This window comes from Streptomyces sp. bgisy100 (assembly GCF_057709105.1).
In genome coordinates, this window is sequence record NZ_JBYITE010000005.1 from 1 (window position 1) to 114359 (window position 114359).

A 114359-nucleotide genomic window follows, 5' to 3' on the forward strand; every position below is an offset into this window, starting at 1 on the left:
GGCGGCGGCGCACGAGGCCGGGCCGTCGTCGACCGTGGCGGTGGCCCGCCGGGTGCGCGCGATCGTGGTCGTCAGAGGCCACCGCCGGGTCGTCCGGTCGGCGACCAGCGATATCAGGCGGCGGGGGCTTTGGCGTGCAGTTCTGTATCCAGTTGCTCGAACAGCTCGTGGCCAGAGGCGGTGAACTTGCTGATGCCCTCGTCCTCCAGCACACGGACCACATCGTCGTAGGACACTCCGACAGCCTCCAGGTCATCCAGTAGCTGCCGCGATGCCGCATAGGTGCCGTGGACGGTGTCGCCTCGGATGCGGCCGTGGTCGGCGACCGCGCGCAAGGTCTGCTCCGGCATGGTGTTGACCACCCTGGGCGCCACCAGTTCGTCGACGTAGCGGGTGTCGGCGTAGGAGGGGTCCTTCACCCCGGTGGAGGCCCACAGCGGGCGCTGGGGGCGCATCCCGGCCGCGGCCAGTGCCTGCCACTCCTTGGATGCGGCAGCCAGCTCGAAGTGACGGTAGGCCAGGCGTGCGTTGGCGATCGCGGCCCGCCCGCGCAGCGTCAGCGCCTCCGTCGTGCCGATCCTGTCCAGTCGGCTGTCGATCTCGGCGTCCACCCGGCTGACGAAGAAGGAGGCCACCGAGGCGATGGACGTCAGGTCACGCCCCGCCGCGCCCGCTCGGGTCATGCCGTCAAGGAAGGCCTGGAGCACCTGGTCGTAGCGATGGAGGGAGAAGATCAGGGTCACGTTGATGCTGATGCCCTCCGCGAGTGCGGTGCTGACCGCCTCCAGGCCGGGCCGGGTGGCGGGAATCTTCACGAACAGGTTCGGCCGGTCCACCAACCACCACAGGGCCCGCGCCTCGGCGATCGTCGCTGCCGTATCGTGGGCGACCCGCGGGTCCACCTCGAGCGAGACCCGTCCGTCCACACCGTCGCCGGCCTCGTACACGGGACGCAGGACGTCGCAGGCCCAGCGCACGTCGAACGCGGTCAGCATCCTGGCGGCTTCCTCGACCCGCAGACCGCGCCGGGCCAGATCATCCACCTGTTCCTGGTACCAGGATCCCGAGCGGATCGCCTTGGCGAAGATCGTCGGGTTGCTGGTGATGCCCACTACTCGCTGTTCACGCAGCAAGTCGGCCAGTTCGCCACTGGAGAGCCGCTCCCGGCTCAGATCGTCGAGCCAGACCGATACGCCTTCGGCGGCCAGCCGGTCCAGGTTCTCGCTCATGATCTTCTCCCTTGCGTCCTTTCGGGGGAGGCCGCCTACGGGTCGCCCGGATCCTCCGCGGCCCGGGCGCGGGCCTCCTGCACCTTCGCCCTGGTGGCCATGCCGGCACTGCCGCCTGCCGCGCGCAGTTCCACACAGCACCGTCCCGGGTGGGGGGCAAGGACCGCGTCGATCCCACCGGCCTGCAAGCCGGTGAGGAAGCCGTCGAGGAAGGCGTGGTTGATCCCGCACACCAGCTCCGGCGATCGGGTGGCCAGCGGGCGGAAGGGACAGTTCAGTAGCCGCAGTTCGGTCGAGGCCTGCCGGTCGGGTTCGAAGCCGTGCTTCTCGAGCACGGACTCGGAAAGAGTCAGAGACCGCTCGGGCCCCAGACGGCCCGGACGGCCGCTGGTGCGGGTTGCGGCTCCGAGTTCCTCGCCCCGGTGGCGGGCCGTCCGCAGCGCGGCCGACTGCGCGTTTTCACTTTGCTGCTGGTCGAGGACCGCGTCCATGAGGATCTCGGCGATGACGTCCGGGCGGCGCTCGGGGATGCTGACGCGGATGTCGGTGTCCGCCGGCTCGTAGAGCTTGGGCTTGCGGCCGACCCTGGGGGTGCCGTCCGGGTTGTCGTAGCGGGAGGTCAGTAGGCCGGCCGCGACGAGCTTGTCCATGTGGAAGGCGGCCAGTTTGGCCGAGATCCCGGAATCGCCTGCAGCCTCCTCCCGGGTCACGGGCCGGTGGGCTCGCCGTGTGAAGGCATACAGCCTGCGGCGCACCTCATCCGTGAGCACCGAGACCGCTTCCACGCCCGAAACGGTGGGGGCCTGCGGTGAAGCCGGGGCCGAGTCAGAGGTCATACCTCCACAATAACTCCAGTCTGCGTATCCGTAACTGATCAGCTTCGTATCTTTTCGCTGGCTGGTTGACCGGCCTGGGTAATAAGGGAAGTGTCGATTAGTGAAACTCTGTGGAGAGGGAGAGGGCCATGTCATGACCGGCGCCGCCCTTGCCGGCCCGTACGGGCACCCGTTCCATCCGATACCGGCGGCGTCCGCCGCCCCGTGCGTGTCCCACGACGCGGAGGGGGTGGATCCGCACGCCGCTGAACTCGCTGCGGGGCAGTTCCTTCGGGCCCGGGGCGTCGACACCGAGTCCGAAGGCCTGCGCGGTACTCCCGGCCGCATGGCCCGCGCCTGTGCGGACAGTTCCGACAGGCGCGTCGGAACTGCAGGGACAGGGTGTCGTCGACGAACTCGGTCCGGCCCCGCCCTCGCCGCCGCCCCGCCTCCGAGGTGTTGCTACTTCTCGGGGCGTAGCCGGTCCAGCGTTCCGGTGACGAGCGGGTGACGGGGGTCGACGGCGCCGACGATGCGGCGGCCGATCGTGGTCAGCTGGCGGACCTGCGCCTTGGTGAGTGCGTCGAAGACACAGTTGCGCACGGCCTCCACGTGTCCGGGGGCGGTGGCGACCACTTTGTCGAAACCGTCGTCGGTGAGGGTGGCCACGGTGTATCGGCCGTCGGCGGGGTCGGGGTTACGGCGTACCCAGCCGCGCTTCTCCAGCCGCCCGACGACCTGGGACAGCCGTGGAAGAGAACCCTCCACGAACGCGGCGAGCTCGCTCATCCGCAGGGTGCGCTCGGGGACCATGGAAAGCCCGGCCATCACCTGGTACTCGAAGTGACTCAGGCCCGCGTCGCGCTGTAGCTGCGTGTCCAGTGCCGCCGGGAGCCGCATCAGCATGCTGCTGAGCGCAATCCATGCCTGATCTTCCTCGTTGTCCAGCCAGCGGGGTTCCTGCGGGGTCTCCATGCTCGCGATTATAGCTTCACGCGTGAAGTGATCAACTTGATGGGTGACTTGCGTCTTGAAGTGAATGAGCTCTAGCCTTCACTTAATGAATTAAGTCATTGAAAGGTGTCGATCATGACCGACGTCGTAGCGAGGCGCAGATGGTCGCCGTGAATCCGGTGCTGCTCGCGCTCGCGGCTGTCGTGGCGTGGGGCCGGTTCGGCCCGTACGCCCTCCAGTGATCCATGGACGATCTCGTTCCACGCATACGTGCAGGTCACGCAGAACACCCCCAGGACCGTCGTCCTGGAGCGCGAGGCCGAGGTTTCGCCTCGCGCCCAGTCCACCTCAACCGAGCCCGGCAGTTGGGCCCCGGCTGCGGATGGCCCGGCAGAGCGTCCTGCTGCCCTGGACGGCCACCCGCCGTGCGGCCGCCTCTGCCCTGCGACCCCATGCCTTCGGCTACGCAGCCGCCTCTGTGCACGTGACACCCGCCGCCCCCCAGACTCCAGCCGCCACGCCCGCCCGACCGCGACACCGCCCAGTAAGGACCGACACCATGACCCCGCATGCCGACCTGCCGACGATGCAGGAGACGACGTACGACATCGGCGGAAAGAAGATCTTCGCCGCGGAGGCGGGCGACGGCCCGGCCGTGCTGCTGCTGCACGGCGGCGGCCCCGGCGCCTCCGGTGTATCCAACTACACCCGCAACATTGCCGAGCTGGCCAAGGAGTACCGGGTCATCGTGCCCGACCTGCCCGGCTACGGACGCAGCACCAAGGGCGTCGACGGCAGCGACCCCTTCGGCCACCTCGCCGACGGCATCCGCGGCCTGATGGACGCACTCGGCCTGGACAAAGCCCATCTGGTCGGCAACTCCTACGGTGGCGCCTGTGCCCTGCGGCTGGCCCTGGACACCCCTGAGCGGGTCGACCGCATGGTGCTGATGGGCCCCGGCGGGGTCGGCAACACCCGCGCCCTGCCCACTCCCGGACTCAACAACCTGCTGGGCTACTACACCGGCGACGGACCCTCGCGGCTGAAGCTGGAGACGTTCATCCGCAACTACCTCGTCTTCAACGCCGCCGAGGTCCCGGAAGCCGCCATCGAGGAGCGCTACCAGGCCAGCATCGACCCCGAGGTGATCGCCTCTCCGCCGCTGCAACGCCCCGCCGGGCTGCGCACCTTGTGGAAGATGGACTTCACCCGCGACCCGCGCCTGAACCGGCTGCCCGTGCCCACCCTCGTCCTGTGGGGTGCGGAGGACAAGGTCAACCGGCCGTCCGGCGGCCGGATGCTGGCCGACCGCATGCCCAACTGCGACCTGTACCTCGTCGCCAACACCGGGCACTGGGTGCAGTTCGAGCGCACCGACCTGTTCAACCGTCTGTGCGCCGACTTCCTGGCCGGCCGCCGATGACCACACATGACGCCCCGTCCGTCTTCGGTGCCGTCCACCTCGGATACATCGTCATCGAGACCAACCGCTTCGCCGACTGGCGCCGCTTCGGCACCGACGCCATCGGCATGCACCACGACGCTCTCTCCCGCAACCTGATGCGCTTCCGCCTCGACGACCAGGAATGCCGCTTCCTCATCCGGCGCGGCCCCGCCGAGGACGTCGTCGCCACCGGCTGGTACATCGACGACCACGCCACCTTCGAACGCATCGAGGCCCGCATCCGTGCCCACGGCGTTCCCCTCGCCGTCGGCACCGACGAGGACGCCGCCCTGCGCGGCGTCGAGCGCCTGCTGCGTTTCCCCGGTCCCAAGGGCATCACACAGGAGATCTGCACCACCCCGGCGAAGTCGGCCGAGCCCCTGCGCACGCTCGCCTCAGGCTTCGTCACCGGCGAGGGCGGCATGGGCCACATCGCGCTGACCTCCACCAAGCCGGCGCAGATCCGGGGTTACTTCAACACCGTCTTCGATGCCCGCCTGACCGACTACATCGACGAGACCATCAGCGGCGTCAAACTCAGGATTCGCTTCCTGCGCGTCAACGAACGCCACCACTCCATCGCGGTCGCCGCCACCCGCGGCGGCCTGTCGATCGACCCGATCCGCACCCGCGTGCAGCACCTCAACATCCAGGCCGCCACCCTCGACGACGTGGCCCAGAGCTACCAGCGCGTGCACGAACTGGGCTTCGACATGGCCCTGTCCGTCGGCCGGCACACCAACGACAAGGAACTCTCCTACTACGCCCGTACCCCATCAGGCTTCGAGTGGGAGGTCGGCTGGAACCCCGTCGTCGTCGACGAGAGCACCTGGGAGCCCACCACTCACCAGGGCATCAGCATCTGGGGCCACCTCCCGGTCGGCCAGACCATCATCGAAAAGCTCGCCCAGTTCCGGGCCGGGGCCCGCTCCCTGGCTCGTCCGGAGAGCACGGTTCCGTCGCTGAGCGGCGCAGGCATTCCCGACGACTGACACCGTTCTCAGACACCCGAGCGCAACGCACGTGACAGCCCCAACGCGGCGGTCCGTACGGCCGGAGCGAGCTGGGCGGGCCGGAAGCGGCTGCGGGGCACGGCGACCGACAGCGCAGCCACCGCCACCGCCCCGTCGAAGACGGGCGCCGCGATGCAACTGACGCCCAGGGCGGCCTCATCCTCCTCGTAGGCCAGGCCCGCGACCTGAGCCTGCTCGATGGCGGTGCGCAGCCGCTCCGGATCGGTGACCGAGTGCGGCGTGAGGCTGGGGAGGGGGGCGTCCAGCACCTCCTCCGCCAGCTCCGCGCCGGAGAAGGCCAACAGCGCCTTGCCCACACCGGTACAGGTCAGGGGAAGCCGGCCGCCGATCCGGGAGGGCAGCCGCAGGGCGTCATGACCGTGGATGCGCTCCACGTAGACCACCTCGTGGCCTTCGCGCACCCCCAGATGGACGGTCTCGTGCGTGGCCTCGAACAGGTCCTGCAGAAAGGGCAGGGCCGCCTCGCGCAGATCATGCCGGCGCGGCACGAGCGAGCCGAGTTCGAAGAGCTTGCCGCCGAGCCGGTAGCTCTCCGCATCGCGTTCGAGCAGACCGAGCCGGACCAGTTCGCCACACAGCCGGAACGTCGTGGTCTTGGTCAAGCCTGCACGTTCAGAGAGTTCCGTGAGACGGAACGATCCGCCAGTCGGGCGGAAGCAGTCCAAGACTGCCACTGCCTTATCCAGCATGTTTCCCTGTGCGTTGTTCCGTGTCATGGAACATATTTTGCCGTTGCTCACGATGCGCGTCTATACCTGGCATGCGTCACAGCGTCGGCCGGCCCACCCGTACCGAGCCCTTCGCCGGCTCCGCTCTCTTCCGGAGGTAACCCGCATGCACATCCCGCCGCCCCTTCCCACTGCTCCTGACAGGGGCGAAGCATGAACGTCCACGAGCCCGCAGGTCCGGTGGCCGAGGTGGCGGCCGTCCTGGACGAAGCCGCCCGCGCCGGCACCCCGTGCCCCCCGGTGCGTCATCTGCTGCCCGAGGCGGACATCGAGGCCGCCTACGCGGTGCAGCGCCTGAACGTCGAGCGCGGCATCGCCGCCGGCCGGCGCCCGGCAGGCCGGAAGATCGGCCTGACCTCACCCGCCGTGCAACGCCAGCTCGGCGTCGACCAGCCCGACTTCGGCGCCCTGTTCGCCGACATGGCGGTGCCCGAGGGGCAGCCGATCGCCCCCGGCCGGCTGGTGCAGCCGAAGATCGAGGCGGAGGTCGCCCTGGTGCTCGGCGCGGACCTGCCGCACCGGGACCCGACCGTCGCCGACCTGCTGCGTGCCACGGCGTTCGCCCTGCCCGCGCTGGAGATCGTCGACAGCCGCATCGCCGACTGGGACATCGGCATCGTCGACACGGTCGCCGACAACGCCTCCTGCGGCCTGTTCGTCCTCGGCGGCACCCCCGTACCGCTGGACCGGGTCGACCTGCGCGACGTACGGATGACCCTGACCAGGAACGGCGAGACCGTCTCACGGGGCACCGGCGCCGACTGCCTGGGCAGCCCGCTCACCGCCGCCCTCTGGCTCGCCTCCACACTCGCCGGCCTGGGTGAGCCGCTGCGGGCCGGCGACATCGTCCTGACCGGCGCGCTCGGCCCGATGGCCGTCGCCGCCGAAGGCGACGCGTTCACCGCCCACATCGAAGGACTCGGCACGGTCAGCACCGCGTTCGCCGCCACCACCACGGAAGGAACCGGAGCATGACCACCAAGGTCGCCGTCATCGGCTCGGGCAACATCGGCACCGACCTCATGATCAAAACTCTGCGGCTCTCCGACTCTCTGGAGATCGCCGCCATGGCCGGCATCGACCCCGGCTCCGACGGCCTGGCCCGCGCCCGACGGCTGAAGGTCGCGACCACTCACCAGGGCGTGGACGGCCTGGTCGAGCTGGACGAGTTCGCGGACGTGTCCCTCGTCTTCGACGCCACCTCCGCCGGCGCGCACCATCGCCACGACGAGGTCCTGCGCACGCTGGGCCGCACGGTCGTCGACCTCACCCCCGCCGCGCTCGGCCCGTACGTGGTCCCGCCGGTCAACGGCGACGCCCATCTGAACGCGCCCAACGTCAACATGGTCACCTGCGGCGGGCAGGCCACCATCCCCGTCGTGGCCGCCGTCGCCGCCGTGACCCCGGTCCACTACGCGGAGATCGTCGCCTCCCTCTCCTCCCGCTCGGCGGGCCCCGGCACGCGGGCCAACATCGACGAATTCGTCGAGACCACCTCGTCGGCCCTGGAGCAGGTCGGCGGCGCGGCCCGCGGCAAGGCCATCATGGTCGTCAACTCCGCCGAACCGCCGCTCATCATGCGGGACACCGTGCACTGCGTCGTCGGTGACTGCGACGACGCCGCCGTGACCGCATCCGTGGAGGAGATGGTCGCGCGCGTCCAGACGTACGTACCCGGCTATCGGCTCAAGCAGAAGGTGCAGTTCGAACGCGTCGCCACCGACAGCCCACTGCGCTCCCTCATCCCGGCCGACTCCCGGTCCGGCCGGGCCGCCAAGGTGTCGGTGTTCCTCGAAGTGGAGGGCGCCGCCCACTACCTGCCCGCCTACGCCGGCAACCTCGACATCATGACCTCGGCCGCCCTGCGCACCGCCGAGCGCATGGCCGCCCATCGCACCACGAAGGTGGTTTCCCCATGACCGCGCCCCGGCCGAACACCCTGTACGTGCAGGACGTGACCCTCAGGGACGGTATGCACGCCGTCCGCCACCGCTACACCGTCGACCAGGCCCGCACCATCGCCGCCGCACTCGACGCCGCCGGAGTCGCCGCGATCGAGATCGCCCACGGCGACGGCCTGTCCGGCTCCAGCATCACCTACGGCGTCGGCGCCCACACGGACTGGGAGTGGATCGAGGCCGTCTGCGACGCCGTGACCCACGCGGTGCCCACCACCCTGCTCCTGCCCGGCATCGGCACCGTGCACGACCTGCGCCGAGCACACGCCCTCGGCATACGCTCGGTGCGCGTCGCCACCCACTGCACCGAGGCCGACATCTCCGCCCAGCACATCGCCGCCGCCCGCGACCTGGGCATGGACGTGTCCGGCTTCCTGATGATGTCGCACATGGCCGAACCCGCCGAACTGGCCCGGCAGGCCAGGCTGATGGAGTCCTACGGCGCGAACTGCGTCTACGTCACCGACTCGGGCGGCCACCTCACCATGGACGGCGTACGCGACCGCGTCCGCGCCTACCGCGACGTCCTCGACCCGTCCACCGAACTGGGAATCCACGCCCACCACAACCTCGGGCTGGGCGTGGCCAACTCGGTCGTCGCCGTCGAGAACGGCGTCACCCGCGTCGACGCCTCCCTCGCCGGCCAGGGAGCCGGAGCGGGCAACTGCCCCCTGGAGGCGTTCGTCGCGGTCGCCGAACTGACGGGCTGGGAGCACGGCTGCGACCTGTTCCCCCTGATGGACGCCGCCGACGATGTCGTACGCCCCCTCCAGGACCGCGAGGTGCGGGTGGACCGCGAGACCCTCACCCTCGGCTACGCGGGCGTGTACTCCAGCTTCCTGCGCCATGCCGAGACGGCCGCCCACCGCTACGGCGTCGACGCCCGCGCGATCCTCATCGAGGTCGGCCGCCGCGGGCTGGTCGGAGGTCAGGAAGACATGATCACCGACATCGCCCTCGACCTCGCCGCAGTGGGCACCATCGCCTGATCCGGAAGAACCGCACAGGGCCAGTCGAAGCCGAGGCTGAAGGCAGACCCCGGTGTCACCCGCCACGAGCCGGCGTCGAGCTGACCGCCTGCACGGAAACCCGCCGACCAGCTCCCGAGTGCCGTTCCACGCCGACCAGTAGCCCGCGGCCGCCGACTCCGCGGGGCAGGCCCGACCCTTGCGCATCGCGTAGGCGGCGGCGCGCTGCCCGCGTGGTGGTCTGTGGGGGAGTGACAGTTGGTCGTCGTGGGTCAGCCGCGGTAGCTCTCGTGGCGGGCGAAGTCGGGTATCTCGACGGCTTCGAAGGCTTCGGTGCAGCGCAGGGGGCGGACGGTGTCGACGTTCCACACGTAGAACGGCAGCCGGGTGCGCGGGCTGGCGTGGCGGACCTGGTCGGGGCCGTGGTTCATACCGGCCGGTGTGACGCTCGCCAGCCCCGCCGGCGGACCGGCCTGGCCGCCGTCGCCGGTGCCGAGGAAGACGAACAGCTCGTCGTAGTCGACATTGCGATGGGCCGGCTGCGCCATGTCCGCGTCGTCCGCGGTCTGGGTGGGCCGGGGTGCCATGGTGACGAACCAGTTCTGCCCGGCCTGGAAGGTGGCGTGTGCCACCGGCGGCATTTCGAGGCGTTCGCAGGCGAGCGGTCGGAGGTCCGCTAGGCGCAGCCGGAAGGGGGCCAGGGTGCCGGTCCAGCCTTCCACGTCGGCGGGGTCGAAGGCGTAGAAGATCGACGACAGTTCGCCCGCGCGCTGGACGAGCACCTCCCACTCGCCGGCCGGGTTCTGCGCGGAGGGGACGGTGATGCCGGCGTCGAGCCTGGGGACGTCGAGGACGCCGCGGTCGAAGGGCAGGAAGTGCCCCAGCAGCCCCCGCTCGGGGAGCGTGATCGGCTCCCGTGTCTCCACCACGTAGGTGATGTGCCGCTCGGCCTCGGGGGCGATCCGGTAGTTGGTGCCCTTGGGGATCACCAGGTACTCCAGCGGCCCGTACGCGAGGGTGCCGTAGTCGGTGACGAGGGCGCCACTGCCCGACTGGACCAGCAACAGGGTGTCGCCGTCGGTGTTGCGGAAGTAGTAAGGCATCGGCGCCGAGCGCTTCGACACCGAGACCGTGATGTCCTCGTTGAACATCAGCGGCGTCGGCAGGGCGCGCTCGTCGTGCTCATCGGCGGCGGGAACGTCGGTGAGCCGGATGCCCCGTGGCCGGATCGGGCCCTCCACCCGCAGCCAGTCCGTGGTCGGGTGGGCGTGGTAGAGCTGAGAGACGTCCCCCTCGAACCCCTGACGGCCGTGGTGCTCCTCGAAGGTGCCCTGAGGCACCTGGGCATGGGCCTGGTGGGAGATCCGGCCCTGAACGTGCTTCGCGAACATACAGCGACTTCTCCTTGGGCGCCGGCACACGCCAAGCGCCCCATCGGGTGGGTGAGTGAGAGGTAAGCGTGGCGTGGGGGTCGGGCCGGCAAGAGACCCCGGCCTGCCACACCCGTGCCAGGCACGGCGGCGACGCAGCCCCGACCGCCCACCGCACCTCGCGGGGCCGGCAGGTATGCGCGGCCACTGGCTCGCCACGTCACAGCCTTTGATGCGGCGATCAAACGCTGGACGACTCCTTTGGTTTGCGCCCCTCTGGCGCCTTTCACTCCACGAGTGAACAACCACAGCGTGCCGCCGGTCCAACACCGATCATCGGACACGTGACAGCATCAGACTGTTACGGTGGGGATTTGTGGACCTCGACCTGCGCCAGGTGCGCTATGCCGTCACCCTGGCAGACGAACTCCACTTCGGCCGGGCCGCGGACCGGCTCACCATCGCCCAGCAGACCCTCTCCGCCCAGATCAGAACCCTGGAGAAGCGACTCGGCGTCCCGCTGTTCACCCGCGACCGCCGCCACGTCGCCCTCACCCCCGCCGGCGAGACCTTCGCCGAACGCGGCCGACGCCTCCTCGCCGACGCCGAACGTCTGGTCAACGAGATCACCCACACCTGCACACCCCTGCGCATCGACGTCGTCGCCGAGGGCCTTCCCTCCACGCTCCTCGTCCACCACCTGCGCACCCAGGCCCCCGACCTGCCGTTCGAGGTGCTCCAGAGTCACGGCATGGCCGCAGCACTGCCCCGCCTCCTCACCCGCGACCTCGACGTCGCCCTCGGCCGCCCCTTCGGCCTCGGCCGCCCCCTCGGAGCCGCCCTCGCCACCATGCCCGTGGGCCTGGACCCCATCGGCGTCATCATCCCCGCCGACCACCCCCTCGCCGACCGGGACGAGGTCCCCCTCGCCGCCCTCGCCGATCACCCGCTCCTGATCCACTCGGCGGACGAGTCCGCCGAGTGGCACGACTGGGTCGGCCAAGCCGTCGCCGCCTTCGGCCTGAAGGTGGCGACACACGTACGCGGTCACGGCCGCACCTCCGCTCTGGCCGCCGTCCAAGCCCTCCGCCACCCGGCCTTCGGCCGCACCTCCGCGCACCTCCCCGACGGCCTCACCGCCCGGCCTCTCACCGACCCCCTCCCGCTCTACCCCTGGCACGCCGTCTGGAACACCACCACGGCACACCGCGCCCTCAACCGCGCCCTGGAACTCATCCACGCCTACGCCCGGACCCACCACTGGCACCGCCCCCCGAGCGCCGACTGGTGGCTCCCGAAGCCCGATCGCGACACACTGCGGACCACGAACTGATCCACACCCTTCCGTCCGACCACGCGTATTCCCCTCCCGCCGGTCGGCCGGCGCAGTGCCAACGGTGGGGGGCGCTTGTTAAGCGTCCACAAGCGTACGAGGCTGGGTGACCGAAGGAGCTCCGGCGGCGCCGGCGAGCCAGCGTGTGGTTACTGCGTGGTGCGCAGGGAGGAGCAGCGGCAGCCGGTGGACAGACGCCTTTGGCGGTGCAGCGCCGGGTGGTGTTTGCTCTTCCATCGCCGAGGAGTGCCCCGACTTGCCGGTGGCGCTCCTCGGCGAGGGGTCCTTCGCTCGCCCAGCCCATCGCGACCGATCACCGGACACCCGAGTGTCCCAAGCCGCCGATGCCGAGTACGTGCCTGCGAGTGGGCCAAGAACGCGGCCAGATCGACGGGCTGGTCACCGGCACATGATGCGGGGAATCTGTCCCGGTCGAGGAACAGGAAGCAGTCCGTGGGAGGCAGGACCGGCGGTACGGGACCGTCGGTCGGAAAGCCTCCGATGAGGGTGTTGGCCGACTCTCCCCGGCACGGGTGTGGCACCTGGGTGAGTGATCCTGCTGTGGTCGGTTCGGAGACCGGAGTTGTCCATGTCCCGGACACCGCCTGCTCCGCAGTTGTTCATGACCGATGGCACAACTCCGTTCCCGGACCCCTGGTCTAACCCGTTGACCACAAGCACCACGGGCACTGACATCCCGAAGGGGCACTTCCGCATGCGCACCTACAGCACCATCGCTGCTACCGCCGCCCTTGCCCTCGCGCTCGGCGCAACCGCCCTCGCGCCGGCCGCCCAGGCAGCCCCGGTGGCCGCGGCCACGGTCGTCCACGAGGACGGCGAGCTCTGGTACAAGGCCGCCGTCGGCCAGCAGAACACGCTGACGGTCGACGAAGAGATCGAGCACCGCGGTGAGTTCGAGTCGTACTACGTCCTCACCTTCCGCGACCGGTACGACATGGCCATCGACGCGAGTGCGGCGGGCTCGGACGAGTGCACGTACCCCACGCAGGGCGACCGCACCGTCGTGCGCTGCGCGGTCGAGATTCCGCAGAACTCGGATGACTCGGACAGCTACGACATCGACCTCGGCGACAAGGACGACACCGCGACGCTCGAGCAGGACAGCGACGCATGGGCCAGGGTCCACGGCGGCAAGGGCAGCGACGTGCTCAAGGGGTCCGTGTCCGCCATGCTCCACGGCGACGACGGCGACGACCGCCTCGACGGTGGCGGTGGTCCGTTCGGCTTCGGCTCCTTCGGCGGCCCGGGGAACGACACCCTCACCCACTGCGGGCAGGACTGCTCCGGCGGAACCGGGAACGACTCTCTGACCGGTACCGGCGAGGAGAACAGTCTGCACGGTGACGACGGCAACGATGTTCTGCACGGAGGCGGCGGCGCCGACGTCCTGTACGGCGGCAAGGGCAACGACAAGCTGTACGGCGAGGCGGGTAACGACACACTGTGGGGCAACAGCGGTGACGACGTCCTGTGGGGCGGCCCGGGCACCGACAAGCTCTCCGGCGGCCCCGGCCGCAACGAACTGCACCAGGACTGAGCTGGCTTCCCGGTCCTGAGGCTTGTGGGAGCCGCTCGCCGCTGGCAGCGGGCTTTCGTCACAGGCCGGGCCCGGGCCCCGGCCTGCTGGGAGGGGCTGTTCCGCCCAGACGGCCTTCCCCTGGGGGTATGGCGGGTCCCCCGGAGACTGGCGAGCTGGGCGACCAGGAGCAACCAACGGACCCCGGATTCCGATGAATTGGCTCACCCCAAGAACTCGGTGGTCCGGTGCGGCAACCGAATCCCGCGATGCGACCGCCGTACCGGATCAGATGTCGAGGTCGAGGTCGGTGACCGGGGGCAGCTGTCCGCGGAAGGTCTGACGGCAGCCTCGGGCCGGACACACCAGTGGCCGCACACATGACTCACATCCGCCGAGAGATGGAGCACCGGGTGAGTTCGAGTCGTACGACGCCTCACCTTCCGCGATCGGTACGACATGGCCATCGACGCGAGTGCGGCGAGCTCGGACAAGTGCACGTACCCCACGCTGGGCGACCGCACCGTCGTACGCCGCGCGGTCCAGATGAGGTCCTCCGCTGCACAGACGGACCGCGACTCAGTCAACAGAGAGTCGACGTTCGGTCAGTCGGCGAGGTGGATGACCTCAAGACCGGGACGGGATGAGCCTGCGCATCAAGGCAGAGCCACGGAACCGGATATCCGAGCCCTGGACTCCTGGCGCAGCCATGCCGGCATGCCGTTAGGCTCGGTGGAGTCCTCCAGCAGTAGCTGGGCCGCCGAAACACGATCGGGAACATACCGTGGCAACAGCCTTCGCCAGCTTCGCTCTCTTCGCCTTACTGGTGACGATGGTGCCCGGACCGGACACCTTGTTGGTGCTGCGCAATTGTGTGCGTGGTGGTCGGCTGCCAGGCGTGGCCACCGCATTCGGTGCTGCGGCCGGCTCTCTCGCCTGGGCGGTTGCGGCGGCGGTCGGACTGGCGGCGGCTCTGCAGCGCTGGGATTCCGCATTCGCCGTTGTCCGGCTCGTGGGCGCGGCCTACCTGGTATTCCTCGGAGCGCAGGCCTTGTGGGCTCATCGCCGCGGCACCGCGGCGGCAGAAGCCGCGGAGGCCCCGTCGATGACCCCCGCTCCGACTGTGTTCCTCGGCTTCCGGCAGGGGCTTCTCAGCTGCCTGCTCAACCCCAAGGTCGGCATCTTCTTCGTCGCCGTGGCTCCGCAGTTCCTTCCGGACAGCCACTCGGCGCTTTCCATGACGCTTGTCTTCGGAGTCATCGACGCGGTAATTGCAGCGGGGTGGCTGATCCTGGTTGCGGTCTTTGCCGCGCGCCTGCTGACCTGGCTGCGCCGCCCCCGTGTGAACACCGCGCTGGAGAGGACTACCGGCGGCATCCTGGTCGCCCTGGGCATCGTGACGGCTGCGGAGACAGCCTAGGAATTCCGCGCCCTGCCGTCAGCTCTCCAGGGCGCGGTCCCGCTCGACTGGAACCTCGCCCATGGCAACGTCTGGGCGCACGGAGCCGAGAACTTCGGCGATCGTGGTTCCGATCTCCTTCGCATGGACAGCGTCTTCGCCGGGACAGCCGAGGACCACGAGCAGTGCTTCCTTGTCGTCCACGGTCAGTTGACGATCCGCGGAATCGCAGTCCCGGCGTCCGAGCCAGGCAAAGAGCTCCAGTTCATCATCGGATGCCTGGCTGCCGTACACCAGATCACCCGGTGGGACCGGGCGGGAACGTGTGGCGAATGCCGGCGTGATGCGCTCACCACCGGCGGCGCGAGTCACGACGAGACTGCGGTGTCCATCCACCGGCAGCCACCGATGGAGGCCGATACCGCCACCATGCCGCAACGTCGCGACGCTCACCGCATCCACGACGGCGCCGTGGGATTTCCAGCCGCGGGTACGCAACACGTCGCGCAGCCGCTCACCTGCCGGTATCACCCCGGGGTGGCCAAGACGCGTCAGAAGCTCGCGGTAGCCGTCGGGAATGGCGTTCCCCGCGTCGAAGAGGGCGTCCACCTGTTCAGCGCTCAACCCGTCCGTGCCCAGGAGGGGGCGGGTCGAACTGAGCCGCCAGGCGCGGGGGTGGTGCAACCCGAGGGCATGGGCTTCCGGGGTGACGCGTAGGTGCATGACAGCTCCAGACGGCAGGTGGTGGCCTCGGTGGTAGTGGCCTCGGTAATTCTCTGCCAGGCGGGCAAGAGGAAAGCCCCCTCTGTGACCATTGCCCGGAATGTTCAGCCGACCGATTCGGTCACTGCGCATCACGAGGTGTGAGCGCTCGGCGATGGCAGTCCGGTGTGTGCACACCATGGCTCACGAGCAACCCGAGCAACCGAACTGGGGGAGTACACCGTGCTCGTGCACCACACTGGACGGAAACAGACTGCGGAGATCGAGGAGCCGCAGGTTCTGTCAGTGATCAGCGACTGGATCAACAGCGACAACTTCTCCTGCCTTGCTGCCAAAGCGGCTGTCCGCCGGGGACTCCTGACCCACTCGGCGGTCGGGCGGCTCGGTTCCGCCGACGCAACCGGCCGACTGCATCGACATCTTGAAAAGTTCGTCACGGAAGCTCTGAGTTCCAGCGAGAACTTCGCGACCTTCGTGGCCGTGTTCGACGAAGCTCCGGAAACTTCTGAGGAGGATTTCGAGAACGCTCTGTGGCAACAGCTCCAGTCCCTCCACGAGCACGACAGTGAACGGTACACGTGGGCAGCCGGGGCCGCGCAGGATCCGGATTCCGCAAGGTTCGCGTTCAGTGTGGCCGGACATCCCTTCTTCGTCGTCGGCCTGCATGCAGGTGCCTCCCGGGTAACCCGCCGGTTCCCCCGCCCGGCAATCGCCTTCAACTCGCATCACCAGTTCGAACGCTTAAAGGAGAGCGGCGTGTACGCGGGGCTGCAGCGCCGCATCCGCGAACGGGAAATACGTCTCCAAGGCTCCATCAATCCCAACCTGCGAGAGTACGGGGACACCTCCGAGGCGCCGCAGTACTCGGGGCGGCATGCGGAAGACGGATGGGCATGCCCCTTTCGCCCCAAGGTGCTTCAGCACTGAGAACCACTGCACGGTGCGGCCGCGGAGATTCCGGGTGCCGAAGCCGTGCTTGCGATATCGGGTGGCAGGTCCTCAGTGAACAACTGAGCTGTGCCACTGGGGTTGTGATGGGCCGGTCTCGCGAGCCACCGCGCGGGGCCGGTCCCGCTTCTCTTCCTCAGGGCGACCGTGGGGCTCTCCCTCCCGCAGTAGATAGCCCGCCTGCACCCGGTTGCGCGCGCCGACTCTCATCATGATCTCGGTGATGTGCCGCTGACAGGTGCGCACGGATACCCCCATGCGACGGGCGATCGCCTTGTCGTCCTCACCCGCGATCAGCATGCGGACGATGTCTTCCTTGACAGCCTCCGAAGCCGCGATCGCCTCCCGGCGCCCCACGGATAAGGGAAATGGCCGCCCCTGAACCCACATACGCTCGAAGCATTTGATCAGGAAGGCGACCACACTGGGGTCCCGCACCAGAACTGCCCCCCGTGAATCGTCGTGGAGTTCGATCAGGGCGGTCTCGCGATCGATGACGATGAGCCTGGAGAACGTGTCGCCGAGCGTGCGCACCTGCGCACCCCGAGCGGTGACGTGCTCCACGAGCGCGAGCGTGCTGCTGCTGAACTGCGCCGTGTGCTGGCAGAGCGCCCGTACCGTGACGCCGCGGGCGAGAACCGCCTCCATGCGCCCTCCCGCCCCACCCATTGCCTCTGTCGGCCGCGTACCGCCGGGGAGTGCTGTGAGTACCTCCCGCGTGGCTCCGGCCGAAAACTCCTCAAGCCGGGCACGCACATCCGCGATGTTGATGATGACCTCGACGCCTTCTCGGCGCAGACGGTGCACCACACCGGACCGGTATGTATCCAGCAGTCCCGAGAACTCTCCGCGGAGCCTGTCCATCGCCTGCTGCGTTTCCATCACATACCTCAACGCGGGTCCCACGAGTTGAAGTTCGGCGCTGTCCGGAGCGACTGCCACATGGGTTCCAGGAGAGCCCTCCTGCTCCCGCAGCAGCCCCAGAGTGAGCAGAACCTGGACCGCGCCCGAGATCTGCTCGGGTTCCGCTTGCACGTACGCCGGAAGGTCCTCCTCCCGGATGCATACATGACTTACAGCATGCTCATAGATGCGCCGCTCGAGGTCGCCCAGTGCCGCGACCGACGCCAACTCCGTTATGTCCACCGGCGCCGCCCCAAGTTGCCGATCGATCACGTACAAAGACGTGTGTGCTCATGTGCAAGACGTGATCAAGGGTATGAGGAATGCACTCGCGCTCAGTTATGGACCTGTCACATTCAGCCATGCGTTCGCTATGCCGGGGTGCGGCGCGCTCAGCGCACCGACGTGCCGCGCGCGGACCGCGGAGCGGATCTCCAGCCCTCGGGAAGGGCGGGATTCCCATGGCATCGCTGAGCCGTACGCGATGCGGATCCCCGTCGGCGCGCGAACTGATCACCGCCCTGTCGTGCCGGCGCGGCAGTCGGAGGCGTGACGAGGGCCGGAGGTGCCGGGGCGGCGGAAGGGGTTACCGAACGGCTGGAAATGATCATCCAGCCGGCATCTGCCCGGCAGGTGCGTCGCAGTCGAGGCCGACGAATCGGGAAGGAGCGGTTCAGGGGTCCTCGGACAGGGTGCGGACTCCTGCGACACGCAGACTCCGTCCACGGGCTCGCCCGGCCGTCCGACACCTCACCGCCACGCCGCGGCACGCGTGAGCGGACTGGTGCACGGCCACAACCTCCGGTGCCACAAGAGGTAAAGGGGCGGCGGCACGGTGGACGCATGATCCGCTGACCGGGTGAAGGGGCGGCCGGCCAGGGGTATCCGGCCGTTGGCGGCCGAGAGCCCGGTGAGCGGCCGAGAGCCCGGTGAGACGTGTGCCTTGCTGCTACTGAGTGGTCGGCTGACCAAAGGATCAGTAGACGTTGTGGACGTACGGTTCGTCCGCGGCGAGCGGACCGGCCGCCGCGAGGAGTTGGGGCACCCTCACGCGTGCCGTCGCATCCGGCGGAGCACGGGATGGTCCGGATCGTCGTTGCCGACCACGATCGTGGCGTGTGCCGCGGGGGCGACCTCGGTCAGATAGCGTCGGCAGGCGGCGTGGTAGCGGGTGTCGAAGGCGTGCTCGGCCTGGTCCAGGCCGCCGAACAGGCCCACGTCGCGGTGGGTTCCGCGTCGGCGGGCCACAGGGAAGCTGGTATCGGTGAACACCACCTCGTCCCACAGGTGGGCCAATTCGGGGCGTTGCAGGAAACTGCCGTCCACGACCAGTACCGCGTCGGCCGCGGCGGTGACCAGGGGCTCGTCGGCCGGCCGGTCGGCGGCCAGGTCGATGATGCGGCGCCGGTAGCGGCGGTCGCCACCCGGCCCGAGCGGAACAAGGACCGTCCGGGCGAAGCTGGGGAAGTCGTAGGCGTCCTGGTAGTAGCCGAGCGCGGAGTCGCGGCCCTGCCGGTGCCGATGGGCGCGCGGGTGGTGGAAGCCGTCCATGGACAGGTGGATCGCCGGGCGGCCACGCCGGCTGACCGCGGCGGCAAGGGCGCGGGCGAGTGTGGTCTTTCCGGCGCCGGTGATGCCGTCCACCGCGACCCGCAGTGGATGCCCTGGGTGCCGGGCGGTGAGATGGTCGGCGATACGCCCGATCACTCGGTCCCGGGTGGGCGCTGCGAAATCACCGGGCCCTGCGGATCGAGGCGCATCCGGGCCGGGCTCACGGGGCGTTGTCGTGTCGGTGTCCACTGATGTTGTCCTTCCAGGCGGTCCGGTCGGAGCGGGACACCCACCCGTCTTGGTCTGCCCGCGGCCAGGGTGTCGGTGAGGATGCCGAGTTCCTTCACGAACCAAGTGAGTTCCGAAAAGGAACGTACTATGGGGTCATGAGAATGCACAACGCCGACGAGTCCTGCGGTATCGCCCAGGCGGCCCTGATCGTGGGGGACTGGTGGAACGTCCTGGTGCTGCGGGAAATCGCCCGTGGCCACGTACGCTTCGACGCTCTCGCCGCCGAACTGGGCCTGTCCCGCAAGGTCCTCACCGAACGGCTCGGACGCCTCGTCGTGAGCGGCGTGCTGCACCGCAGTCCCTACCAGCGTCGGCCGGCGCGCTATGAGTACCTGCTCACGGAGGCGGGCGTCGGCCTGCTCCCGCTGCTGGTGGCCATGCAGGACTGGGGCGATCGCTGGATGCTGGGGGACGGGAGTGCCACCGCCACCGCGGCGGACGATGGTGCGGAGCATGCCCGGATGCACTCGCTGGCCGGCACCACGCTGCCCGTCGAGCTGGAACTGCCCGGCAGTGACGGGATCCCGCGTGACGCCGTCGCCCGGGACGCCGCCGCCACCGTGCTCTTCACCTACCCCGCCACCGGAATCCAGTGGGAGGAGCCGCTTCTCGCCGCAGCCGGCTGCACCCTGGAGAACCGGCTGTTCCGCGACTTCTGGCCCGCGTTCCGTGAGGCGGGCGCCGCCGTCCACGGCGTCAGCACCCAACTGCCCCACGAGCAGGCGGCGTTCGCCCGAGCCGAGTCGGTGCCGTACCCCCTCCTGTCGGACACCCACCTGCGCCTTGCCGCTGCCCTGCGACTCCCCACCTTCCGCGGCGCCGGCCAGGTGCGACTCAAGCGCAGCGTCCTCGTCCTTGATCGACAGCGGACCGTACGGCATGTGCTCTTCCCCGTCGGCGACATCCCTCACGCGGTGGAACGGGCCCTGCGGCTCGCGACGGCACTCGCCGCCGGCCACAGCTGAGCGCTGCGGGGTGCTGCGCAAAGACCGGCAGTCGCGGCCACCGGCTGGTGGAGAGCCCGTCGAACACCCACGTGCGCTGCTCGCCGCTGGAGGTGGCGCCGAAGACGCGCAGATTCCATCGCTCGGGGCGGAAGTGGGGGGCCGGGCCCCAGTGCGAGACGGGCCGGCGGAGGTCGCATGTGTGAGGATGAGATTTGGGACATCGGTGAACAGAGGGGGAATACATGGCATCGGAGCGCCCTGGACCGGAGGAGGACCAGCGGGTCGCCGGCCTGATAGCGGCACAGGAGAAGGCGATCGCCCTCTTCGACGAGGTGGAGGCTCGCGGGCTGGTGACACCCGGCGTCGGGGAGCGCGAGGTGAGCGACCGTATCCGGGACCTCGCCAACGAGATGTTCGGCACCACCAAGCACTGACACAAGCGGATCGTCCGTTCGGGCCCCAACACCCTCCTGCCGTACCGGGAGAACCCGCCGGACCGGGTCATCGGCGAGGACGACGTGGCCTTCGCCGACTTCGGCCCGATCTTCGAGGAGTACGAGGCGGACTTCGGCCGCACCTACGTTCTCGGGGACGATCCGCACAAGCACCGTCTGCTGCTGGATCTGCCGCGGATCTTCGACGAGGGACGAGCGGCCTTCGCCGCCGACCCCGCCATGACCGGCCGCCGGCTGTACGCCGAAGTGGAACGCCTCGCGCAGAAGGCCGGTTGGGAGATCGGCATCTGGCATACGGGTCACCTCGTCGGAGAGTTCCCTCACGAGGTGAACGACGGAGCCAAGGCGGAGTCCTACATCACGCCGGAGAACGACAGCCCGCTGCGGCGGACGGACCGGGCCGGTCGGACCTGCCACTGGATCCTGGAACTCCACTTCGTCGACCGCGCCCGTGGCTTCGGCGGCTTCTACGAGCAGCTCCTCGACCTCGCCTGAGGCAGCCGGCCGAGCACGCGCACGTTGCGGCCATGACGGCGCCTCCGGCGGGTCGTACCGCCGACGGAGGTGAGGCGCCCTCACGGTGGCGGCCGACGGGTCCTTTCAGAGTGCCGGCTTCTTCCGGGCGAGGGTCATGCGCGGCCCCGCGGCGGTTCCGCCAGGCGTCCCAGCAGTCCTGCGACCAGGGAGGCCTGGGCGGGCACCGTGTCGGGGTAGATGAACTCGCCCCGGGCGTGGGCGTTGTCGCCGACTGCGCCCATGCCGCACAGCACGGGCAGGCCGAGGGCGGCGACGAAGTTGGCGTCGCTGGCGCCGCCGACGGCGGCGTCGGGCACGTCGCCGCGGCCCTGCTCGCGGGTGACCTCGCGGGCGAGGGAGAGAAGGCGGGCGGAGGAGGCGGTCAGGGTCATCGGCGGCCGGTTCCAGGCGTGGTCGATCTCGATGCGGACGCGGCGGTCGCTGACCCTGATGGCATCCAGCGCCTCGTCGACCCGAAGCCGCTCGGCCTCGCTGCTGACGCGGATGTCGATACTGGCGGTGGCCTGCCCGGCGACGACGTTGGTGCCGGAGCCGCCCTTGATGAGCCCGGTGTTGATCGTGGTGCCCTTGCCGGGCGCGGCGGCGGCCGCGGCGGCGACCACGAACTCGGACAGCGCGGTGATCGCGCTCGCCCCGTCCTGAGGTGCGAGCCCGGCGTGTGCCTCGACGCCGGTGGCCGTCACCCGGAAGATCCCACAGCCCTTGCGGGCGGTCTTGACCGCACCGTGGGCGGTCGGCTCCATCACCAGCGTCGCGTCGGCCTTCTGCGCGACCTCCTCGATCACCGGCCGCGAGGACAGCGAGCCGATCTCCTCGTCGCCGTTGAAGAGAAAGGTGACGGTGGGTACCGGTACTCCGCTCGCTCTGGCCAGCTTCAGGGCCCAGATGCCTTGGACCAGGCCGGTCTTCATGTCGAAGATGCCCGGTCCGCTGAGCTTCTCCCGGCCGTCGTCGGACCCCTCCGGCTGCTCCCATCCGGCGAGGGTGCCGGTCGGCCATACGGTGTCGTAGTGGCCGACCAACGCGACGTGCCCGGCGCCGGTGCCGGTGTAGGTCAGAGTGAGGGTGTCGCCGCACTCGCCGCCGGGGTGGCGCTGTGCGTGGTCGGGTCGGCCGAGTCGGTGGACGGCGAGCGCGTGCAGGAGGTCCAGGCCCGCCGCGAGGCCGGGCAGGTCGTAGCTGCTGGTCTCGTGGCGGACGAGAGTCAGGATGTCGGTGACGATGTCCGGCGAGACGTCCTGGGCGCGGGTGGTGAGGGCGGCAGCGGGAAGTGCGGTCATGGTCTGCTTTCTCGTACGGGGCCGGGGGGTGTTCCGCAGAGGTGGGGTCAGCTGACACCGAAGGGGATGCCCAGCAGGTACCAGACCACGAAGAACGCGATCCAGACGACCCAGACGACGGCGGCGATCGGGATCGTGAGGGAGGCCAGAGTGCCGATCCCGGCGGACTTGCGGTATTGCTGGATGAATCCCAGTGCCATCACGAAGTACGGGCTCATCGGGGTGACGCAGTTGGTGACGGAGTCGGCGACGCGGTAGACGGCTTGGGTGGTCTCGGCCTCGATGCCGATGAGCATCAGCATGGGCACGAGCACCGGGGCGGCCAGCGCCCACAGCGCGGAGCCGCTGGTGATGACGAGGTTCATGAACGTGATCAGCACAGCGAGGGCGACCAGCACGATCCAGCCGTGCAAGTGCAGGTCACGCAGCGCCTCCGCGCCCTTGACGGCGAGGATGTTGCCGATGTTCGTCCACTTGAAGTAGGCGAGGAACTGGGAGATCGCGAAGAACAGGACGAGGATCGGCGCCATCGACCGGGTGCCGTCGGCCATCGCGGCGACGATGTCGCGGGCGGCGCGGAAGGCGCCGGTCATCCGCCCGTAGACGGTGCCGAGCACGGCGAAGAACACACCCAGGACGAGCGCCATCCCGCCGACCAGCGGGGAGTCGACGATGCCGCCGTCCTCGCCGCGCAGTGGTGAGGACGGGGGAACCATGGCCACCACCAGGAACGCTATGAGGCCGAGGGCGACCAGCCCGGTCGTGCGCAGCGCGCGGCGCTGCTGCCCGGTGACCTCGATCGACTCCAGTTCTTCGGCGTCCGGGGCGGCGACCGGCTCGTCGGGCTCCAGGTCCCGGCGGCGGGCGAGGACCTTGTCGACGACGAGGGTGATCACCAGGGCCACCAGGACCGACGAGCCGAGCCCGAAGAAGTAGTTGGCCAGCGGGGTGACGACGTAGTCCGCGTCGATGGTGTGGGCGGCGGCGGTGGAGATCGAGGACAGCAGTACGTCGGTGGTGGTGAGCGACGGGGAGGCGTCGTAGCCGGCGGAGACCGATACGTAGGCGACGATGCAGCCGAGCACCGGACTGCGGCCCGCCGCACGGAAGATCAGTGCGCCGAGCGGCATGAGGGTGACGTACGCGGCGTCGCCGGCGACATGGCTGACCATGGCCGTCATCGACAGGGCGAAGGTGAGGTACTTGCCCGGCACCCGCGCGACCATGCGGCGCAGCAGGGTGGAGAACAGTCCGCTCCTCTCCGCGACGGCGATGCCGAACATCACGGTGAGGATGGTGGCCAGCGGCGGGAAGGCCGCGAAGTTGCCGACCGCTCCCTCGACGGCCATGGTGAGGCCGTCCTTGCTGAGCAGGTTCTGCACCTTGATGATCTCGTGCGTACCGGGGTGCACGGCGCTGACGCCGGCCGCCGCCAGTACGGCGCTGAGGACGGCGACGACCCCGGCGAGGATCCAGAACAGCCAGAAGGGGTCGGGGAGTTTGTTGCCTATCTTCTCGATCGCCGCGAAGCTCCGGAACGCGGCGCGCAGGATTCTCGACTGTGGCTCGTTGGCCTGAGGCTGAGCGGAGGTGGCACTCATCGGGACCTCTTCGTGCAGTGAGGGATGTTCCTGCGAACAGTGGCATCCAAGTGAGAGATTCTCTAGCCTTTGGATGTAACAGTAGGATTAACCGGCAGTTTAAAGTGGTGGACCATGACCCGCCCTCTCCTCGACGAGCTCGACCGGCGCCTCATCGGCGCGCTGCACGTGGCACCCCGGGCCGCCTGGGACGACATCGGCGGGATCCTGGCCGCCGACGCCAGCACGCTCAAGCGCCGTTACGACCGGCTGCACCAGGCCCGGATGGTCCGTGCGATCGGGCATGCCTACTGGGGCATGCACTCCACGGCGATGCCGGTCCACGTTTTCCTGGACATCACCGGCGAAACCCCGCTCACCGTCCTCCACCGGCTCAGCGGTCTGCCCCACCTCCAGCTCCTGGCGCAGATCTCCGGCGACGACCCCCTCTACGCCGTCATCCACGCCCCGTCCGAGGCCGCCACCAGCGAGGCGATCGACCGGCTGTACTCCGTCCCCGGCGTGCGCCGCGTCAACGCACTGCCGGCCCTCAGTACCCTGCGCCGGGGTATGACGTGGGACCCCCGGTTCCTCACCGACGCCGAACGCGCCGACCTGCTGGAGCTCACCGGCGCCCGCCGGGAGGGCACCGCCACCGCGACACCCCCCGCCAAGCCGCTCACCGAGGCCGAACGCGCCGTCGTCGCCCAGCTGATGCGGGACAGCCGCGCATCCGCCGCGAGTATCGCCCGAGCGTCCGGCCTGGCCACCTCCACCGCGCACCGCGTCGTCCGCCGGGTCCTCGACGAGGGATGGGTCAGACCGCGCCTGGAGATGGTGTCGGAATGGCTCGGCTTCCAGACCCCCTTCCTGCTCCGCCTGCGCGTGGCACCGGGCGGAACGCCCGACGTCATGCGCCGCATCGACCGGCTCCCCCAGACTCGGCTCGCCGCCCACGTCGCCAGCGACATGTCCGTCCTCGTCATGGGCCTGGTCACCGACCGCGCCGCCCTGGCGCTCTTCATCGACCACGAGCTGGCCGAGATCCCCGGCATCCTCGCCGTCAGCGTCGACATCATGCTCGCCGAACCGCGCCGCTACTGGCTGGACCGGGATCTGACCTCCGGCCTCGGCGCATTCCATGCGCCGACGCTGCTCTGAGATGTCGTTTCAGTCGGTGAGCCGGCGGCAGCCGATGAGGGTCGCGGCCGCGACGGCGAAGGCAAGGACGTACCCGGCCTTGCGCTCGTAGCGGCGGTGCAGGCGCAGACACCCGGCCGGCCAGGACACCGTCCTCTCGACAACCCGGCGATGGCGTCCCGGCCGGGCGGCCACGTCAGGCCCGCCTCCGGGGCGGGACCTCCGAGGGGCCCCGGTGCTCGCGGACCCCGGTGCGGCTCCGCGAGCCGCCTCACCGCTGCCGGGCGCATGTCTCACGGGTGCAGCCCGCTCCGGCGCCGAGTGCTCGGCCGGCGGCCCCTGCGGGCGGGGTCGCTCAGGCCGGCCGGGCGAGTGACGCGGCGACCAGCTGCGGCCAGATCGCGGTGGCGAAGCGTTCCGGCGTCCCGGGGCAGCCGCGGTGGAGCCAGTCCGCGATGGCGCCGAGAAGCGCCCCGGAGACGAAGGCGGCTGCGGAGTCCTCCGTACCGCCTTCGGGGTCGGTGAGCCGGGCGGAAAGTCTCGGCCGGATGGATTCCGTCATGCGCCGCAGGAGGTGGTTGATCACCCGGGCACTGCCATCGGCACCGAGAAGAGCCTCATAGAGCGCGCGATGTTCGGCGACATGGGCGAACACCACCGTGAGGGAGGGGGACGCGCCCTCCTCCGGGGAATCCCCGGTCACCGGGAGCGCCGAGGTGGCGGAGAGCAGCTGGTCGAACATCTCCGTGCATGCCGAGGCGGCCAGGTCATGCACGTCGGTGTAGTGCTCGTAGAAAGTCGAGCGGTGCACGTCAGCGCGGCCGGTCACGTCGGAGACCGAGATCTGGCCGAGGTCGCGGTCACCGATCAATTCCAGCAGTGCGCCCTCCATCGCGGTACGGGAGCGGCGGGAGCGGCGGTCACCTTGCTGAACGGGCACGGCGTCATTGTAGGGTCGCCTACACCTGTGGGATAACCGACGGGTGTCGGATACGTGCGAGACTTCGCCGGACCGGCATCTCCGACGGTTCACGAAACCCGGCCCGAAGCCCCGCACGCCCCGGACCCCCGGCAGTTCTGCCGGCCATCGAGAAGGTGGAAGACATGAGCCAGTCGGTAGTCGTCGTCATCGGTGTCGGCGGGATGGGAGAGTCCATCGCCCGTCGTCTGGGCTCCGGAGCTCGGCTCCTGATCGCGGACTTCAACGCCGAGGCCCTGGAGGCTGTCCGTACGCAGCTGGAAAAGGACGGGTACGCCGTAACGGCCGCCCCGGTCGACGTCTCGTCCCGGGAATCCGTCTGCGCCCTGGCGCGCCGGGCCGCCGGCCTCGGTCCGGTGCGGACCGTGGTCCACACGGCCGGGCTCTCGCCCGCGCAAGCGTCCGTCGCCGCCATACTCGCCGTCGACCTGTTGGGAGTGGCACTCGTGCTGGAGGAATTCGGCCAGGTCGTCGCCCCAGGCGGTTCCGGCGTGGTCATCGCCAGCATGGCCGGCCACCGGAACTCCGGGCTGTCCGGCGAAGAAGCCGCGCAACTGGCCACGGCACCGGCCGACGAACTGCTCTCCCTCCCGGTCGCGGCCGAGGAACGATTCTCCGACCCAGGGGCGGCCTACACCTTCTCCAAGGCAGCCAACCTGTTGCGCGTGAGGGCCGCGAGCTCCACCTGGGGCGCACGGAACGCACGGATCAACTCCGTGAGCCCCGGAGCGATCGCCACCCCCATGGGACAGGCGGAACTCGCCGGCGAACACGGGGACACGATGCGAAGGATGATTGCCGCCTCCAACGCCAAGCGAGCCGGAACAGCAGCCGACATCACCGACGCCGTCGCCTTCCTCGTCGGCCCGTCGGCAAGCTTCATCTCCGGCACCGATCTGCTCGTGGACGGCGGCGTCACGGCGCTGGCCGCCGGCTGACGTCACTGGCCCGGCTGATGCCCCTCACCGGCGTCTGCGAAGGTGAGGCCCCCAGGGCCCGGCCGGTCGGCCGACAGCTGGGACCTGTCCGGCCGCACATGTGATCGGGCAGATCTGCTCGTCGCTTCCGGCATGAGGCGGGAACGCAGTGATCTTTCAGACGCGGAGCGGGAGCGGCTGCGGCCGAGCGCGGCGACTGTTCCTCACTGCTTGCGGGTGAACCGCGAAGCCACGCCCCCGTACCGACCGAAACCGGACGAGCGCGCCCGCTACTGTCAGCTCTCGTGCCCTTGAGTTGTGCGTTTGTGAACCTCAAGCCCGGCGTCGGAAAGACGACGAGCGCCGTGTGGCTGGCCCACGCGCTTCATGAGGCGGGACTGTCGCCGCTGCTGGTCGACGGTGACCCGGCCTCTTCCGCCCTGCGCTGGAGCGAGCTGGCCGGTGGCTTCCCGTTTCCGGTGATCGCCCTGCCGGTGGGCGACGTCCACCGGCGCGTGAACGACTTCCTCGGCAACCGGCAGGCCGTCGTGCTCGATGCGCCCCAGCTGGAGGACCATCCCCGCATTACCCGCAGCATCATGAGGTACGCCGACGAGTGGATCGTGCCCGTGACCCCCGCCCCCATCGAACTGGACCGGATGGCACCCATCCGCGGCGAGATGGCGGACGTGCAGTCCTTGCGTGCCGAACCGGCCCGCACGGCGGTCCTGCTCAATCGCACCAACCGGCCGGACGCCACGCGCACCGGGCCCGATGCCGACGCACGTGAGGTACTCACCGAGCAGGGTTTCGCGGTGCTGGACACCCAGATCGCGCGGCTCGACCTGTACGCCCAGTCGTTCGGGAACCCGGTCCGGGCCAAGGGGTCGGCGTACATGGACTTCGCGGAGGAACTGATCAAGCGTCAGGATGAGGTATGAGCCAGCGCAAGGAAAGCTACCGAGCGGCATTGCAGCGCGGACAGGACGTTGCCGCACCCCGGTCCACCAAAGTCGCCGCGCTCCAGAGCAGATACCTCCGGGTGACGGTCGAGTTGGATCCCGACCTGCCAGGCCATCTGGTGCGATGGGCGGCATGGCCGGTCTCCTCGGTAGTGGTCGCGGGCACGACCGTCCTGCGTACCCTGGTCGACACCGTCGGCAGGGTGTCCCGACCCGGCGGCTAGGCTGCTTTGACGACCGGGCCGGAGCGGGCTGAGGCCGGCCACCGCCTCGCCCGCGCCGCGGGCATCGAATCCCCCCGGGGACGAGCACGGCTGTCTCCGGGGCGCCGGCCAGGCCCAGCCTCTTTCTGCAGCCTGGCCCCGGCCGGGGTTCCTGTCTCCGCCACGGATCCTGGCCCCGACAGGGTTCCTGGCTCCGCCACGAACCCTGTCGAACGGACCTGTTCGGTGGTCCGCTACAGGCGCGGGGCGCGCGCCTCGATCCGGTGGTCGAAGGCGGCACCGCCGACGCCGACCGTGGTCACTCCGCCGTCGACGGTGAGGACGGCCCCGTTGACGTAGGACGCGGCGGGCGACAGCAGCCAGTCGATCGCCTCGGCGACCTCCTGCGGATCGCCCGGCCGCCTGGCGGGAGTCAGCCGGTTCGCCTCCTCGTATGCCGCCTCGGCACCGCCCGCCAGCCCCGCCTCCGCCGCGAACCGCGCCATCCGCTGGTCGGCCATCTCCGTACGCACCCAGCCCGGGCACACCGCGTTGGCCCGCAGCCCCTGCGGCCCGTAGTCGACGGCGAGGGAGCTGCAGAGGTGGAGCAGACCCGCCTTGGACGTCGCATAGGCGGCGTTGCCGACGCTGTTGCGGAGCGCGGCGACCGAGGCGACCGCGACCACCGCGCCGCGGGCAGCAAGCAGATGCGGTAGCGCGGCACGCAGCAGCAGGAACGGGCCGGTGAGGTTGGTCCGCATCACCTCTTCCCAGTCCTCGACCGCGGTGTCGCCGACCGCGCCGCCCCGCCCGATTCCGGCGTTGAGCACCACACCGTCGAGTCTTCCGTAGGCCGTCACCGTCGCCTCGACGAGCTCGCGCACGGCCTCGGGGTCGGCGGCGTCGGCAGAGTGGGCCAGCGCTCCGGTCTCCTCGGCCACCCGGCGCAGTGGCTCGGGCCGTCGCCCGGAGATCACGACCTGGTGCCCGGCTGTGCGCAGCAGCCGGGCGGTGGCGGCCCCGATCCCCGTCCCTCCGCCCGTCACCAGGACAACACGCTGTTCCGACATGCTCGTTCGCCTCCGAAGGTGGTCAACTTCCGGTACCCCGCACCGCGAGCATATGGAAGCGTCGGCACTGCCGGGCCGACCGGGCACAGCCACCGCCGGCGGACGGCTGTGGCCGGCTCCTTCCGGGCCCGACCTACGGAGGCGCCGGTGCGCAGCTACCGTGCCGGCTCCTGCTGGACCGCCCAGGTGGCGATCTGCGTACGACAGGTGAAGTGCAGCTTGGCGAGAACGCGCCAGACGTGCCCCTCGACCGTCCGCGGGGACAGCACCAGCTCGGCGGCGATCTGCTTGTCGCTGAGCCCCTCCGCGAGCAGAGCGACCACCTCACGTTCCCTGCGGGTCAAGGCGGCGAGCGCGGGGGCATCGCCCGGCTCGCTTGCGGACGGCGGCTCACCGCGTTCCATCCCACAGGCAACCGCCCGCTCAACGCTGAGCCCCCTGCCCTCCTCGACCACTGCCGCGTAGCGCTCGTCACCGAGAGCGCGCCGCAGGATCTCCTCGCACTCGGCGTGGTGGCGCAGCAGACGCCCGGCCCCCGGCACTGCGGTGCCCAGCAGATGCCAGGCGTTCTGGGCCGCGCCGAACAGTCTGGCGGCCTGTTCATGGCGTCCGACCGTCGCCTCGGCCCAGGCCAGTACTTCCAGGCACTGGGCGACGGCAAAGATGTGGTGAGTCGGCTGCTCGATGCGCAGCCCCTCCCGCAGCAGGGCGATCGTGCCGTCGGCGTCGCCGGACAGCCATCGGTGGAGTGCCAGGGCCCACAGCGCGAACGGGCGGGACCAGCGCGCGTCATGGGCGTCGCAGAGGGCCAGACACTCCTCACCCAGCGCCGAGGTGCGGGGATCCCCGGACAGACAGCAGGAAAGGGCCAGCAGGAACAGATCGGTCCACTCCGCATTGCGGTCGCCGCACGCACGGTGATGGTCGAGCGCCAGCTCCAGATGCTCGATGGCCTGGAGGTAGTCGTCCTCGAAGAGCGCCACCAGGCCGGCGAACTGCACGGACTGGGCCATGGCGTCGGGATCGCCCAACTCCGCTGCCAGGGCCTGGCATTCGGCCAGCCGGCTCCGCCCGAAGGCGGTCTCGCCGCGCAGGCAGGCCATCCAGCCGTCCACCCACAGGGCCTTCGCCCGGGCAGGCGTGGGACCCGACCGTGCCAGCGCCCGTCCCAGCCAGTGACGCTGCTCCTCCAGGCCGCCGACGCCGAGGCGATGCCGCCACAAGGAGGCGATCAGTTGGAGCCCGGTCTCCTCCTCCCCCGGCGTGCTCAGACAGAACTCCAGCGCGGTACGGATGTTCGCCTCCTCCCGGCGCAGCCGGGCGAACCACTCGGTCTGGCGGGGACTGAGCCATTCGGCTTCCGCGCGGGCGGCCAACTGCTGGTAGTGATCACGCAGACGGCGCCGAACCGGCTCCTCGGCACCGTGATCGCGCAGGTGGGCACGGCCGTACTCACGGATCGTGTCCAGCATGCGGTAGCGCGGGCCGTCCCGGTGCTCCTCGTGGGTCAGCACCGACTTGTCCACCAGCCCGGCGAGCTGGTCGAGGGTGCCTCTGGGGTCGCACTCCGGCCCCGAGCAGACCGCCTGGGCGGCTTCCAGGTCGAAGGTGCCCTGGAAGACCGACAGAGACATCCAGGCGCGCTGTTCGGGGGGTGTGCACAGGTTGAAGCTCCAGTCGATCGCGCCGCGCAGGGTCTGCCGGCGGGGCGGAGCGGCGCGGCTGCCCCGGGTCAGCAGGCCGAACCGGTCGTCGAGGCGTTCCAGGATCGCTTCGGGCGACAGGAACCGGAGCCACACCGCGGCCAGTTCGATGGCCAGGGGGATACCGTCCAGCCGGTGGCAGATCCCGGCGACCGCCTCGCAGTTCTCCTCACGGAGTGTGAACCCGGGCAGCACCGCCGAGGCCCGGTCCACGAACAGCCGCACCGCCTCATGGCCGGCCAGGGCGTGCAGTCGCGGCGGAGACGTGGGGTCCGGAACGGGCAGCGGCGCCACGGACAACAGCTGCTCACCGTCCACACCCAGCGCCTGCCGGCTCGTGGCCAGCACCCGCAGGCCGGGCGACGCCGCCAGCAACGAGCGTGTCAGCGCCGCGCAGGAATCGAGCAGATGCTCGCAGTTGTCCAGCACCAGCAGGAGCTGCTTGTCCGCGAGCTGTTCCGTCAGCACCGGGACCGGCGGGCGGACGGAATCGTGATCAATCCTCAGCGCGGTCAGGACCGTCTGTGCCAGCAGGGCTCCTTCTTTCAGCGGAGCCAGGTCCACCAGCCACACGCCGTCGGGGAAGGTCCGGCCCACGTCGGAAGCGCTCCGAAGGGCCAGGCGCGTCTTACCGAGACCGCCGGTACCCGTCAGCGTCAGCAGTCTGGCTCCGGTGAGCAGTCGCCGCACCTCGCGCACTTCGCTCCGGCGTCCGACGAAGCTCGTCAGCTCCGCTGGAAGGTTGCCCTCCCACACACCCGAACGCGCCATGCTTCAAGCCCTTTGCTCTGGGGGGAGAGGTCACCGCCGGCGGTGACCTCTTCCCCCAGGTCTCGCGGTGCCATCGGCCCCGCCGGATGTCCGCCGGATGGTGCGGCGGAAGCCAACCGCGGAGAACGAAGGAAACCGTGCACGCTCATTACTCATTTACGCATTCGCACGACTCACGGGCCGCCCGAGTCGGCCAGGACAGAATGCCGCCGGTCGAGGAATTTGGCAAGATGTCCGGCTGCCGCGCCTGCCCGTCGCATGGGCGTTGCTCTCCGTACGCCATGCCGTTGGCGGCGGTCCATTCCCCGACCCGAGAGCTCACCCGCGAATGCACCCCGAACCGGCGCGACACTTGAACTTCGAACCACATGCCTCCTGCCGAGGTAGCGGAAAGCGCGACATCGTCCGCTCGGTCAGCGGACGATGTCGCGTCACCATTGGACCGGGTGTCTCCAGGTGCGGAGCGGATCGGTGGGGCCGGATATCCGCGTACAGGGGAGGGGGCAAGCGGATCGGGGGCGGCTACACCATGGGATACGGTCCGAGCGTGAATTCTGGATCTCCAGGGAGTGCCTGGCTCAGGAGAACACCAGGCGGACGACCATGGGGATCACCTGACCGACAATCGTGCCCACCGAATCGGTCGTGATGCGCTCAGGATTGACACCGGTACAGCCGGTCTGGCCGTCCTTCATCTTCGAAGAGGCCTGGTTGCTGCTGTTCGGATCAAAGTTCGAACCTGAGAAGCACGTCGTCCCCGTCAGGTTGTACGACCCGTCGATGTGATCGCCTCCGAAGGCCCAGTTGGCCGTCAGCTGGTCGTTGGCGCTGCCCGCGTAGGCGCCGCTGTCTCCGTCCCAGAACGCGTAATTGCCCAGGTACCAACCGGTGTACCTGCGCAGTTCAACATTCCCGTAGATCTTCCCTGCCGGGAGGGTTTCGGTCCGGCACTGACCGGCAGGAAAGGATTCGATGACTCTGCGACCGGTGGTCTCGGTCGCACTGTTGGGGTCCGACTGGACGCTATATACGATGACCGCCCTGGCTGCGAAACCTCCTTGGTTGCAGATAGAGATCTTGTTCTCCCCCAGACTGATCGCAGTCTGCCTGCTCAGCTTCAGGTCCAATGGGGTGTCGGCGACGTCCTGGAAGTTGTCCACCGAGTCGCTGTCGCAGTCGGTGACCGCAAGTGAAAGTTTGCTCATGCACTTGTTGTCGCCGACGTGGCGGAGATACCTCCCATCGCCATCCCGGTTGGGCTGCATGTTCCAGCGAGTTCCACTGTCACAGGATGAGTCGGTGGTGTTACCGCTGGAATCCACGCCGAGGCATTGGCCCTCCTTCTCCAGGCGGAAGATCCCGCTGTCACCGTCCGGGACTGCGGTGTAGCTACCGGTCGCTCTCGGAAGGCGGATGGTCGTGTTGTCCTCGGCGTGAGCGCTTGTTGCGGGCGAAAGCACCAGGAGTCCGGTGGCCCCCAGGGAAGCCAGCAGGCTGGTGGCAGTGCGCAGCCCTGCTTTTTGCTGCAGTAGGCGAATGGTCACGCTTCTCGCTCCTTCTTGGCAGCGCCGCTCGCGGCAAGAGATACTCAGCGCCGTTTCTTCTGCGGCATTGCGCGATGCGACCGACTCCGGAACCTGTTCGGTCGGTGCGGTCGATGACGTGGCCGAGTCTCCGCCTGACCATCGGCACCCGGTAGCGTAGAACTACGCGGTTCGGGATCATCGCGGGTTCCGCGGGGGCGGGGTGGACGGCGACACCGTCCGCGACGTGACCGCCCGGCTCCGCCACGACGGGTCAGTCAGAGGTCGTGAGCCGGTCCACCGCCGTCGGCGGGAGACGGCCGGGATGCCGGCTGCCGTCAGGCTTCCCCGTCGTGGCCCTGGGGGTCGTCTCCGGAGGCGTCCTCCCGGAGGCGCTCGGAGAGCCAGGTGTGAATGGCGAGGGCGGTCGTGCGCGAATGGTCCTCCAGAACGGTGAAGTGGTCGCCGGGCACGGTGATCTCGGAGTGCGGCAGGCTCCATGGATCGGCTGCCTCGATGCCGGGCAGACGGTCTCCGGCCCGGACGAAGAGGGTGGGGGCCCTCAGGGCGGTCGGCTTCCAGCCGGCGTGGAGCTCCAGGTAGCCGGCCATCGCGGTGAGCCGGTCGGTCTCGGCCGAAGCGAACTGTGCGGAGTTCTCCAGCATGCCTGCGGTCATCGCCGAGAGCGCGGGCCCGTCGCCACCGCGGCCGCCGGGGCCGTTTTCCCCGGCGGGATAGGTGTCGATCAGGACGACGGCGGACGGAGTCGGGCCCGTGCCCTCGAGCTCCTCGGCGACCGCGTGTGCCACCCATCCGCCGGCCGAGCGCCCCAGCAGGACGAACGGCTCGTCTCCCGCACACGCGCGTACCGCGGCGGCCTGTGCCGCCACGAAGGCGTCCAGTGTGGCGGGCAGCAGTTCCCGCGGGAGGAAGCCCGGGTTCGGCAGGACCGAAACCGGACGCCGGTCCTGGAGGGCCGGCCCGAAACGGGCGTACTCGTGCGGCCCCGACAGTGCGCTGAGGGCGGGGAAACAGATCAGGCGGGTCCCGGAGCCCCCTGTCGCCAGGGTGACGGCCGAGGGTGGTGAACCGAGGGCCGAGACGTCCTCGAACACCTCACGCAGACGTGCTGCGATCGTCAGGAGGGCCATCCCGTCCCACGCCCTGCCGCGGGCGCACGCCGTACGGAAGAGCGCGGACAAGGAGTCGGCGTCCGTGCCCTCCGGGGCCGAAGTGCTGTCGGGTGCACCGTCCTGCCGACGGGGAGCGGCCGACGGGCCGGGTGATGCAGGCGCGTCCTGGGACCAGAGTTCCTCCAGGTGGGCAGCGACCCCGCGCGCCGTCGGGTAGTCGAACAGGAGCGTGGCCGGCAGGGCGAGTCCCGTCAGCGCTGCGAGCCGGTTGCGCAATTCGACCGCGGCCAGTGAGTCGAGGCCCAGCTCGGCCAGCGCGCGGTCCGGTTCGACCGCTGAATCGCCTGAACCATGGCCGAGTGCCAGGGCGGCTTCCGCCCGGACCTGCGAGAGGAGCAGAGCACCGCGTTCGCTCGCGGGCGTGGCGGCCAGCCGCCGACGCAGCGAGTCCTCGCCGTCGGTGAGGGGTCCGGTGAGCGATGCGGAGGCCCTCCGTACGGGCCCTCGGCACGGTACCCGTGAGAGCGGCGCCCCGGGGTCCCGGGACGCCCCGGCTGCCGCCGGGTCGAGACGAGCGGCCACCAGGACTGCGTCCCGTCCTTCGACGGCGGCGTCGAAGAGCGAAAGGCCCTCCTCGGTCCGCAGCGGGAGGAAGCCGGAACGGGCCATCCGGCGCAAGTCCGCGCCCCGGAGCCCGGCGGTCATCCCGCCGTTCTGCTGCCACGGCCCCCAGGCGAGAGAGGTGCCGGGCAGCCCGAGCGCCCTGCGGTGCGTTGCCAGCGCGTCCAGGAACGCGTTCGCCGCCGCGTAGTTGCCCTGGCCGCCGGAGCCGAACACCCCGGCCACCGACGAGAACAGGGCGAACACGGCCAGGTCGCTGCTCTTCGTCAACTCGTGCAGGGCGAGGCCCGCGTCCACCTTCGGTCGCAGTACGCGGTCCAGCCGCTCCTGGGTGAGTGACGGGAGCACACCGTCGTCCAGGACCCCCGCGGTGTGCACCACGCCGGTCAGCGGGTGTGCCTCCGGCACGCTCGCGAGCACCGCGGCGAGCGCCGTGCGGTCGGCGACGTCGCAGGCCGCCACCGTGACCTCCGCGCCCAGTTCGGTGACCTCCGCGCCCAGTTCGGTGAGTTCCGCGCGCAGTTCGGCGGCACCGGGCGCGTCGGCTCCGCGCCGTCCCACGAGCAGCAGGTGACGTATCCCGTGCTCGACCACGAGGTGACGGGCGAACGTCATGCCCAAGGAGCCGGAGCCACCCGTGACCAGCACGGTGCCGTCCGGGTTCAGCCGGCGCGGTGCTTCATCGGCCGTTGCCGATTCCGTGGCCGCTGCCGCCGGGGATGCGCGGACGAGTCTCGGTACGTACGAGACACCGTGACGTACGGCCGTCTGCGGCTCGGAGCTCGTCAGGGCCCGTGCCAGGGCCTCTGCGGACGCGGGATGGTCGTCGATGTCGATCAGTGAGAAGCGGCCCGGGTTCTCGGTCTGCGCCGAGCGGAGCAGCCCCCACACCGGTGCCTGGACGAGCGCGGCATCGGCGGTGCCGTTGCTTCCGTCCGGTTCGGCTCCGGTGGTGACGGCGCCCGAGGTGAGGACGACGAGACGGGAGTCGGCCGGCCGTTCCTCGGCGAGCCAGCCCTGGACGAGCCGCAGCGCCCAGCCGGCCGCACGGTGTGCGGCCGAGGCGCGGTCCGGTCCGTCCATCCCGGTGAGCGGAGGGCAGGCGATCACGACGGCCGGTGCGTCGGCTGCCGCCGAGGCCGGATCCGGGTGGACCATCGGCCGGATGCCCGACCGCCCGAGTGTGTCGCTCAGTTGTGGGCCCGGCTCGCCGAGGAGCCCGCACCCGGGCGGCTCCGTCGGCATCGGGGCGGAGCAGCCCGGCAGAGGTGTCCACTCCAGGCGGAACAGACTGTCACGGGGCGTGCGTACGCCGCTCAACTGCTCGGGGGAGAGCGGCCGCAGGGCGAGCGAGCGCACCGTGGCCACGAGGGCTCCGGTCCCGTCGGTCAGCTCCAGCCGGGCGGTGTGCCCCGCCGTGTTCCCCGCCGTGTTCCCCTCCGCCCGGGACACCCGCACCCGCAGGGTGCGGGCGCCCGACCGGTACAGCCGCACCCCGCTCCAGGCGAACGGGAGCGACAACACCGCCCCGGCTCCACTGACGCCCTCGCCCTCCGGGACGACCTGATTCAGTGTCAGCGTGTGCAGCGCCGCGTCCAGCAGCGCCGGATGCACAGTGAACAGGTGGGCGTTGACGCCCTCACCCTCCGGGAGTTCGACCTCCGGGAGTTCGACCTCGGCGAGCAGGTCGTCGCCCAGGCGCCAGGCGGCCCGCAGGCCCTGGAAGGCCGGTCCGTAACGGAGCCCGCCGTGCGCAAGTGCCTCATAGAGGCCGGTACCCGTCTCGGTGCCGAGCGGCAGCGGTACGGCGCCCGCCGGAGGCCATGGGGACGGCGCGTCCGCGGAAGTCCGTGGTTCCGGAAGGTCGAAGTCCGCAGGGGTCAGGCTTCCGGAGGCGTGTCGGGTCCACGGGCGGTCGTCGTATCCGGGAGCGTGCGTCCGTGCGTGGAAGACCACCGCCCGGCGCCCGTCCGCGTCCGCTCGCGCCACCTTCACCTGGAGCTCGACCGTCTCCTCGAGGGGCAGCACCAGCGGTGCCGTCAGCGTCAGTTCCTCCAGTACACCCGCACCCACCCGGTCTCCGGCGTGGATCGCCATGTCGACGAAGGCCGTCGCCGGCAGGAGCACCGTGTCCAGCACCGCGTGGTCGGCGAGCCAGGGCTGGTCACGCAGGGACAGCCGGCCGCTCAGCAGCAGGCCGTCGTCGTCCGCCGTCGACGTCACCGCTCGCAGGAACGGGTGGGTCGCGGTGCCGGGCTCTGCCGCGGATCCCGCCGAGTCGGCCTCCAGCCAGTACCGCTCACGCTGGAACGCGTAGGTGGGCAGCGCCGTGTGCCGTGCGCCGCGCCCGGCGAAGACCGCGTGCCAGTCCACGTCCACACCGCGGGCGTGGAGTGCGGCCACCGCGGCGAGCAGCGCCCCGGCCTCCGGCCGTGGGCCGCGCAGCGTCGGGACGACCAGAGGCGCCGGGCCGTCCGTACCGCAACCGGACGTCGCTGTCGCCGCCGTGTCCGCCGTGGTCGTCATGTCCGCCGTGGCCGTTGGACCGCGGCCGGAGAGGCAGTCGCGTGCCAGGCCCGCGAGCACACTGTCCGGGCCGATCTCCACGAAGTGCGTGGCCCCCTGCTCCGACAGGTACCGCACCGTGTCGGCGAATCGGACCGGTCGGCGTACATGGTCCACCCAGTGCCGGGGCGAGCGGATCTCCTCGGTGGTCGCGGGCCGGTCCGCCACCGCGGTGACGAGGGGAAGCCGCGGTGGGGAGTAGCTGATCCCCCGCGCGACCTGCGCGAAGGCGTCGAGCATGGGTTCCATGTGCGCCGAGTGGAAGGCGTGGCTCACCCGGAGACGGGTGGTCGCGCGCCCCTGTTCGCGCCAGTGCGCCATGGCCTCCAGCACTGCGGATGCGTCCCCGGAGACGACCACGGAGCGGCCGTTCACGGCTGCGATGTCCACCCCGCGCGCACCGTCCGCTCCGCCTGCCAGGTACGCGGTGATCTCGCTCTCGTCGGCCTGTACCGAGGCCATCGCCCCACCGGTGGGCAGCGCGTCCATCAGACGGCCCCGTGCCGCGACCAAGGTGCAGGCGTCCGCGAGGGACAGCACCCCGGCGACGTGCGCCGCCGCCAGTTCGCCGACCGAGTGCCCTGCCACCAGGCCGGGGCGTACGCCCCAGGACTCCAGCAGCCGGAACAGGGAGACCTCCAGGGCGAAGAGTGCCGGCTGTGCGAAGCGCGTCGTGTGCAGGAGCCCGCCCGCTCGCGAGCCCCCGGCACCCTCGGTGCTCCCCGTGCCGCCCCCGGCACCCTCGGTGCTCCCCGTGCCGCCTTCGGCAGCGTCGGCGCTCCCCGTGCCGCCTTCCGCAGCGTCGGTGATCCCGGTGGTCTCGGCGTTCTCCGCGGCGAACACCACGTCCCGGAGCGGCTCCGGCAGAAGCGGGTCGATCAGGGCGCAGATCTCGTCGAAGGAACGGGCGTAGACGGGATGGGCGTCGTACAGTTCCCGGCCCATGCCGGCCCGCTGGCTGCCCTGCCCGGTGAACAGGAAGGCGACCCGGCCCGCCGGGCGGGGGCCGCTCGTGCTCAGGTCCGGCCGGCGGCGGCCTTCGGCCACCGCGTCGAGCGAGGCGAGCAGTTCCTCGCGGTCACCGGCCACCGGCACCGCGCGGTGCTCGAAGTGGGCGCGGGCCGTGGCCAGGGAGAAACCGAGGTCCAGCAGGTTCGTTCCGGGGTGTGCGGTCACGTGGGCGTGGAGTCGCCGAGCCTGCGCCCGCAGCGCGGGGGCGCTCCTCGCCGACACCGGGAACGGCACGGCCGTCACCGGGGCCGCGGCTCCTTGCGCGGCCGTGGATCCGCTGTCCGGGCGGCCCGGGGCAGCCGGCCCCTCCGCGGGCGCCTGCTCGATCACCACATGCGCGTTGGTCCCGCTGATCCCGAAGGACGACACCCCCGCCCGCCGGGGCTGCCCGGTCCGGGGCCAGGGCACCGAACGGGTGAGCAGCGACACCGCACCCGAGGACCAGTCCACGCCGGGGTTGGGCTGCTCGGCGTGCAGCGTACGCGGCAGTACGCCGTGTGCCATCGCCTGGACCGTCTTCATCACGGCGGCCATGCCCGCCGCCGCCTGCGTATGCCCGATGTTCGACTTGACCGAGCCCAGCCACAGCGGGTGTTCACGCCTTCCGGCCCGCCCGTATGCCTCCAGGAAGGCCTCCGCCTCGATGACGTCGCCGAGCCGGGTGCCCGTGCCATGAGCTTCCACCGCGTCGATGTCCGCGGGGCTCAGCCGAGCGTCCGCCAGGGCCTGGCGGATCACCCGTTGCTGCGCCGGTCCGTGCGGCGCGGTCAGGCCGTTGCTCGCGCCGTCCTGGTTCACCGCGGAGCCGCGCACCACGGCCAGGATCCGGTAGCCGGCCCGCCGGGCGCGGGACAGCCTGGTCACCAGCAGCATTCCGGCGCCCTCGGCCCACCCGGTGCCGTCCGCCGCCGCCCCGAACGCCTTGCAGCGGCCGTCGGGGGCGAGTGCGCGCTGCCTGCTGAACTCGACGAAGGAGTGCGGTGCCGACATCACCGTGGCGCCTCCGGCGAGCGCCAGCGAGCACTCGCCCCTGCGCAGCGCCTGGACTGCCAGGTGCAGGGCCACCAGTGACGACGAACACGCCGTGTCCACGGTGACCGCCGGCCCCTCCAGGCCCAGGGTGTAGGCGATACGGCCGGAGGCGACACTGCCCGCGTTACCGATACCGAGGTAGCCCTCCACCCGTTCCGGCGTGCGGGCGAAACGGCCGGCGTAGTCGCTGTACATGAGTCCGGCGTACACACCCGTGGGGGTGGACCGCACCGTGCCGGGATCGATCCCCGCGTGTTCGAAGGCTTCCCAGGCGACTTCGAGCAGCAACCGGTGCTGGGGATCCATGGCCAGGGCCTCGCGGGGCGAGATCCCGAAGAAGGCCGGGTCGAAGCGGTCGACACCGGACAGGAAGCCTCCCGCGCGTACGTAGGTCCGGCCCGCCCGCCCGGGGTCCGGGTCGTACAGCCCGTCCACGTCCCACCCCCGGTCGGTGGGGAAGGGGGTGATGGCGTCGGTCCCGTCCTCCACCAGCCGCCACAGGTCCTCGGGGCTCTGTACGCCGCCGGGGAAACGGCACGCCATGCCGACGATGACCACGGGGTCCTCGTCCGTACCGGCTTCTTCCGGACGGCTGGGCGTGGCAGTCGCCCTCCCACCGGCCAGCCGCGCCCGGAGATGTGCGGCGAGCTCGGCCGCGGTGGGGAAGTCGAAGGGCGCGGCCTCGGACAGCGGGAGACCGGTCGCCGTCGACAAGCGGTGGCACAGCGCCGTCGACGTCAGCGAGTCCAGCCCCAGGTCACGGAACGCGGTGCTCTGCTCCACCTCGTCCACGGCGCAGCCGAGCACGGCGGCGACCTCGGCCCGCACCAGAGCCGTCAGGTCCGCCGTCTCCGCCACCGTCTCCGCCCCCGGCGTGGGGGCTCCGGCCGGCAGCGGGCGCGCGGGCACGTCTGCGAGCGCGTACCGCCTGACCTTGCCCGAGGCGGTACGCGGGATCGCTTCCACCTCGTAGAGGGCGGCAGGCACCTTGAACGGTGAGAGGCGTTCCCGGCAGGCGGCGAGAATCTCTCTCCTGTCGAGGGCCCCGGCGTTCGCCGGGACCAGGTAGGCGGCCGGGACCTCACCGAGTTCGTCGTTTGGGAGGCCGGCCACGGCGGCGTCCTGGACTCCCGGCAGGGCCAGCAGCACCGCCTCCACCTCGGAGGGGTGGATGTTCTTCCCGGCCCGGATGATCAGCTCGCTGACCCGGCCCGTGAGGGTGAGTTCACCGTCGGCGCCGATCCGGGCCAGGTCACCGGTGCGGTACCACCCGTCGCGCAGGACCTCGGCGGTGTCGTCGGGACGCCGGTGGTACCCGGCCATGACACCGGGCCCGGAGACCCACAACTCGCCCTCGCCCTCGTCCTCGCCCGTGGCCTGGGCGCCGCTGCCGTCGCCGATACGCGCCCGCATACCCGGCAGCACACGGCCGCAGGAGCCGTCCACCCTGGCGGCGCCCGGTGCTCTCATGGCGACGGGCCCCGCCTCGGTGCTTCCGTAGTGATCGAGGAACGGAACCCGGCAGACTTCCTCGAAGGCCCGCTGGAAGGCGGGAGGGGCGGCCGCGCCCCCGCTGACGCAGCCCCGCAGCGCGGGTGCCCTCAGCCCGCCGTCCCCCACGGCGTCGACGAGCCTGCCGTACGTCGCCGGTACACCGGCCAGCAGGGTGCACGGGTCCTCGGTCCGGCGCAGCTCACTCAGCACGTCCGTCACGGAGAACCGCGGCAGGAGCACGGCGGACGCACCAGTCGCGGTCACCCCGAGGACGCACAGGAGTTGCCCCATGGCGTGGTGGAGGGGGAGGGGCCAGAGCAGGCGGTCGTCCGCCGACAGGCCGAGGACGGCGACGAATCCGGACGCCACCGACGACAGCCGGTTGCGCTGGGTGGACAGCACCCCCTTGGGCAGGCCGGTCGACCCGGAGGTGTAGAGGAGCCAGGCCACCTCGTCGAGCCCGAGGTCATCCGGAGCCGGCACGGGCGGCTCGGTGACGGCCAGGGCCGCGTAGCGGAACATGCCCGCTTCACCGGCCGGGCCGCCACTCGCCCCCGTCGCAGGGTATCTGTCCCGCGTCCCGCCATCCTCGACGAGTACCACGCTCAGCCGGGGGCGCTCCGGCAGCAACGGCCGTAACCGCTCCAGGGAGGACCGGTCGGCGAAGACGACCCGGGCCCCGCTGTCGTCCAGCAGGTGTGCCAACTCGGCGGTGGTGCTCCGCGGGTCCATCGGCACACCGACCGCACCCGCCCTGGTGACGGCGAGGACGCTCTCGACGGCCTCCACCCGGTTGCCCAGGAGGACCGCCGCCCGTTCCCCGTGCCGCAGACCGAGGCCGACGAGATGTCCCGCCACTCGGCCGGTCCGCAGCTCCAGCTCCGCGTAGGTCACACGGGAACGGTCGTCCCGGAAGGCGGTCTTGGTACCGAGGCGCCGGGCATGCTCCCGGAGCAGATCCGGCAGCGGACGGAGGGCGGCCATGTGCGCTGTCACCAGTATGAACGCTTCCTCGGGATACGGGAGTTGGCGTCATCACGATAGGCGACCGGTGTGCCGGACCGGGGGGAGCAGCGCCGGGCAGCGACCGGCAACGGAGTGGAGGAAGCGGCAAGGTGTCGATCCCAGAAGGCCGGAACCACCCGGCAGGATGTTCCCGTCGGCCCTCTCCCGGTAGCTCAACTGCCCTGCGAACACCGGAGGTTCGTCAAGGCGTGAGCATGGGTCATGGTACTCCGCCGACTGATGGCCGAAGACGGCCCCCGTGAGGATATGGCGTCTGAGCAGCATGTTTGGATGTGTTGGTGATTGTTGACGCACAGGAAACATCCCGGCCGCGGACGTACGTGGACCACATTCTCGAGCACTGGCACGAGGACGAGGACGCCGAGGCGCTCGTCCAAGGCGCGCAGCGGCTGACTCGGGGGGAGGCCCGGCGGCGGCTGTTCAGATTGGGGCATGCACTGCGCGGGCAGGGGCTCGCGCCCGGCGACGGAGTGGGGCTGTTCCTGGCCAACCGCGTGGACTCCGTCCTGGTGCAGCTCGCCGTCCATCTCATCGGCTGCCGTGTCGTGTTCCTGCCGCCCGAGCCGGGGCCCGGCGAGCTCGCCGCGCTGGTCGAGCAGTCCCGGGCACGCGTCGTGGTCACCGACCCGCTCTTCGCGGAACGGGCCGCCGACGCGGCCGGCCGCAGCGTCCACGCCCCCGCGCTGCTCGGCCTCGGGCCCTGTGAACAGGGGTGCACGGACCTGCTGGCGCTGGCGGCCGAGTGCCCGGCCGTGCGCCCCGACGGCGTGCCCGCCCCGGGGGCGGACGAAGCCGTCACCGTCCTCTACACCGGCGGAACCCTGGGCCGCCCCAAGCTCGCCGCGCACAGCCACCGGCTCTACGACGCGCTGGTGGACCTCGTGGAGGACGACCCGCAGAACTCCGGCTCCGCGTTCTTCCCGGCCATGGACCAGGGCACGGAGCGGGTGCTCGCCGCCACGCTGCTCACGCACGGCAGCGGCCACCTCACCTCGCTCCAGGCTCTGGTGACGGGGTCCGCGCTCGTCGTGCTGCCCGAGTTCGAAGCAGGCGCGGCGCTGACGGTGCTGCGCGAGGAGCGGATCACCGCCACCATGTTCGTACCGCCCATGCTGTACGCGGTTCTCGACCACCCGGAATGCGAGCCGGGCGTCCTGCCCGAGCTGCGGCGGATCGTCGTCGGCGGCGCGGCCACGTCGCCCAGCCGGCTGCAGCAGGCGGTCGAGGTGTTCGGGCCCGTGCTCAGCCAGGGCTACGGGCAGTCGGAGGCGCTCGGTATCACCGCGTTCGGTGCGGAGGACCTCGCCGCGGAGGCAGCCCGGCGCCCCGAGATCTGGCGCAGCTGCGGTCGCGCGATCTCCGACGTCGAGATCGAGATCCGTGATGAGGACAGCACGGCGGCACTGCCCGTCAGGCAGGTCGGCGAGGTGTGCGTCCGTGGCGAGACGGTGATGCTCGGCTACTACGAGGACCCGGAGCGCACCGCGGCGGCACTGCGCGACGGCTGGCTGCGCACCGGGGACATGGGTTATCTCGACGCCGACGGGTACCTCTATCTCGTCGACCGGGCCAAGGACATCATCGTCACCGGCCGCACCAGCGACAACGTCTACTCCCGGGTCCTGGAGGACTTCCTGCTCACGCTGCCCGGTGTGCGCAACGCGGCGGCGCTGGGCGTGCCGGACGAGGAGTACGGGGAGGCCGTACAGATCTTCCTGGCCACGGCCGAGGGCGGCGCCGGCGTCGACCCGGAGGCGGTCGGCGCGGCGGTGACCGCCGAGTTGGGAGAGCTGTACACGCCCGCGAAGACGGTGCTGCTGGACCAGCTGCCGACGACCAAGGTCGGCAAGGTGGACAAGAAGGCGCTGCGCGCCGCGTGGACGAGCGGGGCCTTGGGCGCGCCGTAGGCTCCGCTTTGTGGAGCACCCGGGCCGACGCGGGGGCAAGTGCGCCGGAAGGACTGGGTCTTTGCGGCGCACTTCGACCGGCCGCCGCCCTTTCTTGTGAAAGGGCGGCGCCGCGCCACAGTCCGACGGCTGATCCGGCCCCTCTACGCCCGCCCCGCGTCAGGGGCGCCCGTGCTGCCGTCGGCGGGAGTGCCGGAGTCGGCGGACCGCTCGGCCAGGGCGGCGGCCCAGGTGGTCGACCAGTCGACGAGGGGGCTGAGCGCGGTGTGCGCCTCTCGTCCCAGTGCGGTGAGGGCGTAGTGGCCGTCCGGGGTCTGGTGCACCAGGCGTGCCTCGATCAGTTCGAGGAGGCGTTGACGCAGCACGCTGGAGGACATGTTGGCGCAGCGTCCACGAAGGGCGCGGAATCCGAGGGCGCCTTCGCGCAGTTCCCACACCACGCGCAGACTCCAGCGGCGGCCGAAGAGATCGAGCGCGGCCATGAGAGGGCTTCCGGTGGCCGAGCCGCGGACCGGCCGTCCTGGTGTCGGTGTGGCCATTGCGGTCCTCCTGCACTCCTGCGGATCCCCGGCCTCTGGTGCTTCGATTTCCGAAACATTAACATCGCCCCGAGATTCGGAAACCGAAACGTTTGGGGGATCACGTGACGACGTTGACCACGCCTGTGTGCCGGCGGTTGGGGATCGAGGTGCCCGTGGTGCAGGCGCCCATCGGGTCGGCGGTCACGACAGAACTGGTGGCCGCGGTGGCGGAGGCGGGCGGGCTCGGCACCCTCGCCCTGACGTGGGTCACCGCGCAAGAGGCGGTGCGCCGCATCCGGGAGGTCCGGCGGCTGACGCCGAAGCCCTTCGCGGCGAACCTGGTGCTGGACTTCCCGGTGGACGAGCTCCTCGACGCCTGCCTGGCGGAGAGTGTGCCGATCATCTCGACGTTCTGGGGGGATCCCTCGGCTGTCACCGAACGCGTGGGCTCGGCCGGCGCCGTTCACCTCCACACCGTCGGTTCCGTCGCCGAGGCCGAACACGCCGTTGCCGCAGGCGTCGACGTGATCGTGGCCCAGGGATGTGAAGCGGGCGGCCACGTGCGCGGGGAGAGCACCACGATGGCGCTCGTGCCCGCCGTCGTGGACGCTGTGCACCCGGTGCCCGTCATCGCGGCCGGCGGCATTGCCGACGGCCGCGGGCTCGCCGCCGTACTGGCTCTCGGCGCCCAGGCCGGATGGCTGGGCACCCGGTTCCTGACGGCATCCGAGGCGGCCACGCACGAGGTCTACCGCTCAGCCGTGATCCGGGCGGCCCCGCAGGACGCGGTGCACACGCGATGTTTCGACGGAGGCTGGCCCGACGCCCCGCACCGCGCACTGCGCAACTCCACACTCGACGCCTGGGAGGCCGCGGGCCGCCCCGCCGCGCCGAACCGTCCCGGAGAGGGCGATGTGGTGGCCGGCAGCGCCGACGGACGGACGTGGCCGCGTTACGAGGACATGGTCCCGGTGCCCGGCATGTCGGGCGAGGTGGAAGCTCTCGCCCTCTACGCGGGCCAGAGTGCCGGGATCGTCCATGACGTCGCTCCGGCGGGCCGCATCGTTGCCGACATCGCCGCCCGTGCCGGGGCCCTCAGGGGCGTCTGAGGGGGGAAGGCCGGCCCTTCCACTCGCTGAACGGCACTCAGGGATCGCAGCGTCGGTGAACCGCTCCTCCGGTTGCCCCGACACCTGTGATGCACGGCTCGATCGGCCGCTGACGCACGGCGCAACCGGTCACTGTGGAAACGGTGTTATGCCGATGGCGGGGGCTCATAGGGTGCCCGCATGCCCACAGTCAACGAACTGATCACCTACCCCGTCAAAGGGTGCGCCGGGGTTCCGCTGACGGAGGCCGGACTCACTCCGGCAGGCCTCCCGCACGACCGCAGTTTCCTGGTCGTCAGTGATCGGGGTGTGTTCCGCACCCAGCGTACCGATCCGCTGCTGGCGGTGATCCGGCCCGACGTCAGCTCCGACGGCACCCGACTCACCTTACGAATAGAGGGAGGTGGGTCTGTTCACATCGAGGTGGACACCACCTCGCCGCGGAGGGACATCGACCTCTTCGGGGAACAATTCCGTGGTATCGACCAGGGAGAGGCGGCTGCCGACTGGCTGTCCGGGACGCTCGGTACGGACTGCCGGCTGGTGCGTGTACCACCGGAGCACGACCGGGTGGCCGACGGCCTCATTCCGGGCACCTCTGGTTACGCCGACAGCAGCCCGCTGCACATCCTTTCCCTGGCCAGCTTCAACGACCTCAATGAGCGGCTGGCGGCAGCGGGAAAGCCGCCCCTTCCGATGACCCGGTTCCGGCCGAACATCGTGCTGGACGGGTGGCACGAGCCGCACACCGAGGACCGGGTGCTCCGGGCCGAAGTGGGCGATACCGAGCTGGGGTTCGCCAAACCGGCTCTCCGCTGCGCCGTCACCATGGTCGACCAGGAGTCCGGTACCAAGGCCGGACCGGAGCCACTGCGGACCTTCGCCTCCTACCGGCGGGCGCCCGGGGGCGGTGTGGCTTTCGGCTCGAAATTCTCCGTGGTCCGGACCGGGAAACTGGCGGTGGGAGATGAATTCACCGTCACCGAATGGATGGCGGACGGAACGGGCTGATATGAGAGGAGCAGGTGACGGCCATTCACCGGACCTTCACAGGTCGGGTGGGGACCGGTCGGCGAGGTGAATGCATTGGCCCCGCCGACCCGGTGCACCTAGCCTGGAAGGGAAAGTGCACCTGCACGACTGCACCACAACGGGGAGTTGATTTCTGCATGTTCAGGGGAAAAGCGAAGGTCTTCGGGGCGCTGGCATCCGGCGCTGTTCTGACGATGGCCCTCGCGTCTCCGGCCAGTGCCAACGGGTACGTCGCGACGGAGAAGTGGGGCAACTTCAAGGCCGGCGCGGGCGAGGCGATCTTCTTCAGCGACGGGGAGACCGTACAGCTCGTCGACCGCTTCGCGGACGGCCGGGGAGTCACCGCGTACGTCGGTGGCCGCTCCATCACGAACAGGACCGGCGGTTCCACCAGCCACAATCTGTCCTTCCCCGAGGGAAAGACGATCGCCTTGAACGTCTGCCTCATCGATGGTGACGACATCGAGGACGGGACCTGCGCCTACTCGAAGGTCCGCACCTGACGGCACGCGTCGACGCTCGTGCCCGACCCGGTTGTTCGGGTGAGTGCAACGTCCCGAGCAGGGACTCACTGTCGGCGGGCCGCTCACTCGGGTGACAGCCGCTGAGGCCGTCATCGAAAGCCTTCCGCAGCATGCCTTCCGGCATGACCCATGGATACAGGGCCCGCCTCCTGCCGTTGGCCGGGGGTGGGCCTTCCGCGGTGATGAGCACCAGTCCGATCCATGGATGGGGGCCGGTCCGCCCGGAGCGGAAGGCCGCGGAGCTGCACCGCGCGCTGCTGCAGCCCAAGAAGGAGGAACTGATCCGGCTCCGGCGGGAACGGCTGATCGACGACACCGTCCTCCTCCTCGTCCACCGGTGAAGCACCGTTGCACCACCAGGCCTCGACGGCCCGACACCCCGACGCCGGAATGCCGGCGCAGGGAGGTCGGGCCGTCGAGGTGTCACCCGTTCCCGGCGAACCAGGGGCGGGTCAGCGTCGCTTCAACCACGTGAAGGCGCCGAAGGCGAGGCCGATCGCCAGGACGGTGACGAGCACCGCCGTGATCTTCTCGCCGGTGCTCAGCATCCCGATCATCTGCAACTCCTCGCGGCGTGGGGCGGAGTGGCCCACACGGCTTCTCCAGGGGGTGAGAGGCGCTGCGTCGTGCGCTGGTTCCCAACGGGATGCGCGCTGCCGTCGCATGAGGGCGGGAGGCGCCGCGCCGGTGCCTCCCGCCCTGTCTCATGGCGGCCGCCGGTCCCTCGACCGGTGGTCCGTCGGCGCCGGTGGGCCCCGCTTCGCTTGCCGGCCGCGGAGCACCGGGGCCGGCAGGGCCTTCGACCTCGGAGCACCGGGTCCTCAGGCGTCGTCAGCACAGCGGCGCGTTCGTGCCCGGTCCGGTGCGGTCTGCCGCATCCCGACCGGCCGGGGCTTCGGGCGGCGCCGGCAGCGTGCCGGCCGGAACAGCGGCCGGGGTGCCGCCCGGTGCCGACAGCGTGCGCAACGCCCCCTCGGTGGCGTCGTCGTCGGGCAGATACGCCAGGAAGTGGTGGCCCGGTTCGTCGACCGCGGCCAGCTTCACGTACCGCAGGCGCAGATCACCGGCGGTCGGGTGCCTGAAGTGCCGTACCGCGGGCTGGAATCCGGCCGTTTCCCGCCGCCGGTACCAGCGCGCCGCGTCCGGGTCGGTCAGCAGGGCGCCGATCAGCTCGGCGAACCGCGCGTCCTGCGGCGACCGCGCGGCCCGGGCGCGGAACTGCCCCAGCAGGGCACGGGCCTCCTGCTCCCAGTCGGCGAGCAGAGTGCGGGCACCGGGCCAGTGGAAGACCAGCCACAGGAGGTTGCGCTCCCCGGGGCGGAGCCGGGCCGGATCGGTCAGGAGAGCGGCGTACGCGTCGTTCCACGCCAACAGGTCCCAGTGCGGGTCGAGGACCACCGCCGGATGCGGCGTCATGGCCCGCACCAGGCTGTGCAGATTGCGGGACACCCAGGTGGGCGCCGCGGCGGGCGGCCGGTGCCCCGCCAGGAACGACAGCACGTGCGCGCGCTCTGCGGGATCCAGCCGCAGCGCCGTCGCCACCGCGCGCAGCACCTGCTCGGAGGTGCGGACCCGGCCCTGTTCCAGCCACGTGTACCAGGAGGTACTGATCCCGGCGAGGTCCGCGACCTCGGTGCGCCGCAGCCCCGGTGTCCGGCGGCCGGGAGTCTCCGGCAGCCCGACGTCCGCCGGGGCGAGCCGCTCCCGGCGCGAGCGCAGAAAGGCCCCGAGTTCGGCCTCGGGGGCGGCGTGGGGCGTTTGCGCGGATCGGGCGGGGCCCGACGGCCTGCCGCGTGCCATGGTGCCGGTCCTCCGGGGTCGTGGACGTCCGCCTGCGGGCACCGGGGCGTCCCGCACGGGCCGTCGGAGCCGGGAGACGCCGGTCTCCCGACTGCCTGTCAGAAAGGGTAATAGCCGGCGACGTCCGCGTCGGTGGTTCCGGTGCTGAACTGAAGTCAACTCCACCGCATGTGTGCGGAGTTCATCCAACCCGTCGAAGCCCCGGAAGGCGCGCCCGACCATGTCCACCACACTCTCCTCGCCGGCGGTGACCCACCTGCCGCCGTCCGCCCTGCGGCTGCTGCGCACCGCGGGATTCGTCAGCAACTTCGACCGCTTCTGCATCGCCCCCATGCTGGTGCTCATCGGCCCGGGGCTGGGCGCCCCGTTACCGACGGTGGCCCTCGCGGCCGGCGGTTACTACCTCGCCTACGGCCTCATGCAGCCGGTGTGGGGCCTGGTCAGCGATCTCCGGGGCCGGGTGTGGGCGATGCGGGTGTCGCTCGGCGGCGCGGCCGTGGCCGCCCTGGCCTCCGCGGCGGCGTGCAACGCCCCGATGCTCATCGGGGCGCGCATGCTGGCCGGCGGCTGCTTCGCGGCGGCGATCGCCGCGTCCCTGACCTACGTCGGGGACACGGTGCCCGCGGCGGTGCGGCAGCGCCCGCTGAGCGAGCTGATGACCGCCTTCGCCCTGGGGACGGCGACGGCGTCCGTGGTCGCGGGCGCCCTGGCCCACTGGCTGAGCTGGCGGCTCGTCTTCGCCCTGCCCGGACTCCTCGCGGCCGGCCTGGCGGTGCGGCTGCGGCGACTGCCCGAACCCGAACGGGAGCGGCCCCGCACGCCGTTGGCCCCGTTCCGTGTGGTGCTGCGCTCGGGGTGGCAGTGGTTCGTCATGGCAGTGGCCCTGCTGGAGGGAGCCGTCCTGCTGGGCTTCCTGACCTACCTGGCACCGGCGCTGGAAGCCCGCGGAGTGCCGGTCCCGCTGGCGGGGGCGGTCGTGGCGCTGTACGGGGCCGGGTCGATGGCGGCGGCGCGGCTCGTCGCGCGCCTGGTCGGCCGGTGGACACCGGTGCGCCTGATCGTCGTGGGCGGGGTGCAGACCGGGCTGGCCCATCTGCTCGCCGGCTGGAGCCAGTCCGTCCCGGCCCTGGTGGTGGCGGCGCTGCTGCTCGGCGGCGGCTGGTCCTTCCTGCACTCCACGATCCAGTCCTGGGCGACGGCCCTGGTCCCTGCCGCCCGCGCCACCGGGGTCGCGATGTTCGGCGTCGCCCTGTACGTCGGCAGCGCGCTGGCGACCGGCCTCGCGGCCTCCACCGCGGACCACCACGCCTACCGGCCCCTGTTCTGGCTCGCCGCGGTGCTGACGGTGCCCCTGACGGTGGCGGCGGCCGCGGGGCGGGCCCGCTACCGGTGAGCGGGGCGGATCCTGTTCGTGGCGGGGACGCGAGGCTGCCGGGTGCCCGATGCCGGGGTGCCGGGGTGCGGGGGGTGTCGGGTGCCCGATGCCTGGTGCCGGTGAGCGGGTGGTGCCGGTGAGCGGGTGGTGTCGGCGGTGGGAGTGAGCGGGTCGTGTCGGGCGGTGCGGGGGAGCGGGTGCCGCCGAGCGGTCGTCGGCAGGCCACCCGTTCACCGGAAAGGGCCGCCCGCCGACACCCGTGAGCCGTGCCGGCGGCCGGTCAGCAGCCCGCCTCGGTGTCCGCCAGCACCTGCCCCAGGGCATGGGACGCCTGGCGGACCATGGCGGGGTTGATGTCCCAGTAGTACGGGAGCGCCGTCACCGCTTGCGCGAGCGCCCAGCCGCGGCCGCGCAGCCAGGCGGCGGGCCCGGCGGCCGTCCGTGCGCGGAACTCGGCGCGGTTCGCCCCGGTGAACAGGTTCCAGGCGGGCAGCAGATCGACGGCAGGGTCGCCGACGCCCAGACAGCCGAAGTCGATCACCGAGGAGAGCCGGTCCCCGGCGAGGAGGAGGTTGCCGGGCAGGAGATCGCCGTGGATCCACGTCACGGCGGATGCGGGCTCGGCCGTCAGCGACTGCTCCCAGGACCGCAGCACGTGCGCTCCCGCCACACGGTCGCCGAGCTCCGCCACGGCGCGGCGCACGGAGGCGTCCAGGCCCGCGAGCGGCCCGCCCCGGGAGCCGTGGGAGAGCAGCGGACCGCCGTCGGCGGCTACGGCCCGCAGCGCGGTCACGAACTCGGCCAGTGCGGTGGCTACTTGCGGCGTGTCACCGGTTGTCGGCGTGGCGGCCTCGCCCGGCAGCCACGCGTAGACGGACCAGTCGAAGGGGTAGTCCCCGTCCGGCCGGCCCACCGCCACCTGGGCGGGAATGGGCAGGGGCAGCCGCGGGGCGAGCACCGGAAGCCACTTTCCTTCCGTCACCGCCTGCTGCACGGCCCCGGCAACGCGCGGCATGCGGACGGACAGGGTGTCCCCGAGACGGTAGACGCGGTGATCCGTGCCGGAGGTGGGAACGGGGCGGACGGGCAACTCGGCCCAGTCGGGGAACTGCCCCGCCACGAGCCGACCCACGAGAGCGGCGTCGGTCCGGACCTCATCGGCATGCAGGGTGGTCGCTTCCATCACAACATCATCCCTCCCTGATGACGGAGCTCAAATGATTACTCTCGTATCGGAATTGGCCGCGATAGCAGGAGGAACAGACTGTGCGTCAGGCAGTTGTAACGCCCGAGGGCGACCGGATCCGCTGGGTGGAGCTGCCGGGGCAGGAACCCTCCCGCGTCTACGTCCACGGTCTGGGCGCCACTTCCCCCGCCTACTTCGCGGAGGTCGCGGTCCACCCCCTGCTGGCCGGCCGCCGCTCGCTGCTGGTCGATCTGCTCGGTCACGGCCTCAGCGATCGGCCGACGGGCTTCGACTACACCCTGGAGTCGCACGCCGATGCCCTCGCGAACGCCCTGATCTCCGCGGGCGTCACCGGCGCGGAGCTGATAGCGCACAGCATGGGCGGTTCGGTGGCCATCGTCCTGGCCGCCCGGCACCCGCATCTGGTCTCCCGGCTGGTCCTGGCCGACGCCAACCTCGACCCGCTCCCGCCTCGGCCCGGCGCCCTCGGCAGCAGCGGTATCGCCGCCTACTCCGAGCAGGCGTTCCTGGCGGGCGGCTGGGAGGAGGTCCGGGACCGGTCCGGTGCGTACTGGTGGGCCACCATGCGTCTGGCCGGTCGTGAGGCCCTGCACCGCAGCGCGGTCCACCTCACCCGCGGCAGCGTCCCCACCATGCGCGAACTCCTGCTGCGCCTGACGATTCCCCGTACCTACCTGCTGCCCGAGGCCGATGGCCCGCTCCCGGGGGCCGACGCGCTCGCCGCGGCGGGGGTGGCCGTGGTGCCGATCCCGGACTGCGGGCACAACATCATGCTGGACAATCCGGAAGCCTTCACCCGCGCCACCGCGGCCGCGTTCGCGGCCCAGGGCCAGGGCCAGGCCCAGGCCCAGGACCAGGCGTAACGGGACTGCGGCCGCAGGCGGCCCGTGACTTGGGCCCCACGTGAGGCCGACCACGTGGGGCCGACCACGGGGGCCGACCGCGCGGACTCATCCGAGTGCGACCGGGACACGGGCCCGCGCGCCCCTGCCCATCCCGCCTGCCTCACCATCTCCCGGACACGTCACGGACGTCCGGTCGAGGAGTTGCCCGGCTCTCGCGCGGATTCCGCCGTGGCCGGGCGATTCCGCTTCCGCGCCGGTGTTACCGACCGTATACCGCCCCTCACGAGCCGCGTTGCGTGCTGCGCCGCTCCGTCGGCCCCGAACGGACCGGTTCCCGCTGAGCCCTTCGACGGCCCCCGGGGTCCGATCCGGCCGGGCCGGCCGATGCCGTTCCACCCCGCCCCGGGCGCGCCCTCCGACCCACCCCGGTGTCGGCCGGCCTTGTCGCGCGGCGGCACTATGACGCGAATCTCTTTCCGGGCGGCAAACAAACCGCTGGGGCGATTCATGGCTCCTTCCCTGGTGGGGGAGTGTTACGGAGGTGGCCGGAGTGCCGGTCGCATCCGGGCCTGCTGGGCGAGACAGTGCATGGGGAATGAAATGACCGCCGGGGCTGAGACGGTGCGCTACGCGCTGCTCGATCGACTGCGCGCATGGCGCGGCACGGAAGAGGTGGAGCTGGGATCGCGGCAGCAGCGGACGCTGCTGGCGCTGCTGCTGCTCCGTCAGGGGGCGCCGCTGTCGGTGGACGGGCTGGTGGCCGGCGTCTGGGGGCAGGATCCTCCGCTTCGGGCCGTCGGCGCGCTGCGGACCTATGTCTCCCGCCTGCGGAAGCTGCTGGAGCCCCGCCACGGCACCGGGGGCGCGCCGGCCGTGCTCGTGTCCGAACACGGCGGCTATGTGCTGCGGGTCCCGGTGGAGGCGGTGGATCTGGGGCGGTTCCAACAGGACGTGGCCGCGGCGGAGCTCGCCCGGGCGGCGGGCCGCCCGGGCGAGGCGCGGGAGCTGCTGCGGACCGCGCTGGCCCTGTGGGGTGAGGAACCCTTGGCGGGACTCGGTGGTCCGGGGATCGAGGCCGAACGGGCCCGGCTGTCCGCACGGCGGCTCTCCGCCCTCGAGTCCCGGCTCGCGCTCGACGTGGAGCTGGGGGAGCAGGCCGCGGTGCTCGGCGAGCTGCGTGAACTGACGGAACGCCATCCGCTGCGGGAGCGCCTCGGTGAACTGCTCATGCGGGCGCTGGTACTCAGCGGCCAGGAGGCGGAGGCGCTGGCCGTCTACGAACGTACCCGGCGGGTCCTCGCCGCGGAGTTCGGTCTCGACCCCGGGCACGAGATGGCATCGCTGGCCGGCAGCCTCCCCCTGCGCCGGGCCCCGGCAGGTGCGCCCGCCCCCGGCGCCCTCCCGGAAGGGGCGACGGCGTCCGGGACCGGCACCATGCGGAGCGGCTACCACCGGCCCGCACAACTCCCGCGCGACCTCGCCGACTTCACCGGCCGTGACGGGGCCGTCGAGCGGGTCACCGGGGCACTCACCACGGCCGTCGGCCGGGCGGTGCCCGTGGTGCTGGTCTCAGGTATGGCCGGGGTGGGCAAGAGCGCGCTGGCCGTGCACGCAGCCCACCGGGTACGCGGCCACTTCCCGCACGGGCAGCTCTACGCGGATCTGCGCGCCCCCGACGGCGGGCCCGCGGATCTCGCGGGTGTGCTGGGGTCGTTCCTCCGCGCTCTCCGGGGGCCGGTCGAGCCGATCCCGGAGAGCGTCGCCGACCGGGTCTCCCTGTACCGCACCGAACTCGCCGAACGCCGGGTCCTGGTGTTCCTGGACAACGTCACCGACCCGGAGCCGATCGGGCCCCTGCTGCCCGGCGGCCCGGCCTGCGCCGCACTGATCACCAGCGGTGTCCGGACCACGGCGCCGGCCGGTGCCGGCCACACACATCTGGACGCGCTCACCCCGGACGAGGTGCTCGCCTGGCTGGAGAAGGCGATCGGCCCGGAGCGGGTCGCGGCCGAACCCGAGGCGTGCGCGCGGCTGGCCGAGGTGTGCGGAGGTCTGCCGCTGGCCGTGCGCATCCTCGCGATGCGGCTCGCGACCCGGCCGTCCTGGACGGTCGCGTCCGTGGTGGAGGGGGTGTCCGGGCGGAACCGGCCGGCCGGGCTGCGTGTCGCGGACCTCTCCGTGGAGGGGGTGTTCCAGCGGGAGTACGCCCGGCTGCCGGTCCGGCTCCGTCGGGTGCTCCCGGCGGTGGCCCGGTCCGCGGACGAGGACGGGATCATCGGGACGGCCGCACTGACCGGAGCCCTGGGCAGGTCCGCGCACGCCGCACACGACCTCTGCGAGGAGCTGGTGGACGTCAGCTGGGTCGAGTCCGCGGCTCCCGGGCACTACCGGATCCACGGTCTGCTCCAAGAGTTCGTCGGCGCCCCGGAGTTCGCCGATGCCCGGGAGGCGGGCGGCGGGCCGGGGCGGGAGGGCGGCCCGTACGCGGAGATCCTCTTCGCCCCCGGTGACGACGGCGGCCGCGGCGGCGCGGCGGCACGACGGCTGCGCCCGGGCGGGCAGGACGACCTGGCGTCCTGAGTGCACCGGCGCCACGACCGGCCCGACGGCCTGGCCACCCGACCGCACCGCCACCCGACCGCACCGGCCACCCGGCATTCTGGCCGCACGCCGCACGCCGCACGCCGCACGCCGCACGCCGCACGCCGCCCGTCACCTGCCGCACCAACCGCACCGGTCCCCGGCCCGCCGGCCGTACTCCGATAATGATCAGGGGCGGAGCACCACGCAGGCGGCTCCGCCGGCCAGTCGGCAGCCTGCGGGCCCGGTCCCAGGGCCACCGACCCCCAGGGAGACCCTTCGTGCCGTCCCACCATCCCGTCCCGCCGCCCGGATCGCCGGACCTCTCCTTCCAGGTGCTCGGCCCGCTGCATGTCCGGGCCGGCGGCCGGGACACCGAGGTGCGGCCGCCGCTGTGCGCGGCCCTGCTGGCCACACTGCTGCTGCGCCACGGCCGCCGCGGCAGCACCGCGACGCTCGTCGACGCGGTCTGGGGAGCCCGCGTGCCGGCCCGGGCCGCCGGTTCGCTGCGCGGCCATGTCGCCCGGCTGCGCGAGCTGTTGGAGCCCGGCCGTCCGCCCCGTACCCCGGCCCGCGTCCTGGTCACCCGGCCCCACGGGTACGCCCTGCGGCTGGAGCCGGACGCCCTGGACCTGACGGTCTTCGACCGCCGGGTGGGCAGCGCGGAGCGGGCGCTGTGCGCCGGACGCCCGCAGGACGCGCGGCGGCTGTACGACGCGGCGCTGGAGCTCTGGTACGGCGAGCCGCTGGCCGGGGTGCCCGGGCCGTTCGCCGCCGCGCAGCGCGCCGCCCTGCGGGAGCGGCGGCTGGCGGCGGTGGAGGCCCGCTGGGCCGTCGAGCTGACGCTCGGCGGCCACGCCCGCGCCGTCGAGGAGTTACGGGCCCACGCCGAGGAACACCCGCGGCGCGAGCGGTTGCAGGAGCTGTTGATGACGGCGCTGCACGAGACGGGCCGGCAGACCGAGGCCCTGGAGGTCTACGCCCGCACCCGCCGCGCCCTGAACGGGGGCGGAAGCCCCGCGCCGACCGCCGGACTGGAGCAGGTGCACCGGCGCATCCTGGCCGGTGAGCGGGCCCGTGACGGCGGCTCGCCCGACCTCGGGCACACCGTATTCCGCGGGCGCGACGACGGCCCGACGACGCCCGCCGTGACCCCCGCCGCCCCGTTCCGGCCGCTCGCCCCGGTGTCCGTCACCCTGAACCTCCCCTCGGACATCACCGACCTCGTCGGCCGGGACGCCGTGGTGGAGCAGTTGCAAGGCGCCCTGGAGCAGGGCCGGGTGGTGGCGCTCAGCGCCATCAGCGGCATGGGCGGCGTCGGTAAGACCGCGGTGGCCGTACGGGTCGCCCACGCCGTCCGCGGGCGTTTCCCGGACGGGGTGTTCTTCGTCGACCTGTCCGGCATGGACCGCCGCCCGGCGGACCCGAACCAGGTGCTCGGCGACGTCCTGCGGGCCCTGGGCGTGGCCCCGGCCCACCTCCCGGTGGAGTCCGCCGAGCGCGCCGCCCTGTACCGGTCGCTCCTCGCCGACCGGCAGGTCCTCCTCGTCCTCGACAACGCCCGGGACCTGGACCAGGTGCGCGACCTGCTGCCCGCCGGCCCCGGCTGCGGCGTCCTGGTCACCAGCCGCACCCGGCTCGCCGGGCTGAGCGGCGCGACCCTGGTCGACCTGGAGGAGCTGACGGAGAGCGCCGCCCTGGCCCTGCTGGCCCGGCTGGTGGGGGACCGGCGGGTGCGGGCCGAGGAGGAGGCGGCCCGCGCGCTCGTCACTGACTGCGGCCGGCTGCCCCTGGCTGTGCGGATCGTCGCGGCGCGGCTGGCGGCGCGGCCCGCCCTGCCGGTCGCGGAGCTCGCCCGGGCACTCGCCGACGAGCGCCGCCGGCTGGCGGAGCTGAGCGGCGACACCGCCGCCGTCGAGCCGACGTTCCGGCTGGGGATCGGACTGCTCACCGCCGAGCAGCTGCGGGCGTTCCGCCTCCTCGCGCTGCCGGCCGTCCCGGAGCTGTCCCGGTCCGCCGCGGCCGCCCTGCTGGACCGCCCGGAGCACGCCACCGAGTACCTCTGCGAAGCGCTGGTGGACGCGAGCCTGCTGCAGTCGCCGGCCCCGGGCCGCTACCGCTACCACGACCTGCTGCGGCTCTTCGCCCGGGAGTCCGCGGCCGACGGGCTGCCCGCCGCCGAGCGCGATGCCGCGCTGGTCCGGCTGCTGCGTTCGTCCCTGGCCCTCGCCCGGGACGCCTACCGGCTCGCCACCCCGGACGACGCCTTCCCCACGGACGAGGAGCCCACCGGGGCGGCCCGGCGCGGCACCGGGCCGCGGCCCGTCGCCGCGTTCGCCTCCCAGGAGCAGGCCGCGGCCTGGCTGCTCGACGAACAGGCCACCCTGCTCGCCCTCGTCGAGCAGGTCGCCGGCGTCCCCCGCGCCCCCGCGTCCCTCTGTGCCGAACTGCTGCTGGCCACCGACCCGTTGGGCCGCAACAGCACCCGGACGCGGAACCTGGAGCGGGCCGCGCGCGCCGTCCGGGACGCGGCCGAACGCTCGGGCGACGCCCCGGCCGAGGCCGCCGCGCACTACATGCTGGGCGGCGCGTTCGCGATGCGGTTCGAGATGGCCGCCGCGGTGCCCCACCTGCGCACCACGGCCGGCATCTGCCGCCGCGAGGGCCGCCGGACGCTGCTGGCGCACGCCCTGAACGCCCTCGGCGGCTGCGCGCTGGCCCTGCGCGACTTCCCGGCCGCCCTGGAGCACTTCACGGAGGCGCTGCCGCTGGCCCGGGAGACCGGCAGCCCCGGCTGCGAGGCCCTGACCCTCGGCTACCTCGGCCTCGCCCTGCTGGCCACCGGACGGCCGGGGGAGGCCGTGCGGTCGGGGCGGGCCGCGGTCGCGCTCGCCCGGTCCCGCGACGACAGCGGCGGCGAGGCCAACGCGCTGCGGGCGCTGGGCCAGACCCTGCTGTACGCGGGGTTCCCCGACGAGGCGCTGGAGTGCCTGCACTCCAGTCTGGAGCTGTGGCGCCGGACCGGGTCCTCGTTCCGGGAGTCGCTGGTCCTCGGCGGGCTCGCCGAGGCGTACAACCTGACGGGCCGGCCCGAGGAGGCGATCGGCCATGCGGCCGAGGCCCGGGAGATCGCCACCCGGCACGGCGACGCGTACCTGCTGGGCAGGGCCCTCACCCAGCTCGGCCACGCGTACGGCGCCCGGGGCCGTACGGAACAGGCGGCCTTCCACTACCGGTCGGCGCTCGGCATCCTCCGGCGGCTGGGGATGCCGGACGCCGCGGACGTCGAGGCCCGGCTCGCCGCCGGCTGACCCCGGGCGCCCACCGCACCGCAGGCGCGCCCGCACCCGTACCCACCTTCGGCGCCCCACCGCTTCCCGCGGTGGGGCGCCGTCGTCGTGCCCTTCGGACGGCGCCCCGGTCCCGCCGGAGGAGGCGTGAACGGAGCCCGGTTGATGTGCCGTTGATGCGCTGTTGAGGGCGTGCGAGCACAGCGCTGCCAGGCTCTGACCAACGCCTGACGCGGACGTTCGCCGCACCGGACGAGCGCGCCACGGCGGCCCGGGCATCGCGCGGTACCCCGGGGCCGCACGCCGATCTGCTGAGGAATCCCTTGGACCCCCAGGCCCTGCTTTTCTCCCTCTTCACGCCCGAAGGGCGGGAGAACCCCTTCCCGGCGCTGGAAACGCTCCGCGAGACCGCACCCGTCTACTACGACAAGGATCTCGACACCTACTTCCTGACCACCCATGAGCACTGCCAGGCGGTGCTGACCGACGCGGCCTTCCGCACCCCGGACCTGAGCTGGTGCGAGGAGCACCTCTCGGACTGGCGCGACCATCCCGCGGCCGAGTTCTTCTACGCCTCGATGCTCCGCGCCAACCAGCCCGACCACACCCGGCTGCGCCGGCTGGTCGGCCGCGGATTCACCCCGCGTCGTGTCGCCGCCCTGCGCACGGCCGTCGAGGGACTGACGGACGGGCTGCTCGACACCTTCGCCGGCACCGCCGCCCGCGAGGGTTCGGCGAACTTCCAGGAACTGGTCGGCTATCCGCTGCCCGTCGCGGTCGTCGGGGAGCTCATCGGGGTCCCGGCCGAGGACCACCCCCGGTTCCGCCGGCTGGGCAGCGACGCCAGCCGGCTGCTGGAACCGGTACGCACCCCGGAGGACTGGGCGCGGGCCGACGCCGCGGTGGTCGAACTCCGCGACTACTTCGAGGAGTTGCTCGACCGCCGCCGGAGCGATCCCCGTGAGGACCTCGCCACGGTGCTGCTGGAGGCGCAGGAGGGCCAGGAGCGGCTGTCCCGCCGGGAGCTGGTGGACACCCTGCTGTTGGTGTTCGTCGCCGGCTTCGAGACGACCACGGCCATGCTGGGCCTGGTCACCCACGCACTGCTGGCCCACCCCGACCAGCGGGCCCTGCTGGCGGCCGACCCCGGCCTGGCCGCCCAGGCGGTCGAGGAGGCGCTGCGCTGGGACACCCCGGTGCAGATGACCGAGCGGATCGCCGGCGAGCGGACCGGGATCGGCGGCGTGACGATCCCGGCCGGCGCCAACGTCACCACGGTGCTCACGGCGGCCAACCGGGACCCCGCCCAGTTCACCGACCCGCACCGCTTCGACATCCGCCGGACCGGAAGCAAGGTGCTGAGCTTCAGCGCCGGCCCGCACTACTGCCTGGGCGCCGCACTGGCCCGCCTGGAGGGCGCGGTGGCCGTCGACCGCCTCTTCACCCGCTTCCCCGGCCTCGCCCCGGCCGGACCCCCGGTGCGCCGGGAGTCCTTCAGCCTCCGGGTGTACGAGGACCTGCCCCTGACCATCGACGGCACCGCTCTCTCCCCGTCCCTCACAGCGACCACAGCAAAGGACTGACGCCATGGGATTCCTGGACACCGAGCGCGAGGCGCTCGACACCCTGCTGCCCGGCCTGGACGCCGCGCTCGCCCGGCACCCGCTGGCGGAGCTGGAGCGGCCCGGCAGCCCCGCCGTCGCCGCGTTCCGCGAGGCCGGCGGTGCGGGCCTGCTGGTGCCCGCGCAGAACACCGGTATCGGCGCGGACCCCTTGCAGGCCGTACGGGTCCAGCGGGCCGTGGGCGCCCGGTGCCCGTCCCTGGCCGTGGCCACGACCATGCACCACTTCTCCGTCGCCAGCCTGGTGGAGACCGCCAAGCACGGGGCCGGCTTCGAGTGGATGCTGCTGGAGGCGATCGTCGGCAAACGGATGCTGCTGGCCTCCGGGTTCGCCGAGGGACAGACCGGCCAGTCGATCCTGCGGCCCGCCATCCGGGCCGAGCGGCGCGGCGGCGAGGTGGTGCTCAACGGCAGCAAGAAGCCGTGCAGTCTGGCGCACTCCATGGACCTGCTCACCGCCTCCGTGGAGATGACGGACGACAGCGGCGAGAGCCGGCTGGCCGTGGCCATCGTCCCGGCCGACGCCGACGGGGTGTCCGTGCGCCCGTTCTGGCGCAGCACGGTGCTGGCCGGCGCCGAGAGCGAGGAAGTGGTCCTCCAGGACGTGGCGCTCGATCCGCAGATGGTGGTCCTCACCGAGGTCGGGGCCGACGCCGTCCTGGACTCCCTGCACATCGCCGGATTCCTCTGGTTCGAGCTGCTGATGACCGCCGGATACCTGGGCACGGCGAGCGCCCTGGTGGAACGGGTGCTGCGACACGGCCGTGCCCCGGCGTCCGTCCGCGCGGAGCTGGTGACCGACCTGGGCGCGGCGATGCTCGCCGTCGAAGCGGTGGCCCGGACCATGCGGGAGTCGCAGACCTGGGGCGAAGGGCTGCTCACCGACGCCCTCACGGCCCGCTACGCCGCACAGGACGCCATCGGACGCACCACCCGGACCGCGCTGGAGACGCTCGGCGGCATGTCCTTCATCTCCTCCGACGAGGGCACCTACCTGGCCTCGGCCGCCGCCGGCCTGAACTTCCACCCGCCGTCCCGGGGGCGGATGGCGGAGCCGCTGTGCGCGGCGCTCGACGGCGGGCCGCTGCATGTCGGCTGAGGACGTCCGCACCGGCGGCGGCCCGGCCCGCCCGGCACCGGACGCGCCGGCGGCCCCGCGCTACACCGTGCAGCGGCTGACGAGCCCCGGCGACGTGCCGCCGGAGGTGTGGGACGCGCTGACGCCGGCCGACGACCCGATGTGGGCCCAGGGGGTGTTCGCGGCCATGGAAGGATCCGCGATCGGCCCGGACGGGTACGCCTGCCTGCTGGTGCGCCGGGACGGACACCCCTGTGCGGTCCTGCCGCTCAGCGCGGTGAGCGGCCTGCAACTGGAGCGCGTCGTGGGGCCTCAGGAGCGGCGGCTGCTGGCCCCGGTGGCCCGCCGGCTGCCCCGCCTGACCCGGGTGCCGATGCTCTTCTGCGGCAACTTCCTGGGCCAGGGACACCTCGCCGGCCAGGGCCCGCTGCCGGCCCCGGTGGCCACGGCACTGGTGCGCGAGGTCCTGGACTTCGCCCGGGGGCACCGCCTGGGCACGGTCGTCTTCAAGGACTTCGCCCCGGAGGAGCTCCACGCGCTGCGCCCGGCGCTGGACGAGGCGGGGTTCTTCACCGCCGCCGGTCTGCCCGACACCGAACTCACCCTCGGGCACCGGGACTTCGAGAGCTACCTCGGATCGCTGCCGGCCAAGCCCCGCCGCAACGCCCGCAGCAAGATTCGCAAGTTCCGGGCCCACCAGGACCTGCGCATCGAGGTGCTGGAGGAGTTCGGCCCTTTGATACCGGCCATGATGGAGCTCTACCGGCAGGTCATGGACCGTGCCGACCAGACGCTGGACGTGCTGGACGAGACGTTCGTCCGGGCGCTCGCGGACACCGGCGACGTGGACCAGCGGCTCGTCGCCTGCTTCGAGGGCGACCGCCTCGTCGCCTACCTGCACTGCCTGTTCCGGGGCCGGGGCGCGGTCGGGACCCGGATCGGCCTCGACTACCGGCTGGCCCACCGGGCGCGGCTCTACCACAACCTCCACTACGCGGCGATCGAACTGGCGATCAGCCGGGGCTGCCGGCACATCCGGTTCGCCCAGACCGCCTACGAACCGAAGCGTGAATTCGGCTGCGAACTGGTCGAACAGAGCTACGCGATCACCCACACCCGACGGCTGCCCCGGGCCGTCCTCCGCCTGCTGCTGCCCCGGGCCCTGAAGGCCGCCCGGGAGCAGGCCCTGGCCCCCAAGTCCTGAGGAACGGGCCCGAGTCCGGGCCCGAGTCCGGGCCCGGAAGCCGGGACCGGCGGAGCCAACCGGCTGACCGGCGGACGCCACCAGGGGGACCGGCGGCCGGGGGGACCGGCCGCCCGTCCCGCACCAACCGCACCACTGCTCACCACCACCGCTCATCACCGCTCTCATCGAAAAGAGATCACCATGCCCCGTGTCGACGTGGAACTCCCCATCGCCGCACCGCCGGAGGACAGCTGGCAGGCCGTCGTCGATGTCGAGGCGTACCCCGCCTGCATGGACAGCGTCCAGTCCGTCACCGTCGTCGAGAGCTCCGGCGAGGACCGCCGGACCACGGCGTGGTCGGTCCACCTCAAGGGCTCCGTCCTGGAGTGGGTGGAGTCCGAGCAACTCGACCACGCGGCCCGACGCTTCGACTTCCACCAGGTCAGCGGCGACCTCGCGCACTTCGTCGGCCACTGGGCCGTCCGCCCGGGCGAGGACGGCGGCAGCCTGGTGTCCCTGACCGTGGAGTTCGAGATCGGCATCCCGCTGCTCGCCGAGATGCTCAACCCCGTCGCGGCCACCGCGCTGCGGGAGAACGCCGAACAGATGCTCCAGGCGCTGGAACGGCGGCTGACCGGCGCGGCCGGCCGGTGAACCGGGGCGCGCCACCCGTACGCCGCCCCGGCGCCGTGCGCCGGGCCCGCCCGTCAGGACCGCCCTCCCCGTCCGCCACCGCCCGGCTCGCCGGGCGCGCCCTACTCCCGCAGGAGGTCCCCTTGGGTCCCCATGCCATGACCGCCTCGCCCAGCGGCGAGGTGTTCGACAAACTCCGCCGCCACCAGTCCCCGAAGCTGGCGCTGACCGGCAAGTTCGCCGGCCGGGGCGCCGTCGAGTCCAGCGCCCTGGGCTCGCGCGTCACCCTCTCCGACGGCCGCTCGGCGCTCGACTTCGGCTCCTACGCCGTCACGCTCGTCGGCCACCGCCACCCCCGGGTGGTCGAGGCCGTCTCCCGGCAGCTGGAGGTCATGCCGACCTCGACCCGCAGCCTGGCCAACCCGGTGGCCGCCGAGGCCGCGGCCCACCTGGCCGACTACCTCGGCGGCCGGCTGCCCAAGATCTACTTCGGTCTCAACGGTGCCGACGCCGTCGAGGTCTCGGTGAAGCTCGCCCGGCTCGCCACCGGGCGGGAACGGGTGCTCGCCGTCACCGGCGGCTACCACGGCAAGACCCTGGGAGCCCTCTCCCTCACCCACAGCCCCCTGTTCCGGACCGGGTTGCTGGGCTGCGCGGTCGACGTCGTCCACCTCGACCCCGACGACCCGGACGCCGTCCGGCGGCAGGTGGCCGAAGGGCCCGTGGCAGCGGTGATCTTCGAACCCGTGCAGGGGGAGAACGGCGCCGTGCCGCTGCGCACCGACGTGCTGCGGCAGTGGTGCGAGGACGCCCACGCCCATGGGGCGTTCGCGATCGCCGACGAGATCCAGTGCGGGCTGCGCCGCTGCGGGGAGCGCTCGGTCGCCCTCGCCGACGGGCTGCCCGTGGACGCCGTACTCGTCGGCAAGCCGCTCGGCGGCGGCGTGATGCCGCTGTCCGCCGTGGTCTGCACCGAGGAGCTCTACCGGCCGCTGGCGACCGACCCGTTCCTGCACTCGGCGACCTTCGGCGGACACCCGCTGAGCTGCGCCGCGCTGCCCGCCGCGCTGGAGACCGTGGAGGAACTCTCCGGCCACGGACGGCTGCTGGCCGACCGGCTCGCCGCCGGCCTGCGCGAACTCCACGAGTGCCATCCCCGGGTGCTGAGCGGGTTCCACGGCCGGGGGCTGCTCTGGGGCCTCGACCTCAGCACTCCCGGAGCGGCCGGTGAGGTCGTGGTCTCCCTGGCCGGCGACGGGCTGCTCGTCTCGCCCTGCCTGAGCCGCCCGACGACGATCCGTCTACTGCCGTCGCTGGCCACCACGGAGGCGGAGCTGGAAGAGGCGCTGAGCATCCTCGACGCCGCGCTGGGCGCGGCGACCGCCGGCCTCCACGACTGACCGCCACCGCGGGGCCCCGGCCTCGCCGCGGCCCCGCGCCTCGGCACCACCGCGGCCCCGCTCCCCGGCACTACCCCGGCCCCGCGCCTGGGCACCACCGTGCCCCGCGCCTCGGCACCACCATGCCTCGCGCCGGCGCACCGGCTCCGGACGGCCGACCGTCCGGAGCCGGCCCACCGACCCGTTCCAGCCACACCACCAGGGAACCCAGTTGACTCACACCGGATCCACCGAAGCCGAAGCCCGCACGCAGCACGCCGCCACCAGGACGCCCGCCCCCGACGTCGCCACCGGCACGTCCGCCCCCGACGTCGCCACCGGCACGTCCGCCCCCGACGTCGCCACCGGCACGTCCGCCCCCGGCACGTCCCCCACCGACGTCCCCCGCACCGGCACCACCCACGCCGACCTGCTCACCGCGGTCCGCGAGGCCGCAGCCGAGGTCCTCGGCACCACGCCCGACGCCATCGTGGCCGGGACCGACCTGCGGGCCGAGTACGGCATCGACAGCCTGGAGCTGATGTCGATCGGCGCCCACCTCGAACGCGCCCTGAACGTGCAGATATCCGCCGAGGACCTGGTCCGCGCCGAGACCGTCGGCCAGGCCGTCGAACTTCTCGCCGAGCGCAAGGCCGACCGGACATGACCGCGCGCCCGCCCGCTCCCGCGCCTGCCCGCCGGCCGTCGGACCGGCACCGCGTCGTCGTCACCGGCATCGGCGTGAAGTCCCCGGCCGGAGTCACCCTCGACGAGGTCATGGACACCGTCCTGGCCGCCGGCTCCACCGCCGCCGCACCCCGCAAGGAGCTGATCGAGGGCGGCTCGCCGGTGCACTTCGCCTGCCAGGTGCCCGACTTCGACCTCGGCCCCTACCTCACCCGCCGGGAGCTCCGGCAGATCGACCGCCCCACCGAACTGGCCCTGTGCGCCGCCGTGGACGCCGTCGGCCAGGCCGCCCTGCCCGGACTGCCGCCCGGACGCGTGGGCGTCCACCTGGGCACCGGCATCGGCGGACTCCCCACGATGGAGGGGCTGGTGCGCGACCACGACGCAGCGCCCACCCGGATGCCGGTGTTCTCCGTGCCCCGGACCATGGCCAACTCGGCCGCCGCCCGGGTCGCGATGCGCTACGGCTTCCAGGGCTCGTGCGTCACCTACACCACCGCCTGCGCCAGCGGCGCCACCGCCATCGGCGAGGCCGCCCGCCGGATCCGGTACGGGGAGCTGGACGCGGCCGTCGCGGGCGGCTTCGACTCCGCGGTGACCACCTTCATGCTCAGCGGCTTCTCCCGGATGCAGGCGCTGTCCACCCGTAACGACGACCCGGAGCGGGCCAGCCGCCCGTTCGACGCCGGCCGGGACGGCTTCGTCATGGGGGAGGGCGCAGCCGTCCTCGTCCTGGAACGGCTCGAGGCCGCGACCGCCCGCGGGGCGCGGATCCTCGGCGAGGTCGCGGGCTACGCCACCAACGCCGACGCCCACCACATCGTCGCCCCGCACACGGAGGGCGAGGTCGCGGCCGCGTGCATGGCCGAGGCGATCGCCGACGCCGGACTGCTGCCCTCCGACATCGGCCAGATCAACGCGCACGGCACCTCGACCCAGGCCAACGACAGCGCCGAGGCCGCGGCGATCCACCGGTGCTTCAACGGCCAGGCCCCGCCGGTGACCTCCGTCAAGGGCGTCACCGGGCACCTCATCGGCGGCTCCGGGGCCCTGGAGGCCGCGATCGCCCTGGTCTGCGCCGAGCGCCGGATCGTCCCGCCGGTCGCGAACCTCACCGAGGCGTCCGAGGCCGACCGGATCGACGTGGTCGCCGGCGCCGCCCGCGCCGTGGACTGCGCCCCGGTGCTCTCCAACTCCTTCGGCTTCGGCGGACAGAACGTCTGCCTGGTCCTCCAGCCCGCCACCTGAACGACCCCAGGAGCTCACCCATGCGCATCCTTGTCACCGGCGCGGCCGGTGTCGTCGGCACCGAGGTGGCCGCCCGGCTCGCCGCCGGGACCGCCGGCCGTACCGGCCCGCAGATCGTGCACACCGCCCGCCGCGCCGCCGGGGACACCCCGGTGCGGTGGAACATCGGCGCCGAACCCGCGCCGGACGCGCTCACCGGCCGGCCGTGGGACGTCATCGTGCACACCGCCGCCTCCACCCGCTGGACCATGACCCGCGACGAGGCCACCGACGCCAACATCCGCACCCTGCGCGACGTTCTCCGACTGGCCGGCCCCGACACCCACGTGGTGCACGTCTCCACCGCCTACGTCGGCGGCGTCCGCGCCCCGGAGGACCTCCGCGGCGCGGAGTTCGAGGGCTACCGCAACGGCTACGAGTGGTCCAAGGCCCGGTGCGAGGAGATCGTCACCACCGAGCACCGGGGGCCGGTCACCATCGTCCGCCCGCCGCTGGTCATGGGCCGCCGCGGGGACGGGCACATCGCCCGCTTCTCCGGCCCGTACAGCCTCTTCCCCGCGCTGGTCTCCGGGCTGGCGGCGGTGGTCGTCGGCGATCCGGGCGGCTTCGCCGAGATCAGCCCGGTCGACGAGGTGGCCGAGGCCGTCGCGGCCGCCGCCCTGGGCCCCGCGCCCTCCGCGCCCCGCACCGAGGTGATCGCGGCGGGGCCGGACAGCCTGCGGCTGGACACCCTCGTCCAGATCACCTGCGACACCCTGAACGCCTTCCGGGCCGAGCACGGCGTGGAGCCGATCGCCAAGCCGCCGACGGTGTCCACGGACAGCTGGAACCGCTTCTTCCTGCCCCTGGCCGAGCAGTGGCTCTCCCCGGTCCAGCAGCAGGCGGTGAGGCTGCTCGCGATGTTCCAGAGCTACACCAGCATGGGGGAGCCCTTCGAACCGACCCGGAAGGTGACCGACCCGGGCGGAGTGCTCGCGGCGTCGGTGCGGCACTGGGCGGAGAGCAAGCCGCGCCAGGCCCTCAGCCGCCCCGTCCCGTGGACCCTGATCAACGCCGCGTGACGGTGTCGCAGAGGCCGCGCCGGGCCTCCGGCCGGGCGGGGTGCCCCTCCCGGACCCGGGCGGCCCGCGGGCCGGCTTGCGCGGCGGCGCGGACACGGTCGATGCCGTGACGCCGTGCCGCCCGATCCCGGGAAGGCCGTGACGCCGTGACGCCGGGAAGGCCCGTGACGTCGTCGGGAAGGCCCGTGACGTCGTCGGGAAGGCCGTGACGTCGGGAAGGCCGGGAACCCGTGACGTCGTGCCGGAGGTGCTCCCGCAGCGCCTCCGGCACGACGGCGCGCCACGGAGCGCCCCTTACGGATGGGTCCCCACGGGTGCGCCCCGGCGGACGCGCCACGAAGGGTCAGGGCCCCGGATTCATCAGGGCCATGGCGGGCCCAGGCCACGAGCGGCCGGATCAGCCCCCGCCGCCGGGCCCCCTCAGCTCCTGGATCCGTCCGCCGACCTTCGCCCGGAGCCGCTCCAGCACGCCGGGCTTCCCGCTGACGGCCCACCGCGGGCCGACGAGGTACTTCCCGCCGTACATGCTCGCGCTGTCCAGCCAGGTCAGCTTGTACTTCTCCTTGGGGAAGGTGGTGATGAGGTAGTCGCCCGCCGACGTCCGGCAGACCCCTTCCCGGAGCTCGTCCGCCTCCGTGCGGATGTTGACCTTGCAGCCGGTCAACGCGGCGATCCGCTCCACCTTCGCGGGCGCGGGAGCGACGGCGCGGGGCTTCGGCCGCGGCGTGTCCGCCGCCCCGGAGCCGTCCGCCGAGCCGCAGCCCGCCACGAGGGCGAGGACCATCAGACTCCCCGCCGCGGCCGCCGCACGGCGTGCGCCGTCCCCCTGCCGGCGCCGTCCGGTACGCCTTCCCATGAGCACTCCGGCCACCCCACGTCTCCGTTCCGCTGTGCCGCTGCCCTGCCGTCGGCCCGGTGCCGACCGGAGCCATCTGGGAGATACGGACCGGCGGCCCGATCCGCTCACCGGATTCCGCACCGGCCACGGACGGGACGAAGACGGGAAGCGGCCCCGGACACGGACCGGGCGAAGACCGGGCGGGACCGGGGAACGGGACGCGGCCGGATGCGCCCCGGCGGCCGCACCCTCAGGGGTACGGCCGCCGGGGCCACGGCGGTGCCGGGCGACAGGCGCAGGCGCTCAGCCCACGTGGGCGGTCAGCTCCCGCTCGGGCTCCCGCCCGGACTCGCGCAGCGCTTCCCGCGCGGGCTCCCGGACGGGCGCCGGCTCCAGCTCCGGCTCCCGGACCGCGTCATGCGCCGTCTCGCGGGCCGAGAACGGGCACTGCCAGTCCGCGGGCTTCGGGCGGCCGGAGTACCGCCGGGCCTCGGACAGCTGCTCGTACTCGTGGAGATTGGGGTTGATGTTCCCCTGCAGCTTGATGTCCTGCTTGCGTATCTTCTCCGCGAGCCGGTCCCACATCCCGGCGCCCTTGATACGGGTGAACTGCTCGTGGGAGTTGAAGGCCAGCATCGGAAAGGGAGGCCGCCGGCCGAGCCGGACGTGCGTCTCGTGCAGGCCGATCACGAAGAACGGATGGCCCGCGACACTGAACGCGAACTTCCCGGACCCGGCGTCCGAGGAGTACCCCTCGGCCCAGCGGTGGGACTCCGCGTCGTACTCGTGCAGCAGCTGAAGCTGCTGCCAGAGCAGCTGCTCGAACTCCAGCTCGTCCACGCCGCGGGGCTCCGCGAAGGTCGCCACGAAGCTGGTGAACGACCGGGCGCTCCAGTCCGCCGAGCGCACATAGGCCTCGAGGTCACGCGCCATGAGACGGGCCGCGTCGACATCGCCCAGCCGTTCGTAATGATGGTGAGCGATCCCGCCCTGGCGCCAGGCGGAGCGACCCGCCAGACAGGAGAACCTGTCTCCCAGCAAGAATTTCTCGACCTCACCACGTGCGTCCGCACTCATGGCCGGCCTCCTTCCCATGACATCCCTCCCCGAGGGAGATCAGCTCTTGCATACCGAGGCGACCGCTCCCGGGCCCCCGCGTGTGAATCCGTGCGTTCGCCCAGGCAGGAGGTCCGCCGGGCGGGCGCAGTGCGGTTTCACCGCGGTGTGGGGGAGAGGCACCACGGTGATTGTCACTGCGGAGGGCCGATCGACGAAATCCACCCCTGTGATTCGCCCCCACCCGGGCCCTTCGGATCACTGTCGGCGCAGTGAACGGCACCAAGGGTGATGACGGGCGGGATCGGCGAGGTGTGATCGTGCGGTCTGTGCGGAGCATGCCACACGTACCGGTGGCGTGTACAAGTCACTGGCGCTCAGGGAGCGTACGGTCCGAGCCGCCACCCTCCGGCGGTCCCGCCGGCGGCCCCGGCGAGGGGCGCATGGGTCCGCGGCGGGCCCACGTGCCCGCCGCTCCCGGCCCGCTCGTCTTTTGGCCCGCCCGTCTCCCGGCCCGCCGGTTCCGCCGCCCGCGCCGCTCAGCCCGCGGCCGCCGCCGGACCCAGCCACAGCAGTCCCAGCCGCTGGGCCGCGGCCAGGGCGCCCGCGCACGATCCGTAGTACATCGCGAACACCCCGACGAACACCAGGTTGCGCGGCACCTCCGCCAGGCCCGAGCCCTGCCCGAACAGCGCCGACGGCAGCCCCAGGAGCAGCGTGAACAGTGTCTCCGCGGCGATCGGCACGACCCACAGCACCTGCGGCAGGCAGAGCGCCAGGGCCCAGCCCGCGGTCCCCGCGGAGGACCGCCGGACGCAGAGCAGCACGGCGAGAATCACCGCGCACAGGACGTACGTCGCGGTCATGTCGTCCCACCGGGTCCACAACCCGTCCGCCCACATCGCCACCGGATCGAGGGCGACGAACTCCTCCTGCGACGCGGAATCCAGCGCGTACCGCGCCACGTTGCCCATCACCAGCACCCCCGGGACCCAGGCGGTCAGCAGTGCCAGAAGCAGGGACGAGAGCAGGAGCAGGGCCCCGACCTGCGCCCGCGGCATACGGCTCAGCCGCGCCCGCCCGGCGCGCACCGCGCCGTTGGCCCGGAGCACCACCTGCCGGGTGCTGCGCACGGCGCCCAGCCAGGCCGAGACCAGCAGCAGGACCCCGAAGAGGGAGAAGGCGAGCCCGGGCCCGAACGCGGCGAGCCAGGCCCACTTGAGGGCGTCGTCGGGTCCCGGCAACTCCGCCGCGATGTCCATGCCCCGACCCCCAATGTCGTTGAAACCGCAACGACATGCTACCGACCGGACGTCCGCCGGGTGCCGCTTCGCGTTGGATTGCCCGCGGTCCGGTAACGGCCGGAAGGTGGTCGGTTCCACGGGAACGGTCGGCTCGGCGGCTGACGGGCCGTCGGCCGCCGCGGGCCCTCTCTGCCCTGACCTGGCCCGCAATCCCGGGTGTGCTGGAACGATCCACGGGGGAAGGTCTCCGCCGGGGGCGGGCCCGCACGCGGCGGTCCACGGCGCGCACCGCCCCGCCGGGGTGACGAACCAGCCCGGCGAACTCACCGGGAAGGCCATGGGGTGCTGTCCGACGACGTGTGGTGTGAACTGCGGGACCAGGGAACGGTACGACGGTTCCGCGAGCGCAGCGTGATGCTGCGGCAGGGAGACCCCGGAACCCATCTGCTCGCGCTGACCGACGGCCTGGCGAAGGTCGTGTGCCGCGAGGCCGACGGGGTCACGACATGGCTCGCCTTCCGCGGACCGGGCGATCTCCTCGGGGAGGTCTCGGTCTTCAACGGCACGACAAGGACGGCCGATGTGATCGCCCTCAGCCCGTGCACCACGATCGTGCTGGAGGCCCAGCGGTTCCGCCGGTTCGTCGAGGAGCGGGGACTCGTCATGGCGCTGATGCGACAGACGCTGGCCCGGCTGCGCGAATCGGATCTGCACCGGACCGAACGGCTCACCCTCCCTCTGGTGGTGCGGCTCGCGAGGTCGCTCGTCCGGCTGGCGGAGCTGGCGGAACCCGTCACCGGCGCCGCTCCGGAGGAGCTGCGGCTGACCGGACTGACGCAGGAGGAGATCGCGCAGTCCATCGGTGTCACCCGGAACGCCGTCATCAGCGGTCTGCAGCAACTCCGGGACACCGGAGCGGTGGAGACGGCCCGCCGCGTCGTGGTCATCAAGGACATGGCGGCCTTACGCCGCTGGACGACAGCGGAGTGAGGCCTCGACCTGTGACGGCCGTCACCTCCGGGGCGCCCTGCGGTGGGCACTCGCCCCGCTGACGCTCGCCGATGCTCGACACGAGCCGGCCTGCGGTGCACCGCACCGCCCCGTCCCGTGAAGGAGCGTCCCATGCCCACCACCATGCCCGTGCCCCATGCCGAGAGCAGGCCGCTGCCCGCGTACCGGGCCCTGTTCGCCGTCGACGCCAAGGACTTCACCGGCCTGCCCGCCGTACTGCACGGACCGGTCAGCGCGCTGATCCCGGAACTTGTCGACCAGTCGCTCGAACGAACCGGACTGTCCGGCCTCAAGGACGCCAAGCGCTTCCCGGCCAGCACCGGTGACGGCATCGTCTTCGGCTTCGACCCCGTCCATCTCCCGTTCGTCCTCTGGCCCTTCCTCGGGGTGCTCGACGAGGTCCTCGGCGCCTACAACCAGCGCACCGTCGGCCCGCGCATCCGGCTGCGGGCCAGCGTGCACGTCGGCCCGCTCCCGGACGACGGCGGCCCGGGCGACGGCAACGGCACCGCACGCAACGACACCCACCGGCTGCTGGACTCCCGCCCGGTCAAGGCGATCCTCGCGGCCGCGAGCGAGCAGACCACCCACCTCGCCGCGATCATCTCGCACCGGGTTCACGAGGACGTCGTCCTCGGCGGCTACACCGGCCTGCACCCCGACCGCTGCATCGAGGTACCGGCCACCGTCGACGGCAAGTCCTTCGCTCAACGGGCGTGGCTGTACATCCCGTCGCCGTCCGGGAACCTCCTCGGAGCCGGGCTCCCCGCCCGCGAGACGCCGCCCGCCCCGGCGACGGAGGAGACCCCCGCGAGCCCTCCCGCCGAACGTCACGGAGGCAACGCCCAGCACGTCGGCGAAGGCGTCGCACTGATGGGGGATATCGCCGGGGACTTCAGCTACACCGGACGCTCCACGACCCACCACGGAACGAACCAGCACTGGGGCAGCGGCGACAACGTCTCCGGCGACAAGCACACCGGCGGCGCGGGGGACCGCCGATGAGCGACGAGCCGAGCACCCTCCTCGACGCCCGGCCGGAGGGCCCGGGCGCGGCTGCGCCGGAGGCCGACGGGTACCGGAACCGGCAGCACGTCGGGCACGGGGTGGCCGTGGTGGGCGGTGTGGGAGGCGACTTCCACTACCACGCGGGCCCCGAACCCCGCGACGACTCCGTCTCGGAGGTGGTCCTGCGCCCCGAGTTCAGGGAGGGCCCGTACCCGGCGGAGGACGTCGCCCGCAGACTGCTGGGCTTCGCCCAGCCCACCTCGTACGCCAGGTGCCGGGAGGCGCTGGGCCACCACCTCCTGTTCCTCGCCGCGGAGCGCGGCGCGGGGGCCGGCACCACCGCGTTCGCGCTGCTCCAGGAGCGGTGCGGGGCGGACCGCATCACCGGACTCAACTCCGCCGAGGACCTCACCGCATGGCAGCCGGGACCTGGCCGAGGCTATCTGCTGAGGTGGCTCGCCCCGGACGTGGCCGACAAGCTCGGCGAGGTCCCGGTGCGGGCGCTGTGCCACCGACTGCGCGAGGCAGGATCCTTCCTGGTCGTCACGGTGGCGGCAGAGTTCCGCCTGCCGGCCGACACTACCGCCTGGCAGGTGAGGCACATTCCGCCGAAGCCCTACGACGTCGCCTTGCACCGGCTGCGTGCCCTGGCGGCCGAGCGGCGGCTCGCGCCCGACCTGCTCCCCCTCGCACTGGAGCACCTGGACCGGTCCGAGTTCCGCCGGTACCTCGGGACGTTCCCCCTGCCCGCCGTCGGCGTGGACGTCGCCGAGGAGCTGCTCGAAGTCGTGACCTCCGGGCGGACCGTCGCCACGGCCCTGGAGAACCTCCGCCTCGGCGGGGTGCAGGAGGCGCACGCGGCGCTGGACGGGATGCGTGACCGGGCCGATCAACTGGCACTCACCGCCTCGGTGGCCCTGCTGGAGGGCCTGGACCGCACGGTGATCGAGCAGTTCGCCGCGACGCTGCGCACCCTGTTCACCGAACGCGCCGCCATGGCACCGGCGCTCGCCCCACGATTCGAAGCCGCCCCGCCACCGGCCGTCACCCCGGCGGATCGCCCCGATCTGCTCGGCCCCGCCTTCGAGGACCGCTGCGCCGAGATCGGAGCACAACCCGGTCCGCCGCGCATCGTCTCGTCGGGCCGCTACCGGCACCGTACGCAGCCTGTCGCCTTCCGGGGCAGGCACCGGGCGGAGTCGGTGCTGCGACGGATGTGGCTGGAACACGAAGGCATGGCGGAGCTGTTCTGGACCGGCCTGCACGCTCTGCCCTACCAGCAGGGAGCCGACCTGGCGGCCGGCCGGGCGATCGGCAGGGTGCTCGTGCACGCCACCGGCCCGCAAGCCCTGCGGCAGCTCCAGACCTTCGCCGAGGCGGACCAGCGGTGGCGCCGTCGGCTCGCGGCGTACGCCCTCGGTGAAGTCGCCCAGAACGCCGAGCTGATGAGCGGCGTACAGGCGCAACTACGGCAGTGGGCCGGCGTCCGGGACGTCAACCGCCGCTGCACCGTCGCCGAGACCTGTGCCGGCAGCTACGGCCTGGCGCGGCCCGCCGCCGCGCTGAATCTGCTGGACACCGTGCTCGACGGTCCCGACGAGGGCACCGAACCGCGACTGCGCGGCGCGGTCGTCTTCGCTCTCGGCGTCCTCCTCGGGGAAGAGACCAACCACCGGAGCGTTCTGCGCCGGATCACCGAGTGGCTGGCCGCGCCCGACGGCACCCTCCGGCACGCCTGCGCCGCGCAGGTGACCGAGGCGCTGTGCCTCAGCAGCTTCCCCGAACCGCACCGGCGGGCCACCCGGAAGCTGACCCTGGCCGACGTGATCGGTGGCCACCCCGACCTGGCCCTGCCACTGGTGGTCGCGGCGCTGGACGCTCCGGCGTCCCGGACCGCCGCGGCCGAGGGGCTCGCGGCCGTGGAGCGCGATCCCGCCCTGTCTCGCCGCGCCGCCTTCGACACCTTCCTTCGCGCGCTGGCGGACGCCTCCGCCGGACACCGCGGCGTCATCTCCTTCCTCCTCACCCGCCACCGGAACCGTGGCACCACCGCACCCGAAGGGAAGTCCGCATGAACCAGCCCCTCGTCGAGCAACTGCCGGCGGCGATGCTGCGCCCCTCGCATCTGCTGCGTACTCTGCTGCGGCACCGCTGGTTCCCCCGGGACGACCGGGCCCTGGTGTTCCTGGCCGACAATGGCGCGGGCCGGGCGGAGCCGCCGCGCGGCACCGGTCCCTGGTTCCACCCGCGCCCGGCCCTGTCTGCCGTGCTGCGCCGCGAGTTCACCTGCGTGTGCCGGGTCTCGCTCGCGGAGCGGGCGGCCTGGGTGGACGTCCCCACAGGCACGTCGGCGGTGCCCCAATTCTCCCGCTACGGCGTGGGCTGGCGGGTGAGCGACCCCGCCGGCGTCGTCCGGAGCCAGGTCACCGAGGAGTATGTGCCGCGGTGGATCGCCCAGCACATCGGCGACCACGGGACGGCGCCCGACGGTCCCGGCCGGGACGGACAGGCCCCGCCGTGGTCCGGGGCGGCCCCGGGCGGCCCGTACGGGCACGAGCACATGATCGACGGCGCGGGCATCGCCTACTGGTTCACGGGGACCGCGCCAGGGCCGATGAGCGACTCCGCCACCGGCACGGCACTGCCCCTGCCCTCGGTCTGGGGCGACGCGCACCGCGAAGCGTTCCGCTTCTACCGCGACATCATCGGTGGCGGCCCCGTCGGCCTGGCCGCGCTCTGGCTGATGAGCCGGCCCGACCAGGCGAAGGACGTGCTCGACTGGACGGTGACCCACCGCGACCTGCTCAGCGACCGGGACGGCTGGGAACGGTCGCTGGCCTCGGCACTGCAGGGCCTGACGGAGGGCGACCGTGGCTTCGTCGGGGCGCAGCTGGCGCACGTGCTGCGCGACATCGGGGTGCCGCAGGGCCAGGAGACGCTGGACCGGATGCAGGCCGGCGCCGACCCGGACGGAGCGCACCGCATGAACGGGATGAACGGAACGCACCGGGAGTCCCGGTGAGCCGCCCGGCGAACACCCCGGCAGGGACGGGCCGTTGGTACCGGAGCCGCCCCCCGGACGGTCCGGGAGGCACCGTCGCCGCGCTGTCACGTGAGCTGATCGCACAGAACCAGCTCGAAATCGGCCGCGCCGACGGCAAGGCCGCCGTTCTGCTGGCCACCAGTGGTTCTCTGTTCGGCCTGCTGCTGATGCGGCGGCCCGACGCCGCGTCCTGGACGCTGCCCCTGTGGTGGAGCGCCCTGACCACCACGGCGGCGGCCCTGCTGGTCCTGCTGCTGGCCCTCGTGCCGCGCCGGGCCGCGGCGCTGCGCGACGGCACGCAGGTCCTCGCCTACTTCGAGGACGTGGTGCGGGCGGAGAAGCAGGCCGGACTGCCGGCCGCGCTGGTCCGGTGCGGCGGTGATCCACGGGCCCGGCTGGAGCGGGCCCTGGCGGGCACCAGCCGGGTCGCCCACCTCAAGAACCGCTGTGTCCGGTGGGCGGTGCTACTGCTGCTGCCCGCGGTGACCGCCATGGTCGCGGCCCTGGCCCCCGCGGCGTGAGCCGTGGGACCGCGGGCGCTTGACCGCACCGGTGCCCCGGTCGGATCCGGTCCGGCCGGGACACCGGGCGGAACGCGGAGCCGGGCGGGCCGCCCAGGACCGCCGTGCGCCCGGAGCGTGTGCACGGTTCCGACGGGCCCCGTGCGGCAAGGAACACCAGCTGCGGTGACGGAGCCCTGCCCGACGCCGGATTGCCCGGACGCAGGCCGGTGACCCCTGCCATCAGTCCGGCGAGGTCACCCAGTCGAAGGCGGTCCGGGCGTCGAACTCGCCCTGGCCGCCCGGGAAGAGCAGCCCCGCCGTGCCGAACTCCGGTGCCCCGGCGGTCGACGGCAGATACGGAACGGCGACACAGCGCATGCCTGCCCGGTGGGCTGCCTCCGCGCCGGGCGGGGCGTCCTCCAGGACGACACAGTCCGCGGGCGGCGCACCGAGCCGCCGGGCCGCCTCCAGGAAGACGTCGGGCTCCGGCTTGCCGTGCGCAACCTCCTCCGCCGAGACCACCGCCCCCATCAGCCCGGCCAGGCCGGTGCAGGCCAGCACGGTTTCGATGGCGGCACGGGAGGAACCCGACGCCACCGCCATCCGGATCCCGGTCGCGTGCAGGTCGTGCGCGAGCGTCCGCATCCGGGGGAAGGCCTCGGTCGACTCCCGGGCCAGGGCGAGATAGTGCCGGTTCTTCCCGGCGAGCAGCTCCTCGACCGGCGCCTCGATGGCGTACTCGCGGCGCAGCGCCTCCAGGGTCTCCCGGGTGCCGATCCCGATGAACCGGGCGTGCTGCTCCCAGGTGAAACCGGTGACGCCGTACTCGGCGAGCAGCCGCCGCCCCGCCTCGTAGTAGTTCGGCTCACTGTCCACGAGGGTGCCGTCGAGGTCGAAGATCACAGCGGGTCCGCGGGAGGAGCTCATGCCCCCAGCATGCCAAGCCGCCCCGGGCCGCTCCGCCCGGCCGGCGACCGCCCGACCGTGGCGGGGCGGGCCGGCGGCTCAGCGGGGCCGCGCCGCCGCCCGGCCGATCGCGTCGACCAGCGGCAGCATCCGGTACGGCACCCGCTCCCGCAGCGCGACCTCGGTACGGGTCCGCACCACGCCCGGCAGCTGGATGAGCCGCTGGATGATGTCCTCCAGATGACCGTTGTCCCGGGCCGCCACCCGCGTCATCAGATCACCGCCACCGGTGATCGAGTACGCCTCGATGATCTCCGGGACCTCCGCGAGCGCGTCCCCGACCTCGTCCAGGTGCCCCTGGGTGACCTCGATGTGCACGAAGGCCAGCACCGGGTGACCGAGGGCCGCGGGGGAGAGCCGGGGGCCCGTGCCGGTGATGACCCCGTCCCGCTCCAGCCGGGTCAGCCGGGCCTGCAGCGTGCCCCGGGCCACCCCGAGCAGCCGGGCGTATTCCCGCACGCTGGTCTGCGGCTGCTCCAGCAGCAGCCGCAGGATGCGGGCGTCCAGCGCATCCACGGGAGCCATGGGCGGGGGTCTCCGTTCGACGAGGACGGACGGGGTGGGGGCGTCCCGCGGGCCGGTGCGGGAGAGCTGCCGCCGACTGTACCGACGGCCCGGCCGCGCGAGGGCACCGGCGGCCCGACCGGACGACGCCCGACCGGACGACGGTGTCCGGCCGGCCCGGTCGGTGCCGGTGGCGGCGCGACCCGGTCAGGTCCCCGCTGCGCCTGCGGTTCAGGCTTCGGCCAGCGGCGGGCGCGGGCTGCCGAGCAGCGGCGCGGCCAGCCCGGCGAGCGCCTTCTCCAGGTCGTGCAGATGCGCCAGGGCCCGCTCGGCGCCCGGGTGGTGCCGGGGCGCGGTCATTGCGGGGTCACCCGCCGCGACGGGGCTCTCCCCGGTCGGGGCCAGCGTGTGCAGCGCCGCCTCGACCCGCTGGCAGGCGGCCGTCAGCCGGGCGTCGTGCGAGGCGTCGGGATCTGCGGCGACCGCCGCCAGCCCCCGGGCCTGCAGCACGCAGTCGTCCAGGTGCGCCATGACCCGCCGGGCCCGTCCCCGGCGCTCGCGCAGCGGGCTCAGCGGATGCAGCAGCGGCGCCAGCGAGACCCGCACCTTCCCCAGGAGGAGCTCCAGCTCGGCGGCGTGCGGGCCCGGGTCGGCGGACGCGTCCCCGGACAGCCGGCGCGCGGACTCCGCCGTGCAGTGCCGGACCGACACCAGGGCGCGACGGATCCAGGCGTCGGTCGCCGCATGCGTGGTGATGGGCAGGACGACGGCGATGGCGACGGCCGCGCCGAAGGCGCCGACCAGCGTCTGCTCCAGACGCAGGGCCAGCAGGCCCGGGTGCAGGACGCCCAGCAGCCCGTACAGCAGGCTGGCCATGACCGTCACGAAGAACATCATCCAGCTGTACGAGGGCGCCGCGGTGTAGAAGATCCCGAAGACGCAGACGGCGACCAGGACGGCCGTCGGCACGGCCGCGCCGTGCAGCGGCACCGCGGCGACCATCCCCACGGCGATGCCCGCCAGGGTGCCCACGACCCGGCGGAAGCCGCGGACCATCGTCTCGCCGCGGGACGCCGTGTTCACGAAGATCCACCACGCCGTGCCCACCGCCCAGTACCAGCGCTCGTCGGACACCAGCTGCCCGAAGCCGAGCGCCAGCGCGCAGGCCACGGTGCACTGGAACGCCTGGCGGGTGGTCGGGCGGTCCATGCCCCGGGCGGTCAGGGGCGCGGGCGCCGCGGGGGGCGGGCTGCCGCGCTCGATGCACCACAGGCCGAACCGGACCACGGAGGACACCACCAGGGCCAGGGCCACGGCCAGGTACAGCTCGGGCAGCTGCGCCGGGACGGCGTGCAGGAACTGCGTCATGAAGAACGTCATGAACGCGAAGATCCCCAGGGCGTGCCCGCGCGGGCCCCACCGGCGGGCGTACACCCCCGCCCACACGACGGCCAGGAAGGCGGTGTCGCGGATCAGTGTGTGGTCGTGCAGCGCCGCCGCGAGGGCCAGCACCGGGAAGCCCGCCACGGGGAGCAGCGCGGTGGTGACCGCCTGCCCGCGGACCGTGGCATCGGTGACCGTGAAGAGCGCCAGCAGCGCGGCGAGGCCGCCGGCGATCGCCGCGACGACCGACTGACCGGCCAGACCGGCGGCGGCCGCGGCCGGCGCGACGCCCAGAACCGCCCGCGCCGACGTGCGCAGCCGCACCCGGCCCGGATCCGGTGCCACGAACATCCTCTTCAGCACTGCTTCCGGCTCCCCTTCCGCCCTGCATGGAACGTGCAAAGAAAAAGGCGCCGCGGAATCCCGCAGCGCCATCGACGCCCCCATGAAAGCATTCGGCCACCCGCTGGCTCAAGGGAGTCCGAAACGACTGGGCCAATGGCCCAATCCGGAGGCGTTCCCGCTGGACCGAAATGAGCCATCGGGCCAGGACCGGGGCCGCAACGGCTCTGGAACCGGAACCTCCGCGCGGGCCGGATCCGACGTCCCCGGCCCGCCCCGGGCAGGCCCCCGGACGGGCCCGCACCCGCCAACCGGAGCCGACGCGTCGACCCCGCCCCGGCCCGGCGCGCCCGCCCGCGCCCGAAGCGGCGCTCGCCCGGCCCGGCGCGCCGCCGTAACACCCCCCGATGCGCCCCCACGCATCGTCCCGACCTGCGGCGCCGCGCAACGGCCCGTGCCCCGGGCAGATGCACCGTGCAAGAACAGGGTGGATCAGCCCGCACGAGGGGTAACCCGGCCGCATCGCGCCGACGAACGGTATGCCTGGGGGTGGGTCATGCGGAGGTACTTACGCCGTGCGGACAGGGGAGAGGCAGGGGTGTACGGCACCGGGCCGAACCCCCGCGACGAGGCCCGCGGCCGGCCTCCGGCAGCGCTCCGCCGGTGCCCCCGGCCCGGCCCCCGAACGGGGTCCGTCTGGCAGGAGGCCCAGGAGTTCCTGCGGCTGTACCACCGGGAGGAGCCCCGCGCCGGGGACGGGGAGAAACGTCTCGCCGAGGTCCGTGCGGAGATCGAGGAGCGGGGGACGTACCGGCACACGCCCGACGAGCTGGCCTTCGGCGCCCGCGTCGCCTGGCGCAACAGCAACCGCTGCATCGGCCGGCTGTACTGGCGCGCGCTCCAGGTCAGGGACCTGCGGCAGCTCGACGACGCCGCGTCGATGGCCCGGGAGTGCGTCGCCCATCTGCGGCTCGCGGCCAACGGCGGCCGGATCCGACCGCTGATCACCGTCTTCGCGCCGGACGAGCCCGGCCGCCCCGGCCCCCGCATCTGGAGCGAACAGCTCGTGCGCTACGCCGGGTACGGCCCCGGCGGCTCCCTGGCGCACGGCGATCCCCGCAACACCGGCATCACCGCGCTCGCCCTGCGGCTCGGCTGGCCGGGCGGCCCACGCACCCCGTTCGACATCCTCCCGCTGGTCCTCCAGGGGCGCGGCGAGGAACCCCGGTGGTTCGCCCTCCCGCCCGACGCGGTGCTGGAGGTGGCGCTGGAGCACCCCGAGGCCGGCTGGTGCGCCGAATGGGGGCTGCGCTGGCACGCCGTCCCGGCGATCGCCAACATGTGCCTGGAGATCGGCGGCGTGCGCTACCCTGCCGCGCCCTTCAACGGCTGGTACATGGGCACCGAGATCGGCGCCCGCAACCTGGCCGACACCGACCGCTACGACCTGCTGCCCCGCATCGCCGAGCGGCTGGGCCTGGACATCTCGACGGACCGTTCGCTCTGGAAGGACCGCGCGCTCGTCGAACTGAACCGGGCCGTGCTGCACTCCTTCGACCGCGCCGGGGTCACCATCACCGACCACCACACCGAGTCCCGGCGCTTCCTCACCCACATCGACCGGGAGCGGTGCCGGGGCCGGGAGGTGGGCGCCGACTGGTCGTGGATCGTGCCGCCGCTCTCCGGGGCCACCACCCCGGTCTTCCACCGCACCTACGACTCCACCGAGCGCCGTCCGGCGTTCGTCCACAGCCCCGGGGCCGGCGCCCGTGCCCGGGGCGAGTACCCGGGCTGAGCCCGGGAACGACAGCGGGCCGGAACCCCGCCGATGCGGGGTTCCGGCCCGGGAGCCGTGCGGACGAGCCTGTTCGGGGAAGGCTGTCAGCGGGCTCCGGCGCTCTGGTTCTGCAGCGTGATGCCCAGCGCGGACGCGTACTGCGACAGGGCCAGCTTGCCGATCGCCGGGTAGGAGCCCAGCGCCTCGGCGGCCGAGCAGCCGGCCTCGTCGGCCGCGGCCTTCAGCAGACCGTCGGCGACCTCCGGGCCGATCAGATACGGCGCGAGCGCCAGCTGCGCCGAGCCGGAGCCGCGCAGCTGGTCGGCGGCGCGGGCCACCGAGCCGTCGATGTCCAGCGCGGCGGCCAGCACCGGCACTGCCAGACGGGCGGCGAGCAGCATGCCGGTGATACCGGCCGCCTGCACCGCCTCCTCACCACCGACGGTGGCGAGGATGATGCCGTCCGCGGCGGTGGCCACCGTGAACAGACGGGCGCGGTCGGCGCGCGCGAGCCCGGCCTCCGACAGCCGGACGTGCAGCGCCTCGGCCAGCAGCGGGTGCGGACCGAGGACATCGGTCAGCTCCGCCGCGGTGCGGCTGTCCATGACGGCCTGGCGTATCCGGCGCATCAGGGCGCTGTCCGGGCCGGCCAGCAGCGGAACGACCACCGCGACGGGTCCGTCGTCGTCCCGGCGGGCGGGGGGCTCAGCTCCTTCCTCCTGCCGGGCGGCGGCCCGGGCGGTGCGGTCGGCGGCGGCGCGGGCCAGCACCGCGCCCAGCGACGGGAACTCCGCGTCGTCGCCGTCGACATATCCGATCTGGGCGTCCAGGCCGGGCAGCTCGGAACGCGCGATGCTCACCGCTTCCTCGGCCAGGCTCCGGGTATCGGGGCCGGGAGTGCCGGGAACGGCGAGAACGAGCGCGGGCGCACCCTCGGGAGCCGCCACCGGCTCCGGTTTGCGGTGTCGCCCTGGCTGGCGGGGACGCGGCATTCGTACAGGCAGGCCGGACGCCGGCCCTGTGGGGGTGCTCATGGCGCCGCATGTTAATCCCTTTGCGGGCTCGGCCGTTCGGGGAGGGGGCAAGCGTGCGTCGGTCGTCCCGATTTATCCACTGCTTCGATCAACGCCCGCACCCCTGCGCCCCGTCGTACCCACAACAACCGGCCACGCCCGGCATCCCCGCGCTACTTCGCACGGCAGAGCGTCACCGCACGAGCCCTTGCCGCTCCAGCAAGATGAGGTGCCGCGCATCTCCAACGGGACGACGCCCGCATCGGGCCAGGGCGTCACGTTGACGGGCTCCTGGAGAGGGCCACCGGCGGGCGGGGACGGGGCCGCAGGGGTGGGGGGGGCCGGAAGCTGCCGTGTATTTGTGGGCCGCCAGGCACGTAAATATACGTTCCGGAACCCCCCACCCCGGAGGCCCCGTCCCCGCCCCCACGACGCACCGCGCTCCACCCCCAGGACGCTGCGCACCCCGCACCCGGCACCCCGCACCCCGCACCCGGCACCCGGCACCCCGCACCCCGCACTCAGGGCGACCCACCCGTCCCCGCACTCACCACGACGCCCCCGCCCCGCACCCCACACCCCGCACTCACGACGCACCCCGCCCCCGCTCTACCCCACACCCCCCGTCACCTGCAGCATCCGGGAGTCGACCGGAAGAGCCAGCCGGCCGGAGGCGAGCGCCGCGGCGATCCCCAGCGCCCCGTCCAGCGGGTCACCCGCCGGTTCCACCGGCTCGGCATCCGGGAGCTGCCGGGCCAGTTCCTCCCGCAGCGGAGCCAGCAGCGGCTCGCCCATCCGGAACAGCCCGCCGGTGAGGGCGAGACGACACCCCACGGCCTCCGGACGGACCGCGGCCGCCGCCTCCGCGATCGACCGGGCGGCCTCCCGGAGAACGGCCCCCGCCACCGGGTCCTCGGCGGCGCACCGGCCCACCTCGGGAGCGAACCGGGCCAGTACGGCGGCCCGGTCGGCACGCGGATACAGCAGCCCCGGCATGCCCGCCGCCGGACCGAACACGGCTTCCAGCCGCGCCAGCAGAGCCGCCGACCCTCCCGCCCGGCCGTCGTGGGCGCGCAGCGCCGCCTCCAGACCCGCCCGTCCGATCCAGGCTCCGCTGCCGCAGTCGCCCAGCAGATGTCCCCAGCCGTCGGCCCGCCGCCAGCCGCGCCCGGCCGGGCCGAGATCCGTACCGACCGCGATGAGCCCGGTGCCCGCCACGACCACCGCGCCCGCCTGCTGCCCGAGCGCCCCGGCGTACGCGGTCACCGCGTCGGCGGCGAGCGCCAGCCGCCGGGCCCCGAGCGCGTCCGCCAGGGCGCCCGGCAGCCGGGCCCGCAGCTCGTCGCCGAGCGTCGCCATGCCCGCCGCGCCGACGGCGACAGCGGACGGCGGTCCGTCGGCGCCGGTGCTGCTGAGCAACTCACGTGCCGCGGGCAGCAGAAGCTCCAGGAAGTGGCCGGCGTCGACACCGGCCGGGCCGATGCGCGCGGGGGTGTCGGAGGCCACGGTGGCGACGGGCCGGCCGTCGTCGGGCCGGGCGATCGCGACGCGCATCCCCGAACCGCCCGAATCGACACCGAGGACCCACGGGGACAGGGGTGACCTCATGACCCGGCTCCAAAGTGAGAAGAGGAGGAAGCGGAAGGGGGCGACGACCGCAGCCTAAGCGCAGGAACGCGGCTCGGCGGATTCCCCGGCCGCAGCGGCTGCCTTCCCCGTGTTAGCCGGACGTTAGGGGAGTGGCAGCTTCGCGATAGCCGCCCCCAGCACAGTGGATGACGTACCGAGGAACAACGACACCAGCTGACCCGGGGGGACCTGAAATGAGCTCCAGCACCACTGTCCGCACCGCTCGTCGCCGCGGCCTGCGCATGGCCGCTCTGGCCCTGACCGCGGCCGCCGGCCTGACCCTGACCGCCTGCTCCGGCTCGGACACCGCCGGCGCGAAGCCCGCGGGCCGCACGGACCAGGGCTCAGCTGCCGCCGAGTCCAGCGGCGCGGGCTCCTCCGCCGGAGACAAGAGCTCCGATGCCGGTGCCGAGGTCGGCACCAAGGCGGGCTCCGGGGGCAAGCAGTCCGGCAGCTCGCCCACCGCCAACGGCGGCAAGGCGGCAGCCCCGGTCCGCACCCAGCGCCTGGCGGACGGCGTCAGCAAGGCCGAGATCACCAAGGTCGGCCCCCAGCACTACCGTGCCAAGATCGTCGCCCGCGGTTCGGTCCTGGCCACGATGGAGGCGAAGCAGCAGGACGACGGGCTCGACGCCAACGACATGTTCGTCGTGCTCACGTCGGACGGCCAGGTCAACTCCTGGATGGGCGGCGGACACCAGGGACCGGGCACCTTCGAGATCGAGGGCGGCTGGACGGTCAAGGTCACCAAGCTCGGCGACCTCCACTACCGCGCGCAGTTCTTCAGCGAGAGCGGCGACGCGGACGACACGGTGGAAGCGAACCAGCACGACATCGGGTTCGTCTCCAACGGCGTGTCCATCGTGCTCAGCGCCGGTGGCGTGCTCAGCGCGCACCAGTAGAGGCCCCCGGATGCGGTGGTGGAGCCGGCTCTCTGGCGGGGCGCTCCACCATCGCAGTTAGGGAAGGGTTCGCGTGCCCTGAAGCCCTCCCGGCGCCTCGCGGGGGCGGCCCGGCAACGCCCCCTCTCCATAACCCCCGTGCCCGACGGCCCCGCCCGGCTTGCCCACCCTGCGACTCGTTGCGTACGGTCGTTCGCCGAGTCGCCGAGTCGCCGAGTCGCCGAGTCGCCGAGTCGCCGAGTCGCCGAGTCGGCCGCCCAGCCGTGTGCGGGCCGCCGAGCGTGGGCGTTGTGTTGGCGTGGGCGGTCGTAGGTGGGACCCGGGTGCGAAGCGCATGCGCGGCAACGGCCGGTGACCTCTCCCCGGTGCCGGGGCGCGGGGGCGCGGGCACGGCGCCGTGTGCACGGCCGTGGCCGGAAGACGTTCACCCGGTGTGCCGGAAGCGGCGGACCGCGCTCCGTACGCCAGTAGAGTGATCCCCTGTGGCAGCACTACCGTTGAACGAAGTTGTCGAGCCCGGATGGGCACAGGCCCTGCAGCCCGTCGCCGGACGCGTCGCCGAGATGGGTGACTTCCTGCGCGCGGAGATCGCCGCCGGCCGCACCTATCTGCCCGCCGGAGCCCATGTCCTGCGCGCCTTTCAGCAGCCCTTCGACGAGGTGCGGGTGCTGATCGTGGGCCAGGATCCGTATCCGACCCCGGGCATGGCCATCGGGCTCAGTTTCGCGGTGGCTCCCGAGGTGCAGCGGCTGCCCGGCAGCCTGGAGAACATCTTCCGGGAGCTCAACACCGACCTCGGACTGCCCCGCCCCTCCAACGGCGACCTGACCCCTTGGACGAAGCAGGGCGTGCTGCTGCTCAACCGGGCCCTCACCACCGCTCCCCGCAAGCCCGGTGCGCACCGGGGCAAGGGCTGGGAGGACATCACCGAGCAGGCCATCCGCGCTCTGGTCCAGCGGGGCAAGCCGCTGGTGTCCGTGCTGTGGGGGCGGGACGCCCGCAATCTGCGGCCGTTCCTCGGCGACCTCCCGGCGATCGAGTCGGCGCATCCGTCACCCATGTCCGCGGACCGCGGCTTCTTCGGCTCACGGCCGTTCAGCCGCACCAACGACCTGCTGATCCGCCAGGGCGCCCAGCCCGTGGACTGGCGGCTGCCCTGAGCCGGCGGGCCTGAGCTGGCTGCCCTGAGTCGGCGGGCCTGCACGGCGCCGGGACCGCACCTGTCCGCAGGCGGCCGCACGGTGTCACGCCACGGCGGCCCGCACGCAGAGCACGTCCGGCAGATGGGAGGCCAGCTGGCTCCAGCTGTCGCCGTCGTCCGCGCTGGCGAAGAGCTCGCCGTTGCGATTGCCGAAGTAGACGCCCGCCGGGTCGGAGTCGTCCACGCACAGCGCGTCCCGCAGCACGGTGCCGTAGTGCGGCTCCTCGGGGAGGCCCGCGGACAGCTCCTGCCAGTCGGCCCCCGCGTTCTCCGTGCGGTACACCCGGCACCGCCGGCCGGCCGGCACCCGGTCCGAGTCCGCGGTGATGGGGAAGACGTAGGCCACGTCGGCGCGGTGCGGGTGGGCGGCGACGGAGAAGCCGAAGTCGGAGGGCAGGCCCTCGCCGATCGACGTCCAGCCGGCTCCGGAGTCGTCACTGCGGTAGACGCCCCAGTGATTCTGCAGATACAGCCGGTCGGGGTCCCCGGCGTCCTGAGCGATCTTGTGCACGCACTGCCCGAACTCCGGGAAGTGATCGGGCAGGAAGACCGCCTCCACCCCGGAGTTGGACGGGGCCCAGCTCTCCCCGCCGTCCCGTGACCGGTACACCCCGGCCGCGGACACCGCGACCGTCACCGCGTCCGCGTCCCGCGGGTCCGTGACGACCGTGTGGACGGCGAGCCCGCCGCCGCCCGGCTGCCAGTCCTCCCGCGTCGGGTGCTCCCAGAGCGGCCGCACCAGCTCGAAGCTCTCGCCCCAGTCCTCGGAGCGGAACAGCGCCCCGGGCTCGGTGCCCGCGTACACCACGCCGGGCGCCGCGGGCCCCGCCGGATGCAGCTGCCAGACCCGCTCCAGGGAGGTGCCGGTGTCCTCGGGGTAGCGGATCGCGGGCTGCTTCGGCTCGTGCCAGCTCGCCCCGAGGTCGTCGGAGTGGAACACCGAGGGCCCCCAGTGCGCGCTGTCCCCGCCGGCCAGCAGCCGGGGCGCGGAGCGGCGGGTGTCGATGCCGACCGAGTAGATGGCCTGAGCCGGGAAGTGGGGGCCGTCGAGGCTCCAGGCCCCGTCTCTCCGTCTGCCGACGAAGAGCCCCTTCCGGGTGCCGACTGCGAGCAGAACGTCGGTCATGACCGACCACCTCCGGGACGCCGTTGTCTCCAGTACGGGCCAGTCTGCACCCCCGCACCGACAACGGCGCCCGGCTCGTCGTCCGCGCAGGTCAGGCGGCCCGACGATACTGCCACCGCCACCGCGGCCACCGCGCGGCCACCGTGGCCGCCCGGCTCGCGTGCCGCGGGGCAGGCGCCGCGGGGAGGGGGCCCAGCAGCTCCCGCCCCGGCGGCGCGGCACCGGCCCGCCCGCCCCCGACGATCTCCGCGGGCAGGGGCCCCGCCCCGTGCCCGTCCCGCTTCGATGATCCTCCCCCGGTACCTGCCACCGCCCGTGGCGGAGAGCGGTGCGCCCGGTCGCGCCGCTCTCCCCGAAGGTCCTCCCGTCCCCGGCCCCGTCCCCGGCCCCGTCCCCAGCTCCGGCTCCCGGCTCCGGCCCCGGCCCCGGTCCCGGTGCGTCCCGGCCCGTCCCGGGCCCTTCCCCCGTCCCGCCCGCGCGCGGCGTCCGGAACACCGGCAGGAACGGCCCGCGGAGTCCCGGCGGGCACCTGCGGGAGCCGTCGGAGTGAATGCCGCTGGACAGAGGGGCAGTTCGGGGCAGCCGTTCGACCGCCGAGACGTCATCGAGAGCCAACGGGAGCTGTTTGGACAGCAGTTGGCCATGTGTTTAGAATTTTGGCCATGCGGTCAAAAAATGCTCCCCGCGGCCGGACCGGTGCGGGGAAGGACGAGCGGAAGGGCGGGGAGCCGGAACGCTCGTTCATCGAGCGGGCGCGCCGCGCCCAGATCGTCACCGCCGCCGTCGAGACCATTGCGGAACTCGGGTTCGCGAAGGCCTCACTGGCGCGGATCGCCGAGCGGGCCGGGATCAGCAAGGGTGTGATCTCGTATCACTTCGCCGGCAAGGGGGAGTTGATCGAGCGGCTCGTCGAGCAGGTCTACGAGGAGATCGGAGCCTTCGTCGGGGGCCGGCTGGACGACCGGTCCGGGGCCACCACGTGGCTGCGGGGCTACATCGAGTCGGTCGCCGAGTACATGCTCGGCCATCGGACCCAGCTCATCGCGCTCGGCGAGATCTTCCACCACTTCCGTACCGATGACGGGGCGCCGCGCTACGGGGTCGCGTCGAGCGAACCGCTCTACGTCCGGCTGGAGAACGCCTTCCTCGACGGGCAGCGAAGCGGGGAGTTGCGCCCGTTCGACGTCCGCGTCATGGCCGTCACGCTCCAGGCCGGGATCGACGACATGTTCGCGTACTGGAGCGCGCACCCCGAGCACGATCTGGCCGCCCACGCCCGCGAACTGGCCGGCATCTTCCAGCGCGCGACGCGCGCGGAAAACGCACCGGCCGAAGAACAGCAGTGACCGAAGAACAGCAGTGAACAGGAAGAACCCTCCATGACAGCAATTCCGGAACAAGCGGCTGTCAGCGCGGCCCGGCCCGAGCCGGCCGCCGAAGCACGGCCCGAGCGCCCGCGGCTGCTCTACATCGACAACCTGCGGATCGCGCTGACGGCGCTCGTGGTGCTGCACCACACCGCCGTCACCTATGGCAACATCCCCGCCTGGTACTACACCGAGCCCGCCGAGGACGGCTCCGGGCTTCTCCTGGACGTCCTCGTGATGTTCAACCAGGCGTTCTTCATGGGGTTCTTCTTCATGATCGCCGGGTACTTCACGCCGGCCTCCTACGACCGCAAGGGCGCGCGACCCTTCGTCCGGGACCGCCTCAAGCGGCTCGGTCTGCCGCTGCTCGCCTTCCTCTTGGCTGTACGTCCCCTGGCGGACATCGGCGGGTACGCCGACCTGCGGGCGACCTTCGCCGAGCGCGGTGAGTCCCTTCCCTACGGGGTGTACTACCTGCTGAGCTGGGACGCGGGGCCGCTGTGGTTCGTCGAGGTGCTCCTCGTGTTCGCCCTCCTCTACGCGCTGGTCCGCCGTCGTGCCTCGAGCCGCCTCTCCGGCTCCGTCGCGCAGGCCCGGCGGGAGACGGTGCGGGACCCGCGCCCCCCGCGGCCGCTCGCCGTCATCGTCTTCACCGTCGCGCTCGCCCTCTCCACCTACCTGTGGCGCTTCCTCGTCCCGACCGACACCTACGTCCCCGTCCTCGGCCTGCCCACCCCCAACTTCATGCCGCAGTACGCGAGTTTCTTCGTCCTCGGCGTGCTGGCCCACCGTCGCGGCTGGCCGCAGTCGCTCTCCCGGGCCGCGGGCCGGGCGGGCTTCGCCGTCGCCACCGTCGCCACGCTCGCCTACCTCCCGTTCGTCACCACGGTGAAGGGCGCGGCGCTGGACGGGCACGGCACCTGGCAGTCGCTGGTCGCGGCCGCGTGGGAGTCGACCTTCGCCGTGGGGCTCGTCCTCGGTCTGACCGTCCTCTTCCGTGAGCGTCTCAACCGGCAGGGGACCGTCGCCGGGTTCCTGTCCCGGCACGCCTTCGCCGTCTACGTCCTCCATGCGCCGGTGCTCGTCGGGCTGGGCTTCGCCTTCCGCGGCCTGCACGCCCCGGCAGCCGCCAAGTTCGCGCTCGTCGCCGCCCTGGCCCTGCCGCTGTGCTGGGCCGTCGCCTATGCGGTCCGTTCGCTTCCGCGCGCCGATCGTGTCCTGTGACCGTGGCCGTCAGCCGGGCCGTCCCGCGCGGCTGACGGCCCGGGCCAGGAAGGCGCAGGCGTTCGGCCGGCCCGAGCCCGGCCGGGGCGGGGACGGCTATTGGGCAGGGACCTGATGTCCGGTGCCGTGCGGGGGAACACCCCGCACGGCTGGCCGAAACCGCCGGCCGTCAGAGGGCTCCGCTCGGCGAGGTCTGATCCCGGGCTTCGCCCGCCGCCGCCAGCAGCCCCGCCCAGTCGGAGATCTTCACCGAGGCGCGGCCCAGCGACCGCCCCAGCTCCGCCTCGGCCGCCTCGATCGCCTGCCAGCCGCGCCACTCCACCGGCTCCTGGCCCAGGCCGCGCAGCGCCGCCACCGGGTCCTCGGCCACCACCCGCCGCGCCAGTACGGGGGCGTCGCTCAGCAGGGCGGCGGCCGTCTCCTTGGCGCAGGGCCGGTTGCTCCCGATGACGCCCGTCGGCCCCCGCTTGATCCATCCGGCCACGTACTCACCGGGGGAGGGCCGGCCGTCGCGCAGCACCCGTCCTTGCGTATGGGGGACCGTGCCGCGCTCGGCGTCGAACGGCAGCCCCGGCAGCGGGACGCCCCGGTAGCCGACCGACCGGAGCACCAGCTGCGCGTCGATCTCCTCGAACCGGCCGGTCCCGGTGATCCCGCCCTGCCCGTCCGGCACCGTCCGTTCGAAGCGCACCCCGGCCACCCGCTCCCCGTCCGGAGCCGGCAGCAGCGCCACCGGCCGCAGCCGGAATCGCAGGTGGATGCGGCGGTCCCGGCCCCGCGGCGGCCGGGCGGCCCAGTCCCGCAGCACCTCCACATTGCGCCGGCAGACCGCCGGGAGCTCCGAGAGGTCGGTGACGGCCGGGTCGAGGGCGGTCTCGGCCGGGTCCACGAGCACATCGGCGCCCGGCAGCGTGCCCAGCTCCCGGAGCTCCTTGGTGGTGAACCTGGCCTGGGCGGGCCCGCGCCGTCCCACCATGTGCACATCGGTCACCCGGCTCGCGGCGAGCACGCCCAGCGCCGCCTGCGGCACGTCGGTCGGCCGCAGTTCGTCGGCGCCCCGGGCCAGGATGCGGGCCACGTCCACGGCCACGTTGCCGACGCCGATCACCACGACGGAGCGGGCACCGAGCGGGAACCCGCGGGGCGCGGCGTCCGGATGGGCGCTGTACCAGGAGACGAACTCGGTGGCCGAGAAGCTGCCCGCCAGATCCTCCCCGGGGACGCCGAGCCTCCGGTCGGTCGCCGCGCCCACGCAGTAGACGACGGCGTGATAGAGCCCGAGGAGCCGCTCCGGGGACAATCCGTCGGCTCCGACCCGCACATGGCCGAGGAAGCCGACACGCGGATGCTCCAGCACCCTGCGGAGGGTGTTCTGCAGCGACTTGATCTTCTCGTGGTCGGGCGCGACGCCGTAGCGCACCAGCCCGTACGGGCACGGCAGCCGGTCCAGTACGTGGACCTGCACGTCCGGCACGGCCTCCTGCTCGACCAGGGCCTGGGCGGTGTACACCCCGCTCGGTCCCGAGCCGACAACGGCGACACGCAGCACGGCGGCTCCTTCCCGCAGGGACGTCTCCAGCATGGCACCGGGAAGGCGGGGGCGGGAGGCGCCCGGCGCGTGGCGCCCGCCGGTTGCTCCGGATCGTCTAACGGGTCCTCGCCATGTCCCGCATGCGGTTGATCTCGCTCGACTGCTGGGCGATCACATCGTTCGCCATCTCCTCGACCAGCACGTCGCTGCCCTGGGACAGCAGCTCGGTGGCCATGGTCACCGCCCCCTGGTGATGGGTGATCATCAGCCGGAGGAAGAGCGCGTCGAAGGCCCGGCCCCGGGCGGCGCGCAGCGCTGCGAGCTGCCGCTCCGAGGCCATCCCGGGCATGCCGACGTGGTCGCCCGGGCCGTGGGAGTGCCCCGCCCGGCCGGAAGGCGCTCGGTGACCGGCGCCCGCGTGCCCGCCGGCCCCGTGCCCCTGGTGGCTCTTCCCGTCCGCGCCGCTGCTGCCGTGCCCCTGGTGGCCGGAAGTCTTCCTCCCGCTCCCGTGCGTCGCCAGCCAGCCCTCCATGGCCCCGATCTCGGGCCCCTGGGCCGCCGCGATGCGCTCCGCGAGCCGTTCGACCTTCCCCGAGTGGGCCCGGTCCGGCGCCAGACGGGTCATCACCAGGGCCTGCCGGTGGTGCTCGATCATGCGGTGCACATAGCCGAAGTCGGCCGTGCCGGGGCGGTCGTGCCGCACGGACCGCGCGGCCTCCTCGGCCGAGAGCGTCCGGGCGGATTCCCCGGGCCGGCCCGGGGCCACGACGGAGGGCCGGCCGGCGGCGGCTCCCGCGTCGTCATCCGGCCCGCACCCGCCGACGGCCAGGAGCACGGCTGTCACGGCGAGGGCGGCGGTCCGGGCGCGGACGTGCGACGTGCTGCGGCGGTGGGGCACAGCGACCTCCCGGGTCGGCGTGACCGGCGGAACCGGCCGGTCGGAGACGGTCCTGTCACGACGGTGCGCACTTCCGGTCGCGGAGAGCTGTCCGACTGCTGCCCCCGAGTCTATTGATATGTACATGCGAAGGGCGATACTGCGGCCAGCACCGTTCAACTCCGAACGGACTCAAGGGAGGACGCAGTGACGTCTTTGCCCCATCCCCGTGTACGGCGCAGACGCCTCGGCGTGGCGGCCGCCGCCCTCGGTCTGCTCGCCTCGGTCCTGGCGGCGGCCCCGGCGGGTGCGGTCCCCGACCCCGGCGGCGCTCCGGTCGAGAAGCCGGTGAGCCGGAGCTCCTCGGCCGGCACCGAGGCCGCGATCGCGCGCGGTGACCTGCCCGGCGTCGACGAGATCGTGCACAGCTCGAACGTCACCCCGCTCGGGAACATCCCCAAGGACGCGCTCCCGGGGGTCAATTCGGACCTCGCCTTCCAGGGCCGGTACGCCTTCGCGGGCAACTACGACGGCTTCCGGATCTTCGACATCGGCAACCCGAAGGAGCCCCGGACCGTCAGCCAGGTGCTCTGCCCCGGCTCCCAGAACGACGTGTCCGTCTCCGGCGACCTGCTGTTCCTCTCCACCGACTCCTCCCGCAGCGACGACTCCTGTGCCAGCACCGCCCAGCCGGCCACCGAGAAGTCCTCCTGGGAGGGCATGAAGATCTTCGACATCAGCGACAAGAAGAACCCGAAGTACGTCGCTGCCGTCGAGACCGCCTGCGGCTCGCACACCCACACCCTGGTTCCGGACCGGGGCGACGTCTACGTCTACGTCTCCTCGTACTCGCCGAGCGAGTCCTTCCCCGACTGCCGGCCCCCGCACGACGGCATCTCCGTCATCAAGGTGCCGCGGCACGCCCCGCAGAAGGCGGCCGTCGTCGGCTTCCCGGTGCTCTTCCCGGACGGCGGCAACCCCGGCGGCCCCGTCAACCCCGGTGTCTCCAAGACCACCGGCTGCCACGACATCACCGCCTTCCCCACGCTGAAGCTGGCCGCGGGCGCCTGCATGGGCGACGGCATCCTGCTGGACATCTCCCGGCCGGCCGAGCCGAGAGTCCTCGACCGGGTCCAGGACAACGTGAACTTCGCCTTCTGGCACTCGGCGACCTTCAACGAGCGCGGCAGCAAGGTCGTCTTCACCGATGAGCTCGGCGGCGGCGGGGCGGCGACCTGCAACGCCGAGGTCGGCCCGGACCGCGGCGCCGACGGCGTCTACGACATCGTCGGCAAGGGGGACGCGCGCAAGCTGGTCTTCCGCAGCTACTACAAGATCCCCCGGCACCAGGCCGCCACCGAGAACTGCGTCGCGCACAACGGCTCGCTGATCCCCGCCAAGGGCCGGGACATCATGGTCCAGGCCTGGTACCAGGGCGGCGTCTCGGTCTGGGACTTCACCGACTCCGCGAAGCCCCGGGAGATCGGGTACTTCGAGCGCGGACCGCTCTCCACGAGCACCCTCGTCGGCGGCGGCTCCTGGTCGGCGTACTACTACAACGGCCACATCTACTCGAACGACATGGTCAAGGGCCTCGATGTGCTGCGCGTCGACGACCCGCGGACGGACAGCGCCAAGAGCGTCCGGCTGTCCCGGCTCAATGTGCAGACGCAGCCCGACTACCGCTGACCGGACCCTGCGCCGGCAGCGGCGAGGTGCCACCGGGCGGCGGCCCGCCCGGTGGCACACCGGACCTGCCCGGTGGCGCATCAGGCCCCTCCGGCGGCACACCGAGTCCCGGTGGCCCACCGGGCCCGCCCGATCGCCCACCGGGGCCGCCGGGCGGCCTGCCGGGACCGTCCAGCGGCCCACCGGGCCCCTCCGGTGGTGCACCGCGCTCCCACGCCAGCCCGTACCGCTGGAACAGCTCGGCGCGCAGCCGCCCGAGCGGCATCGGGGCGCCCGGCAGCAGCACCGCCACCACCGCGCCCATCAGCAGCGCCCGGAGCAGCGGATAGTCGGTGTCCGGGTCGGCGGAGCCGTAGGCCACCACGGTGCCGCGCAGCAGGGCGGCCAGTTGCTGTTGCTCCGGGCACTGGACGAACCCCTCGGCCGCGAGGATTCCGGCCATATGGGTCCGCATCAGCGTCGGATGGTCGCGGGCCGTGCCCAGGACGGCGTCGATGGCGCGGGCCAGCAGTTCCTCGCCGTCCTCGGTCCGCGGCTCGCGCTCCAGTGCCGCGGCGAGCGTCAGATGCATCAGCCGGTGCACCGCCGACTGCAGCAGCTGCCGCTTGCCCGGGAAGTAGTACGAGACCAGGCCACGGGCCGAGCCGGCCCGGTCCGCGATGTCGGCCAGCGTGGTCGCCTCGTAGCCCCGTTCGTCCACCAACTCCACCGTGGCCTGCAGCAGACGCTCCCGGGAACGTCGGCGCAACTCTTCATTGACCGATGCGCTGCGCGGGGACATGCTGTAACTCCTGCGTTGACTGGCTTCGAGCCAATATACTGAGCCCGCCCATGGCCGTCCGACCCTGCTCGAGGGGCGGATTACCAGGGCTGCCGCCGTTTCGGGCGACGCGGGGGATCGTCCGAAACGGCGGTTTCAAGCCGTCCTCGTCGCCCCCGTGCCGCACCCGGAGCACCGCACCGCGTCCGCCGGGCAGCGCCTGCCGAGGCCCTGTGACAGCCTCCGCACCACGCCCCGCGACGGGACCGCACGGCGCCATCACCAGTGCTGTCGTCCCGGGGAACACCCTCGGCCCCCGGACCACCCCTGAGCCTCGGAAAACCTCCGGCCGCAAAACAGCCGTCGGCACGGGCCCGCCCGGCCGTCCCCGGCCGCACGGCGCCACCGCTATCTGCTCCGCACCGCCTGCCCCGTTCCATGTCCCCCGTTTCCCGGGCCTCAGTCCGCCCGGTCGACCAGGTCAAGGACCCGGCGCAGGGCGTCCGGCCGGTCCGCCACCGGACGGTGGTCCACCAGGTGCACGCCACAGCCCAGCGCCGCGGCGCCCGCGTCCGCGCGCCGGTCGTCCCCCACCATCAGCGTGTCCTGCGGCGCCACCCCGAGCGCGTGACAGGCCACCGAGAACAGCCGCGGATCCGGCTTCTGCACCGCGTGCTCGTACGACAGCACGAAGGTGTCCACCAGGGTGTCCAGACCGTGCGCACGGAACACCGGCCGCAGGTCCCACCCGATGTTGCTGACCACGGCGACCCCCGTGCCCCGGGCGCGCAGCGCCTCGAGCACCTCGGCCGTGTCGGGGTACGGGGCCCACGCTGCGGGCTCCCTGTGCCGTTCGTAGAGCGGGCCGTACAGCTCCGGCCAGGGCAGCCGCGCCTCGCGGGCCAGACCCTCGTACGCGGCGCGGTGCAGCTCCGCACTGCGGTCGCGGTCCGCCCACAGCTGGGCGAGATGCGCCGGCACCATCCGGGGGGCGACCCCGCCGGGCAGGGCGCCCGCCCACTCCAGCCGCCGGGTCCAGTGCAGGAGTTCGTCCTGGGGCAGCGCGAGGCCGGCCCGTACCGTCACCGCCCGCAGCCAGGACTCCGTCGACTCGACACAGAAGAGGGTCCCGGAGAAGTCGAAGAGCACGCCCTTGATCGCCATGGGGCGATCCTCCCGGGTTCACTCCCCGCCGGACAAGGGCACCTTGCGCCGGTTCGCCACGGCCTGGCACCGGGGGAGCACCGCGACCGCGAGCGCCGCCAGGGCCACCCCCAGCAGCCAGCCCGCCAGCACGTCCGAGAGCCAGTGCACGCCCAGATACAGCCGGGTGAAGCCCACGCCCAGGACCGAGACCACGGCGACGGCCGCCGCGGCGCGCAGCCACCGGCCGCGCACGCCCCAGGCCACCAGCAGCCACAGCAGCAGACAGCAGCCCAGGGCCGCGGTCATCGCATGGCCGGACGGGAAGGACGTGTAGTGGGCGGTGGCCACCGGGTCAGGCCACTGCGGGCGCTCCCGCCCCACTGCGAACTTCACGCCCTGTTGCAGCGCGGACCCGGCCAGTGTCACCAGCAGCAGCCACAGCGCGGCGACCCTGAAGCCGCGCCACAGCAGCAGCAGTCCGGCGGCCACCAGCAGGGCCCGGAACGTCCACGGGTCCCAGAACCAGTCCGTCAGGATCCGGCTCGTACGGGTCCAGCCGGGGCTGCGCACCGCCGAGCCGTGCAGATCGTCGGCGACGTCCCGGTCGGTCGCGGTCAGCGGCGCCCAGTCGGCCACCACCAGGACCAGGAGCACGCCGCTCAGCAGACCGCAGAGCGCCGCCGTCCAGAGCAGGCACCGGGCACCGGGACGGGACGGGGTGCTGAGGCCGTCGGGCGGGCTGAGAGGCGGCGCATCCATGGGGGAGATCTTGACGGACGGCCCGAACGCCTGGCCAGTCGGGCGCCCGGACCGGCCCGGGTGATCGTGGGGAGGCAAGCGGTGACGGCCGGTCGTTCACGCTTCCTGGCTCCGCACCACGTCGCGTGCCGCCTGCGGCCGGACCTCGAACGGCAGGACCGGTCCCGCGCGTCGAACGGAAGAAACGCGCCGAACGGAAGAATCCTGACCTGCTCCGGGGGCGGGAAGGCTCTGGGGACGCCGCTCGAAGCGGGTGTCAACCGAGCACCCGCAGGGCCGGGACGCCGGTCACGAGCAGCGGGACCACCGGAACGAGCGCCGCGGCCGCGGTGAGCCGCAGCCGGTGCCCCGGGCTCAGCCGGGGGGCGGGCGCCAGCAGCCGGTCCACCCGCTGCGGGACCTGGGCCAGCGGCGTCGGGCACGGGCCGAACACCCCGCGCTCCTCGTTGAGTTCGACGAGGGCCAGGGCGATCGCCAGCCGCCCGAAACGCCGTGACGCGGTGTCGTCGGCGGCCAGCTCCACCAGCCGGTGCATCTCGTCGCGGAACGCCGCGAACACCGGCACCTGGGGAAAGCCGTTGGCCAGGGCCGAGGAACAGTGCAGCAGCCAGTCGTGCCGGGCCCGGGCATGGCCCTGCTCGTGCGCCAGCACCGCGTCCAGCTGGCGCCGGTCCAGCCGCCGCAGCGCCGCTGTGGTGATGACCAGCCGGGGCGTCGGCCCCGGCAGCCGGCGGGCGTCCGGGCGCTCGCCCTCCAGGACCACCAGCCGGTCCTCGGCCGCGTGCTCGCCGGGGAGCCGGGGGGAGCGCCGGAGCAACTCCGCCCGCCGCACGCGGCGTTCGGCGCGCGCGGACCGGATCTCGCGGGTGAGCATCGCCGCGGTCCACGCGCCGCCACAGGCCAGGGCGGCGGCCACGGTGCCGGCCCAGGGCCCGTACCCGTGGAGCGCGTACGCCTCGACCACGCCGTGCGGCGCCGGGGCGAAGACCTGGCCGCGGACGTCCTCCCAGGCACCCGCCGCGCTCAGCGCCATCGCCAGCGTGCAGCACAGCAGCACCGCCGCCACCACGCACTGCCACACCCACAGGGCCAGCACCGGTTCGCGGTCCGCCCACTCGGTGCCCGGCAGAAGGCGCGGGGCGACGGCCGCGGTCAGCCCGGCGAGGACCAGCAGCGCGAGCGGGAGCATCATGGCCGTCAGCCTACGAGCGCCCGGCTACCAACGGGTATGGCCTCGACCGCGAAGTGACGCACACCACGAACCCGGTGGGACCGGACGGCACCGGGCCGGTTAGGACGGCCGGGAGCATGGCGTTCAGACGGTCAGGAGCATGGCGAACATCGCCATCGCCGTCGACACCCGGCAGGCCGTGGCCGGTTCGGGCCGCAGCACCCGGCCGAGGCCCGGCGGCGGTCCCGGGCGCGTGGCCGGCGCACCGCCGGCCGGCACGAGCCGGGCGCCCGCACACAGCATGTAGACCGCGAAGTAACCGAGCAGCAGCCCCGTCACCAGGGGGAGTCCGCCCGGCGATTGGGCGGCCGAGTGACCGGGGTGCCCCGGTCCGGCCGCCGTCGGCATCGCCAGTGCGGCGTAGACCATCGCGAGTGAGCCCACGACGTGGTGCACCCGGTGACCGTCCCCGCGCGCGGGGAGCAGGCCGTGCACCGCCAGGACGGCGAACACCGCCGCGAACGCCCGGGCCGACCACGGCTGCGGCTGGGGCAGCGGCAGCGCCATGGCCGCCATGACCAGCCCCATCAGTGCCTCGCCCCCGGCGCCGCGGCGCAGCTCCGGCGGGCCGGCGGACCGCAGGAACAGCAGGTACGCCCCGCTCGCTCCGCACACCACGACGAGCAGCCAGCCGACCAGCGGCGGTCCGTGCACGGCGCACCTCCCGGTCCGGACGGGACACGCGGGGAGGCTGCCCACGGCTCCCCGGCACACGGGAGCGCACGGGCGCACACCGGGGGGCGCGGTCGGTGGGAGGGCGGTGCGGCCGGGAGCGGACCGCCGGGGCGCGGCCGCCGACGCGGACGGCACGGGACACACGACGACACGGGGCCCGGATACACGGGGCCGGATACACGGGGCCCGGAGACACGGACCGCCGGGCTCGGCCGCCTCGGGGCCCGGCTGCGGCGCTCCGAAGCCCTGGCCCGCACATGCGTCCGCCCGCGCGCCGGAGCGGGCTCAGATGCCCGGGCGGTACCGGAGCGGGTGGTCCTCGGGCACCTCGACGACGCAGATCCGGGTGCCGTCCGGGTCGGAGATCCACATCTCGATCAGCCCCCAGGGTTCCCGCACCGGAGGGCGCAGCACGGTCACCCCGCGGGCGGCCAGCTCCTCGTGCGCCTGCGCCGCGTCCGCGACCTGGAGCCAGAGCTGGAGGCCCGGGGAGGCCGGTTCCTCCGTGCGCCCGGAGACCTCCAGGAAGCCCCCGCCCAGGAAGTACACCGTGCCCCGCTCGGGACCGGTGCCGAACTCGCGGTGGACGGCCAGGCCCAGCGCCTCGCCGTAGAAGGCCCGGGAGCGGTCCGGATCGGTGGGACGCAACAGGATGCGGCTGCTCAGTACATGCACCATGTCGGGAAGCTGCACAGAAACCCCCCGGGTAAACCCGCCCGCCGGGCGGCCGGGCCGCCGCGGAGACGGTCCCGGTGGCCGGGGCACCCGGCAGCGGTAGGCGACCACCTGCACCGGGGCCGCCGTCCGTACCGCCCGGTCGGCGCAGTCCGCCGCCGGAGATCACCGGTCGCCCCGCTTCGGCCCGGTCCCTCGCCGGGCGCGCCCGGCCCCTGCGTCGGCCGGAAACCGTCCGGCCGACGGGGCCGGTACGGGCGCGGCGTTGTTAGCCTCGGACGCCACAGCGCCGCGTCGCCGGGGCGCGTCCGCAGGGTCCCGCCGTCCGGACGCAGGCCGGGCGGGACGCCATGGACGCGCCCTCGCCCCGGGGAGGCGCCAGGCCGTACGAGAGGATCCGCCCGCGATGGACACCGCCGCAGCCCCTTCCGCCCCGCCGACCTTCCGGGATGCGGCCGAAGCCGACATCCCGGCGCTCGTCGGACTCATCGAGTCGGCGTACCGCGGCGATGCCAGCCGCGTCGGCTGGACCACCGAGGCGGACCTGCTCCAGGGGCAGCGGACCGACCCCGACGGCGTCGCGGCCGTGGTGACGAGCCCGGACAGCCGGATGCTCGTCGTCGAGCGGGACGGCGTCCTCGTCGGCTGCTGCCAGCTGGAACACCGTGGAGAACACGCCTACTTCGGCATGTTCGCGATCCGGCCGGAACTCCAGGGATCGGGGCTGGGCCGGGTGGTGCTGGCGGAGGCCGAGCGGGCCGCGCACGAGAGCTGGGCCGTGCGCGAGATGCACATGACGGTGATCTCGGCGCGGGACGACCTGATCGCCTGGTACGAGCGCCGCGGCTACCGGCGCACCGGCCGGATGACCCCCTTCCCGTACGGCGACGAGCGGTTCGGCATCCCGCAGCGCGACGACCTGCAGTTCGAGCTCCTGGTCAAGGACCTGGGGTGATCCGGGGCCCCGGCGGCCGGTCCGTGGGGACCGGCCGCCGGGGCCCCCGCACCGGGAGCCGGGGCGGTACGGCTACGCCGTGAAGCGGCTGGTCCGCTTGATCTCCGGGAAGTCGGTGGTCGCTCCGTCCAGCCCGAGCGCCCGCACCAGGCGCAGCTGATCCTGAGTGTTGACCACCCAGCCGATCACCCGCAGACCGGCGGCGCGGGCCCGTTCCACGGTCTCCAGCGTGAGCCGCCGGATGTTCAGCACCAGCGTCCCGGCCCCGGCCGCGACCGCGCGGTCCACGACCTCGGTGCCGTACCGGCTGGCGACCAGCGCGGTGCGCACCTCCGGCAGCAGCCGGCGCACCTCCGTGATGGCCTCGTCGTGGAACGAGAGCACCTCGACCCGGCCCGCCAGATCGCGCCGGCGCATGACCGCGGCGAGCGCCTGCGCCGCGGCGACGTCCTTGATCTCGGCCTGGAGCGGGGCCCGCACCGCGTCGAGGACCTCCTCGAACACCGGGATGCGCTCGCCCTGCCCCGCGTCCAGCCCGCGCAACTCGGCCAGGGTGAAGTCGGCGATCGGGCCCTGGCCGTCCGTCGTGCGGTCCACTTCCGCGTCGTGCATCACCACGAGCGCGCCGTCCTTGCTCAGATGAAGATCCAGCTCGATGACGTCCAGTCCCTCCTGATCGGCGCGTACGAACGAGCGCAGGGTGTTCTCCGGCTCGACACCCATCACGCCGCGGTGCCCGATGGTGAGGAAGGTCACGGTTGTCTCCATTCCGGGGGTCGGCTGCCACTGAACCGGCTTGGCAGCCTAACCGCGGGTACGGCCGTTGCTGCAGGGTGCGAAGCCGGTCACCCGTGCGTGGGCGCGTCCCCCGTGAGCTGACGCGATACCCCGCTCCGGGCCGTCGTTCCGGGCCCCGGGGGACCGGTGAGCGCCCCGGCCGCCCGTTCGCGTACCGCCGAGGGAATGGGTGCGGTCATCATGGGTACGGGTCCCCGGCAGGAAAAACCTCGGCTTCGGGGGCGGTCGGGCCGGATAATTTCCGGCTACTCCGCTTGAGTGAAGCCACGTCGTCCGGATACCGTGTCTTGACGCGAGGTTCTTTCGTGGAAGGTGAGTGATGACGGAAATTCTTGTGCAGAGCCGTGCGGAAGGCGGAGTTCTGCCCGCGGATCGCGTGGTTGATCACCCGTCCTGGCCCGTGCTCAAGGATGCCGTGGAGGAGATCCGCTCCTGGCAGGCCAAGGACGGCTCGATCGACCTCGAGGCCCAGGGCGCGCCCGGCCGCGCCACCGTGGAGGCCGCGCTCACCCGCGTGATATCGGCCGTCGAGGAGCTCTCGCCGCTGCTGCCGCACGACGCGGAGTACCACCGGGCGCTCGTCGCCGACCTGCGCCGCTGGGCCGACGGCGGCTTCGGGGTGCCGGACTTCCTGGACTCCCTGCTGGCCTTCCAGCCCGCCGCTCAGCGTGCCGACGGCCTCCAGCACCTCGTCGTCTTCGCGATGTACACCCAGAACGGCAACCCGGACCGCAACCTGGAGGCCGTCGTGCTCCGGGTCGTGTGGCCCGAGTGGCTCGCCGAGCTGGAGCGCACCCGTTACGACAACCCGCTCTTCGTCGGCATCACCTTCGAGGACTTCACCAGCGGCTACGACACCAACTCCGCGGTGCTCTTCCCGGAGACCATCGCCGTCCGCGAGGCGCCGGAGCGCTTCACCTGGGGCGGCATCTTCTGCGACCGCGAGGCCGCCCGCTTCCGGGTGGTCAGCGAGGCCGCCGTCGAGACCCTCGGCATCGACCTGCCCGCGGACATCCGCGAGATGCTCGCCGACCAGGACCGCTGCCAGCAGGCGTTCGTCCTCTGGGACATGGTGCACGACCGCACCCACAGCCACGGCGACCTGCCGTTCGACCCGTTCATGATCAAGCAGCGCCAGCCGTTCTGGATGTACGGCCTGGAGGAGCTGCGCTGCGACCTCACCGCCTTCAAGGAGGCCGTGAAGCTCGAGGCCGAGGGCTTCGCCCAGGCCCGCGACGTGCAGTACGCGGTGATCTTCGACCGGATGTTCCGCTTCCCGGTCACCGGCGACCGGGTGCGCAACTACGACGGGCTCGGCGGCCAGCTGCTGTTCGCCTACCTCCACCAGCACGACGTCGTACGCTGGACGGACAACACCCTGCACATCGACTGGGACCGAGCTCCGCAGGTCACCAACCAGCTCTGCTCCGAGATCGAGAAGCTGTACCGCGACGGCATCGACCGCCCCAAGCTCGTCCACTGGTTCGCCGCGTACGGTCTCGTCTCGACCTACCTCGCCCCGCACCCCGGATCCACCTGGGCCAAGGGCCCGGATGCCCTCGACCTCACACAGCCGCCCCGCAAGCTCGTCGATGACGTGCTTCCCGACGAGTTTCCGCTCAGCATGTTCTACGAGGCCCTCGCCAAGAAGCTCAAGGGCGTGATCGCCTCCACCAAGGGCATCACGGCGCAGAGCGCCGAGCAGGTGGCCGCGTGACCGAGTCCGGAGAGGCGACGACAATGACGAGCAACGGCAAGGGGGCCCTCGAGGGCGCCGTAGTGGCGGTGGCGGGCGCGGCCGGCCCCGCGGGGCGGGCGACGCTGCTCCGGCTCGCGGAGGCGGGAGCCACCGTCGTGGCGTCCGACGCGGACGCGGCCCGGCTCGCCGAGGCGGTCGACGAGGCGCGCTACGCGCACGGCGGCGCCACGGTCACCGGCGACACGGTGGACCTCCTCGACCTGGACGCGACCCGGGAGTGGGCGGCCCGCACCGAGAAGGAGTTCGGCCGGGTCGACGGCCTGGTCCACCTGGTGGGCGGCTGGCGCGGCAGCCGGACGTTCGGCGAGACGCCGCTCGCCGACTGGGACACGCTGCACAACCTGCTCATCCGCACCGTGCAGCACACCTCGCTGGCCTTCCACGACGCGCTGCAGCGCAGCGGCAACGGCCGCTACCTGCTGATCAGCGCGGCCGGGGCCAGCAAGCCCACCGCGGGCAACGCCGCCTACGCCGCCTCCAAGGCCGCCGCGGAGGCCTGGACCCTCGCCCTCGCCGACGCCTTCAAGAAGGAGGGGGGCGAAGGCGGTCCGCAGGCGGCGGCTGCGATCCTGGTGGTGAAGGCGTTGGTGCACGACGCCATGCGTGCCGAGCGCCCCAACGCGAAGTTCGCGGGCTTCACCGACGTCTCCGACCTGGCCGAGTCCATCGTCGGCGTCTGGGGCCGGCCCGCCGAGGAAGTGAACGGAAACCGTCTGTGGCTGACTCCGCAAACGTGACCACTGACGCCAAGCGGCGCCACGATCCCGAGCTGCGCGGATTCGCCAGCGACAACTACGCGGGCGCGCACCCGGAGGTCCTGGCGGCGCTCGCCCTCGCCAACGGCGGTCACCAGATCGCCTACGGCGAGGACGAGTACACCGAGCATCTCCAGCGCGTCGTGCGCAGCCACTTCGGGCCGACCGCGCGGGCCTTCCCGGTCTTCAACGGCACCGGCGCGAACGTCGTGGCGCTGCAGTCGGTGACCGACCGCTGGGGCGCCGTGATCTGCGCCGAGTCCGCCCACATCAACGTGGACGAGTGCGGGGCGCCCGAGCGGGTCGGCGGGCTCAAGCTGCTCACCGTGCCCACCGAGGACGGCAAGCTCACCCCCGAGCTGATCGACCGGCAGGCGTTCGGCTGGGACGACGAGCACCGCGCGATGCCGCAGGTCGTCTCGATCACCCAGAGCACCGAGCTGGGCACCGTCTACACCCCGGACGAGATCCGGGCGATCTGCGAACACGCTCATCAGCTCGGGATGCTGGTCCACCTCGACGGCGCCCGGCTGGGCAACGCCGCGGCGTCCCTGGACCGTCCGATGCGGGCGTTCACCAACGCGGTGGGCGTGGACATCCTCTCGCTCGGCGGCACCAAGAACGGCATGGTGTTCGGCGAGGCCGTGGTCGTCATCAACCCGGACGTGGCCCGGGCGATGAAGCACATACGCAAGCTGTCCATGCAGCTGCCGTCCAAGTGCCGCTTCGTCTCGGCGCAGTTGGAGGCCCTGCTCGCCGGGGACCTGTGGCTGCGCAACGCCCGGCACGCCAACACCATGGCCCGGCGGCTCGCCGACGGGGTGCGGGACGTGCCCGGCGTGGAGATCGTGTACCCCGTGCAGTCCAACGCGGTGTTCGCGACCCTGCCGCACGATGTCGCGGAGCGGCTGCAGAAGCGGTACCGCTTCTACTTCTGGGACGAGGCCGCGGGCCTGGTGCGCTGGATGTGCTCCTTCGACACCGCGGAGGCGGACGTGGACGCGTTCGCCACCGCCGTGGCCGAGGAGATGGGCAAGCAGTAGCGCTGTATAGGTATGCACCCGGTCGAAAATCGATTGATGTCGACCGGGTGCTTTCCTACGCTCCGGGCATGCACCTCACCCCGGACGCCCCTGATGAGTCGGCCTATCTCGCCGCGGACGACATCGTGGACCACCGGCACCCGCTGGTGCGCGCCACCGCGGACCGGCTGGCGGCCGGCACCGCCGGCCCGTACGCCTACGCCAGGGCGGCCTTCACGTTCGTCCGGGACACCGTCCCGCACTCCTGCGACAGCGGCGACCAGCGGGTCGCCCTGCGCGCCTCCGAGGTGCTGGCCACCCGCAACGGCATCTGTCACGCCAAGTCCCACGCACTCGCGGCGCTGCTGCGCGCCCGCTCGGTCCCCACCGGCTTCTGCTATCAGCGGCACGACGTGGTGCACGGCCTGGTTGCCCTGTGGCTGCCGGCCGAGGAGCGCTGGGCCCGTCTGGACCCGCGCGGCAACAAGCCCGGAGTGAACGCCCGGTTCAGCCTGGACCGCGAGCAACTCGCGTACCCCGTCCGGCCCGAGCGGGGTGAGCACGACTACGGCACCGTGCACGCCGCTCCGCACCCGGACGTGCTGGCGGCGTTCCGGCGGGCCGCGGACCGGACCCACTTGCTGGAGCTGCTGCCCCGCGAGCTCACCGGTGTCCGCTGACCGGCCGGCGGGGCGGGAGCGAATGCACCGACGGGCCCGGAGGCGGCACAACGGTGCTGCCTCCGGGCCCGTCGGCGCGTTCGCGAGGACGGGCCGCGGGCCTCAGCCCTGCCCGGCCGTCTGCGGCGGGGGCGGGGCGGTGCCTCCCAGGTGCGCCGGGACCCACCAGGTGTCGTCCGGACCCTTGGGGCGCACCGGATAGGAACGCTGCGCGGCCTCCAGCAGGTCCTGCACCCGCGCCCGGACCCGCTGGGTGATGCCCACCGTGGTCTCGCCCGGGTCGGTGTCCATCGGTTCCCCCACCCGGATGGTGATCGGGATGTGGTTGCGGCCGAGGTTGCGCGGCTTGCCCTTGGTCCACAGCCGCTGGGTGCCCCACAGCGCCATCGGCAGCAGCGGCACGCCCGCCTCCTGCGCCAGCCGGGCGGCGCCCGACTTGAAGTTCTTCAGGGTGAACGACTGCGAGATCGTGGCCTCCGGGAACACCCCGATGATCTCGCCCGAGCGCAGCGCCTTGAGCGCGTGCGCATAGGCGTGCTCGCCCTGCGCCCGGTCCACCGGGATGTGCTTCATCGCCCGCATCAGCGGACCGGAGATCTTGTGCCGGAAGACCGACTCCTTCGCCATGAAGCGCACCAGGCGCTTGGCGGGCAGGGCGGTGAGCCCGCAGAACACGAAGTCCAGGTAGCCGATGTGGTTGCTGACCAGGACGGCTCCACCGCGCCGGGGTATGTGTTCGGTTCCCTGGATGTCGAAGCGCAGGTCGAGCGCCTTGAACATGGTGCGGGCGGCGCCGATCACCGGCGGGTAGACGAGCTCTGCCATGCAGGGGGACCCTTCTGTACGGCCCGGGGAGGGTGCTCCCGGCGAAGTTACGCAGACGTAGGTTTCTGGCTTTGGGCAGATCGTGCCTGATCGCGGAGGCTTCGGCCAGCCCAGGAGGCTCCTCGTCAGGAGATCCTCGTCACGTCTGCCCCTTCTGCCCCGTGTTCGCTCATGCCGTGGCCCGGCGGACCAGCAGGTACATCTCGCACCCCAGGCAGTAGCCGAAGGCGGCGTTGAGGAAGGCGGCCGCGAGGGCGAACCCGGTCGCCGCCATGCCCAGCCATGGGGGCCCCATGAGGTATCCGGCGAGGCCCACCAGGGCGAAGAGGAGGCCGACGGTCTGCGCGAAGCGCGGCGGAGCCGGGTTCTCGAACGCGGCCGGCGGTCCCAGCCGCGGGCGCACCACGGTCCGGAACAGCCATCCGTACGGCGACCGGGGCACCCCGGCCGCCGCTCCCACCGCGAAGCACAGGGCCTGCCAGGCCAGCAGCGGCGCGCTCCCCGTGATCAGCACGGTGGCCAGCACCGCACTGGTCACGGCGGCGCCGAATCTCGGTCCTCGTATGTCCATGGCCGCAGTCATGGCCTCAGCATGCCGCAGCGAAGCGGAATGATGGCTTCGGGAATTCTTGCAGTCCCATGAACGCTGGAGTCGAGGATGACCGGACTGATGGTGTGCCTGGCGGTGCTGGCGGTGGCCGGTGCCTATGGAGTGGTGCACACCCGACGGAGCGGGAGGCTGAAGGTGCGGGGTCGTGACGGTGACGTGCGGCTGGACGCGGCCGAACTGGGCGCGAGTCTGGGGCGGAAGGCGACGCTCGTCCAGTTCTCCAGCGCGTTCTGCCAGCCCTGCCGGGCCACCCGCCGGACCCTCACCGAGGTCGCCGGGATGGTCGACGGCGTGGCCCATGTGGAGATCGACGCGGAGGACCGGCTCGAACTCGTCCGCTCCCTGCAGATCCTGCGCACCCCCACCGTCCTGGTGCTCGACGCGGAGGGCCGCGTCGTGCGCCGCGCCTCCGGCCAGCCCCGCAGGGCGGACGTCATCGCGGCGCTGGGGGAGGCCGTGTGACGGCGGCGTGATGGTTCTCCCATCTCCCGGACCACACTTGACGTCGCGGTTTGCCGCTCGTCAGGCTGACCCCCATGCGGTCGGAACTCCTTCTCTTCGGACGGGTACACGTGGACCTCGTCCGGCACGCCAGCGCGCGCTGTCCGGTCTGTTGAGCAACGACGACTCCACCCGGCCCACACCACAGAAGGACAACTCCATGACGGCCACGCACGATCTCGGCGCCCTGCAGCTAGCCGGTACCGACCTCCTGCGCTCCGCCTTCCGCCGGCACGCCGCCGGCGTCGCCGTGATCACCGTTCCGGGGGTCCGCCCCGCCGGATTCACCGCGACCTCGCTCGCCTCCGTCGCCGCCGAGCCGCCGCTGCTCTCGTTCGGAGTCGGTACGGGGTCCTCCACGTGGCCGCTCCTCGCCGACGCGGGCCATGTCGGAGTGCACGTCCTCGCCGAGCACCAGCAGGAGCTCGCCGCGACGTTCGCCCGCAGCGGCGCCGACCGCTTCGCGCCGCCCACCCGCTGGCACTCCGGCCCGCACGGGGTGCCGGTCCTGGACGGGGTGCTGGCCTGGCTCGTCTGCCGGGTGGTGACCCGGATACCCGCCGGTGACCACCGGCTGGTGCTCGCCGAAGTCGTCGAGGGCGCCGTGCCGGACGCCTCGGGGCCGGAGGGTGTGCGGCCGTTGCTCTACCACCACGGCGGCTTCAACGCCCTGCGCGACTGACCCGCCGCTTCCCGTTCCGGCACGTCGGCGCGCCAGGACGTCCCGGGAGCCGCGGAGTTCGGCGCTGTGGAGTCGGGTGCTCCGGAGGCCCGCGCTGTGGAGGCCTGTGCGGTGTGGAGTCCTGTGCTGTGTGGAGTCCTGCGCTGTGGAATCCGGCGCTGCGCCGGCCGTGCCGTATGCCGGCCCCGGACCCGCCCGTCGACTTGTTCGCGTCCGCGGGCCCGGCCTGGTCCGAACGACAGGCCCTCCGGTGCTCCCGTTCCCCCTCGGCCGCTCCGCGCGGCTCGGGCCGTGCCCGTCGTCGGTGATCGGGGCCGATCGTGGGCGATCAAGGCGGAATATGCGGCGCCGCCGTGTGAGATGCATCTCCAACGATCCGAAGATATGGCCTCTGACCTGCGTAAACGGCATTCTGGCGGTCAGGTGTGAGCGCTTGATAACCGGGAACGGTACGAGTGTACTGACGAGTAATATTTTGGTGGGAGTGCGGAGCGCCCCAACCAGGGGATCCGCCCCGAATGGCGCCTATGCTGCCAGCAAGAGGCACCCCAGTAGAGACGATGCAGTAGGAGAGCCGGCGTGAGCTTGAGGATCGTTGTCTGTGTGAAGTACGTGCCCGACGCCACCGGCGACCGGCACTTCGCCGAGGACCTGACCACCGACCGTGACGCGGTCGACGGCCTGCTGTCCGAGCTCGACGAGTATGCCGTCGAGCAGGCCCTCCAGATCGCCGACGAGGCCGACGACGCGGAGATCACCGTCCTGACCGTGGGCCCGGAGGACGCGCGTGACGCCCTCCGCAAGGCGCTCTCCATGGGTGCCGACAAGGCCGTCCACGTCGAGGACGACGACCTGCACGGCACCGACGCGCTGGGCACCTCGCTGGTTCTGACCAAGGCCGTCGAGCACATCGGATACGACCTGGTCATCTGCGGTATGGCGTCCACCGACGGCACCATGGGCGTGCTGCCGGCGATCCTCGCCGAGCGGCTCGGCGTGCCGCAGGTGACGCTGCTGTCCGAGGTCTCGGTCGAGGACGGCAAGGTCTCCGGCCGCCGTGACGGCGACACTGCCAGCGAGCAGCTCGAGGCGTCCCTCCCGGCCGTTGTGTCCGTGACCGACCAGTCGGGCGAGGCCCGTTACCCGTCGTTCAAGGGCATCATGGCCGCCAAGAAGAAGCCGGTGGAGACGCTGGACCTGTCGGACCTCGGCATCGAGGCGGAAGAGGTCGGTCTCGAGGGCGCCTGGACCAAGGTGGACGACGCCGCGCAGCGTCCGCCGCGCACCGCCGGCACGATCGTCAAGGACGAGGGCGAGGGCGGCAAGCAGCTCGCGGAGTTCCTCGCGGGTCAGAAGTTCATCTAGAACGCTGCCTCGCGGCCCGGACGTCCGTCCGAGCTGCCGCGATCACCCCAACTGCCCCCAGATTCCTCGCACTCGCAGGAGAGCAATCCCATGGCTGAAGTTCTCGTCTACGTCGACCACGTGGACGGTGCCGTCCGCAAGCCGACCCTCGAACTGCTGACCCTCGCCCGCCGCATCGGCGAGCCCGTCGCCGTGCACCTCGGCGCCGGTGCCGACACCGCCGCCCCGGTGCTCGCCGAGCACGGTGCGGTGAAGGTCCTGACCGCCGACGCCCCCGAGTTCGCGGACTACCTCGTCGTGCCCAAGGTGGACGCGCTCGAGGCCGCCTACCAGGCCGTCAGCCCCGCGGCAGTGCTCGTGCCGTCCTCCGCGGAGGGCAAGGAGATCGCCGCCCGCCTCGCGGTGCGCATCGGCTCCGGCATCATCACCGACGCGGTCGACCTGGAGTCCGGCGACGAGGGCCCGGTGGCCACCCAGTCGGTGTTCGCCGCCGCCTTCACCACCAAGTCCCGCATCACCAAGGGCACCCCGGTCATCACCGTCAAGCCGAACTCGGCCGCTCCGGAGGCCGCCCCGGCCGCCGGAACCGTGGAGCAGCTCGCCGTCACCTTCGGCGACAAGGCCACCGGCACCAAGGTCGTCTCCCGCACCCCGCGCGAGTCGACCGGCCGTCCCGAGCTCACCGAGGCCGCGATCGTGGTCTCCGGTGGCCGTGGCGTCAACGGTGCCGAGAACTTCCACATCGTCGAGACCCTGGCCGACTCGCTCGGCGCGGCCGTCGGTGCCTCGCGCGCCGCCGTGGACGCCGGCTGGTACCCGCACTCCAACCAGGTCGGCCAGACCGGTAAGTCCGTCTCGCCGCAGCTGTACATCGCGGCGGGCATCTCCGGCGCGATCCAGCACCGGGCCGGCATGCAGACCTCGAAGACCATCGTGGCCGTCAACAAGGACTCCGAGGCCCCGATCTTCGACCTGGTCGACTACGGCGTGGTCGGCGACCTCTTCGAGGTCGTCCCGCAGCTGACCGAAGAGGTCAAGACCCGCAAGGGCTGAGCCGCTTCGCCCCGAGGCCCCCGGACGCCGCCGCGACCGGGGGCCTCGTGCGTCCGCGGTCCCGTCGGCGGGCCGTGAGGGTGTTGACCTGCGGACCTGCCCTGGATAGCTTCACGTTACGGATAGTCGATTCCGTGCAGCGGAAGAGAGAGGGTGTCGTATGGGCCGGGACGAGACGGTGGCCACCAGCCTCGCCGGAGCGGTGGGCCAGGAGATCGGGGCGTCGCTGGCCGACGTGGACGCCGAACTCGCCCGCCGCTACCCCGGCGACCCCGGCACCCGCCAGCCCGTGCACACCGTCTACGTCCCCGCCGACGTCTTCGCCGCCGACACCGTGCGCAGCTGGGGCGACCGGGCGCTGGCCGCGCTCGACGAGCACGCCCCCGACGCCGGGACGTTCGCCGCGGTGCTGGGGCTCGGCGACGACCTTGCCGGACCGGTGTACCGGCGGGTGCGGGAGAAGCTGCTGCGCGAGCCCGTGGAGGACCTGCGCATCGACTTCGAGGACGGCTACGGGCCCCGCCCCGACGCCGAGGAGGACGCCGCGGCGGCCCGCGCCGCGCGGCTCGTCGCGGACGCCGTGGCCGACGGCACCGCCCCGCCGTACCTGGGCATCCGGATGAAGTGCATGGAGGCCGCCGTCCGCGACCGCGGCATCCGCACCCTGGACATCTTCCTCACCGGCCTGATGGACGCGGGCGGCCTGCCCGACGGCCTGCTCCTCACCCTCCCCAAGGTCAGCCACCCCCAGCAGGTCACCGCGATGGTGCGGCTGCTGGAGGAGTTCGAGCGGGCGCGGGGGCTTCGGCCCGGCCGGATCGGCTTCGAGATCCAGATCGAGACCACCCAGGCCGTCCTGGGAGCCGACGGCCGGGCCACCGTCGCCCGGATGATCGACGCGGCCGGGGGGCGGGCGACGGGACTGCACTACGGCACCTTCGACTACAGCGCCTCCTGCGGGGTCAGTGCCGCCTACCAGTCCATGGACCACCCGGTGGCCGACCACGCCAAGGCCGTCATGCAGGTCGCGGCCGCGGGCACCGGCGTCCGGCTCTCCGACGGCTCCACCAACGTTCTGCCGGTGGGCAGCACCGCACAGGTCCACGACGCCTGGCGGCTCCACCACGGGCTCGTCCGGCGCTCGTTGGCCCGCGCCTATTACCAGGGCTGGGACATGCACCCCGGCCACCTGCCCACCCGCTACGCCGCCGTCTACGCCTTCTACCGCGAGGGGCTGGACCGGGCCGCGGAACGGCTCGCCGCCTATGTGAACCGTGCGGGCGGCGCCGTCCTGGACGAGCCCGCCACCGCGCGGGCGCTGAGCGGCTACCTGCTCCGCGGTGTGGACTGCGGCGCGACGGACGCCGACGAGGTGGCCGGGCTCACCGGACTGTCCCGGGCCGACCTCGACCGCCTGGCCGGGCGTCCCGCGGCTTCCTGAACCGCTGCTCTCTCCCGTTCGGTGGTCCGGCCCGTTCCGCCCGGATTCCCTTGTCGTGAGCCGGAGTTCGACAGACGGGCCGGTGCCGCCCGGGTGAAGCGGGCAGGACCGGTGCTCACGGCGCGACCGATGGGCGGCATCCCGGCACCGGGAGCGTCGCCGGGTGCGGGTCAGGCCGGGCCGTCGTACGGCGGGAGTTCGCCGGAGCCGCGGGGGATCAGCCGGGTGGCCAGCTCCACCCGGGCGGGCTCACCGGCCCCGCCGTCGAGCCTGCGGAAGAGGCGGTCGGCCGCCGTGCGGCCCAACTGGGCGGCGTCCTGGGCGACCACCGTGACGCCGGGGGTGAGCAGATCGGCCAGTTCGAAGTCGTCGAAGCCGACCAGGGCCACCGGGCGCGGGCGGCCGGTGAGGACGCGGACGACGGTGACCGTCACCCGGTTGTTCCCGGAGAAGAACGCGGTGACGGGTTCCGGTGCGTCGAGCATGGCCAGCGCCGCGGACCGGACCCGCTCCGGCTCGGTGGAGCCGAGGGACACCCAGGACTCCTCGACCGGGAGTCCGGCCTCGGCCATCGCGGCGCGGTAGCCCCGCAGGCGTTCGACCGCCGTGTGGATGCGGGGCCGGTCCCCGATGAACCCGATCCGCCGGTGGCCGTGGGCTATGAGGTGACGGACGCCGTCGCGGGCCCCGGAGAAGCTGTCGGAGAGCACCACGTCCGCGTCGATGCGGCCGGGGGGACGGTCCACGAACACCGTGGCCACCCCGGCGGCTATCTCCGGTTCGAGATAGGTGTGGTCGTCGCTGGCGGGGACGATGACGAGGCCGTCCACCCGCCGGGCGCAGAACGCCAGCACCAACTCCTGTTCCCGTTCGGCCTCTTCGGCGCTGGAACCGTGAATGAGCAGCGCCCCGTGGGCCCGTGCGGTCTCCTCCACGGCGCGGCTCATCGGCCCGTAGAACGGGTCGGCGAGGTCCTCCAGGACGAGCCCGATGCTCGCGGTCCGGCCCTTCCGCAGGATCCGCGCACTGTCGTTGCGGCGGAACCCCAGGGCGTCGATCGCCTCCTGCACCCGGCGCATCGTGTCCGGTGTGACGCCCGGTTCGCCGTTCACCACCCGCGAGACCGTCTTCAGTCCGACGCCGGCGCGTGCCGCGACGTCCTTCATGGTCGGCCGGGTGCCGTAGCGGCGCTCGGTGCGGGGGGCGAAGTCGGCCACGGTGCGGGTCCTTAAGCGTCCACGGGCGGGGTGGATACGAGCATAAGGCCTGGACAACGTTGTCAAAACTGGGGAGACTGAACCACCGGAGCCCCGCCGACCAGGAGATACGACCCCGATGCAGAACGACCTCGTCGCCGCCCTCGACATCGGGGGAACCAAGATCGCCGGGGCGCTGGTCGACAGCGCCGGCCGGCTGGTCGTCCGTGCGCAGCGGCCCACCCCCGCGCACGAGGACGGGGACACCGTCATGGCGGCCGTCACGGCGGTGCTCGGTGAACTCGCGGGCGCCCCGGGCTGGGAGCGGGTGACCGCGGCCGGGATCGGCAGCGCGGGACCGGTCGACGCTTCCACCGGCACGGTCAGCCCGGTCAACGTGCCCGGCTGGCGGGACTATCCACTGGTCGACGCGGTGCGGGCGGCGCTGGGCGGCATGCGCCCCGGAGGTCCGACGAATCGGTGGCCGGCCGGCGGACTCCCGGTCACCCTGGTCGCCGACGGGGTGGCCATGACGGCCGCCGAGCACTGGCAGGGCGCCGCCCGCGGCCGGGCGAACGCCCTGTGCATGGTGGTCTCCACCGGGGTCGGCGGCGGCCTCGTCCTGGGCGGCCGGCTGCACCCGGGGCCCACCGGCAACGCCGGGCACATCGGGCACATCAGCGTGGACCTGGACGGCGACCCCTGCCCGTGCGGCGCCCGCGGCTGTGTGGAACGCATAGCCAGTGGGCCCAACATCGCCCGCCGGGCGCTGGAGCGCGGCTGGCGGCCCGGGCCGGACGGCGACGTCACGGCCGCGGCGGTGGCGCGGGCGGCCCGGTCCGGCGACCCGGTGGCCCGCGGCTCCTTCGAGCGCGCCGCACAGGCCCTGGCGGCGGGTATCGCCGCCACGGCGACCCTGGTGGAGATCGAGGTCGCGGTGATCGGCGGGGGAGTGGCCGCCGCCGGTGAGGTGCTGTTTGCCCCGCTCCGGGCGGCCCTCCGGGACTACGCCGGGCTGTCCTTCGTCCAGGGCCTGGAGGTCGTTCCGGCGCAGATGGGCACCGACGCGGGCCTGGTGGGAGCGGCGGCCGCGGTCCGGGCGCGGTCCGGCTCGCCGGCGGCCGTGGAGGAGCCGGCGCCCACCGTGCCGTAGCCGGGACCCCTCGCGTGTCGACGTGCTCCCTGGTCTGCGGTCCAGGGGTTCCGGCCGGGCTCCGCCCGCGCGTTCGGAATACTGCTGCCCGTGGCCACGCGGGGTCGCAGGCGCCGGCCACAGGCGCGGAGTTGGCCGGATCGACGGGTTGACCGGCGGGGGTTCCCGTATCTCGGCCGCTGGATCAACCCGCGAGGTCTACGGTTCCGCGATGGTCTGGATCACGGCTGTCGCCATCCCCCTGGTGGTCTCGCTCATCACCTCCGTGCTGGCCTGGAAGCAGCATGAGTCCCGGCTGAGGGCGGAGCTCCGCACCGAGTTCATGGCCGAGGCCGCGCTGTACGCCCTGCTGAAGGACTCCCGGTGGCCGACGCGCTACTTCACCACCATCCGCGGCTATCTCAAGGGCTTCGAGGACGACGAACTGCGCAAACTCCTGGTCCGTGCGGGTGCCCTCTGCTTCGAGAGCGGCGGCCGGGAACGCTGGGGCCTGCGGGAGCGGAACGCCGACAAGCTGAGCAAATGAACGTGTTCCGGCCGCGTGTTCACGGTGCTTCGCGGCACCCACGGTTGTTCGCGGCACCCACGGCTGCGAAGGGCGGCCCGGTGCGCGCCGCACGAGCCGTCCGGCACCCCGGATGCGGACGCAGGGGGTGGCCGGGGCGCCCGCGGAGCCGGGGTGTTCCGCGGCTGCGGGTCGGCGGCCCCGGCGGCGCGACGGCACACGGGCGGGGGCCGGAGCCGGAGCCGGGCCGGAGCCGGAGCCCGGGCCGGGTCACCGTCCGCCGGAACCCGACGGACGGTGGCCGTCGCTCTGTCGTTGTTGTGATCCGGTCCATCCGCCCCACACGCCCCCGTGGCCGCTG

Annotated in this window: 94 protein-coding genes and 1 pseudogene; 55 read left to right on the forward strand and 40 right to left on the reverse strand. The window is 72.6% G+C overall.

The features are described from left to right. Positions 1–113: 113 nt before the first annotated feature. The 4 genes from tal to AC3EQ1_RS05130 all read right to left on the reverse strand — a co-directional run bounded on the left by tal (position 114) and on the right by AC3EQ1_RS05130 (position 3279). Entirely contained in the window at positions 114–1229 is a 1116-nt protein-coding gene (gene tal, locus AC3EQ1_RS05115; RefSeq protein WP_432093045.1) for a transaldolase, read from the reverse strand. A 35-nt stretch (positions 1230–1264) separates the two neighbouring features. Further along, the gene (locus AC3EQ1_RS05120) at positions 1265–2065 is read right to left on the reverse strand and encodes a helix-turn-helix transcriptional regulator (protein WP_432093046.1); all 801 of its coding nucleotides are present in this window, start codon (positions 2063–2065) and stop codon (positions 1265–1267) included. A gap of 441 nt (positions 2066–2506) precedes the next feature. Next, complete coding sequence (locus tag AC3EQ1_RS05125; RefSeq protein ID WP_432093047.1) at positions 2507–3019, reverse strand: MarR family winged helix-turn-helix transcriptional regulator; 513 nt, start codon at positions 3017–3019, stop codon at positions 2507–2509. A 95-nt stretch (positions 3020–3114) separates the two neighbouring features. Beyond that, positions 3115–3279: a hypothetical protein gene (locus AC3EQ1_RS05130; protein WP_432093048.1), complete on the reverse strand. Its 165-nt coding sequence runs from the start codon at positions 3277–3279 to the stop codon at positions 3115–3117. Positions 3280–3557: 278 nt separating this feature from the next. Between AC3EQ1_RS05130 and AC3EQ1_RS05135 the strand changes: the two genes are divergently transcribed. Continuing rightward, positions 3558–4421 carry an alpha/beta fold hydrolase gene (locus AC3EQ1_RS05135; RefSeq protein WP_432093049.1) on the forward strand — a complete coding sequence of 288 codons (864 nt, stop codon included), beginning with the start codon at positions 3558–3560 and terminating at the stop codon, positions 4419–4421. Further along, a complete protein-coding gene (locus AC3EQ1_RS05140) occupies positions 4418–5434 on the forward strand; it encodes a VOC family protein (protein WP_432093050.1) in 1017 nt (338 codons plus the stop codon). Before AC3EQ1_RS05135 ends, AC3EQ1_RS05140 begins: the two co-directional genes overlap by 4 nt. Before the next feature lie 8 nt (positions 5435–5442). Here AC3EQ1_RS05140 and AC3EQ1_RS05145 read toward each other — a convergent pair whose 3' ends face one another. Continuing rightward, a complete protein-coding gene (locus AC3EQ1_RS05145) occupies positions 5443–6165 on the reverse strand; it encodes an IclR family transcriptional regulator (protein ID WP_432093201.1) in 723 nt (240 codons plus the stop codon). A 192-nt stretch (positions 6166–6357) separates the two neighbouring features. Here AC3EQ1_RS05145 and mhpD point away from each other — a divergent pair, with 192 nt between their 5' ends. From mhpD to dmpG, 3 genes are read left to right on the forward strand one after another with little or no spacing between them, the layout of a single operon-like run. Then, on the forward strand, positions 6358–7179 hold the full coding sequence (gene mhpD / locus AC3EQ1_RS05150) for a 2-keto-4-pentenoate hydratase (protein ID WP_432093051.1): 822 nt from the start codon (positions 6358–6360) through the stop codon (positions 7177–7179). Further along, positions 7176–8123: an acetaldehyde dehydrogenase (acetylating) gene (locus tag AC3EQ1_RS05155; RefSeq protein WP_432093052.1), complete on the forward strand. Its 948-nt coding sequence runs from the start codon at positions 7176–7178 to the stop codon at positions 8121–8123. The genes mhpD and AC3EQ1_RS05155 overlap by 4 nt, the downstream gene beginning before the upstream one ends. Then, on the forward strand, positions 8120–9151 hold the full coding sequence (dmpG, locus tag AC3EQ1_RS05160) for a 4-hydroxy-2-oxovalerate aldolase (RefSeq protein WP_432093053.1): 1032 nt from the start codon (positions 8120–8122) through the stop codon (positions 9149–9151). The genes AC3EQ1_RS05155 and dmpG overlap by 4 nt, the downstream gene beginning before the upstream one ends. 251 nt (positions 9152–9402) lie before the next feature. On the opposite strand, the gene AC3EQ1_RS05165 is transcribed toward dmpG, so the two are convergent. Then, positions 9403–10521 (reverse strand): homogentisate 1,2-dioxygenase, encoded by a 1119-nt coding sequence (locus tag AC3EQ1_RS05165; protein ID WP_432093054.1) that lies wholly within the window; start codon positions 10519–10521, stop codon positions 9403–9405. 355 nt (positions 10522–10876) lie between these two features. On the opposite strand from AC3EQ1_RS05165, the gene AC3EQ1_RS05170 reads away from it, so the two are divergent. The 3 genes from AC3EQ1_RS05170 to AC3EQ1_RS05180 all read left to right on the forward strand — a co-directional run bounded on the left by AC3EQ1_RS05170 (position 10877) and on the right by AC3EQ1_RS05180 (position 14790). Beyond that, complete coding sequence (locus AC3EQ1_RS05170) at positions 10877–11833, forward strand: LysR family transcriptional regulator (RefSeq protein WP_432093055.1); 957 nt, start codon at positions 10877–10879, stop codon at positions 11831–11833. A 715-nt stretch (positions 11834–12548) separates the two neighbouring features. Further along, complete coding sequence (locus AC3EQ1_RS05175; protein WP_432093056.1) at positions 12549–13391, forward strand: calcium-binding protein; 843 nt, start codon at positions 12549–12551, stop codon at positions 13389–13391. A 763-nt stretch (positions 13392–14154) separates the two neighbouring features. Continuing rightward, on the forward strand, positions 14155–14790 hold the full coding sequence (locus tag AC3EQ1_RS05180; RefSeq protein WP_432093057.1) for a LysE family translocator: 636 nt from the start codon (positions 14155–14157) through the stop codon (positions 14788–14790). An 18-nt stretch (positions 14791–14808) separates the two neighbouring features. On the opposite strand, the gene AC3EQ1_RS05185 is transcribed toward AC3EQ1_RS05180, so the two are convergent. Further along, the gene (locus AC3EQ1_RS05185; RefSeq protein ID WP_432093058.1) at positions 14809–15492 is read right to left on the reverse strand and encodes a hypothetical protein; all 684 of its coding nucleotides are present in this window, start codon (positions 15490–15492) and stop codon (positions 14809–14811) included. Between the two features lie 222 nt (positions 15493–15714). Here AC3EQ1_RS05185 and gntA (AC3EQ1_RS05190) point away from each other — a divergent pair, with 222 nt between their 5' ends. Continuing rightward, entirely contained in the window at positions 15715–16419 is a 705-nt protein-coding gene (gene gntA, locus AC3EQ1_RS05190; protein WP_432093059.1) for a guanitoxin biosynthesis heme-dependent pre-guanitoxin N-hydroxylase GntA, read from the forward strand. 72 nt (positions 16420–16491) lie between these two features. Here gntA (AC3EQ1_RS05190) and AC3EQ1_RS05195 read toward each other — a convergent pair whose 3' ends face one another. After that, positions 16492–17616, reverse strand: coding sequence for a LuxR C-terminal-related transcriptional regulator (locus tag AC3EQ1_RS05195; RefSeq protein WP_432093202.1), 1125 nt, complete (start codon positions 17614–17616; stop codon positions 16492–16494). 774 nt (positions 17617–18390) lie between these two features. Beyond that, entirely contained in the window at positions 18391–19050 is a 660-nt protein-coding gene (locus AC3EQ1_RS05200) for a nucleoside/nucleotide kinase family protein (RefSeq protein ID WP_432093060.1), read from the reverse strand. A 230-nt stretch (positions 19051–19280) separates the two neighbouring features. On the opposite strand from AC3EQ1_RS05200, the gene AC3EQ1_RS05205 reads away from it, so the two are divergent. Together AC3EQ1_RS05205 and AC3EQ1_RS05210 are read left to right on the forward strand one after the other, a co-directional pair. Beyond that, a complete protein-coding gene (locus AC3EQ1_RS05205) occupies positions 19281–20150 on the forward strand; it encodes a winged helix-turn-helix transcriptional regulator (RefSeq protein WP_432093061.1) in 870 nt (289 codons plus the stop codon). Positions 20151–20374: 224 nt separating this feature from the next. Further along, positions 20375–21082 (forward strand): annotated as a pseudogene (locus AC3EQ1_RS05210) (M24 family metallopeptidase). 134 nt (positions 21083–21216) lie between these two features. Here AC3EQ1_RS05210 and AC3EQ1_RS05215 read toward each other — a convergent pair. Both AC3EQ1_RS05215 and AC3EQ1_RS05220 read right to left on the reverse strand, forming a co-directional pair. Continuing rightward, positions 21217–22404, reverse strand: a complete 1188-nt coding sequence (locus tag AC3EQ1_RS05215; RefSeq protein WP_432093062.1) for a M20 family metallopeptidase — start codon at positions 22402–22404, stop codon at positions 21217–21219. Positions 22405–22451: 47 nt separating this feature from the next. After that, positions 22452–24005 (reverse strand): AbgT family transporter, encoded by a 1554-nt coding sequence (locus AC3EQ1_RS05220; RefSeq protein ID WP_432093063.1) that lies wholly within the window; start codon positions 24003–24005, stop codon positions 22452–22454. A gap of 114 nt (positions 24006–24119) precedes the next feature. Between AC3EQ1_RS05220 and AC3EQ1_RS05225 the strand changes: the two genes are divergently transcribed. Next, a complete protein-coding gene (locus AC3EQ1_RS05225; RefSeq protein WP_432093064.1) occupies positions 24120–25145 on the forward strand; it encodes an AsnC family transcriptional regulator in 1026 nt (341 codons plus the stop codon). Positions 25146–25479: 334 nt separating this feature from the next. On the opposite strand, the gene AC3EQ1_RS05230 is transcribed toward AC3EQ1_RS05225, so the two are convergent. Then, positions 25480–26064 carry a TetR-like C-terminal domain-containing protein gene (locus AC3EQ1_RS05230; RefSeq protein ID WP_432093065.1) on the reverse strand — a complete coding sequence of 195 codons (585 nt, stop codon included), beginning with the start codon at positions 26062–26064 and terminating at the stop codon, positions 25480–25482. Positions 26065–26228: 164 nt separating this feature from the next. On the opposite strand from AC3EQ1_RS05230, the gene AC3EQ1_RS05235 reads away from it, so the two are divergent. The 3 genes from AC3EQ1_RS05235 (at position 26229) to AC3EQ1_RS05245 (ending at position 28206) form a co-directional block, all read left to right on the forward strand. Beyond that, the gene (locus AC3EQ1_RS05235; RefSeq protein WP_432093066.1) at positions 26229–27041 is read left to right on the forward strand and encodes an SDR family oxidoreductase; all 813 of its coding nucleotides are present in this window, start codon (positions 26229–26231) and stop codon (positions 27039–27041) included. 305 nt (positions 27042–27346) lie between these two features. Beyond that, on the forward strand, positions 27347–27961 hold the full coding sequence (locus AC3EQ1_RS05240; RefSeq protein WP_432093067.1) for a nucleotide-binding protein: 615 nt from the start codon (positions 27347–27349) through the stop codon (positions 27959–27961). Continuing rightward, the gene (locus tag AC3EQ1_RS05245) at positions 27958–28206 is read left to right on the forward strand and encodes a hypothetical protein (RefSeq protein WP_432093068.1); all 249 of its coding nucleotides are present in this window, start codon (positions 27958–27960) and stop codon (positions 28204–28206) included. Before AC3EQ1_RS05240 ends, AC3EQ1_RS05245 begins: the two co-directional genes overlap by 4 nt. A gap of 233 nt (positions 28207–28439) precedes the next feature. Here AC3EQ1_RS05245 and AC3EQ1_RS05250 read toward each other — a convergent pair whose 3' ends face one another. The 4 genes from AC3EQ1_RS05250 to AC3EQ1_RS05265 all read right to left on the reverse strand — a co-directional run bounded on the left by AC3EQ1_RS05250 (position 28440) and on the right by AC3EQ1_RS05265 (position 42092). After that, a complete protein-coding gene (locus tag AC3EQ1_RS05250) occupies positions 28440–29255 on the reverse strand; it encodes an SDR family NAD(P)-dependent oxidoreductase (RefSeq protein WP_432093069.1) in 816 nt (271 codons plus the stop codon). A gap of 155 nt (positions 29256–29410) precedes the next feature. Further along, a complete protein-coding gene (locus AC3EQ1_RS05255; RefSeq protein WP_432093070.1) occupies positions 29411–31729 on the reverse strand; it encodes an ATP-binding protein in 2319 nt (772 codons plus the stop codon). Positions 31730–32307: 578 nt separating this feature from the next. Continuing rightward, complete coding sequence (locus tag AC3EQ1_RS05260; protein WP_432093071.1) at positions 32308–33273, reverse strand: hypothetical protein; 966 nt, start codon at positions 33271–33273, stop codon at positions 32308–32310. A gap of 317 nt (positions 33274–33590) precedes the next feature. Beyond that, positions 33591–42092: a type I polyketide synthase gene (locus AC3EQ1_RS05265; protein ID WP_432093072.1), complete on the reverse strand. Its 8502-nt coding sequence runs from the start codon at positions 42090–42092 to the stop codon at positions 33591–33593. A 362-nt stretch (positions 42093–42454) separates the two neighbouring features. On the opposite strand from AC3EQ1_RS05265, the gene AC3EQ1_RS05270 reads away from it, so the two are divergent. Then, positions 42455–44041: a class I adenylate-forming enzyme family protein gene (locus tag AC3EQ1_RS05270; protein WP_432093073.1), complete on the forward strand. Its 1587-nt coding sequence runs from the start codon at positions 42455–42457 to the stop codon at positions 44039–44041. A 143-nt stretch (positions 44042–44184) separates the two neighbouring features. On the opposite strand, the gene AC3EQ1_RS05275 is transcribed toward AC3EQ1_RS05270, so the two are convergent. Next, on the reverse strand, positions 44185–44580 hold the full coding sequence (locus AC3EQ1_RS05275) for a winged helix-turn-helix transcriptional regulator (protein ID WP_432093074.1): 396 nt from the start codon (positions 44578–44580) through the stop codon (positions 44185–44187). A gap of 104 nt (positions 44581–44684) precedes the next feature. Here AC3EQ1_RS05275 and AC3EQ1_RS05280 point away from each other — a divergent pair, with 104 nt between their 5' ends. The 4 genes from AC3EQ1_RS05280 to AC3EQ1_RS05295 all read left to right on the forward strand — a co-directional run bounded on the left by AC3EQ1_RS05280 (position 44685) and on the right by AC3EQ1_RS05295 (position 47568). Beyond that, positions 44685–45671: an NAD(P)H-dependent flavin oxidoreductase gene (locus AC3EQ1_RS05280; RefSeq protein ID WP_432093075.1), complete on the forward strand. Its 987-nt coding sequence runs from the start codon at positions 44685–44687 to the stop codon at positions 45669–45671. 180 nt (positions 45672–45851) lie between these two features. Then, positions 45852–46682 carry an MOSC domain-containing protein gene (locus AC3EQ1_RS05285; protein ID WP_432093076.1) on the forward strand — a complete coding sequence of 277 codons (831 nt, stop codon included), beginning with the start codon at positions 45852–45854 and terminating at the stop codon, positions 46680–46682. 158 nt (positions 46683–46840) lie between these two features. Beyond that, positions 46841–47206, forward strand: coding sequence for a hypothetical protein (locus AC3EQ1_RS05290; RefSeq protein ID WP_432093077.1), 366 nt, complete (start codon positions 46841–46843; stop codon positions 47204–47206). 203 nt (positions 47207–47409) lie between these two features. Beyond that, on the forward strand, positions 47410–47568 hold the full coding sequence (locus AC3EQ1_RS05295) for a hypothetical protein (RefSeq protein WP_432093078.1): 159 nt from the start codon (positions 47410–47412) through the stop codon (positions 47566–47568). Positions 47569–48058: 490 nt separating this feature from the next. On the opposite strand, the gene AC3EQ1_RS05300 is transcribed toward AC3EQ1_RS05295, so the two are convergent. After that, a complete protein-coding gene (locus AC3EQ1_RS05300; protein WP_432093079.1) occupies positions 48059–49027 on the reverse strand; it encodes a helix-turn-helix domain-containing protein in 969 nt (322 codons plus the stop codon). Between the two features lie 220 nt (positions 49028–49247). Here AC3EQ1_RS05300 and AC3EQ1_RS05305 point away from each other — a divergent pair, with 220 nt between their 5' ends. After that, positions 49248–50420, forward strand: a complete 1173-nt coding sequence (locus AC3EQ1_RS05305; RefSeq protein ID WP_432093080.1) for an MFS transporter — start codon at positions 49248–49250, stop codon at positions 50418–50420. A 262-nt stretch (positions 50421–50682) separates the two neighbouring features. Here AC3EQ1_RS05305 and AC3EQ1_RS05310 read toward each other — a convergent pair whose 3' ends face one another. Beyond that, the gene (locus AC3EQ1_RS05310; RefSeq protein WP_432093081.1) at positions 50683–51585 is read right to left on the reverse strand and encodes an aminoglycoside phosphotransferase family protein; all 903 of its coding nucleotides are present in this window, start codon (positions 51583–51585) and stop codon (positions 50683–50685) included. Positions 51586–51668: 83 nt separating this feature from the next. Between AC3EQ1_RS05310 and AC3EQ1_RS05315 the strand changes: the two genes are divergently transcribed. From AC3EQ1_RS05315 to AC3EQ1_RS05365, 11 genes are all read left to right on the forward strand, one after another. Further along, the gene (locus AC3EQ1_RS05315; protein WP_432093082.1) at positions 51669–52472 is read left to right on the forward strand and encodes an alpha/beta fold hydrolase; all 804 of its coding nucleotides are present in this window, start codon (positions 51669–51671) and stop codon (positions 52470–52472) included. Between the two features lie 582 nt (positions 52473–53054). Then, complete coding sequence (locus AC3EQ1_RS05320; protein WP_432093083.1) at positions 53055–55034, forward strand: AfsR/SARP family transcriptional regulator; 1980 nt, start codon at positions 53055–53057, stop codon at positions 55032–55034. A 281-nt stretch (positions 55035–55315) separates the two neighbouring features. After that, positions 55316–58345 (forward strand): AfsR/SARP family transcriptional regulator, encoded by a 3030-nt coding sequence (locus tag AC3EQ1_RS05325; RefSeq protein WP_432093084.1) that lies wholly within the window; start codon positions 55316–55318, stop codon positions 58343–58345. A 302-nt stretch (positions 58346–58647) separates the two neighbouring features. Further along, the gene (locus tag AC3EQ1_RS05330; protein WP_432093085.1) at positions 58648–59907 is read left to right on the forward strand and encodes a cytochrome P450; all 1260 of its coding nucleotides are present in this window, start codon (positions 58648–58650) and stop codon (positions 59905–59907) included. A gap of 4 nt (positions 59908–59911) precedes the next feature. Further along, positions 59912–61045: an acyl-CoA dehydrogenase family protein gene (locus AC3EQ1_RS05335; RefSeq protein WP_432093086.1), complete on the forward strand. Its 1134-nt coding sequence runs from the start codon at positions 59912–59914 to the stop codon at positions 61043–61045. After that, entirely contained in the window at positions 61035–62228 is a 1194-nt protein-coding gene (locus AC3EQ1_RS05340; RefSeq protein ID WP_432093087.1) for a GNAT family N-acetyltransferase, read from the forward strand. The genes AC3EQ1_RS05335 and AC3EQ1_RS05340 overlap by 11 nt, the downstream gene beginning before the upstream one ends. Positions 62229–62411: 183 nt before the next feature. After that, positions 62412–62864, forward strand: a complete 453-nt coding sequence (locus AC3EQ1_RS05345) for a type II toxin-antitoxin system RatA family toxin (RefSeq protein ID WP_432093088.1) — start codon at positions 62412–62414, stop codon at positions 62862–62864. A gap of 122 nt (positions 62865–62986) precedes the next feature. Next, positions 62987–64243 (forward strand): class-III pyridoxal-phosphate-dependent aminotransferase, encoded by a 1257-nt coding sequence (locus AC3EQ1_RS05350; RefSeq protein ID WP_432093089.1) that lies wholly within the window; start codon positions 62987–62989, stop codon positions 64241–64243. A gap of 211 nt (positions 64244–64454) precedes the next feature. Further along, positions 64455–64889, forward strand: a complete 435-nt coding sequence (locus tag AC3EQ1_RS05355) for an acyl carrier protein (protein WP_432093090.1) — start codon at positions 64455–64457, stop codon at positions 64887–64889. After that, positions 64886–66157: a beta-ketoacyl-[acyl-carrier-protein] synthase family protein gene (locus tag AC3EQ1_RS05360; RefSeq protein WP_432093091.1), complete on the forward strand. Its 1272-nt coding sequence runs from the start codon at positions 64886–64888 to the stop codon at positions 66155–66157. The genes AC3EQ1_RS05355 and AC3EQ1_RS05360 overlap by 4 nt, the downstream gene beginning before the upstream one ends. A gap of 20 nt (positions 66158–66177) precedes the next feature. Then, positions 66178–67218 carry an SDR family oxidoreductase gene (locus AC3EQ1_RS05365; RefSeq protein WP_432093092.1) on the forward strand — a complete coding sequence of 347 codons (1041 nt, stop codon included), beginning with the start codon at positions 66178–66180 and terminating at the stop codon, positions 67216–67218. A 397-nt stretch (positions 67219–67615) separates the two neighbouring features. Here AC3EQ1_RS05365 and AC3EQ1_RS05370 read toward each other — a convergent pair whose 3' ends face one another. The 3 genes from AC3EQ1_RS05370 to AC3EQ1_RS05380 form a co-directional block, all read right to left on the reverse strand. After that, positions 67616–68074 carry a hypothetical protein gene (locus AC3EQ1_RS05370; protein WP_432093093.1) on the reverse strand — a complete coding sequence of 153 codons (459 nt, stop codon included), beginning with the start codon at positions 68072–68074 and terminating at the stop codon, positions 67616–67618. A gap of 285 nt (positions 68075–68359) precedes the next feature. After that, on the reverse strand, positions 68360–69133 hold the full coding sequence (gntA, locus tag AC3EQ1_RS05375; RefSeq protein WP_432093094.1) for a guanitoxin biosynthesis heme-dependent pre-guanitoxin N-hydroxylase GntA: 774 nt from the start codon (positions 69131–69133) through the stop codon (positions 68360–68362). Between the two features lie 518 nt (positions 69134–69651). Continuing rightward, entirely contained in the window at positions 69652–70374 is a 723-nt protein-coding gene (locus tag AC3EQ1_RS05380) for a hypothetical protein (protein ID WP_432093095.1), read from the reverse strand. 324 nt (positions 70375–70698) lie between these two features. Here AC3EQ1_RS05380 and AC3EQ1_RS05385 point away from each other — a divergent pair, with 324 nt between their 5' ends. The 5 genes from AC3EQ1_RS05385 (at position 70699) to AC3EQ1_RS05405 (ending at position 75939) form a co-directional block, all read left to right on the forward strand. Continuing rightward, entirely contained in the window at positions 70699–71346 is a 648-nt protein-coding gene (locus AC3EQ1_RS05385; RefSeq protein ID WP_432093096.1) for a Crp/Fnr family transcriptional regulator, read from the forward strand. Between the two features lie 132 nt (positions 71347–71478). Further along, complete coding sequence (locus tag AC3EQ1_RS05390) at positions 71479–72372, forward strand: hypothetical protein (protein WP_432093097.1); 894 nt, start codon at positions 71479–71481, stop codon at positions 72370–72372. Beyond that, complete coding sequence (locus tag AC3EQ1_RS05395; RefSeq protein WP_432093098.1) at positions 72369–74450, forward strand: hypothetical protein; 2082 nt, start codon at positions 72369–72371, stop codon at positions 74448–74450. The genes AC3EQ1_RS05390 and AC3EQ1_RS05395 overlap by 4 nt, the downstream gene beginning before the upstream one ends. Beyond that, the gene (locus AC3EQ1_RS05400; RefSeq protein ID WP_432093099.1) at positions 74447–75397 is read left to right on the forward strand and encodes a hypothetical protein; all 951 of its coding nucleotides are present in this window, start codon (positions 74447–74449) and stop codon (positions 75395–75397) included. Before AC3EQ1_RS05395 ends, AC3EQ1_RS05400 begins: the two co-directional genes overlap by 4 nt. After that, positions 75394–75939: a Pycsar system effector family protein gene (locus AC3EQ1_RS05405; RefSeq protein WP_432093100.1), complete on the forward strand. Its 546-nt coding sequence runs from the start codon at positions 75394–75396 to the stop codon at positions 75937–75939. The genes AC3EQ1_RS05400 and AC3EQ1_RS05405 overlap by 4 nt, the downstream gene beginning before the upstream one ends. A gap of 222 nt (positions 75940–76161) precedes the next feature. Here the strand turns inward: AC3EQ1_RS05405 and AC3EQ1_RS05410 are convergent, their stop codons facing one another. The 3 genes from AC3EQ1_RS05410 to AC3EQ1_RS05420 all read right to left on the reverse strand — a co-directional run bounded on the left by AC3EQ1_RS05410 (position 76162) and on the right by AC3EQ1_RS05420 (position 79125). Continuing rightward, positions 76162–76848: an HAD family hydrolase gene (locus AC3EQ1_RS05410; protein WP_432093101.1), complete on the reverse strand. Its 687-nt coding sequence runs from the start codon at positions 76846–76848 to the stop codon at positions 76162–76164. A 78-nt stretch (positions 76849–76926) separates the two neighbouring features. Further along, on the reverse strand, positions 76927–77412 hold the full coding sequence (locus AC3EQ1_RS05415) for an Lrp/AsnC family transcriptional regulator (RefSeq protein ID WP_388854656.1): 486 nt from the start codon (positions 77410–77412) through the stop codon (positions 76927–76929). 210 nt (positions 77413–77622) lie between these two features. Further along, positions 77623–79125, reverse strand: coding sequence for an FUSC family protein (locus AC3EQ1_RS05420; protein WP_432093203.1), 1503 nt, complete (start codon positions 79123–79125; stop codon positions 77623–77625). A gap of 589 nt (positions 79126–79714) precedes the next feature. Here AC3EQ1_RS05420 and AC3EQ1_RS05425 point away from each other — a divergent pair. After that, positions 79715–80911 carry a nitric oxide synthase oxygenase gene (locus AC3EQ1_RS05425; protein ID WP_432093102.1) on the forward strand — a complete coding sequence of 399 codons (1197 nt, stop codon included), beginning with the start codon at positions 79715–79717 and terminating at the stop codon, positions 80909–80911. 86 nt (positions 80912–80997) lie between these two features. Here AC3EQ1_RS05425 and AC3EQ1_RS05430 read toward each other — a convergent pair whose 3' ends face one another. Together AC3EQ1_RS05430 and AC3EQ1_RS05435 are read right to left on the reverse strand one after the other, a co-directional pair. Then, a complete protein-coding gene (locus tag AC3EQ1_RS05430) occupies positions 80998–81927 on the reverse strand; it encodes a sirohydrochlorin chelatase (RefSeq protein WP_432093103.1) in 930 nt (309 codons plus the stop codon). 588 nt (positions 81928–82515) lie between these two features. Further along, the gene (locus AC3EQ1_RS05435) at positions 82516–83514 is read right to left on the reverse strand and encodes an N-acetylglucosamine kinase (protein ID WP_432093104.1); all 999 of its coding nucleotides are present in this window, start codon (positions 83512–83514) and stop codon (positions 82516–82518) included. 215 nt (positions 83515–83729) lie between these two features. Here AC3EQ1_RS05435 and AC3EQ1_RS05440 point away from each other — a divergent pair, with 215 nt between their 5' ends. Both AC3EQ1_RS05440 and AC3EQ1_RS05445 read left to right on the forward strand, forming a co-directional pair. Continuing rightward, on the forward strand, positions 83730–84437 hold the full coding sequence (locus AC3EQ1_RS05440; RefSeq protein ID WP_432093105.1) for a hypothetical protein: 708 nt from the start codon (positions 83730–83732) through the stop codon (positions 84435–84437). A gap of 482 nt (positions 84438–84919) precedes the next feature. Further along, complete coding sequence (locus tag AC3EQ1_RS05445; protein WP_351507096.1) at positions 84920–85597, forward strand: uracil-DNA glycosylase; 678 nt, start codon at positions 84920–84922, stop codon at positions 85595–85597. A gap of 84 nt (positions 85598–85681) precedes the next feature. Here AC3EQ1_RS05445 and AC3EQ1_RS05450 read toward each other — a convergent pair whose 3' ends face one another. Next, positions 85682–86764, reverse strand: a complete 1083-nt coding sequence (locus tag AC3EQ1_RS05450; protein ID WP_432093106.1) for a WD40/YVTN/BNR-like repeat-containing protein — start codon at positions 86762–86764, stop codon at positions 85682–85684. Positions 86765–87426: 662 nt separating this feature from the next. Between AC3EQ1_RS05450 and AC3EQ1_RS05455 the strand changes: the two genes are divergently transcribed. Together AC3EQ1_RS05455 and AC3EQ1_RS05460 are read left to right on the forward strand one after the other, a co-directional pair. Next, complete coding sequence (locus AC3EQ1_RS05455) at positions 87427–88110, forward strand: TetR/AcrR family transcriptional regulator (RefSeq protein ID WP_432093107.1); 684 nt, start codon at positions 87427–87429, stop codon at positions 88108–88110. Between the two features lie 33 nt (positions 88111–88143). Continuing rightward, on the forward strand, positions 88144–89355 hold the full coding sequence (locus tag AC3EQ1_RS05460; RefSeq protein ID WP_432093108.1) for an acyltransferase family protein: 1212 nt from the start codon (positions 88144–88146) through the stop codon (positions 89353–89355). Between the two features lie 169 nt (positions 89356–89524). Here AC3EQ1_RS05460 and AC3EQ1_RS05465 read toward each other — a convergent pair whose 3' ends face one another. Both AC3EQ1_RS05465 and AC3EQ1_RS05470 read right to left on the reverse strand, forming a co-directional pair. After that, complete coding sequence (locus AC3EQ1_RS05465) at positions 89525–90904, reverse strand: FAD-dependent oxidoreductase (RefSeq protein WP_432093109.1); 1380 nt, start codon at positions 90902–90904, stop codon at positions 89525–89527. 97 nt (positions 90905–91001) lie between these two features. Next, positions 91002–91784, reverse strand: coding sequence for a DUF305 domain-containing protein (locus tag AC3EQ1_RS05470; protein ID WP_432093110.1), 783 nt, complete (start codon positions 91782–91784; stop codon positions 91002–91004). A gap of 186 nt (positions 91785–91970) precedes the next feature. Here AC3EQ1_RS05470 and AC3EQ1_RS05475 point away from each other — a divergent pair, with 186 nt between their 5' ends. Beyond that, positions 91971–93452, forward strand: a complete 1482-nt coding sequence (locus AC3EQ1_RS05475; protein WP_432093111.1) for an LVIVD repeat-containing protein — start codon at positions 91971–91973, stop codon at positions 93450–93452. Here the strand turns inward: AC3EQ1_RS05475 and AC3EQ1_RS05480 are convergent. The 6 genes from AC3EQ1_RS05480 to AC3EQ1_RS05505 form a co-directional block, all read right to left on the reverse strand. Then, entirely contained in the window at positions 93421–94233 is an 813-nt protein-coding gene (locus AC3EQ1_RS05480; protein WP_432093112.1) for a TetR/AcrR family transcriptional regulator, read from the reverse strand. The genes AC3EQ1_RS05475 and AC3EQ1_RS05480 overlap by 32 nt on opposite strands. Before the next feature lie 438 nt (positions 94234–94671). Next, entirely contained in the window at positions 94672–95376 is a 705-nt protein-coding gene (locus tag AC3EQ1_RS05485) for an HAD family hydrolase (RefSeq protein WP_432093113.1), read from the reverse strand. An 18-nt stretch (positions 95377–95394) separates the two neighbouring features. Next, a complete protein-coding gene (locus AC3EQ1_RS05490; RefSeq protein WP_432093114.1) occupies positions 95395–96117 on the reverse strand; it encodes a phosphatase PAP2 family protein in 723 nt (240 codons plus the stop codon). A gap of 256 nt (positions 96118–96373) precedes the next feature. Then, on the reverse strand, positions 96374–97309 hold the full coding sequence (locus AC3EQ1_RS05495) for a M56 family metallopeptidase (protein ID WP_432093115.1): 936 nt from the start codon (positions 97307–97309) through the stop codon (positions 96374–96376). A gap of 123 nt (positions 97310–97432) precedes the next feature. Further along, complete coding sequence (locus AC3EQ1_RS05500) at positions 97433–98002, reverse strand: DUF5134 domain-containing protein (protein WP_432093116.1); 570 nt, start codon at positions 98000–98002, stop codon at positions 97433–97435. A 306-nt stretch (positions 98003–98308) separates the two neighbouring features. Then, a complete protein-coding gene (locus AC3EQ1_RS05505) occupies positions 98309–98701 on the reverse strand; it encodes a VOC family protein (RefSeq protein WP_432093117.1) in 393 nt (130 codons plus the stop codon). A gap of 403 nt (positions 98702–99104) precedes the next feature. Here AC3EQ1_RS05505 and AC3EQ1_RS05510 point away from each other — a divergent pair, with 403 nt between their 5' ends. Beyond that, a complete protein-coding gene (locus AC3EQ1_RS05510; RefSeq protein ID WP_432093118.1) occupies positions 99105–99653 on the forward strand; it encodes a GNAT family N-acetyltransferase in 549 nt (182 codons plus the stop codon). 72 nt (positions 99654–99725) lie between these two features. On the opposite strand, the gene AC3EQ1_RS05515 is transcribed toward AC3EQ1_RS05510, so the two are convergent. Next, positions 99726–100409, reverse strand: coding sequence for a glycerophosphodiester phosphodiesterase (locus AC3EQ1_RS05515; protein WP_432093119.1), 684 nt, complete (start codon positions 100407–100409; stop codon positions 99726–99728). 361 nt (positions 100410–100770) lie between these two features. On the opposite strand from AC3EQ1_RS05515, the gene AC3EQ1_RS05520 reads away from it, so the two are divergent. From AC3EQ1_RS05520 to AC3EQ1_RS05535, 4 genes are all read left to right on the forward strand, one after another. Beyond that, a complete protein-coding gene (locus AC3EQ1_RS05520; protein ID WP_432093120.1) occupies positions 100771–102168 on the forward strand; it encodes a DUF6421 family protein in 1398 nt (465 codons plus the stop codon). 23 nt (positions 102169–102191) lie between these two features. Beyond that, entirely contained in the window at positions 102192–102947 is a 756-nt protein-coding gene (locus tag AC3EQ1_RS05525; protein WP_432093204.1) for an SDR family NAD(P)-dependent oxidoreductase, read from the forward strand. Continuing rightward, positions 102926–104008: a threonine aldolase family protein gene (locus AC3EQ1_RS05530; protein ID WP_432093121.1), complete on the forward strand. Its 1083-nt coding sequence runs from the start codon at positions 102926–102928 to the stop codon at positions 104006–104008. The genes AC3EQ1_RS05525 and AC3EQ1_RS05530 overlap by 22 nt, the downstream gene beginning before the upstream one ends. A 68-nt stretch (positions 104009–104076) precedes the next feature. Further along, a complete protein-coding gene (locus AC3EQ1_RS05535; RefSeq protein ID WP_432093122.1) occupies positions 104077–104667 on the forward strand; it encodes a transglutaminase-like domain-containing protein in 591 nt (196 codons plus the stop codon). Between the two features lie 102 nt (positions 104668–104769). On the opposite strand, the gene AC3EQ1_RS05540 is transcribed toward AC3EQ1_RS05535, so the two are convergent. Continuing rightward, the gene (locus tag AC3EQ1_RS05540; protein WP_432093123.1) at positions 104770–105492 is read right to left on the reverse strand and encodes a lysophospholipid acyltransferase family protein; all 723 of its coding nucleotides are present in this window, start codon (positions 105490–105492) and stop codon (positions 104770–104772) included. A 169-nt stretch (positions 105493–105661) separates the two neighbouring features. Next, positions 105662–106075: a DUF4395 domain-containing protein gene (locus AC3EQ1_RS05545; protein WP_432093124.1), complete on the reverse strand. Its 414-nt coding sequence runs from the start codon at positions 106073–106075 to the stop codon at positions 105662–105664. A 75-nt stretch (positions 106076–106150) separates the two neighbouring features. Between AC3EQ1_RS05545 and AC3EQ1_RS05550 the strand changes: the two genes are divergently transcribed. The 5 genes from AC3EQ1_RS05550 to AC3EQ1_RS05570 all read left to right on the forward strand — a co-directional run bounded on the left by AC3EQ1_RS05550 (position 106151) and on the right by AC3EQ1_RS05570 (position 111144). Beyond that, positions 106151–106564 (forward strand): TlpA family protein disulfide reductase, encoded by a 414-nt coding sequence (locus tag AC3EQ1_RS05550; RefSeq protein WP_432093125.1) that lies wholly within the window; start codon positions 106151–106153, stop codon positions 106562–106564. Between the two features lie 199 nt (positions 106565–106763). Beyond that, positions 106764–107285, forward strand: coding sequence for a flavin reductase family protein (locus AC3EQ1_RS05555; RefSeq protein WP_432093126.1), 522 nt, complete (start codon positions 106764–106766; stop codon positions 107283–107285). Positions 107286–107864: 579 nt separating this feature from the next. Then, positions 107865–108650 carry an electron transfer flavoprotein subunit beta/FixA family protein gene (locus tag AC3EQ1_RS05560; RefSeq protein ID WP_432093127.1) on the forward strand — a complete coding sequence of 262 codons (786 nt, stop codon included), beginning with the start codon at positions 107865–107867 and terminating at the stop codon, positions 108648–108650. Positions 108651–108740: 90 nt separating this feature from the next. Then, positions 108741–109703, forward strand: a complete 963-nt coding sequence (locus AC3EQ1_RS05565; protein ID WP_432093128.1) for an electron transfer flavoprotein subunit alpha/FixB family protein — start codon at positions 108741–108743, stop codon at positions 109701–109703. Positions 109704–109863: 160 nt separating this feature from the next. Continuing rightward, positions 109864–111144 carry a DUF6986 family protein gene (locus AC3EQ1_RS05570; protein WP_432093129.1) on the forward strand — a complete coding sequence of 427 codons (1281 nt, stop codon included), beginning with the start codon at positions 109864–109866 and terminating at the stop codon, positions 111142–111144. Positions 111145–111314: 170 nt separating this feature from the next. Here the strand turns inward: AC3EQ1_RS05570 and AC3EQ1_RS05575 are convergent, their stop codons facing one another. Further along, positions 111315–112361 (reverse strand): LacI family DNA-binding transcriptional regulator, encoded by a 1047-nt coding sequence (locus AC3EQ1_RS05575; RefSeq protein ID WP_432093130.1) that lies wholly within the window; start codon positions 112359–112361, stop codon positions 111315–111317. A 118-nt stretch (positions 112362–112479) separates the two neighbouring features. Here AC3EQ1_RS05575 and AC3EQ1_RS05580 point away from each other — a divergent pair, with 118 nt between their 5' ends. Continuing rightward, positions 112480–113493, forward strand: a complete 1014-nt coding sequence (locus AC3EQ1_RS05580; RefSeq protein WP_432093131.1) for an ROK family protein — start codon at positions 112480–112482, stop codon at positions 113491–113493. A 211-nt stretch (positions 113494–113704) separates the two neighbouring features. Further along, positions 113705–114019 carry a hypothetical protein gene (locus AC3EQ1_RS05585; protein WP_432093132.1) on the forward strand — a complete coding sequence of 105 codons (315 nt, stop codon included), beginning with the start codon at positions 113705–113707 and terminating at the stop codon, positions 114017–114019. The last annotated feature ends 340 nt before the right edge of the window (positions 114020–114359 follow it).

Coding starts and splice junctions, on each gene's coding strand:
- AC3EQ1_RS05505 (WP_432093117.1), bottom strand. CDS start 98,701: ATGGTGCATGTACTGAGCAGCCGCATCCTGTTGCGTCCCACCGATCCG.
- AC3EQ1_RS05545 (WP_432093124.1), bottom strand. CDS start 106,075: ATGACTGCGGCCATGGACATACGAGGACCGAGATTCGGCGCCGCCGTG.
- gntA (WP_432093094.1), bottom strand. CDS start 69,133: ATGAGTGCGGACGCACGTGGTGAGGTCGAGAAATTCTTGCTGGGAGAC.
- AC3EQ1_RS05255 (WP_432093070.1), bottom strand. CDS start 31,729: ATGGCGCGTTCGGGTGTGTGGGAGGGCAACCTTCCAGCGGAGCTGACG.
- AC3EQ1_RS05410 (WP_432093101.1), bottom strand. CDS start 76,848: ATGAGCTCCTCCCGCGGACCCGCTGTGATCTTCGACCTCGACGGCACC.
- AC3EQ1_RS05570 (WP_432093129.1), top strand. CDS start 109,864: ATGGGCCGGGACGAGACGGTGGCCACCAGCCTCGCCGGAGCGGTGGGC.
- AC3EQ1_RS05165 (WP_432093054.1), bottom strand. CDS start 10,521: ATGTTCGCGAAGCACGTTCAGGGCCGGATCTCCCACCAGGCCCATGCC.
- AC3EQ1_RS05220 (WP_432093063.1), bottom strand. CDS start 24,005: ATGAGTGCCACCTCCGCTCAGCCTCAGGCCAACGAGCCACAGTCGAGA.
- AC3EQ1_RS05540 (WP_432093123.1), bottom strand. CDS start 105,492: ATGGCAGAGCTCGTCTACCCGCCGGTGATCGGCGCCGCCCGCACCATG.
- AC3EQ1_RS05140 (WP_432093050.1), top strand. CDS start 4,418: ATGACCACACATGACGCCCCGTCCGTCTTCGGTGCCGTCCACCTCGGA.
- AC3EQ1_RS05480 (WP_432093112.1), bottom strand. CDS start 94,233: ATGTCCCCGCGCAGCGCATCGGTCAATGAAGAGTTGCGCCGACGTTCC.
- dmpG (WP_432093053.1), top strand. CDS start 8,120: ATGACCGCGCCCCGGCCGAACACCCTGTACGTGCAGGACGTGACCCTC.
- AC3EQ1_RS05585 (WP_432093132.1), top strand. CDS start 113,705: ATGGTCTGGATCACGGCTGTCGCCATCCCCCTGGTGGTCTCGCTCATC.
- AC3EQ1_RS05370 (WP_432093093.1), bottom strand. CDS start 68,074: ATGGGAAGGCGTACCGGACGGCGCCGGCAGGGGGACGGCGCACGCCGT.
- AC3EQ1_RS05420 (WP_432093203.1), bottom strand. CDS start 79,125: ATGTTCGTGGCACCGGATCCGGGCCGGGTGCGGCTGCGCACGTCGGCG.
- AC3EQ1_RS05365 (WP_432093092.1), top strand. CDS start 66,178: ATGCGCATCCTTGTCACCGGCGCGGCCGGTGTCGTCGGCACCGAGGTG.
- AC3EQ1_RS05320 (WP_432093083.1), top strand. CDS start 53,055: ATGACCGCCGGGGCTGAGACGGTGCGCTACGCGCTGCTCGATCGACTG.
- AC3EQ1_RS05400 (WP_432093099.1), top strand. CDS start 74,447: ATGAACCAGCCCCTCGTCGAGCAACTGCCGGCGGCGATGCTGCGCCCC.
- AC3EQ1_RS05335 (WP_432093086.1), top strand. CDS start 59,912: ATGGGATTCCTGGACACCGAGCGCGAGGCGCTCGACACCCTGCTGCCC.
- AC3EQ1_RS05550 (WP_432093125.1), top strand. CDS start 106,151: ATGACCGGACTGATGGTGTGCCTGGCGGTGCTGGCGGTGGCCGGTGCC.
- AC3EQ1_RS05490 (WP_432093114.1), bottom strand. CDS start 96,117: ATGGATGCGCCGCCTCTCAGCCCGCCCGACGGCCTCAGCACCCCGTCC.
- AC3EQ1_RS05555 (WP_432093126.1), top strand. CDS start 106,764: ATGACGGCCACGCACGATCTCGGCGCCCTGCAGCTAGCCGGTACCGAC.
- AC3EQ1_RS05495 (WP_432093115.1), bottom strand. CDS start 97,309: ATGATGCTCCCGCTCGCGCTGCTGGTCCTCGCCGGGCTGACCGCGGCC.
- AC3EQ1_RS05175 (WP_432093056.1), top strand. CDS start 12,549: ATGCGCACCTACAGCACCATCGCTGCTACCGCCGCCCTTGCCCTCGCG.
- AC3EQ1_RS05450 (WP_432093106.1), bottom strand. CDS start 86,764: ATGACCGACGTTCTGCTCGCAGTCGGCACCCGGAAGGGGCTCTTCGTC.
- AC3EQ1_RS05460 (WP_432093108.1), top strand. CDS start 88,144: ATGACAGCAATTCCGGAACAAGCGGCTGTCAGCGCGGCCCGGCCCGAG.
- AC3EQ1_RS05455 (WP_432093107.1), top strand. CDS start 87,427: ATGCGGTCAAAAAATGCTCCCCGCGGCCGGACCGGTGCGGGGAAGGAC.
- AC3EQ1_RS05135 (WP_432093049.1), top strand. CDS start 3,558: ATGACCCCGCATGCCGACCTGCCGACGATGCAGGAGACGACGTACGAC.
- AC3EQ1_RS05185 (WP_432093058.1), bottom strand. CDS start 15,492: ATGCACCTACGCGTCACCCCGGAAGCCCATGCCCTCGGGTTGCACCAC.
- AC3EQ1_RS05565 (WP_432093128.1), top strand. CDS start 108,741: ATGGCTGAAGTTCTCGTCTACGTCGACCACGTGGACGGTGCCGTCCGC.
- AC3EQ1_RS05380 (WP_432093095.1), bottom strand. CDS start 70,374: ATGGACATCGCGGCGGAGTTGCCGGGACCCGACGACGCCCTCAAGTGG.
- AC3EQ1_RS05510 (WP_432093118.1), top strand. CDS start 99,105: ATGGACACCGCCGCAGCCCCTTCCGCCCCGCCGACCTTCCGGGATGCG.
- AC3EQ1_RS05235 (WP_432093066.1), top strand. CDS start 26,229: ATGAGCCAGTCGGTAGTCGTCGTCATCGGTGTCGGCGGGATGGGAGAG.
- AC3EQ1_RS05225 (WP_432093064.1), top strand. CDS start 24,120: ATGACCCGCCCTCTCCTCGACGAGCTCGACCGGCGCCTCATCGGCGCG.
- AC3EQ1_RS05580 (WP_432093131.1), top strand. CDS start 112,480: ATGCAGAACGACCTCGTCGCCGCCCTCGACATCGGGGGAACCAAGATC.
- AC3EQ1_RS05125 (WP_432093047.1), bottom strand. CDS start 3,019: ATGGAGACCCCGCAGGAACCCCGCTGGCTGGACAACGAGGAAGATCAG.
- AC3EQ1_RS05275 (WP_432093074.1), bottom strand. CDS start 44,580: ATGGCCACACCGACACCAGGACGGCCGGTCCGCGGCTCGGCCACCGGA.
- AC3EQ1_RS05145 (WP_432093201.1), bottom strand. CDS start 6,165: ATGCTGGATAAGGCAGTGGCAGTCTTGGACTGCTTCCGCCCGACTGGC.
- AC3EQ1_RS05155 (WP_432093052.1), top strand. CDS start 7,176: ATGACCACCAAGGTCGCCGTCATCGGCTCGGGCAACATCGGCACCGAC.
- AC3EQ1_RS05310 (WP_432093081.1), bottom strand. CDS start 51,585: ATGGAAGCGACCACCCTGCATGCCGATGAGGTCCGGACCGACGCCGCT.
- mhpD (WP_432093051.1), top strand. CDS start 6,358: ATGAACGTCCACGAGCCCGCAGGTCCGGTGGCCGAGGTGGCGGCCGTC.
- AC3EQ1_RS05300 (WP_432093079.1), bottom strand. CDS start 49,027: ATGGCACGCGGCAGGCCGTCGGGCCCCGCCCGATCCGCGCAAACGCCC.
- AC3EQ1_RS05245 (WP_432093068.1), top strand. CDS start 27,958: ATGAGCCAGCGCAAGGAAAGCTACCGAGCGGCATTGCAGCGCGGACAG.
- AC3EQ1_RS05525 (WP_432093204.1), top strand. CDS start 102,192: ATGACGAGCAACGGCAAGGGGGCCCTCGAGGGCGCCGTAGTGGCGGTG.
- AC3EQ1_RS05205 (WP_432093061.1), top strand. CDS start 19,281: ATGAGAATGCACAACGCCGACGAGTCCTGCGGTATCGCCCAGGCGGCC.
- AC3EQ1_RS05340 (WP_432093087.1), top strand. CDS start 61,035: ATGTCGGCTGAGGACGTCCGCACCGGCGGCGGCCCGGCCCGCCCGGCA.
- AC3EQ1_RS05215 (WP_432093062.1), bottom strand. CDS start 22,404: ATGACCGCACTTCCCGCTGCCGCCCTCACCACCCGCGCCCAGGACGTC.
- AC3EQ1_RS05485 (WP_432093113.1), bottom strand. CDS start 95,376: ATGGCGATCAAGGGCGTGCTCTTCGACTTCTCCGGGACCCTCTTCTGT.
- AC3EQ1_RS05265 (WP_432093072.1), bottom strand. CDS start 42,092: ATGGCCGCCCTCCGTCCGCTGCCGGATCTGCTCCGGGAGCATGCCCGG.
- AC3EQ1_RS05520 (WP_432093120.1), top strand. CDS start 100,771: ATGACGGAAATTCTTGTGCAGAGCCGTGCGGAAGGCGGAGTTCTGCCC.
- AC3EQ1_RS05360 (WP_432093091.1), top strand. CDS start 64,886: ATGACCGCGCGCCCGCCCGCTCCCGCGCCTGCCCGCCGGCCGTCGGAC.
- AC3EQ1_RS05395 (WP_432093098.1), top strand. CDS start 72,369: ATGAGCGACGAGCCGAGCACCCTCCTCGACGCCCGGCCGGAGGGCCCG.
- AC3EQ1_RS05295 (WP_432093078.1), top strand. CDS start 47,410: ATGAGCACCAGTCCGATCCATGGATGGGGGCCGGTCCGCCCGGAGCGG.
- AC3EQ1_RS05390 (WP_432093097.1), top strand. CDS start 71,479: ATGCCCACCACCATGCCCGTGCCCCATGCCGAGAGCAGGCCGCTGCCC.
- AC3EQ1_RS05250 (WP_432093069.1), bottom strand. CDS start 29,255: ATGTCGGAACAGCGTGTTGTCCTGGTGACGGGCGGAGGGACGGGGATC.
- AC3EQ1_RS05535 (WP_432093122.1), top strand. CDS start 104,077: ATGCACCTCACCCCGGACGCCCCTGATGAGTCGGCCTATCTCGCCGCG.
- AC3EQ1_RS05120 (WP_432093046.1), bottom strand. CDS start 2,065: ATGACCTCTGACTCGGCCCCGGCTTCACCGCAGGCCCCCACCGTTTCG.
- AC3EQ1_RS05440 (WP_432093105.1), top strand. CDS start 83,730: ATGAGCTCCAGCACCACTGTCCGCACCGCTCGTCGCCGCGGCCTGCGC.
- AC3EQ1_RS05290 (WP_432093077.1), top strand. CDS start 46,841: ATGTTCAGGGGAAAAGCGAAGGTCTTCGGGGCGCTGGCATCCGGCGCT.
- tal (WP_432093045.1), bottom strand. CDS start 1,229: ATGAGCGAGAACCTGGACCGGCTGGCCGCCGAAGGCGTATCGGTCTGG.
- AC3EQ1_RS05345 (WP_432093088.1), top strand. CDS start 62,412: ATGCCCCGTGTCGACGTGGAACTCCCCATCGCCGCACCGCCGGAGGAC.
- AC3EQ1_RS05415 (WP_388854656.1), bottom strand. CDS start 77,412: ATGGCTCCCGTGGATGCGCTGGACGCCCGCATCCTGCGGCTGCTGCTG.
- AC3EQ1_RS05435 (WP_432093104.1), bottom strand. CDS start 83,514: ATGAGGTCACCCCTGTCCCCGTGGGTCCTCGGTGTCGATTCGGGCGGT.
- AC3EQ1_RS05285 (WP_432093076.1), top strand. CDS start 45,852: ATGCCCACAGTCAACGAACTGATCACCTACCCCGTCAAAGGGTGCGCC.
- AC3EQ1_RS05430 (WP_432093103.1), bottom strand. CDS start 81,927: ATGAGCACCCCCACAGGGCCGGCGTCCGGCCTGCCTGTACGAATGCCG.
- AC3EQ1_RS05305 (WP_432093080.1), top strand. CDS start 49,248: ATGTCCACCACACTCTCCTCGCCGGCGGTGACCCACCTGCCGCCGTCC.